The sequence below is a fragment of the Dyadobacter sp. HNCC25DJ187 genome, from assembly GCF_056895255.1.
This window is the reverse complement of the sequence record NZ_JBXHAT010000001.1, coordinates 749,729-865,071: the sequence shown is the minus strand read 5'-3', so window position 1 is coordinate 865,071 and position 115,343 is coordinate 749,729. Positions and strand designations below refer to the sequence as shown.

At 41.7% G+C, this 115,343-nt stretch carries 91 protein-coding genes and 1 pseudogene (2 of these 92 running past the window's edge); 40 read left to right on the top strand and 52 right to left on the bottom strand.

The features are described 5' to 3' along the window. The 5 genes in view from AC1XUE_RS03460 to AC1XUE_RS03440 are tightly spaced (at most 33 nt apart) and all read left to right on the top strand, a layout consistent with a single transcriptional unit that may run on beyond the window. Positions 1-177 carry the 3' end of a GNAT family N-acetyltransferase gene (locus AC1XUE_RS03460; RefSeq protein ID WP_483354534.1) on the top strand. It extends 423 nt beyond the left edge of the window, so the window shows 177 of its 600 coding nt (coding positions 424-600); its start codon lies beyond the left edge, outside the window; it ends in the stop codon at positions 175-177. 1 nt (position 178) lies between these two features. After that, complete coding sequence (locus tag AC1XUE_RS03455) at positions 179-3,019, top strand: HEAT repeat domain-containing protein (RefSeq protein ID WP_483354533.1); 2,841 nt, start codon at positions 179-181, stop codon at positions 3,017-3,019. A gap of 31 nt (positions 3,020-3,050) precedes the next feature. Next, positions 3,051-6,806 (top strand): sensor histidine kinase, encoded by a 3,756-nt coding sequence (locus AC1XUE_RS03450; protein ID WP_483354532.1) that lies wholly within the window; start codon positions 3,051-3,053, stop codon positions 6,804-6,806. A 29-nt stretch (positions 6,807-6,835) separates the two neighbouring features. Next, positions 6,836-7,738: a sensor histidine kinase gene (locus tag AC1XUE_RS03445; RefSeq protein WP_483354531.1), complete on the top strand. Its 903-nt coding sequence runs from the start codon at positions 6,836-6,838 to the stop codon at positions 7,736-7,738. A 33-nt stretch (positions 7,739-7,771) separates the two neighbouring features. Beyond that, complete coding sequence (locus tag AC1XUE_RS03440) at positions 7,772-8,953, top strand: PP2C family protein-serine/threonine phosphatase (protein WP_483354530.1); 1,182 nt, start codon at positions 7,772-7,774, stop codon at positions 8,951-8,953. A gap of 58 nt (positions 8,954-9,011) precedes the next feature. Here the strand turns inward: AC1XUE_RS03440 and AC1XUE_RS03435 are convergent, their stop codons facing one another. Beyond that, entirely contained in the window at positions 9,012-10,826 is a 1,815-nt protein-coding gene (locus AC1XUE_RS03435) for a glycogen/starch synthase (RefSeq protein WP_483354529.1), read from the bottom strand. 297 nt (positions 10,827-11,123) lie between these two features. Here AC1XUE_RS03435 and AC1XUE_RS03430 point away from each other — a divergent pair, with 297 nt between their 5' ends. The 3 genes from AC1XUE_RS03430 (at position 11,124) to pgi (ending at position 15,020) form a co-directional block, all read left to right on the top strand. Then, positions 11,124-12,326 carry a heparan-alpha-glucosaminide N-acetyltransferase domain-containing protein gene (locus AC1XUE_RS03430; RefSeq protein ID WP_483354528.1) on the top strand — a complete coding sequence of 401 codons (1,203 nt, stop codon included), beginning with the start codon at positions 11,124-11,126 and terminating at the stop codon, positions 12,324-12,326. A 92-nt stretch (positions 12,327-12,418) separates the two neighbouring features. Then, on the top strand, positions 12,419-13,261 hold the full coding sequence (locus AC1XUE_RS03425) for a sugar phosphate isomerase/epimerase family protein (protein WP_483354527.1): 843 nt from the start codon (positions 12,419-12,421) through the stop codon (positions 13,259-13,261). Positions 13,262-13,370: 109 nt separating this feature from the next. Continuing rightward, a complete protein-coding gene (gene pgi / locus AC1XUE_RS03420) occupies positions 13,371-15,020 on the top strand; it encodes a glucose-6-phosphate isomerase (protein ID WP_483355992.1) in 1,650 nt (549 codons plus the stop codon). On the opposite strand, the gene AC1XUE_RS03415 is transcribed toward pgi, so the two are convergent. Then, complete coding sequence (locus tag AC1XUE_RS03415; protein WP_483354526.1) at positions 14,999-15,373, bottom strand: VanZ family protein; 375 nt, start codon at positions 15,371-15,373, stop codon at positions 14,999-15,001. The two genes, pgi and AC1XUE_RS03415, sit on opposite strands and share 22 nt — an antisense overlap. 143 nt (positions 15,374-15,516) lie before the next feature. Between AC1XUE_RS03415 and AC1XUE_RS03410 the strand changes: the two genes are divergently transcribed. Beyond that, positions 15,517-16,167: a response regulator gene (locus AC1XUE_RS03410; RefSeq protein WP_483354525.1), complete on the top strand. Its 651-nt coding sequence runs from the start codon at positions 15,517-15,519 to the stop codon at positions 16,165-16,167. On the opposite strand, the gene AC1XUE_RS03405 is transcribed toward AC1XUE_RS03410, so the two are convergent. The 15 genes from AC1XUE_RS03405 to menB all read right to left on the bottom strand — a co-directional run bounded on the left by AC1XUE_RS03405 (position 16,164) and on the right by menB (position 34,903). Beyond that, a complete protein-coding gene (locus AC1XUE_RS03405) occupies positions 16,164-19,103 on the bottom strand; it encodes a ligand-binding sensor domain-containing protein (RefSeq protein ID WP_483354524.1) in 2,940 nt (979 codons plus the stop codon). The two genes, AC1XUE_RS03410 and AC1XUE_RS03405, sit on opposite strands and share 4 nt — an antisense overlap. Positions 19,104-19,455: 352 nt before the next feature. Further along, positions 19,456-20,283 carry an SDR family oxidoreductase gene (locus tag AC1XUE_RS03400; protein ID WP_483354523.1) on the bottom strand — a complete coding sequence of 276 codons (828 nt, stop codon included), beginning with the start codon at positions 20,281-20,283 and terminating at the stop codon, positions 19,456-19,458. Continuing rightward, complete coding sequence (locus AC1XUE_RS03395; protein ID WP_483354522.1) at positions 20,280-20,492, bottom strand: hypothetical protein; 213 nt, start codon at positions 20,490-20,492, stop codon at positions 20,280-20,282. The genes AC1XUE_RS03400 and AC1XUE_RS03395 overlap by 4 nt, the downstream gene beginning before the upstream one ends. A 184-nt stretch (positions 20,493-20,676) precedes the next feature. Next, positions 20,677-22,584: a molecular chaperone DnaK gene (gene dnaK / locus AC1XUE_RS03390; protein ID WP_483354521.1), complete on the bottom strand. Its 1,908-nt coding sequence runs from the start codon at positions 22,582-22,584 to the stop codon at positions 20,677-20,679. Between the two features lie 265 nt (positions 22,585-22,849). Beyond that, positions 22,850-25,369, bottom strand: a complete 2,520-nt coding sequence (locus AC1XUE_RS03385) for a phosphocholine-specific phospholipase C (protein WP_483354520.1) — start codon at positions 25,367-25,369, stop codon at positions 22,850-22,852. Between the two features lie 188 nt (positions 25,370-25,557). Beyond that, a complete protein-coding gene (locus AC1XUE_RS03380) occupies positions 25,558-26,175 on the bottom strand; it encodes a hypothetical protein (protein WP_483354519.1) in 618 nt (205 codons plus the stop codon). A gap of 99 nt (positions 26,176-26,274) precedes the next feature. Continuing rightward, the gene (gene rplT / locus AC1XUE_RS03375; protein WP_483354518.1) at positions 26,275-26,619 is read right to left on the bottom strand and encodes a 50S ribosomal protein L20; all 345 of its coding nucleotides are present in this window, start codon (positions 26,617-26,619) and stop codon (positions 26,275-26,277) included. Between the two features lie 105 nt (positions 26,620-26,724). Continuing rightward, complete coding sequence (gene rpmI / locus AC1XUE_RS03370) at positions 26,725-26,919, bottom strand: 50S ribosomal protein L35 (protein WP_483354517.1); 195 nt, start codon at positions 26,917-26,919, stop codon at positions 26,725-26,727. Between the two features lie 144 nt (positions 26,920-27,063). After that, on the bottom strand, positions 27,064-27,615 hold the full coding sequence (gene infC / locus AC1XUE_RS03365; RefSeq protein ID WP_483354516.1) for a translation initiation factor IF-3: 552 nt from the start codon (positions 27,613-27,615) through the stop codon (positions 27,064-27,066). 114 nt (positions 27,616-27,729) lie between these two features. Beyond that, on the bottom strand, positions 27,730-29,673 hold the full coding sequence (thrS, locus tag AC1XUE_RS03360) for a threonine--tRNA ligase (RefSeq protein ID WP_483354515.1): 1,944 nt from the start codon (positions 29,671-29,673) through the stop codon (positions 27,730-27,732). Between the two features lie 136 nt (positions 29,674-29,809). Beyond that, entirely contained in the window at positions 29,810-31,000 is a 1,191-nt protein-coding gene (locus tag AC1XUE_RS03355; protein ID WP_483354514.1) for a tetratricopeptide repeat protein, read from the bottom strand. Positions 31,001-31,019: 19 nt separating this feature from the next. Further along, positions 31,020-31,907: a class I SAM-dependent methyltransferase gene (locus tag AC1XUE_RS03350; protein WP_483354513.1), complete on the bottom strand. Its 888-nt coding sequence runs from the start codon at positions 31,905-31,907 to the stop codon at positions 31,020-31,022. A 77-nt stretch (positions 31,908-31,984) separates the two neighbouring features. Next, positions 31,985-33,565: a hypothetical protein gene (locus tag AC1XUE_RS03345; RefSeq protein ID WP_483354512.1), complete on the bottom strand. Its 1,581-nt coding sequence runs from the start codon at positions 33,563-33,565 to the stop codon at positions 31,985-31,987. Continuing rightward, positions 33,558-33,965 (bottom strand): EVE domain-containing protein, encoded by a 408-nt coding sequence (locus AC1XUE_RS03340; RefSeq protein WP_483354511.1) that lies wholly within the window; start codon positions 33,963-33,965, stop codon positions 33,558-33,560. The genes AC1XUE_RS03345 and AC1XUE_RS03340 overlap by 8 nt, the downstream gene beginning before the upstream one ends. A 113-nt stretch (positions 33,966-34,078) precedes the next feature. Then, positions 34,079-34,903, bottom strand: coding sequence for a 1,4-dihydroxy-2-naphthoyl-CoA synthase (gene menB / locus AC1XUE_RS03335; protein ID WP_483354510.1), 825 nt, complete (start codon positions 34,901-34,903; stop codon positions 34,079-34,081). A 201-nt stretch (positions 34,904-35,104) separates the two neighbouring features. On the opposite strand from menB, the gene AC1XUE_RS03330 reads away from it, so the two are divergent. Together AC1XUE_RS03330 and AC1XUE_RS03325 are read left to right on the top strand one after the other, a co-directional pair. Further along, entirely contained in the window at positions 35,105-36,202 is a 1,098-nt protein-coding gene (locus AC1XUE_RS03330) for an AMP-binding protein (protein ID WP_483354509.1), read from the top strand. Further along, the gene (locus AC1XUE_RS03325; protein ID WP_483354508.1) at positions 36,195-36,965 is read left to right on the top strand and encodes a hypothetical protein; all 771 of its coding nucleotides are present in this window, start codon (positions 36,195-36,197) and stop codon (positions 36,963-36,965) included. The genes AC1XUE_RS03330 and AC1XUE_RS03325 overlap by 8 nt, the downstream gene beginning before the upstream one ends. Positions 36,966-37,009: 44 nt before the next feature. Here AC1XUE_RS03325 and AC1XUE_RS03320 read toward each other — a convergent pair whose 3' ends face one another. Further along, positions 37,010-38,020, bottom strand: a complete 1,011-nt coding sequence (locus AC1XUE_RS03320; RefSeq protein WP_483354507.1) for a helix-turn-helix domain-containing protein — start codon at positions 38,018-38,020, stop codon at positions 37,010-37,012. A 209-nt stretch (positions 38,021-38,229) separates the two neighbouring features. Between AC1XUE_RS03320 and AC1XUE_RS03315 the strand changes: the two genes are divergently transcribed. Both AC1XUE_RS03315 and AC1XUE_RS03310 read left to right on the top strand, forming a co-directional pair. After that, positions 38,230-38,805, top strand: a complete 576-nt coding sequence (locus AC1XUE_RS03315; protein ID WP_483354506.1) for a 2'-5' RNA ligase family protein — start codon at positions 38,230-38,232, stop codon at positions 38,803-38,805. After that, positions 38,805-39,194, top strand: coding sequence for a DUF1801 domain-containing protein (locus AC1XUE_RS03310; RefSeq protein ID WP_483354505.1), 390 nt, complete (start codon positions 38,805-38,807; stop codon positions 39,192-39,194). Before AC1XUE_RS03315 ends, AC1XUE_RS03310 begins: the two co-directional genes overlap by 1 nt. Before the next feature lie 2 nt (positions 39,195-39,196). Here AC1XUE_RS03310 and AC1XUE_RS03305 read toward each other — a convergent pair whose 3' ends face one another. The 5 genes from AC1XUE_RS03305 to topA all read right to left on the bottom strand — a co-directional run bounded on the left by AC1XUE_RS03305 (position 39,197) and on the right by topA (position 45,631). Then, positions 39,197-40,207, bottom strand: a complete 1,011-nt coding sequence (locus tag AC1XUE_RS03305) for a S41 family peptidase (protein ID WP_483354504.1) — start codon at positions 40,205-40,207, stop codon at positions 39,197-39,199. Between the two features lies 1 nt (position 40,208). Continuing rightward, complete coding sequence (locus tag AC1XUE_RS03300; RefSeq protein ID WP_483354503.1) at positions 40,209-41,030, bottom strand: hypothetical protein; 822 nt, start codon at positions 41,028-41,030, stop codon at positions 40,209-40,211. 257 nt (positions 41,031-41,287) lie between these two features. Beyond that, complete coding sequence (locus tag AC1XUE_RS03295) at positions 41,288-42,169, bottom strand: bifunctional 5,10-methylenetetrahydrofolate dehydrogenase/5,10-methenyltetrahydrofolate cyclohydrolase (RefSeq protein WP_483354502.1); 882 nt, start codon at positions 42,167-42,169, stop codon at positions 41,288-41,290. 165 nt (positions 42,170-42,334) lie between these two features. Beyond that, positions 42,335-43,024 carry an SIR2 family NAD-dependent protein deacylase gene (locus tag AC1XUE_RS03290; RefSeq protein WP_483354501.1) on the bottom strand — a complete coding sequence of 230 codons (690 nt, stop codon included), beginning with the start codon at positions 43,022-43,024 and terminating at the stop codon, positions 42,335-42,337. A 183-nt stretch (positions 43,025-43,207) separates the two neighbouring features. Next, entirely contained in the window at positions 43,208-45,631 is a 2,424-nt protein-coding gene (gene topA / locus AC1XUE_RS03285; RefSeq protein WP_483354500.1) for a type I DNA topoisomerase, read from the bottom strand. Positions 45,632-46,065: 434 nt separating this feature from the next. On the opposite strand from topA, the gene AC1XUE_RS03280 reads away from it, so the two are divergent. Together AC1XUE_RS03280 and AC1XUE_RS03275 are read left to right on the top strand one after the other, a co-directional pair. Beyond that, positions 46,066-48,837, top strand: coding sequence for a bifunctional aconitate hydratase 2/2-methylisocitrate dehydratase (locus AC1XUE_RS03280; RefSeq protein WP_483354499.1), 2,772 nt, complete (start codon positions 46,066-46,068; stop codon positions 48,835-48,837). A 126-nt stretch (positions 48,838-48,963) separates the two neighbouring features. After that, positions 48,964-51,231 (top strand): aconitate hydratase, encoded by a 2,268-nt coding sequence (locus AC1XUE_RS03275; RefSeq protein ID WP_483354498.1) that lies wholly within the window; start codon positions 48,964-48,966, stop codon positions 51,229-51,231. Positions 51,232-51,332: 101 nt separating this feature from the next. Here AC1XUE_RS03275 and lspA read toward each other — a convergent pair whose 3' ends face one another. Further along, a complete protein-coding gene (lspA, locus tag AC1XUE_RS03270) occupies positions 51,333-51,845 on the bottom strand; it encodes a signal peptidase II (protein WP_483354497.1) in 513 nt (170 codons plus the stop codon). A 14-nt stretch (positions 51,846-51,859) separates the two neighbouring features. After that, entirely contained in the window at positions 51,860-52,351 is a 492-nt protein-coding gene (locus tag AC1XUE_RS03265; RefSeq protein WP_483354496.1) for a GNAT family N-acetyltransferase, read from the bottom strand. Between the two features lie 101 nt (positions 52,352-52,452). On the opposite strand from AC1XUE_RS03265, the gene AC1XUE_RS03260 reads away from it, so the two are divergent. After that, positions 52,453-54,273 carry a M61 family metallopeptidase gene (locus AC1XUE_RS03260; RefSeq protein WP_483354495.1) on the top strand — a complete coding sequence of 607 codons (1,821 nt, stop codon included), beginning with the start codon at positions 52,453-52,455 and terminating at the stop codon, positions 54,271-54,273. 189 nt (positions 54,274-54,462) lie between these two features. Here the strand turns inward: AC1XUE_RS03260 and AC1XUE_RS03255 are convergent, their stop codons facing one another. Together AC1XUE_RS03255 and AC1XUE_RS03250 are read right to left on the bottom strand one after the other, a co-directional pair. Beyond that, a complete protein-coding gene (locus AC1XUE_RS03255) occupies positions 54,463-55,236 on the bottom strand; it encodes a TIGR03915 family putative DNA repair protein (RefSeq protein ID WP_483354494.1) in 774 nt (257 codons plus the stop codon). Beyond that, positions 55,236-56,492, bottom strand: a complete 1,257-nt coding sequence (locus tag AC1XUE_RS03250) for a putative DNA modification/repair radical SAM protein (RefSeq protein ID WP_483354493.1) — start codon at positions 56,490-56,492, stop codon at positions 55,236-55,238. Before AC1XUE_RS03250 ends, AC1XUE_RS03255 begins: the two co-directional genes overlap by 1 nt. Before the next feature lie 213 nt (positions 56,493-56,705). On the opposite strand from AC1XUE_RS03250, the gene AC1XUE_RS03245 reads away from it, so the two are divergent. Then, entirely contained in the window at positions 56,706-57,371 is a 666-nt protein-coding gene (locus AC1XUE_RS03245; protein ID WP_483354492.1) for a TlpA family protein disulfide reductase, read from the top strand. Between the two features lie 9 nt (positions 57,372-57,380). On the opposite strand, the pseudogene AC1XUE_RS03240 reads toward AC1XUE_RS03245, so the two are convergent. The 5 genes and pseudogenes from AC1XUE_RS03240 to AC1XUE_RS03220 all read right to left on the bottom strand — a co-directional run bounded on the left by AC1XUE_RS03240 (position 57,381) and on the right by AC1XUE_RS03220 (position 63,987). Continuing rightward, positions 57,381-58,028: pseudogene (locus AC1XUE_RS03240) on the bottom strand (alpha/beta hydrolase). A 94-nt stretch (positions 58,029-58,122) separates the two neighbouring features. Continuing rightward, positions 58,123-60,567: an ABC transporter permease gene (locus AC1XUE_RS03235; protein ID WP_483354491.1), complete on the bottom strand. Its 2,445-nt coding sequence runs from the start codon at positions 60,565-60,567 to the stop codon at positions 58,123-58,125. Between the two features lie 184 nt (positions 60,568-60,751). After that, positions 60,752-61,822, bottom strand: coding sequence for an Ig-like domain-containing protein (locus AC1XUE_RS03230; protein WP_483354490.1), 1,071 nt, complete (start codon positions 61,820-61,822; stop codon positions 60,752-60,754). A gap of 46 nt (positions 61,823-61,868) precedes the next feature. Then, a complete protein-coding gene (locus tag AC1XUE_RS03225; RefSeq protein WP_483354489.1) occupies positions 61,869-62,543 on the bottom strand; it encodes a hypothetical protein in 675 nt (224 codons plus the stop codon). A gap of 55 nt (positions 62,544-62,598) precedes the next feature. After that, entirely contained in the window at positions 62,599-63,987 is a 1,389-nt protein-coding gene (locus AC1XUE_RS03220; RefSeq protein WP_483354488.1) for an immunoglobulin domain-containing protein, read from the bottom strand. A gap of 487 nt (positions 63,988-64,474) precedes the next feature. On the opposite strand from AC1XUE_RS03220, the gene AC1XUE_RS03215 reads away from it, so the two are divergent. Next, the gene (locus AC1XUE_RS03215) at positions 64,475-65,386 is read left to right on the top strand and encodes a sugar phosphate isomerase/epimerase family protein (RefSeq protein ID WP_483354487.1); all 912 of its coding nucleotides are present in this window, start codon (positions 64,475-64,477) and stop codon (positions 65,384-65,386) included. Between the two features lie 199 nt (positions 65,387-65,585). On the opposite strand, the gene AC1XUE_RS03210 is transcribed toward AC1XUE_RS03215, so the two are convergent. The 4 genes from AC1XUE_RS03210 to AC1XUE_RS03195 all read right to left on the bottom strand — a co-directional run bounded on the left by AC1XUE_RS03210 (position 65,586) and on the right by AC1XUE_RS03195 (position 70,553). After that, entirely contained in the window at positions 65,586-66,212 is a 627-nt protein-coding gene (locus AC1XUE_RS03210) for a 3-keto-disaccharide hydrolase (RefSeq protein WP_483355991.1), read from the bottom strand. A gap of 140 nt (positions 66,213-66,352) precedes the next feature. Then, positions 66,353-66,895 (bottom strand): pyridoxamine 5'-phosphate oxidase family protein, encoded by a 543-nt coding sequence (locus tag AC1XUE_RS03205; RefSeq protein ID WP_483354486.1) that lies wholly within the window; start codon positions 66,893-66,895, stop codon positions 66,353-66,355. Between the two features lie 28 nt (positions 66,896-66,923). Continuing rightward, positions 66,924-68,909 (bottom strand): heavy metal translocating P-type ATPase, encoded by a 1,986-nt coding sequence (locus AC1XUE_RS03200; protein WP_483354485.1) that lies wholly within the window; start codon positions 68,907-68,909, stop codon positions 66,924-66,926. Between the two features lie 192 nt (positions 68,910-69,101). Then, complete coding sequence (locus AC1XUE_RS03195) at positions 69,102-70,553, bottom strand: aminotransferase-like domain-containing protein (RefSeq protein WP_483354484.1); 1,452 nt, start codon at positions 70,551-70,553, stop codon at positions 69,102-69,104. An 85-nt stretch (positions 70,554-70,638) separates the two neighbouring features. On the opposite strand from AC1XUE_RS03195, the gene AC1XUE_RS03190 reads away from it, so the two are divergent. From AC1XUE_RS03190 to AC1XUE_RS03180, 3 genes are read left to right on the top strand one after another with little or no spacing between them, the layout of a single operon-like run. After that, positions 70,639-71,535 (top strand): EamA family transporter, encoded by an 897-nt coding sequence (locus tag AC1XUE_RS03190; RefSeq protein ID WP_483354483.1) that lies wholly within the window; start codon positions 70,639-70,641, stop codon positions 71,533-71,535. A gap of 22 nt (positions 71,536-71,557) precedes the next feature. Then, complete coding sequence (locus AC1XUE_RS03185) at positions 71,558-72,016, top strand: DinB family protein (RefSeq protein WP_483354482.1); 459 nt, start codon at positions 71,558-71,560, stop codon at positions 72,014-72,016. A 36-nt stretch (positions 72,017-72,052) separates the two neighbouring features. Continuing rightward, positions 72,053-72,511 (top strand): GNAT family N-acetyltransferase, encoded by a 459-nt coding sequence (locus AC1XUE_RS03180; protein WP_483354481.1) that lies wholly within the window; start codon positions 72,053-72,055, stop codon positions 72,509-72,511. A gap of 99 nt (positions 72,512-72,610) precedes the next feature. Here the strand turns inward: AC1XUE_RS03180 and AC1XUE_RS03175 are convergent, their stop codons facing one another. The 7 genes from AC1XUE_RS03175 to AC1XUE_RS03145 form a co-directional block, all read right to left on the bottom strand. Further along, positions 72,611-72,913, bottom strand: coding sequence for a hypothetical protein (locus AC1XUE_RS03175; protein WP_483354480.1), 303 nt, complete (start codon positions 72,911-72,913; stop codon positions 72,611-72,613). Between the two features lie 4 nt (positions 72,914-72,917). Next, positions 72,918-73,682, bottom strand: coding sequence for a ParA family protein (locus tag AC1XUE_RS03170; protein ID WP_483354479.1), 765 nt, complete (start codon positions 73,680-73,682; stop codon positions 72,918-72,920). A 328-nt stretch (positions 73,683-74,010) separates the two neighbouring features. After that, complete coding sequence (locus AC1XUE_RS03165; RefSeq protein WP_483354478.1) at positions 74,011-75,264, bottom strand: MFS transporter; 1,254 nt, start codon at positions 75,262-75,264, stop codon at positions 74,011-74,013. A gap of 14 nt (positions 75,265-75,278) precedes the next feature. Next, the gene (locus AC1XUE_RS03160) at positions 75,279-76,763 is read right to left on the bottom strand and encodes an HsdM family class I SAM-dependent methyltransferase (RefSeq protein WP_483354477.1); all 1,485 of its coding nucleotides are present in this window, start codon (positions 76,761-76,763) and stop codon (positions 75,279-75,281) included. Between the two features lie 954 nt (positions 76,764-77,717). Further along, positions 77,718-78,734, bottom strand: coding sequence for a hypothetical protein (locus tag AC1XUE_RS03155; RefSeq protein WP_483354476.1), 1,017 nt, complete (start codon positions 78,732-78,734; stop codon positions 77,718-77,720). 50 nt (positions 78,735-78,784) lie between these two features. Next, positions 78,785-79,798 (bottom strand): hypothetical protein, encoded by a 1,014-nt coding sequence (locus AC1XUE_RS03150; RefSeq protein WP_483354475.1) that lies wholly within the window; start codon positions 79,796-79,798, stop codon positions 78,785-78,787. Positions 79,799-79,811: 13 nt separating this feature from the next. Next, positions 79,812-80,489, bottom strand: a complete 678-nt coding sequence (locus tag AC1XUE_RS03145) for a hypothetical protein (protein WP_483354474.1) — start codon at positions 80,487-80,489, stop codon at positions 79,812-79,814. Between the two features lie 334 nt (positions 80,490-80,823). Here AC1XUE_RS03145 and AC1XUE_RS03140 point away from each other — a divergent pair, with 334 nt between their 5' ends. Continuing rightward, complete coding sequence (locus AC1XUE_RS03140) at positions 80,824-81,744, top strand: sugar phosphate isomerase/epimerase family protein (RefSeq protein WP_483354473.1); 921 nt, start codon at positions 80,824-80,826, stop codon at positions 81,742-81,744. Between the two features lie 122 nt (positions 81,745-81,866). On the opposite strand, the gene AC1XUE_RS03135 is transcribed toward AC1XUE_RS03140, so the two are convergent. After that, positions 81,867-83,030 (bottom strand): MFS transporter, encoded by a 1,164-nt coding sequence (locus AC1XUE_RS03135; protein ID WP_483354472.1) that lies wholly within the window; start codon positions 83,028-83,030, stop codon positions 81,867-81,869. A 407-nt stretch (positions 83,031-83,437) separates the two neighbouring features. Between AC1XUE_RS03135 and AC1XUE_RS03130 the strand changes: the two genes are divergently transcribed. Both AC1XUE_RS03130 and AC1XUE_RS03125 read left to right on the top strand, forming a co-directional pair. Further along, on the top strand, positions 83,438-84,070 hold the full coding sequence (locus AC1XUE_RS03130) for a hypothetical protein (protein ID WP_483354471.1): 633 nt from the start codon (positions 83,438-83,440) through the stop codon (positions 84,068-84,070). 257 nt (positions 84,071-84,327) lie between these two features. Then, positions 84,328-84,948 carry a DUF6134 family protein gene (locus tag AC1XUE_RS03125; protein WP_483354470.1) on the top strand — a complete coding sequence of 207 codons (621 nt, stop codon included), beginning with the start codon at positions 84,328-84,330 and terminating at the stop codon, positions 84,946-84,948. Positions 84,949-84,953: 5 nt separating this feature from the next. On the opposite strand, the gene AC1XUE_RS03120 is transcribed toward AC1XUE_RS03125, so the two are convergent. The 6 genes from AC1XUE_RS03120 to AC1XUE_RS03095 form a co-directional block, all read right to left on the bottom strand. Continuing rightward, positions 84,954-86,081: an efflux RND transporter periplasmic adaptor subunit gene (locus AC1XUE_RS03120; protein ID WP_483354469.1), complete on the bottom strand. Its 1,128-nt coding sequence runs from the start codon at positions 86,079-86,081 to the stop codon at positions 84,954-84,956. A 22-nt stretch (positions 86,082-86,103) separates the two neighbouring features. After that, a complete protein-coding gene (locus AC1XUE_RS03115; RefSeq protein WP_483354468.1) occupies positions 86,104-89,364 on the bottom strand; it encodes an efflux RND transporter permease subunit in 3,261 nt (1,086 codons plus the stop codon). 60 nt (positions 89,365-89,424) lie between these two features. Further along, positions 89,425-90,813 carry a TolC family protein gene (locus tag AC1XUE_RS03110; RefSeq protein ID WP_483354467.1) on the bottom strand — a complete coding sequence of 463 codons (1,389 nt, stop codon included), beginning with the start codon at positions 90,811-90,813 and terminating at the stop codon, positions 89,425-89,427. Positions 90,814-91,114: 301 nt separating this feature from the next. After that, a complete protein-coding gene (locus AC1XUE_RS03105) occupies positions 91,115-91,537 on the bottom strand; it encodes a hypothetical protein (RefSeq protein ID WP_483354466.1) in 423 nt (140 codons plus the stop codon). 399 nt (positions 91,538-91,936) lie between these two features. Next, positions 91,937-92,818: a bestrophin family protein gene (locus tag AC1XUE_RS03100; RefSeq protein WP_483354465.1), complete on the bottom strand. Its 882-nt coding sequence runs from the start codon at positions 92,816-92,818 to the stop codon at positions 91,937-91,939. Then, positions 92,815-93,402: a 3'-5' exonuclease gene (locus tag AC1XUE_RS03095; protein ID WP_483354464.1), complete on the bottom strand. Its 588-nt coding sequence runs from the start codon at positions 93,400-93,402 to the stop codon at positions 92,815-92,817. The genes AC1XUE_RS03100 and AC1XUE_RS03095 overlap by 4 nt, the downstream gene beginning before the upstream one ends. Before the next feature lie 127 nt (positions 93,403-93,529). Here AC1XUE_RS03095 and nspC point away from each other — a divergent pair, with 127 nt between their 5' ends. The 6 genes from nspC (at position 93,530) to AC1XUE_RS03065 (ending at position 102,928) form a co-directional block, all read left to right on the top strand. Next, positions 93,530-94,687, top strand: coding sequence for a carboxynorspermidine decarboxylase (gene nspC / locus AC1XUE_RS03090; RefSeq protein WP_483354463.1), 1,158 nt, complete (start codon positions 93,530-93,532; stop codon positions 94,685-94,687). 419 nt (positions 94,688-95,106) lie between these two features. Continuing rightward, the gene (locus tag AC1XUE_RS03085) at positions 95,107-96,753 is read left to right on the top strand and encodes a CTP synthase (protein WP_483354462.1); all 1,647 of its coding nucleotides are present in this window, start codon (positions 95,107-95,109) and stop codon (positions 96,751-96,753) included. Positions 96,754-96,854: 101 nt separating this feature from the next. Beyond that, on the top strand, positions 96,855-98,681 hold the full coding sequence (gene yidC / locus AC1XUE_RS03080; protein ID WP_483354461.1) for a membrane protein insertase YidC: 1,827 nt from the start codon (positions 96,855-96,857) through the stop codon (positions 98,679-98,681). 161 nt (positions 98,682-98,842) lie between these two features. Beyond that, the gene (locus AC1XUE_RS03075; protein ID WP_483354460.1) at positions 98,843-100,516 is read left to right on the top strand and encodes an ABC transporter substrate-binding protein; all 1,674 of its coding nucleotides are present in this window, start codon (positions 98,843-98,845) and stop codon (positions 100,514-100,516) included. A gap of 92 nt (positions 100,517-100,608) precedes the next feature. After that, the gene (gene hemL / locus AC1XUE_RS03070) at positions 100,609-101,904 is read left to right on the top strand and encodes a glutamate-1-semialdehyde 2,1-aminomutase (RefSeq protein WP_483354459.1); all 1,296 of its coding nucleotides are present in this window, start codon (positions 100,609-100,611) and stop codon (positions 101,902-101,904) included. Between the two features lies 1 nt (position 101,905). Continuing rightward, positions 101,906-102,928, top strand: a complete 1,023-nt coding sequence (locus AC1XUE_RS03065) for a glycosyltransferase family 2 protein (RefSeq protein WP_483354458.1) — start codon at positions 101,906-101,908, stop codon at positions 102,926-102,928. 90 nt (positions 102,929-103,018) lie between these two features. Here AC1XUE_RS03065 and AC1XUE_RS03060 read toward each other — a convergent pair whose 3' ends face one another. Further along, positions 103,019-103,798: a class I SAM-dependent methyltransferase gene (locus AC1XUE_RS03060; RefSeq protein ID WP_483354457.1), complete on the bottom strand. Its 780-nt coding sequence runs from the start codon at positions 103,796-103,798 to the stop codon at positions 103,019-103,021. A 58-nt stretch (positions 103,799-103,856) separates the two neighbouring features. On the opposite strand from AC1XUE_RS03060, the gene AC1XUE_RS03055 reads away from it, so the two are divergent. Next, positions 103,857-104,231, top strand: coding sequence for a hypothetical protein (locus AC1XUE_RS03055; RefSeq protein WP_483354456.1), 375 nt, complete (start codon positions 103,857-103,859; stop codon positions 104,229-104,231). A 41-nt stretch (positions 104,232-104,272) separates the two neighbouring features. Here the strand turns inward: AC1XUE_RS03055 and AC1XUE_RS03050 are convergent, their stop codons facing one another. Then, complete coding sequence (locus AC1XUE_RS03050; RefSeq protein WP_483356022.1) at positions 104,273-104,497, bottom strand: hypothetical protein; 225 nt, start codon at positions 104,495-104,497, stop codon at positions 104,273-104,275. Between the two features lie 156 nt (positions 104,498-104,653). On the opposite strand from AC1XUE_RS03050, the gene hisS reads away from it, so the two are divergent. From hisS to AC1XUE_RS03005, 9 genes are all read left to right on the top strand, one after another. Continuing rightward, positions 104,654-106,012, top strand: a complete 1,359-nt coding sequence (hisS, locus tag AC1XUE_RS03045; protein ID WP_483354455.1) for a histidine--tRNA ligase — start codon at positions 104,654-104,656, stop codon at positions 106,010-106,012. 73 nt (positions 106,013-106,085) lie between these two features. Beyond that, positions 106,086-106,946, top strand: a complete 861-nt coding sequence (hisG, locus tag AC1XUE_RS03040; RefSeq protein WP_483354454.1) for an ATP phosphoribosyltransferase — start codon at positions 106,086-106,088, stop codon at positions 106,944-106,946. Positions 106,947-107,005: 59 nt separating this feature from the next. Further along, positions 107,006-108,274, top strand: coding sequence for a histidinol dehydrogenase (gene hisD / locus AC1XUE_RS03035; RefSeq protein ID WP_483354453.1), 1,269 nt, complete (start codon positions 107,006-107,008; stop codon positions 108,272-108,274). A 66-nt stretch (positions 108,275-108,340) separates the two neighbouring features. Next, positions 108,341-108,769 carry an antitoxin Xre/MbcA/ParS toxin-binding domain-containing protein gene (locus tag AC1XUE_RS03030; RefSeq protein WP_483354452.1) on the top strand — a complete coding sequence of 143 codons (429 nt, stop codon included), beginning with the start codon at positions 108,341-108,343 and terminating at the stop codon, positions 108,767-108,769. Between the two features lie 37 nt (positions 108,770-108,806). Beyond that, positions 108,807-109,259, top strand: a complete 453-nt coding sequence (locus AC1XUE_RS03025) for an RES family NAD+ phosphorylase (protein WP_483354451.1) — start codon at positions 108,807-108,809, stop codon at positions 109,257-109,259. Positions 109,260-109,307: 48 nt separating this feature from the next. Next, complete coding sequence (gene hisC / locus AC1XUE_RS03020; protein ID WP_483354450.1) at positions 109,308-110,381, top strand: histidinol-phosphate transaminase; 1,074 nt, start codon at positions 109,308-109,310, stop codon at positions 110,379-110,381. Between the two features lie 44 nt (positions 110,382-110,425). Continuing rightward, entirely contained in the window at positions 110,426-110,956 is a 531-nt protein-coding gene (locus AC1XUE_RS03015) for a hypothetical protein (protein ID WP_483354449.1), read from the top strand. Positions 110,957-111,053: 97 nt separating this feature from the next. Continuing rightward, positions 111,054-114,371, top strand: a complete 3,318-nt coding sequence (locus AC1XUE_RS03010; protein WP_483354448.1) for a UvrD-helicase domain-containing protein — start codon at positions 111,054-111,056, stop codon at positions 114,369-114,371. 573 nt (positions 114,372-114,944) lie between these two features. Continuing rightward, positions 114,945-115,343 carry the 5' end (the start) of a response regulator gene (locus tag AC1XUE_RS03005; protein WP_483354447.1) on the top strand. It continues 3,003 nt past the right edge of the window, so only the first 399 of its 3,402 coding nucleotides appear in the window; its start codon is at positions 114,945-114,947; the stop codon falls past the right edge of the window.

The window sequence follows — 115,343 nt, the reverse complement described above, 5'->3', positions numbered from 1 at the left end:
ACCAGAGTTAATTTTGCAAGAGAAAATGGTGCTAAAATGATCACCGCACAACCGCTGGAAGGTAGGGTTCCGTCATTGAAGAAGCTTGGTTTTACCATGATCGAGCAGATCGTGTCGCCTTTTCAGATACCGGGACGGGAGATTTTTTACATGATTAAAAAGATCGCTGAATATTAGTATGTGGCAAAATGACAGGATATTACAGGCTTTGAAGATTAAGCAGGGAGAACAGAATCTGGTTTTTCTGCTGATCGGCTACTCCTTTTTTATGGGAGGAGCTATGGCTGTGTTCTATACTATAGTCGTTTCGTCATTTCTTGTCAAATTTACAGGTTCTGTACTTCCGGAAGCCTATATCGCCGGCGGTGTACTGGTGTATGGCACTGGTGTACTTATTACAATGCTTCAAAAGAAAATTTCTTCCGAAAAACTTGGAGAACAGGCTTTGTTCTTCCTTATTATCTCTATTCTCGGTCTCCTGCTATTTTATCACTTTACTGGAAACAGATGGGTGTTTTTCGCGCTTTTTATCTGGAACCGGTTTTTTGTACTGGTAAATGGCGTTACGTTCTGGGCTGTAGTTGCCAAGCTTTTCAATATGCAGCAGTCCAAGCGTCTTTCCGGACTGATCAATACCGGCGAAGTAATCTCATCGGTGATTGCCTATTTGTCAATGCCGATCATTATTAAATTTGTTAATCCTGATTCATTATTATTTGTAGTGGTGATATTGCTTGTGTTCTGTGGAGTTTTGATCCATCAAATCCATCGCCGTTACCGGGTAGAGGTCTCCATCACAACACAGAGAAAGGAATCGGAATTATCTACGCAAAACCAAGAGGTAGAGATTAATAGAGCCTATTATCGAAACATATTCGTGCTCGCGCTTCTGCCGGTATTCGGGTTGTTTTATGTAGAGTATATTTTCTTTACAGAGTCAAGAATCATTTTCCCGAATAAGGAATCACTCGCCAGTTTTCTTGCCCTATTTTTCGGAATTTGCTCTATCGTCGAATTTTTTATTAAAACATTTGTATACAACAGATTGCTGTCCAAATATGGCATGCGTATCGGTATCATCATGCTACCGGTAAGTCTGGGATTTAGTTTCATACTTGCGGTTGCGTATGGTTTGAGCAGTGGCACTTCAGCTATTTTTTTTGCATGTATTGTGCTTGCCCGCTTCTTTTTGAGTGCAGTACGAAAAGCGATCAGCGATCCGGTTTATCAGATGCTCTATCAGCCAATTCCTTCTGCCTTCAGGTTGAAAGTTCAAGCCAGAATTGAAGGAAGAGCAAAATCGGTGGGAGGACTTATTGCCGGGCTGGGCTTACTTGTACTTCGCAGTCTTTCAATTATTGATGATCTTGCTCTTTCTGCGATTTTTCTGGTGGTGACCATATATTGGATTTTCGCTGCTGTGAAGGGGCAGGGAGTTTACAAACAGATTGTACGTGACAGGGTATTTACTCTTCCTGTAAAGTCGGTATTAAAAGTTGTAGAAAGAGAATCTGCGGTTGAGGAACCTGCCTATGAGCAGCTGCAGATACTTATATCATCTGCGCATGCATCTGACCGCCATCTGGCAGCTTCCGGTCTAGGGCAGTCAAAGCGTTTTATGTCTTACAAATACCTGATCCCACTTTTGCAGGATAAAGATCCACATGTACGGGCCGCGGCCATTATAGCTTCCGGCGATTTAAAACGGCCTGAGCTATGGCCATATCTCTTTGAACAGCTTGATCAGGACCGGTTTTATACACTTTCGTCTCAAGCTCTTGTGAAGTCGGGAAATCCACTTTTAAAACAGATAGAAAAAATATTCGCCAGCCGTTCCGAAAATAAGCTGTTTCAGATTAAGCTTCTTGAAATTGTAAAATGTATCGCAGGAACTGAGAGTATCCGGTTTCTACGAAAAAACCTGTCCAACCCCAATCGTTTGATCAAGGAAAAGGTGATGATCTCGCTCAGGGATATGGGCTACCATCCGACTGTAACAGAACAGCATATCTTGCTACAGGAATTTGACGATTACGTGAGTACATATGCGTGGGCCCTGGCGGTACAGACCGACCTGCATCACCACTACACAGAGGACAGTCAGCTCATGATTTCAATGGAACGAGAAAAGGAACAAATCATACATAAGGCATTTATTGCCCTTGAGATGCTGTATGGGACTAAATTTAATGTGATTAGTTTAATTAACAGCGATCAGCAGGAAGATGTAAGGGATTATCTGATTGAAATAGCCGATCTGTTACTTCCCGAAACGGTGAAAAATAAGCTATTGCCTTTTCTTGAATGTACGACTCCTGAAGAAATGCTAGGCCGTTACCAGCTGATTTTTCCTCAGGATAAATTAAGTCCGGAAGATCGTCTGAAGGATATCATTAACAAGGATTATACAAGGATATCGAGATGGACCAAATCTATAGCTCTGCTTGAACTGAAACACTACGATTCGTCCAGTGTTACAGCAGTATTGGTATCCAATGTGATTTCGACATCCAGGGTCATGTCTGAAGCTGCGTCCTACATTCTCAGGATCGTGAATCCTAAGCGTTTCTTTGCACTGTTGAGAATAGTCAATGAGCGGAATGACTTTGTCCATAAATCAATCATGGAATCGCTAGACCTTCTTTCCGGTGAGCAGGAGCTGCTGATCAGCAAACTGCAAAGGCTTCACAGTCTTGATCAACTCACCGAGCTCTCCCACGAAGATTTACAGAGAATCTTTCTCAATTCAAATTACTTTAATGTGGAAGATGGTGGCATCACTGATCTTCGTCAATTTACCAGAGAAAGGGAGGTAGCGCTGATTGTTACAAAAGGCAGCCTGGTATTTTCCAAACATCAGGTAGAAAAAGGTGAAATATGGGATATCACAGAGGGAGAGAAGAATGGTATTGTCATGATTCCTAATGTTTTTGATGATTCTGAATTTTACATCGTGGAGACTTATATACTAAAAGATTTTTCAATTGTAATGGAAAACAGTCTGGCCATTACTGCCTGACGACATAGCATTTTGACATCATATTTTTAAAATGGAATTAAAAAAACTGATTGCGCTGACGGTGATTGTGTACTATGCGAGCCTGTTTGGTCCGGCTGCTACGGCTCAACCTATGCTTTCGAAAGATCGTGAAATGGGGCATCCCTTGTCAAAGGTTTATGTTCCTGCAGATTACAATGCACATGGCCAGAATTTTTCGATTACACAAGATAGATCAGGGGTCATATATCTGGCCAACTTCGCGGGTGTGCTGGAATACGATGGAGTGAACTGGCGCACGATTCTGACCGAGAATATCAGCCGGGTTTCTTCTCTTCTCACTGATCAGAAAGGCAGGGTGCTGGTGGGCGCAAATGGAGAGTTCGGATACCTGGGATACGACTCACTGGGCGTGCACAGGTTTTTTAGTTTATCACGTCCTGTCAAACAGAAGATAGGTGCTATTTCACAAATTGTTGAAATGAAGGATGGTATTTACTTCATTTCGTCTGACGCGTGGTATATCTGGGACGGGAAAAAGGTAAGGGTTCAGAAGAACGGTTTTCATACATCTGCAGCATTCAAACTGGCTGATAAGATACTTGTATACAGTCGTGATCATGGCATGATTTCCGTGAGTGGTTCAACATTTACCCCTATAGGCAAAGCACAGGATGTGCCCGTATTGCTAGACGCTGTGTCCGTCATTCCTCTCAATGATGCGGGAGCATTGGTATTAACTACCAATCAGGGAATTTTTAAGCTGGTTGATGGGAGACTGGAAGTACTGGGTGGCGATGCAAACCGACAACTGATCGCTAATAAAGCGACTTATGCGATCCGGCTTGTCGATGGCAGTATTGCTGTAAGTATGCTAACCGGTGGTTTGCTGGTAATTTCGAAAGAGGGTGATATACTATATCCACTGTTGTCAGGAGGTGTCATACAGGATAGTCAGGTGAGCTTTCTGTTCACCGACCGTGATGGGTATCTTTGGCTGGCACTTAATGACGGAATTGGTAAGATGAACGTTCCGGCCCCGATCTCACGCTATGACGCCATGAATGGTTTGAAGGGAGAAGTTACATCAGTTACACGCTTTCAGGGAAAATTATACGTGGGGACACTTTATGGACTTTACTATATTGAAAACAATAGGGTTAAGCAAATTGATAATTTTAAAGGAAGTGTTCTGGCATTTGAAGAAACTGATAATGCACTGCTCATCGCTACTAGTCGCGGAATTGTAAGCTGGCAGCCCGGTAGAGGCAGTCAGCAGATTTCGAGTGATTTTTCACTGGCTGTGGCCGTTTCAAAGTTATATCCAGATAAAGCATATGTCGGCTTACAGAATGGTCTGGAGGAGCTTACCAGAACAGGTCGTGGCTGGGCCGTTTCAAAAATAAAGGGTATTGATGACCAGGTGGTGGGAATCCGGGAAGAAGGGGATCAGTTCTGGTTGGAAACTTTATCGAGCGGAATACTGAGGTGGGACAGACAGAGTGGAAACATTAAAAGGTATACAGCGAAAGAAGGCTTAAAAAGCCCGCTTTACAATAAGATCGCGGCCTATAACGGTAAACTGCTGGTAGCCAATAAAGACGGCATTTTTACATACAAACCAGACCGCGACTCCTTCGAACCCTATAATATATTAAATAGGAAAGATGACGTAGCCAATTCCTGGTACGATCAATTGATTGGGGATGCCGGACAAAATATTTGGGCAACGAGAGGGGACAAACGGGAAATCACTTTTTTTAAAAAGAATACTGCTGAAGGTCTCTCATTTACGAAAATTCAGCAGCCATTTATGCCTGTTTCAGGAATTTCTTTTCAGGTATTGTATCCTGATCCGGATCAGGTGCTTTGGGCCGGCGGTGACCAGGGACTCTACAGGATTGATCTGAAAGTGAAACGTAATTACACGCACCAGTACGCAACGCTGATCCGAGAGCTTTCAACCTCTGCCGGGAAACTGGCATATGATGGTCTGGCCTTTACGGATTCTTCGAATGGCAAACGATGGCCGGGTATTGTGCTTGATTATGACAAGAACAACATTGCAATTGAGTATGCACTGCCCAGTTACCATGTAAACCAGGAGGTAGAATACCAGATCTATCTCGAAAATTTTGACAAGAACTGGTCTGAATGGAGCGAGCTTACACACAAAGAATATACAGGTTTAGCGCCGGGGAAATACACTTTCAGAGTACGTGGCCGGGATATATACGGCAATATTTCGAAGGAAGCCGTTGTGCCGGTTACGATCAGAACGCCTTGGTTTCTCACGTGGTGGATGGTTGCAATTTATGCGGGTGTATTTGCGATCATGATCTATTACACAGTACGGTGGCGTTTGCGCGCGGTAATCCGGGAAAAGCAGGGGTTGGAAAATCTGATCAGGGAAAGAACGGAGGAAGTGGTCGATCAAAAGGAGGAACTCGAAAAACAGTCTGAGGAATTGTCGATGACCAATGATCAGCTTGAAAGGATCGATGACTTGGTAAAGTCTATTAACGGAGAAGTCAATACAGGCAGGTTATTTCAAATGGTTTTGGAACGGCTGTGTCTTTTTCAGAATGTGGACAGTGCCTGTGCACTTATACATAACCGTTCATCGGATTCTTATCAGTTTCTGGCTATGGCAGGAACGGTCGATCTGGCCTCGGTAGAAGATGTGCGGCTTACCTACGCCCAGGCGGCACAAAGGTATATCGACAACGGCGTAGAGGTATTTGAAGATATATATCTAAAGAACAATTTCAGGTACGAAAATCTAAACAGTTCTATTGATGATATTTATGCGCCTAAATCGCTGATTACAATTCTGATAAGGGTGGAAGGGAGCGTAAAAAGTTTCATAACTCTTGAGAATATGGACTACGAGAATGCCTTTCATGAAAGAGATTTTCAAATGGTTAAAAATCTGAAAGAACATTTGATAGGTGCGTACATAAAAACGGATATTCTTGAAAATCTCGAAAATACCCTTAGTAATCTGAAATCAACTCAGGAGGAACTTATACGCCAGGAGCGGCTTGCGTCTGTTGGTCAGCTTACGAAGGGAATCGTGGACAGGATATTAAATCCTTTGAATTACATTAATAATTTCTCGATGTCTTCAGGTATAATACTGAAGGAAATCGCCGAAGTTACCGACAAACATCAGGAGACGTTTTCAGAAGATGACCGGGATGATCTGGACAGTGGATTGGACATGCTCAGGAAGAATCTGGACAAGATATATGAGCACGGTAACAGCACAACACGTATCGTAAAGGATATGCAAAAATTGTTGAAGGGGAAATCAACGGAATTCCTTATTACTGAGTTAAATCCTTTTCTTGAAACCAAAGCAAAATCGGCTGTTCAGGAGGTGATGAATGAGTATAAAGGATTCTCCGTAAAGCTTACTCTGGAACTGAATAGTGAGCCGGTAAAAGTGAGTCTACTTCCACACGAGTTTTCACAGGTATTAATCAACCTGATCAGCAATGCATGTTATACATTGATCGAAAAAGCACGGCTGGTCAAAGACTTTGAACCTGAAGTAAAGGTGAGCTCCGGACTTTGTGATTTTGGAGTCAGAATAGTGGTCCGGGATAATGGCAGAGGGATTCCTGTGAAAGAGACGGAGCAGCTTTTTAATCCCTTTTTCACAACAAAACCAACGTCAAAAGGAACCGGGCTGGGTTTGTATATGAGTAAGGATATCATAGAATTTCATAAGGGGCGAATGTCGATAGACTCGAAGGAGGGCGAGTTTACACAAATTAATATTTTCCTTCCTATAGTCGGCTAACCACCCGAATGATCAATTACACAAATTAAATGACCAGTTACATGGGGGCAGAAACCAGCAGTCAAGCAGATTCCCGCGGTGCCGATGATGCGGAGCGTAACAATATCCTGGATCTGAATCAGGAAATAGAAGCGTACCGGCAGAAGATATTTGAATTGAATAAGCTGGCTGATATTGGCCAGCTGAGTGCAGGGATTTTACATGAGATAAAAAATCCGGTCAGTTTTGTCAATAATTTTTCAAGATTATCTCAGGGGCTGGTGGGGGAGATTCTTGAAATTATGGAGAAAACGGACTTAGAAAAGTCGGAGGATGATCTGGCTGATCAGAAAGATCTGCTCGAAACCCTATCCAAAAATCTGCTTAAAATTAATGAAAATGGAAAAAGGATCGAGAGAATCATTCAGGGAATGCTGGCTCAGACAAGGTCCGATGGCCCTTTTTTAGAACCTACAGATTTGAATCAATTACTGGAAGAGTATACAAAACTGGCTTATCAGAGCCTGCGTGGAGAGGATAAAGAATTTAATGTTTCCCTGAATTTTAAGTTTGATTCAGAGATCGGGGAAATTAAAATTTCGCGCGGGGAATTCGGCAGAGTGATCCTCAATCTGGTGAACAATGCCTGTTATGCTATCAATGAAAAGCGAAAGCAGCAACTGGCGGAATATGATCCGGTGCTCAGTGTATCATCATCGAAAATCGGGAATGAGGTCGAGATACGAATTACGGACAACGGAATAGGTATTCCCCCTGAGATTGTATCGCGCCTTTTTCAACCATTTTTTACTACCAAGCCACCCGGCAAAGGAACGGGCCTCGGACTGGCACTTACGTACAGCACTATTGTAGAGACGCAAAAGGGCAAAATAGAAGTTACCTCCACGCTTGGAGAAATTACGGAATTCAAAATTTTGATTCCGATCTTATAACCCAATATCATACTCAATTAAAAAACTTCACTAATGGCAATCAGAATTTTAAGTGTGGACGATGAGCAGGACATGGAGATGCTGATTCTCCAGTTGTTCAGAAAGCAGATCAGAGATAAAAAATATGAATTTATTTTCGCTAACAATGGAATAGAGGCGCTGGAAAGACTGGAAGAAGCAGGAGACATCACGCTTATACTTTCGGATATCAATATGCCCGGAATGGATGGCTTGACGTTTTTGTCTAAAGTGAATGAAAAGCAGAACCCGCTTTTAAAATCGATTATGGTATCGGCCTATGGAGACATGGACAACATCCGTACAGCGATGAATCGCGGGGCGTTTGATTTTGTGACCAAGCCGGTGAATTTTGAAGATCTCGAAATCACAATCTCTAAAACTGTGGAGCACATTGAGATGCTCGCGGATCTGGAAAAGGGTAGGGAGCAACTGATCGCCATACAAAATGATTTAAGTGTGGCTAAAGAAATTCAAATGTCAATGCTGCCCAAAACAGTCCCTTCTAATATTGGAAAGGCCGGTGTTGATCTTCATGCTTTTCTTCAGCCCGCCAAAGTGGTAGGAGGCGACTTGTACGATTACTTCATGAAGGATCCTGACCATCTTTTTTTTATGATCGGTGATGTATCTGATAAAGGCGTACCGGCTGCACTTTTTATGGCTATTACAAAAGCGATATTCAAAAGTCAGTTTTCTAATCGCAATGGAGATTCATTGACTCAGAAAGTAAAGATCGTCAATGAATTTCTGAGCGAGGACAATTCCTCATTCATGTTCGTTACTGCCTTTGTGTGTCTGTTGAATGTAAGGACGGGTGAGCTGGAGTATGTGGATGCGGGACATGAGCCGCCGGTTATTATCCGTGCAAATGGAGACACTGAGTTGTTCAAAAAGGAAGGTGGAATGGCATTGTGCTTCGATCCTGAATTCGAGTTTACTTCAAAAACAATAAAGCTGAACCCAGGAGATAAAGTGGTGCTTTATACGGATGGGGTGACTGACGCCAACAACCTCCCGGGCGAAAGGTACGGTCTTCATACACTGCAGGATTTTTTTACTACAGGAGAAGGTTCAAACTGTGTGAGTGCGAAAGAAATGAACGAAGCCACCCTAGATAGCCTCATTCAATTTATCGGACCGGCAACGCAATTTGATGATATTACTATGCTTTCCATGCGTTACTTAGGGAGCTGAAATGAATAGACCCGTTGGATCATTTTTTGTTTCTCCAGCGGGTCAAGATCAGGTATCATCAATAGAGTCCCGTATATGGATACAATCTGGTAAAAGCCAGATGATAGGCTTCGTGGTAGCTAGATTGAATGTTTTTCCAGCAAAGCGGGTCTGTTGCATACTTTGGTAGTGTTACTCTGGAAATGAAATGTTCCTTTGCGAACGTTTCTACAAATGAATAAAGATGATCTGTCAGTTGATTGATGGCGGACTCATCTGTTTGATATCTGCGGTTGAGCAGGTAGATGTCTTCTGCTTCATGATCGGGCATAATTGCTGAGATATACTGGCCGAACCCGGATGTATCGCTTACCAATACCGGCGTACCGGCCATGGCAGTTTCCATAGAACTGTAACCCCATGGGTCATACAAAGATGGGAAAATTCCCAAATCACATCCTTTCGTAAAATCGTGATAATCAATCCCAAATAAAGACCTGGCTCTTTCGATGAAGTCGGGATGATAGACAACTTTCACTTTGTTACTTGCATTGTTATCTAATCCTGCCATTTGACAAAAACGCGTAATCTCATCTTCCTCAGCCAGCTGATGCATGGTAACAGGCGGTAACATACTTCTTTTAAAATCCCGCACAGCTTGTTTCCATGTTAACAATAATTCTTCATCAATCAGATGATTCAGATCAGGTAATTTAGGCCCACCGGAATTTGTAACTGACGCATAGAGTTTAGGTCCAAGATGCCGGCTGATCTGTGCGCATATTTTTCTCAGGTCATGGTATTTTTGTCTTGCTTCCAATACCTCAGATCGGATGTGGTAAAATGGTTTTTTGGAAACGATAAAAAATATAATTGTGAGGTCGGATTGCTCTTTCATGAGCCTTCCATTAAGCCTTGCCATGGCTTCCAACGTTATATCAAATCCTTTGTTTCTATATTCATAACGCCCGGATGTAAAAAAACACAGTGTTTTATCTGTCTGAATGGGATAACTTGGAAGAAACAGGGCTTTAATAAAATCATTTATTTTTTCGCGGTTTTCTGTATATGATCCTAACTGTTCATGTCGAAACTCCGCTTTCCTATTCATCCCGTTGAAAATAACCTGGTCAGGATTTCTGCCTAAAAAAACCTCGCATTCCTGGCCAACAGTTTCACTGACGGCTGTTAAAACATGCGCTTTTCCCGCAATAGTCCGCTCAAGTAATGCGCGCGTCTCAATCCCATACTGACTGGCTTTTTCCATCCAGTCGTATTTTTGAAAATCGGTAAAGTAGCTATTTTCATTCGGGGCAATGTAACGCCCGAGTAAGGTGGAATGAGTGGTAAATAGAGTAGCGATACGGATTTGCTCATCCGCCAGTTCAGGAATACAACTGGCAGACATCCAATCGTGAAAATGCGCAAGGACATCCTGTTGTGGGTTGATATGATGACAATATTCATAGAAAAAGAGCCTCAATACTTCCCCGAAACCAACCACCTGATCCAATATTTCATCGGAATTCAGTGTAGAAAGATGATATTTTTCCCAAAGCCGTGCTTTTACCAGGTTCAGGTGTTGCAATTGAAGTACCGGGTTGAACAACAGCACTCTCGGCCGTGCGCCATCGAGCAGCCAATATCCGTAATGCACTTCAAAGCCTGATTCCCGAAGCCTGGCAATCGTTTTGCAAAGTGGGGATTCATCCAGATTCAAAATAGGTCTGAACTCCGTTTTTCGGTGATCAGAAAGGTGGGGCCCAATCAGCAGATAATCGTCTCCATATGTATCGATCATCACCGGGATTTTGGACTTAATAGATGTGAATATTCCTCCGATCTGGTTGCATACTTCCCATGCAATCTCAAAAAGAGTGGTATCCGGTTTCAATATCAGGAAGGGTTCAGTAATTATGAATAGATGACAATAGGCATATCCGATCACCAGGATTGATCGATGGATAGGATATTTACCTTAAATTTAATCACGAAAGAAAGTTTCTCTTTAAGAGATGAGCTTAAACAGGAAAATGGAACCTTTAAACTGAGAAAATCGGCTATGAAGTTTTATGTCTGTTGGGTGTGATGATGGTCGGCAAGATAAAATGCAGATGGAGTTCAATACTGAGGTAAGATGATCATCAATTCAAAACAGTAAATACGGATAAATTTTTCCAAACCGAACATTATGCAGACTTTAACATTACAATCAATGCGGCTGGAATCCATCGATATTTTCAGAGCGGTGACGATGTTTCTGATGATTTCTGTAAACGACTTCTGGACACTTGCCGATGTGCCGGTATGGCTTATGCACACGGAGGCCGAGGTAGACGGTATGGGTTTCTCCGACGTCATTTTTCCGGTTTTCCTTTTTATTGTAGGGCTGTCCCTACCATTTGCTATCAATCATCGCAAGGCGAAGGGTGATAGCAATTGGGTAGTGTTAAAGCACATCTGCGAACGAACATTTGCTCTTTTATTGATGGGGATATTTCTTGTCAATTTTGAAAATATACGTGCTGACCAAATGCTAATTCCCAAATATGTTTGGGAAATCCTGCTCATTGTCGCTTTTTTTCTGATATGGAATGTCTATCCCAAGCGGCCCGGGAACAGTAATATTTATATAGGATTGAAAATCTCCGGTTATATTCTATTGGGTGTGTTGGCGGCTGTATATCAGGGAGGTCCTGATGAAAATCCTGTCTGGATGGAAACACATTGGTGGGGAATATTGGGTTTAATCGGCTGGTCTTATCTGATCTGTTCTTTGATATACCTGTATTTAAAACAAAGCCTGCCGCTCCTTTTTGTTGCCTGGCTTATACTGGTACTATTCAATCTGGCTGATTTTGCAGGTTGGTTGACTTCACTCGAAGATATACGTAGTACAGTATGGATCGTTGGAAGTGGAGCTATACCCGCTTTTACGATGGCAGGAGTAGTCACATCGGTGCTGTTTCAGCGTAATTCCGATAAGGAACATACCCGTATTTTTATCTTCATCCTTATCCTGCTGGGAATACTGAGCTTGTTGTATGGATTTGGCACAAGGCCATTCTGGGGCATTTCCAAAATCCGGGCAACGCCTGCCTGGTTGGGAATATGTACAGGGATAAGCTTTATGATGTATGCACTTTTTTTCTGGCTGGTAGAAATTCTTAATCGAAAAAAATGGGCAAATGTATTGAAGCCCGCAGGGGAGGCAACCTTAACTTGTTATCTGTTGCCTTATTTATGGTATGCAATCATCACCATATGCAATATAAGCCTGCCCATTGTGTTCCGGACAGGGATGATTGGTCTGATCAAATCATTGCTGTTTTCATTAACCATAATTCTCCTGACGGGGCTTATCAATAGGCTGGGTATTAAATTGAAGATTTAAGTATAGCAGATTTTATTTACCTGACCGAAAGTGGTAAATCTCGAACTATTCGTCTTTAATAGAAATAAGTATGTCCTAAACTCCCACCTTACATGAATTCAAGACGCGATTTCGTAAAAAAAACAATGACAACTATTGCAGCTGGCAGCGCAGTTAGTATGATGAATGTGAATACCGCTATTGGCCAGGGTAAGCGGGAAGATGTATTTAAACTGGGTGCAGCAGGGTATAGCTTCGTGCACTTTAAACTGGATGAAGCATTGGCGATGATGAAGAAGACGGATGTTCGCTATTTGTGTATCAAAGATTTTCATTTGCCATTCAAAAGCACAGCGGAAGAAATAGCTGCTTTTCACGAAAGGTTAAAGCAATCCAACGTAACCGGATATGCTGTAGGTCCCATTTATGTTAAAACGAAAGCAGAGATTGATAACGCTTTTGATTATGCCAAAAGGGTAGGTGTTAATTTGATTGTTGGTATTCCAAATCCGGAGGAACTGCCCTATCTCGAACAGAAGGTGAAAGAGCATAACATCCGATTTGCAATTCATAATCATGGTCCCGAAGATAAACTGTACCCCAACGCAACGGTCATTCATAATCTGATCAAAAACCTGGATGCAAGAGTGGGGATATGCTTTGATATGGGACATGATACAAGAGACAACCAGGATGCCGTAGCGGATCTTGGCAAATACAGCAAACGAATATTCGACATACACCTGAAAAATGTTACCGCTGCAACGAAAGACGGTACAACATGCGAGTTGGGAAGGGGTGTGATCAATATTCCTGCATTCGTCAAAATGCTGAGAAAAGTGAAGTATACAGGCTCGTGTAGTCTTGAATATGAGAAGGATATGAAAGATCCGCTCGCAGGTATAGCGGAGTCCGTGGGTTATTTTAGAGGAGTTTGTGCAGCAAGCCAGTCGTAAAAAAGTGGTTTGGCGTGCAGTTATATCCTATTTTTGTAGCAATGGGTAGTATAAAGTCCCCCTGCTGCCATTTATTTTTGATCTTTTAGAAACGTAACATTTAATAATGATGCTTAGCACCACGCCATTTGATAAGACTGCGGCTTACAAAAAGCTGAAAACACATCATAAGACCATCTCTCAAAAAGACATCAAGACTTTATTTGAGGAAGATCCGGATCGTTTCAAGAAATTCTCAATTCGTCTGGGTGATATTGTTCTCGATTATTCAAAAAACAGAATCAACTCCCGCACACGGTCATACCTGGTTCAGCTGGCTGAAGAGTCTGGCCTGGCAGACGCGATTGAACAGATGTTTTCGGGTGGTAAAATAAATGCCACGGAAGGCAGGGCAGTATTGCATACGGCTTTAAGGAACCGTTCGAATACACCTGTGGAAGTGGATGGCAAGGACGTAATGCCGGACATCAACGAAGTGCTTGAAAAGATGAAGGATTTTTCTGGCCGTGTTCGTTCAGGCAACTGGAAAGGCTACACAGGCAAAGAAATTACTGATATTGTCAATATTGGTATAGGCGGAAGCGATCTTGGTCCTGTAATGGTGACGGAAGCCCTCAAAGCTTACGGCAAAAAGGGACTGAATGTACATTTCGTTTCTAATGTCGATGGTACGCATATTGCGGAGACTATCAAAGCGCTCAATCCGGAGACAACCTTATTTATGATTGCTTCGAAAACTTTCACAACGCAGGAAACAATGGCAAATGCTATATCTGCACGTGACTGGTTTCTGGAAAAAGCAAAGGATCAGGAGCAGGTAAAAAAGCATTTTGTTGCCATATCTACAAACCGCACAGAGGTTGAAAAATTCGGGATAGATCCTGAAAATATGTTTGGTTTCTGGGATTGGGTTGGAGGTCGTTATTCGCTTTGGTCAGCGATTGGATTGTCAATTGCCTGCTTTGTAGGTTTCCAGAACTTTGAACAGCTTCTTGCAGGTGCTCATGATATGGACAAACACTTCCGTACCACCAAGTTTGAGCGTAATATTCCGGTAATTCTGGCCCTTTTGGGAGTTTGGTATAACAATTTCTTCAATGCGCAGTCACATGCGATTTTGCCATACGACCAATATATGCATCGCTTTGCGGCGTATTTTCAGCAGGGTGATATGGAAAGCAATGGCAAATATGTGGGTCGCGACGGGCAGCCGGTCAATTATCAGACGGGCCCGGTGATCTGGGGCGAGCCAGGTACTAACGGCCAGCATGCATTTTATCAGTTGATTCACCAGGGAACAAAGTTGATTCCTTGTGACTTCATTGCACCTGCGACCAGCCATAATCCGCTTGGCGATCACCACAAAATGTTGCTATCCAATTTCTTTGCACAGACAGAAGCGCTGATGAATGGTAAAACATACGATCAAGCCAAAAATGAGCTGGAAGCAGCCGGAAAGAAAAAAGATGAGGTTGATTTTTTAACCCCGTTTAAAGTGTTTACAGGAAACAAGCCGACCAATTCAATTCTGGTTAAGAAAATAACGCCAAAGGTGTTGGGAAGTCTGATTGCCATGTACGAGCACAAAATCTTTGTTCAGGGAATTATCTGGAACATTTTCAGTTTCGACCAGTGGGGGGTAGAGCTTGGAAAACAGCTCGCTAATAATATTTATCCTGAGCTACAAAATGATTGGCCGGTCACTAGTCATGACAGTTCTACGAATGGTTTGATCAATCAGTATAAACGCTGGAGATAACGATCAATAATCAGCGTTTTGAAATAATACCCTATCAGTACACCAACAGCATCTGCCAGTGCATCCCACCAGTCAAACGTGCGATCAAATGGCAGAAGCTGTTGGTAAAATTCAAGAGCCACACCATAGGCTATTCCGGCGGCGACATATTTGAATGAATTACCTCGTGTTGCAAGAAGCCAAAGCACAATCCACACACCGAAAAGACCTGCATGTACGACTTTATCAAATCCTATGACAGGGGCTGAGGGGATGCTTTTGCCGGGAATGGTGCACGCTATAAGAATACATAGCGTCCATAACCAGGCCATCCCTTTTGTTTCAGTGAAAATTTTGATAAAAGCGTGGAGCATAGGTATGATAATTATAAATTTTTGAAATTGTAAATATAGTAGCCCATAACGTTACAAGCATTGATTTAAAGAATCATTAGCGTTGGTGGATTAAAAACTCATCCCTTCTTTTTATCAAAAATTGAAATACTTCTATCAGCATTATGAACAATGAAAAATCAAGGGTGCTTCTGGTCGATGATCATCAGATAGTACTTGATAGTCTTTCTCTACTGCTCTCATCATTTGAAGGATTATCCATTGCAGAAGCTTACACGGATGGCCGTCAGGCGCTTCGGTATTATCAGGATAACGGGGCAGACATTGTCATTACGGATATGAGAATGCCTGGTTTCTCAGGTGTTGAATTGTGTGTTGAACTACGTAAATTTGATCCTGGTGTCAAGGTGCTGATGCTCACCATGGTGGAAGACGTGAAGCAGATAAGGGAAGCAATTAAGGCCGGAGTGAATGGGTATGTTCTTAAAATGGTAGATGCTGATGAGCTTTTACTGGCCATCAAAACGATCTTGGATGGCCGTCGCTATTACAGCGATGAAGTTGTAGTAGAACTTGCAGTCGGTAGAGACGAAAATCTCACAACCAAGCCCGGAACATTTGCCAAGCTCACTTTACGGGAACTGGAAATTTTAAGACTTGTGGGCAGGGAAATGTCTACTAATGAAATAGCGGAGAAGCTTTTCATCAGTGTGCCTACAGTTGAGACACACAGAAGAAACCTTATGCAGAAAATAGGTGCCAAAAGTGTTGTCGGGATGGTATTATTCGCTGTTAAACACGATCTGCTTAATTAGTCTTTAAGTGGAATATTAAAGACATAGAGGTACTCCGGCTCACTGGAAAGTGAACCCCTTAGTTTTTTGAGACTCTGCAGAAGCGGTAAGTCGAGATCAGGAAATTCTGCATTAACCAGCGTAATCGTGAGATCTGAGGGCGATATATTAAAAGAAAGGTTACAGTTACCAAGATTAAATGACTTCGTCACTTCGGAAAATAGTAATTTGTGGAAGTTAAGAATTTCATGACGTCGCTCCCCTGATATCGTGGTAACATCATTTTCACATAGCTCCGCAAAGTGATAGGACACGCCTGAAGGACGCAGATAGATATCGGCGTTTTTTTTAATGTAGGACCAAAGGCTTTCTGCATTATCCTGTTCAGAATCTGTTATCCATATCACCTCGCTGATCTGATCCGAAATGGTTCTGGATGTATCGACAATACGTTGTAAATAGGAATTGGTATCTTCCTTGTTAGATTGATGCATGGCAACCTGTCCTAACAGTTTCAACCCAAACAACTCGGAACCAAGGCTGTCATTCATATCCCGGGCAATACGCGCACGTTCGCGTTCAAGCGAAATGCGCTTTTCGGACTCTATCCTTTGGGCAAGTAATTTTTGATTAAGGTAATTCCTGATGGAAAGGAAGATAACACCGGTAAGGAGAACAATCATGACCAGCAAAAACCACCAGGTCTGCCAGAAGGGTGGTGCTATCACGATTGATAATTTTTTCACTGCTGACACCCAGTTTCCGCCAAGGTCGGATGCCTGTAACTGAAATTCGTAATCACCTGCCGGCAGGCGGGCATAACGTACCTGATCAAGCGTGCCTGCATAAATGGTGTCTTTATCATATCCCTTCATAAAATACCGGAAACGATTTAAACCGGCGCTACGAAAATCGTTGGCTGTGAACTTCAAAGTAAAAGTGTTATCTGAATAGGAGAGTCGTATTGTATCATTCTCGGATATCTGTTTTGAATTATCACCGTTTTCAGTGCCGTCAAGGACCAGTCCGGTAAACTGCGCATTTACTTTGTCTTTTCTCAAACTAAGAAGTCTTGGTCTTATACGATCAAGCCCTCTGGTACTTCCGAAATAAATATCACCAGCCGTTGTGGCAAGTGATGCACGCGAATTGTATTCACGGGGTGGTATTTCCTTAATAAATTCGAATCTTTCAGTTCCGGGATTAAATCTGGTTAGTCCGCGATTCGTACTGAGCCATAGGTTTGCCGATTTGTCCTGCTCAATGCAATAGATATATTCATGGTGCAAGCCATCTTTTCCATGATAAGTTTTGAGAATGTTATTGTTGGCCAGATCGAATTTTACAAGTCCATGATCAGTTGCTGCCCACAAAATATCATCATTTATCGAATGGTGCAGATCGAGTACATGATATTCAGTAATTAATTTTCTGACCTCTGTAAGTTTGTTATCGGAAAGCTGAAAAACTTCAACACCCCGATACCGGCTTGCCACGTATATTAATCGGGTTTTTTTGTCAAAATAGGAGGCATAACCACCTACAAATTCCTTTTTGTCTGTTTTTTCGAATTGCAACTTTTGTGTATCAAAGCGTATAATTCCCTTGGATGTGATTAAGAGCAGTGTGGCAGAATCAAGCGAAAGCAGATTACTCACCTCACAGGAAACAGGTAATGCAAAGTCACGGAATCGTTCAGAGTCCGGTAGGTATAGTGCAAAACCGTTCATCGTCGCTACCCATATTTTGTCCGACGAATCATGTAATATATAACGTATGGTATTGTCAGGCAGGCCATCCTGTGTTGTGTAATGTCTTATCAGACCAGTATAAGGGTTTAATTTATTCAATCCACCTAACTCTGTTCCGATCCAGATATCTGAGTTTTTGTCTTCAGCAAGACCCCGTACAGAATAGCCACTCAGATTATAGTTTTTATTTTTTCCATAACTGTAGCAGGAGAATGCCGAGGGAACACTTGTTATAATGTCAATGCCTTGTGGATCTGTATTGGCAAACACATCATTATTCTCATCAATAAAAATCTCACTTACTTCATTAAACTTGAGACTATTTGTAATGTCATCTTCATGTTGAATATGCTCAACAATTTTGTCTTTTTCAGGATCAAAAATGATGATACCTGTTTTTTCTGTAGCTAACCATAGTTTTCCGGTGAGGTCTTCAGCAATATCTGAAAAGTTGATTTGCTTGTCCTGCCATTGTTTGTTGTATGACTTCACACTGTTAGTCCTGTAGTCCAGATACATCAGCTTTTGTTTTCCGCCAAGCCATATATTCCCTTTACTATCCGAATTGATACAGGAAAATTCAGAATTTAAAATATCGGTCGGACTGCAGAAATACTTTGTTATTTTGTTAGATTGAACGGAGTAGCGACTTATCCCTTGTCCAGGATTAAGTAGCCAGATGTCTCCGTCCGGAGTAGTGGTAATGAAATTATTAAACTGAGATCTGTTATAGGATAATTGATTGGTCAGGCGCTTTATTTTATCCTTGTGTAAAAAGAATAGTCCTTCCTCGGTCAGCAGATAAATACTTTTCGCTCTGTCTGCGAAGACATGTATTGATCCTGTTAAAATTACTCTGGAAAGAGCAACCTGTGAGAACTTGTCTCTGCTTCTATCGTATTTAAAGATGCCTTTGTGCGAACCGATCCAGATCTGACGGTCCTTGTCTTCCGCTATACCTTGTACATTGGTGGATTCTCCGGATGTTCCGGATAAATATACTTCAAAATTCTTGCCATTAAATTTATTGACCCCATCTTGTGACGACATCCAAAGATAACCTTTGGAATCTTTGAGCATGTGGTACACCGAACCTTGCGACAGACCATCCTCAATTCCTACGTGTCGGAACCTAAGAGTTCCCTGAGCTGGAAGCTTTCCAGCTGAAAGAACAAAGAGAATTATGGTTACATATATGATACGCATGCAGTTTGATTCTTAATCTCAAATCCGTTGTAGAATTCGTAAGATTAGTATAAATATCTCTCTGAAAGCAGTATTATCCTAGTTCGTATCATCAATATCATGGCTTTTTGTAATCAATTTCATGGTTTACCATGATAAAACCTTTTACAAAAAATACGGACATTTGAGTATTCAAAAAATAAGCGGTATACACACCATTATCACTTACAACTTTGAAAACCCTCCTCTCAATCCGCTCCCTTATTACTAGCATGTGATAAGGGAGACGGATAGAATTAACAATCAGCATAAGCAATAAAAAAACGCGTCTGGTTAAACCTGACGCGTTTGAAATTTATAATCTTGTTTGATGTCATCCATTGTCCGCAAACTCAGGATATAAAGTCATCCCGCCATCAATATATAATGTTTCTCCGTTTACATAATCCGATTCATCAGAAGACAGCCATGCTACGGCTTTCGCAACATCCTGAGGCGTACCAATCCGTTTATAAGGAATCAGTTGCAACAGGCTTTTGTATTTTTCAGGATCTGACCAAACCTCTTTATTTATAGTGGTTTTGATCGCACCAGGGCTCACAGAATTTACACGAATTTTATGTGGAGCCAGCTCCTGAGATATGGATTTCATAAACATCATGACACCTCCCTTAGATGCTGCATAGTTCACATGTCCGCCCCATGGTATAATATCATGTACTGAACTCATCAAGACAATTTTACCAATAGCAAGCTCGCTGTGATCCAATACGTCAGCTTTGCTTTTCTCCTGTGCAACAAACTGTCGGGCTGCTTCGCGGCAACATAAAAACTGACCAGTCAGGTTTACGTCAATCACCTTTTGCCACTCTTCCAATGTCATATCCAAAAAGGAAGCATCCTTTTGAAGACCTGCATTGCTAATCAGAATGTCGAGCTTTCCGAATTCGTTTATGGTCTTATTAAATAAGGCTTTTACTTCCTCTTCGTGGCTTACATCTGCCTTTACCAGTATAGCCTTTCCGCCAATTTTTTCAATTTCCTCCATCGTCTTTCTGCCCTCTTCCGCATTGGATGAATAGTTGACAACGACTTTGGCTCCAAGACTGGCAAGATGAATAGCGCATGCGCGCCCTATTCCGGAGCTGGATCCGGTTACAATAGCAACCTGGTCTTTTAATCTCAAAAATGAATCACTCATATTATTTCCTCTATGGATTTAAGTTTTTTCCAAACTCTCCTGTTAACATTTTTAACGGCCCAGTTTCTGGCGATAAGAATAGCTTTCGAAACAGCATCTCTTGGAGAAATGTTGCTTGTCCTGAGTAATTCCTGAGCAATGGATACTGCTTTTTCCCTTGTAGTAGGGGTTAGATACATCAATTCAGGTAATGCTAATTTTGCGTCCATACAATGAGCTGTTAAAATTTGGAGTTTTTGAAGTGTTGATTTTCTTTGAGTTTAAAAAATTGATGCCAGTGTAAAGCTTTCAATATGAGGTCCATTGTCAATAAAAATGTATCCATTTTGCCACTGGCGGGTAAAAAAAATCCCCATCTAAAATTAGACAGGGATTTTTTCTAGATGATTTCCCTTATTTAACTTCTTCGAAGTTAACATCTGTAACATCTTCTGCACCGGCTCCTTCATTACCTGTCGGATTACCCTGAGGGTTACCTGCAGGTCCTTGCTGACCTTCACCTCCCTGTGCGTACATTTCCTGGCTGGATGCCTGCCATGCTGCATTCAGTTTTTCCATCGCAGCATCAATACCGGCGATATCCTGAGTCGAATGCGCTGCTTTCAGTTCCATTAGTGCACCTTCTATTGAAGACTTGTTTCCTTCTGAAAGTTTATCACCGAATTCTTTTAGCTGCTTCTCAGTCGAGAAGATAAGACCATCAGCTGCGTTAATTTTATCTATTTTTTCACGTTCAGCTTTGTCTGCTGCTTCGTTAGCTTTTGCTTCCTCACGCATACGGTTGATTTCTGCGTCTGTCAATCCACTGGAAGCTTCAATTCTGATTTTTTGCTCTTTTCCGGTTCCCTTATCTTTTGCAGATACGTGAAGGATACCGTTCGCATCAACATCAAATGTAACTTCAATCTGAGGAGTACCACGTTGCGCCGGTGGAATGTCGGACAAATGGAAACGACCCAAAGTACGGTTCTGATTTGCCATTGGGCGCTCACCTTGCAGGATATGGATCTCAACAGATGGTTGGTTATCCGCTGCAGTTGAGAATGTCTCCGTTTTTTTAGAAGGAATAGTTGTATTCGCTTCAATCAATTTGGTTGAGACACCACCAAGTGTTTCAATACCTAATGAAAGAGGAATTACATCCAAAAGAAGTACATCTTTTACTTCACCGGTTAAAACACCACCCTGAATAGCTGCACCAACTGCAACCGCTTCATCTGGGTTAACACCCTTTGAAGGTTTTTTTCCGAAGAATTTTTCAACTTCTTCCTGTACACGTGGAATACGTGTTGAACCACCCACAAGAATAATCTCGCTAATGTCGCTGTTAGAATATCCAGCATTTTTCATGGCTCTTTTGCAAGGTTCCATCATACGCAGGAACAAGCTGTCTGCCAATTGTTCGAATTTCGCTTTTGTCAAAGTACGAACAAGGTGCTTTGGAATACCATCAACAGGGAATATGTATGGCAGGTTAATTTCAGTTTGAGTCGAGCTTGAAAGTTCAACTTTTGCTTTTTCAGCAGCTTCTTTCAAACGTTGCAAAGCCATTGGATCTTTTCTAAGATCAACACCCTCATCGGTTTTAAATTCGTCGGCAAGCCAGTTGATAATCACCTGGTCAAAGTCATCGCCACCAAGGTGTGTATCCCCATCTGTAGACTTTACCTCAAATACGCCATCACCCAATTCAAGAATGGAGATGTCAAATGTACCCCCACCTAAGTCAAACACAGCGATTTTCATATCTATGTGTTGCTTGTCAAGGCCGTAAGCCAGGGCAGCAGCGGTTGGTTCGTTGATGATACGTTTTACATCAAGACCTGCAATCTGACCAGCTTCTTTCGTAGCCTGACGTTCTGCATCATTGAAATAAGCAGGTACCGTAATAACAGCTTCAGTTACTTCCTGTCCAAGATAATCTTCGGCAGTTTGTCTCATTTTTTGCAAAATGAATGCTGAAACTTCTTGTGGTGTATATAAACGATCTCCGATTGGAATACGAGGAGTGTTGTTCGGTCCTTTTTCTACAGTGTATGCAACAGTTTGCATTTCACTATTAACGTCGTCATACTTTTTGCCCATGAAACGTTTGATGGAGCTAATTGTATGTTTGGGATTGGTGATTGCCTGACGTTTTGCAGGCGCACCTATCTTACGTTCGCCGTTATCCATAAAGGCAACTACGGACGGCGTAGTACGAGCACCTTCGCTATTTGCTATCACGACAGGTTCATTACCTTCCATCACAGCTACACAAGAGTTCGTAGTTCCTAAGTCTATGCCAATAATTTTTCCCATTTTTTATTTATAAGTTATGTTATGATTTTGATTCTCCACTTGCGTCCGATTCGCTATTTGCTATCCGACTTTCGAAGAGTTTGCTAAAAAGCTCGTACCACAACTTTGTTAATCATTTATATATGACAAACTGTCATATACGCGAAAAGGATAAAAATTGCCAGGATGTGGATTTCTGTCAGAGCAAATTAAATATTTGAGCTACGTTAGAGCGATAAAATTCAACCTGATAAAACGCTTTTATTTATAATTAATATTCTGATGATCAGATGGTTTGACCCATATATGGATCACTCTGACTCTCTTTTCCTGTTTCCACATGGCCGGCGAAGCGAAATGTGTTTTTGTCATCACCTTCTGTACTGACAGTGAAGTCGTACCAGTTAAAGTTTTTCTCCAGGTTTATTAAAATAGAAGCACTGTGACCAGCAGTGATGGTTTTTGACTGTTGACCAGCTTTATAGGCATTATCAGAGATCTGAATTTTTACAGGCTTTGACGATACATTGGTGGATTTAATCACCAGATTTCCGGTTGCTTTTTTATTTTTATCTAATTGGTATTCAGCAGATAATTTAATCCTGGTATCTGAATGATCTCCGGCAAACTCTCTCATGAATCCGTTAGGACCATATACCACGAGATGAAATCTTCCGTTTTCAAAGTCAATCAGATTCCAGGAGTCCGATAGGGTATCTCCTGCTTTAACCGCGTAATTCCTGACAAGTACTTTTTCTTCTTTCATACCGTATGCATAAATCATAAAAGGAGAACCTGCCGATGCCTTACCGAATATGCCATTTCCGACATGTAATTTAATTTCAAATGCACTTTTGGCAGAGTTCAGGCCACCTGACGCATATAGTTCGTAAGGTATAGCAGTTGCAGGACGTGTTCCTTTTTCCTGATGCGGCATCACAGAGGAAGAAAAAGGATCCTGATTGATTTGAGCAATTTCAGTTTCGGTCAGTGCTTTGTAATCATTAGGAAGCTTTTTGAACTTAGCGTTGTAAATGCTTTCCATGAATTCGGTTCGTTCTACAAATTTGGGGAGAGGTATTTCCGCGCCGTCGTAAGGTTTGAACGAGGAGGTCAGATCTCCGCAGATCGTCCTACGCCATTCACTGATATTAGTTTCCTTGATGTATTTTCCAGATTTATGGCTTACAAACTTTTCTAAAAACTGAAGAATAGAAGTATGATCAAAAACTTCGGAGCAAACGTTCCCGCCACGATTCCAGGGTGATGCGATGACAAGAGGAACCCGATATCCCAGCCCGATAGGACTTTCACGGGAGTCTTTTTTTGCCTTTTTCTTCATATCCTGTTCAAGTGTGACGAACTCTGTTTTAGTATCTATGCCTTCGGATGTTTTACCAGAATTTTGCTTATACGGATCTGGGACTACATACGGGGGGACATGGTCGAAGTAGCCATCATTTTCATCATAGCAAAGAATGAATATCGTCTTTTTCCAAATTTCAGGGTTTTGCGTCAGAATATCCATGGCTTCGGAAACATACCATGCACCGTACCATGGAGCAGTAGGATGGTCTGAGAAATTCTCCGGTGCCACCAACCAGGATACTGTTGGTAATTTATCCGCTTTTACATCCGCTCTGAACTGATACAGAACGTCACCCTGTGGTGCTTTCGCTTCATGAATAATGTCTCCATCGTTGTAGGAGACAGTTGTTATTTCTCTGTAATCCGGATCTCCTGTATTGGTTGTGAATGCTTTTTGGTGAATGTTTTTCTGTGCCTGAGAAAGTTTCTCGAAGTTTTCAGGGCTCCATCTGATCACTTCTTCCTGTGCCAGTTTCAGCGAGTCCTTTTTATCTGCAATACTTTTTCTTGATTTTTCTGCTTCTTCTCCCGATAATGACTTCAATTTATTCTCAATTTTAGCAATCTCAGCCGGCAATTCCTCAATTCTTTTCTTGAGGTGGGTTTGATAACCAGTATGAAAGCGTACCTGGTACTGACTGAACCATTCAATAGGATTGTCTGTGAAGTTACTGAGCCATGAATCTTCCTCTCCCTTTAAACCAGTGTCTATGCTGAGTTCATTCTGGTAAATACGCCAGGAAACATTATTTTCTTCAAGCCGTTCCGGGAATGTTTTCCAGTTAGCCTCACGATCATCTGTTACATTTTCGTTTCTAACATTTGCATACGAGTTGGTGTCTGGTTTCTCCCTGAGTGTACCGGTCCATAGGTATAATCTGTTGGGAGTTGTTCCGGTTAAAGACGAGCAGAAATTCTGGTCGCAAACGGTAAATGCATCTGCAAGGGAATAGTAGAATGGGATGTCTTCCCTGGTGTAAAAACCCTGGGTAAGTGGCATCTTTTTGTAATCCTTATGACCTGCCTGTTTTGCTATAAGCCATTTGTCATACCTGCCGTTATTTCTGGCATCGACCTGGTTAGTCCAGGAGTGGGGCAATGAACCCATCCAGGTCGCATTAGACTCCTTTATATTTAGTCGAAATGGAACGTAGGTATCACCAAAAGCATTTGTCTGCAGCCATACACGATTATGATTGGGAAGTCGGATTGCCCTTGGATCATTGAAGCCGCGGACACCTCTGAGAGAACCGTAACTGTGATCGAAAGACCGGTTTTCCTGCATGAGTATGACCACGTGCTCTGCGTCCAGATACGTAGATCCTGGTGCGGGGTTTATGGCGAGTGCTTTTTGAATAGATAGGGGCAGAGCACTGAATAAGCCGGCACTTCCCGTTAGTAGTGCTGCTTTTTTTATAAAATCTCTTCTGGATTCCATGGTCAAAAATAATCTTAGTCTAGACAATACATTTCTTAAAGGCAAATGTACTATCGGCTATTTTACGTGATTGTTAAATGATCTTCTTGTAGAGGATAAAGATCTCTTTACAATGAGATTTACTCAAAAAAGGGCCGCTGCAATTCTTTGCAACGACCCTTTTTAATATATCAAAATCAAAATTACTTCTATTTTCCTCCAAACAATCCACCCAACAAACCTCCGAGATCGACACCGTCTTGCTTTTGCTTGTCTGGTTCATCACCTTTTTTAGCTTCTTTTCCCATCAAGCTGCCGCCTACGCGGATAAGGTCATTCATATCCAATTTTCCATCTGCAAGAGCACCTCCAATTTGGTTAAAATCAAAGCCGGATGAGCCTGATTGATTTTGATTACCTCCAAGCAAACCCCCTAAAACACTATTGAAGTCAAAACTTGAATCCTTCGGATTGCTCACTTTGCTGATCAGGCTGCCAATGACACCAGGAAGAACAGAAGATACTATACCTCCGGCTGTGCTATTACTCAACCCGAACTTTTGTACAATTGCATTGATCGCATTAGAAGCAATAGATGCAACAATAGGATTATTCATTAAACCGCCTGCAGTTGAACCGCTATTGCCAGAAAGTAATCCCATCAACCCTTGTATGTTACCTGCCTGTGCCTGTTGCTGTAATCCTCCGGTAATTGAGCCCAGCAATGTCTGCATTACCTCGGTATTCTGAGAATCAGGAACTTCAGGATTTTGTACAATAGCCTGTTGTGAGTTTTCTTTTATGAGCCCTAAAAGTTGGTCTAACATTGAAGTATCGTTTTGTTACAATTGCTTTAAGACTAATGGATATAGTAAAAGTAACGAAACCAAAGCGCAAAAAAAATCCCGCCGAAGCGGGATGCTGTTTTATTTTACCTGATCAACGATCGCCTTAAATGCGTCCGGATGGTTCATTGCCAAATCGGCTAGTACTTTCCTGTTAAGCTCAATTCCTGAAGAATTAAGTTTGCCCATCAGAGCGGAGTAAGACAAACCGTGAAGACGTGCACCAGCATTAATACGCTGAATCCACAAAGCACGGAAGTTACGCTTTTTCTGCTTACGGCCTTTGTATGCGTAAGCCAAACCGCGTTCTACGGCATTCTTGGCAACGGTCCATACATTTTTGCGACGGCCGAAATAGCCTTTCGCTAATTTTAATACTTTCTTACGTCTTGCACGCGACGCAACGTGGTTCACTGAACGTGGCATAATTTAACTGTTTTTGATGGCCGGCGCTCTGTTGAGACTTTAAAGCCTGCTATCGGGTTGAACAAAAAACCGAAATGGTATTTGATTTTGTATTGGATTTGGAAACTACTTTCCTAGCATTGCCAATACTTGCTTTTCGTTAGACACATCAATAAGACCAGATTTTACCAAACCACGCTTACGCTTGTTTGATTTTTTTGTCAGGATGTGGCTGTGAAACGCATGTTTGCGTTTGATTTTTCCTGTACCAGTCAGCGTAAAACGCTTTTTGGCACCAGAATTGGTTTTCATTTTAGGCATAATACAAATTGAAAAAATTGATAATAATAAAACAGCCTGCAAAATTAGTGATTTCCTGTTAAAACAAAAAACGCACAAATGGATATAGTATCCATCTGTACGTTTTAATATTTATTTCAATTGTTCATTACGAACGTAGAGATCCTATTTCTTAGCTACAGCAGGGGCAAGAATGATCGTCATTCTTTTTCCTTCCAGTTTAGGTTCCATTTCCAGCTTGCCGTATTCGGTAAGAGCTTCTGAGAATTTCTTAAGAAGATTTACGCCGCGCTCTTTAAACACAATCGTACGACCGACAAAATGAACGTAAGCCTTGACCTTGGAACCTTCCTTAAGAAAATTGATAGCATGCTTAAGCTTGAATTCGAAATCGTGGTCATCTGTATTGGGGCCGAAACGGATCTCCTTGATGACAACTTTCATTGCCTTTGCCTTAATTTCTTTCTGCTTTTTCTTCTGCTCATATTTGAACTTCGAGTAATCTACAACTTTACATACAGGAGGAACTGCAGTAGGGGCGATTTCGACAAGATCAAGATTCTGAGATTTTGCAATGGCTTTTGCTGTAGCTATATCAACAACGCCTGCTTCAATATTTTCACCGACAAGACGAACTTCCTTGGCCGTGATACGATCATTTATTTTATAAGGTTCTTCGACAACTCTGTAACGTCCACTTGGGGGTCTTAATGCCATATAACTTGGGATTGGTTTTTTTTGGTTTTTTTGGTTGGAAATCAAAAAAGTCAACATCGGTAGCACAAAAATAGTGCCTTCGAGGCGGAATAATAATAAAAAACGATAAAATGATCAAATAATTTTTGCAGCGTCTTTGAAATAGCTGACAAATTCATCAACCGACATGCTTCCAAGATCACCTTCTCCTTTTCTGCGTATCGATAATTTACCTTCTGCCATTTCTTTTTCACCTACAATGAGCATGAAAGGAACCTTAGTAACTTCCGCGTCTCTGATTTTGCGACCAATTTTTTCATCACGGTTGTCTACAAATCCTCTGATATCATGATCCTGCAATTGGAGAAAAACTTCCTCAGCATATTCCGAATACTTTTCAGAGATGGGTAGGATTGCAATCTGATCTGGTGATAACCATAGTGGAAATTGACCAGCGGTATTCTCGATAAGAATTGCTATGAAACGTTCCATGGAACCGAAAGGTGCGCGGTGGATCATGACGGGTCTGTGCTTCTGATTGTCAGAACCGGTATATTCCAAACTGAAACGTTGCGGTAATTGGTAGTCAACCTGAATCGTTCCTAGCTGCCATTTTCTACCCAGAGCATCGCGTACCATGAAGTCTAGCTTAGGACCGTAAAAAGCCGCTTCTCCTAATTCAGTAACCGTATTCAGGCCTCTTTCAGCAGCAGCCTCAATAATGGCACTTTCTGCCTTTTCCCAATCTTCATCCTTTCCGAAATATTTTTGCTTATCACTCGGATCTCTTAATGAAATCTGTGCGCTGTAGTCTTCGAAACCCAGAGATTTGAAGACATGCAAAACAAGATCTATTACTCTGATAAATTCTTCTTTCACCTGATCAGGACGACAGAAAATGTGTGCATCATCCTGCGTAAAGCCACGTACACGTGTTAATCCGTGTAGTTCTCCGCTTTGCTCATATCTGTATACTGTACCAAACTCAGAATAACGGATCGGAAGATCTTTATACGAGCGTGGGGAAGTTTTATATATTTCAATATGATGTGGACAATTCATCGGCTTGAGCATATACTCTTCGCCCAAATTCGGGGTTTTGATAGGCTGGAATGAATCCTTGCCGTATTTCTCCCAATGTCCTGAAGTCACATATAAATCCTTGCTGCCGATATGGGGTGTAACCACAGGCACGTATCCGGCCCGCGATTGTGCCTTACTTAAAAATGACTGGAGACGTTCACGTAACATGGCACCCTTTGGCAGCCATAGAGGTAAACCCTGACCCACTTTTTCAGAAAATGCAAACAGTTCCAGCTCTTTCCCAAGCCTGCGGTGATCGCGCTTTTTTGCTTCCTCCATCATAGTGACGTACTCTTCCAGTTCTTTCTGTTTTGGAAAAGTAATACCATAAATACGGGTAAGCATTTTATTTTCCTGCTTGTTGCGCCAGTAGGCGCCGGCAATATTGGTCAGCTTGACAGCCTTGATAATTCCTGTATTAGGAATATGCGGTCCGCGACAAAGATCGGTAAAATTACCCTGTTCGTACAAAGTGATAGAACCATCTTCCAGACCATCGATCAATTCAAGCTTATACTGATCTCCTTTCTCTGTGAAGAATTCGATAGCATCTGCTTTACTGATTGGCTTTCGGATGTATTCATTTTTCTGGCGTGCCAGTTCAAGCATTTTGGCTTCTATCTTCGGGAAATCATCCTGGGAAATGGATTGTTCTCCCAAATCTACATCGTAATAAAACCCTCTCTCCAGTGATGGTCCTGTCCCAAATTTGATACCCGGATACAATGCCTCGAGCGCCTCTGCAAGTAAGTGAGCAGAAGAATGCCAAAAGGTGGCTTTACCATCTTCATCGTTCCATGTGAGTAGCTTTACCAGCGAATCTTCCGTTATTTCACGCGTTGGATCCCATACCTCACTATTCACTTTTGCGGCAATCACGTTGCGCGCCAGTCCTTCACTTATGCTTAATGCGACGCCCATAGCGGTGATACCCTTAGGGTAAAAACGTTCGCTACCGTCTGGCAGGGTAATTTTAATTTGAGACTCGTCTTTCATTCAAAGGTGTACTATAAGCGTTATAATTACTCCGTGGTGTTATTAATTGGATGGACATTGTCCGCATGATTCCGATCCGGTAATCGTATCTGCCAGACCACACAGGAATATCATTCCAAAAATATCTTGTGCAAATCTATTGAATTTTAACCTTCCGAGAAGAATCTACCGGGATATTTATCGTTCTGCGTGGCTGAATCAGATCAAGTTTGACGCGGGAAGTGTCCAGGAAGCGATAATTATCCTGCGCTTCTTGAGCACCAAATGGAGACTCGCCACTTTCGTCTCTTTTCATTCTCCACAATCCATTATGAGCTGACCGATCGCTGGGGTCCTGGGCGAGTGTGATTCCGTAAAATTCTCTTGCTTTTGCAAAATCACCTATTTTCTCGTAAGAATACGCTATAAGATTGTGAATTTGCGGGTACTTAGGGTCTACTTTCAGTAATTGACTCAAAGCTACCAGAGATTTATGGTAATATCTGTGTTTTAGTCCTACGTCAGCCATTTGCATCAGCGCTTCGCGGTACCGTGGATTAACTGTGATGGCTTTTTGATAATAAATCATAGCCGTATCGGGCTTGGCAAGACCTTCATAAATTTGCCCCCTTTCATAGAAGAGCTCAGCTACCTGAGGAAATCTCTGAATTGCTTTATTATTGATGGCAAGTGCCCGAGGTATATTTTGTAGCCTACGGTTGATGACAATACTTTGCACGTATGCCCTAAGCATTTTAGGGTTGTTTTTCATAGCATAATCCAAACTCACCAGACTTGCCAATGAATCTCCTTGCTTGGCCTGCAACATTCCTTTTACATAGTAGGCAGAGGCATCATGTGGTGCCAGTCGCATAGCGTGATTAAGGTATCTGCTGGCTTCAGCGAAGCGGCCATTAGCCTGCAGTAGATCAGAGAGCAAAACGTAAAGCTCAGGGGTTCCCTGCTGCAGTACTTCAGCGCGCTCAGCATCTTCCAGGCCAAGCTCCAGATCGCCTAGCTCACGGTAAATCTTTCCTCTCAGTAAAAAGTACTCTGCCACATTATCCTGCTCGTCGATAGCTGAGGTGATGTCTTCAAGTGCCTGACGATATTCTTCCTGATCAAAGTAAATACGAGCCCGCTTGAAATAGTTGGCATCCAGATCAATCCCTCTCGAAATCAGGTCTGACAGGGATGCAACTGCATCTTTTTCCCATTGCGCTCTGTTCTTTTTGACAACCGGTGGAATACGGGTACTGTTACGCGCATCGCTTTGACAGGAGACCATCAGAACGAACACGCCTAAAAATACCGGCCACGTGATATATTGCCAAAATCTGTTTTTCATGAAAATCCTTATCAGCAATTTAGATGCTTTGGTCTGAGAAACGGGAAAATACGCCTAGTGGTAACTTCTTACCAAATGAATCAGGAATAAAAAGTTCGCCGAATTGGTGATTTATCTGGTCTCCGAAATGCGCTTTAATTAAATTCTCAACGATCAACGCAGAGAAACCTAGTGAATAAAGGTTGATGATAAAGAAAAAGTTTTCCTTTTTTAACAACTGAGCACACAATCTCAAAATTTCGTTCAGATTCTCTTCTAGCAACCACTTTTCCCCATCCGGGCCTCTGCCATATGCTGGTGGATCAAGAATAATGCCGTTATACTGGTTGCCACGTCTTACTTCTCTTTGAACAAATTTCAATGCATCCTCAACCACCCAGCGAACGTTATTTAATCCGCTTAAATCCATATTTTCCCTCGACCAGCTAATCACCTGCTTTACCGAATCCACATGTGTTACATCAGCTCCGGAAGCCCTTGCTGCCAAAGAGGCGATACCGGTGTAGGCAAACAAATTTAATACACTTGGTTTGTCTTCAGGAATTGCCTTTAACGCTTTGGATATATAATCCCAGTTAGTGGCCTGTTCCGGGAAAACGCCAACATGCTTGAAGGATGATAACGCAAGTTTTGCTCTCAAATGAAGAGAGCCTGATCGGTACTGAAAAGTCCATTTGTCCGGCATGCCAGGCTTTGCAATCCACTGTCCTTTTTCTTGTGAATTCTTATCCTTCTTAAATGTAGCATGGGCGCGGTTTTCCCATTCCTGATCTGATAAGGATTTATCCCAGATGGCTTGTGGCTCAGGGCGTGAAAGAATATACTGTCCGAAGCGCTCCAGTTTTTCAAAACCTCCGGAGTCTATAAGTTGGTAATCGGTATGCTGATCAGGCGATAGTAGAAGCACTTATGTCAATGTTTAATAATCAATTGTTAATTGTAATTAAGGAACGATTCAAATTCTTTTATCAAATTCATTGAAGACTAGAATTCGATTTTGTTGAGATAGAATACATTACGTTTTCCTCTTGTCTGCGGGTCGCCGGCTGCATTCACGATACGCTGTTCACCCCAGGCCAAATAATAGTTCCCAAACCAGTAGTCGATATCATCCGTACTGGTCTTACGTACTTTGTCTCCTTCGATTTGAGTATCGTTGGCAATCACCTTATTGTTGTCGACCACCTGGCTGCCTTTGATAATTTTACTTCTGATAGCACCCTGGTGGCTGTAAACCAATTGCGTATTACCGTTGGCTTCCGACTGCACTTTAATCTTCTCACGAAGCTCCATGCTTTTTACATTTTCGAAGTTGATGCTGTTGTCCCAGAGTAATTTTCCGTTTTGATCCACATCGGCAAGAATGGCATGCGTGTAAGTGAAGCCATCAAATACCTGTTGATTGTAGCCGCGACCTCCATACATAGGGTTCCACAGGTATGGATTATACAGCCCCATTCCGAAGGGATAACCCATCATGCCTCCGTAGCCGAGTCCGCCCATCATATTGGAGTTCTGATAACGATATTCAGGATAAAAAACCTCTGCTACGAGCAGGAAGTTGTCGCCTTTTGGTACTACATCGTGAACAAGTAATCTATAATTCAGTTTCACATCATCCCCACTTTCTTTCTTTTTCCGAATACGCCTCTCCATTTTCTCCTGTTGGCGCTCATTCATGAAGTTGAAAAAATTTTTGAAATCGGTAAAACTATGATACTGCGTAAAGGCAATTTCGTTGTTAACGATCTTGCTGATATACAGTCCCTGCGAAGCCGCATTAGTGGAGCTTTGCATGTTTCTGTAGCCATAAGTTCCGATTACCATGCGGACGGAATCATTCAGTATCTGCAAGCGTCCGTTTAAAAGAGAATAGTCTTCTTCCGGATCAACTGAAACCTGAGTATACAACTCACCTGTTTCTTCATAAGACTTTGCCACGATTTTGGTCTGTCTCCCTTTTTTAACTGCAAAGCAAACGTTGACCAAGTGGTTCACCGTATCTACTTCGACAGTTTGAATCGCATTTGATCCTTTAATCGCTGAAGGTAAAACCCGTGTCTGTCCCGATGTAAGCATTGTATGAATCAATACCGGTTCATTACGAACCATACCTGCCATAAATACTGAATAGCCAAGCGTTTTGAAATCAGTAATTTCAAAGCGATCCAACGTATTGATTGTAAAGGTTTCGACAAATCCCGGACCGATATTCACTTTTACGATCTGGTATAGATTACTGCGGTACTTGCTAAATAAAAGAAATACAGATTGTCCGTCGTAAGAGGCGGTTACATAGTCCAGATTATCTTCAACCGGTCCGTCGATGGACCAGATCCTATCCAGATTACTGTCAAATTTCTGAACGTTGAATGTACCGCGGCCCGGTTTAGAGATCAATAAAACTCCCTTTTCTCCAAGAGGCATGGCCTGGTAAGCCGAATTATTTCCAGGTAGGGGCAATTCAATTCTTTTTACACTTTGCGAAATAGCAGGTGCAATAAAGAAGAGTAATAAAAGCAATGTAAGTCCACCCAGTGTTGAGCGAAAACGCTGTTTAGTCATGTGCAAGTTGCATGATAAAATCGAATTCTTCAGGTTTAACAGGGCCTACCGACAAACGGGACAAACGTACAAGTGCCATATCTTCAAAGCGCTTGTCTGATTTAATTTGCTTCAAAGTGATAGGTTTTGGGAATTTTTCAACAGGAACAAATTCTACCACGACCCATCTCGGGTCATCCGCGGTTGGATCGGGGTAATGTTCTTTCGAAACTTCCGCAAGGCCAACAATCTCTCGTCCCTCATTACTATGATAAAAAAGGGCCTGATCCCCTTTTTTCATGGCCATCATATTCAAACGGGCGGTATGGTTGCGCACACCATCCCACATTGATTTTCCTTCTTTTACAAAATCGTCCCAGGAATAAGTATCCGGTTCAGATTTGATCAGCCAATATTTCATGCAATTAATTTTTATAATGATGAATTAAGAATGATGAATGAAAGATATAGAGTAAAAAATTTCCATTCACTCGTCATTTTTCATTCTAATCTAATTTTAACTCTTCATTTGTTTCAAGGAAATTTAGTGAATTTGCTGAAATCAGGCTGACGCTTCTCAACGAAAGCATTTTTACCTTCCTTAGCCTCTTCACTCAGATAATAGAGTAATGTTGCGTTTCCTGCCAGTTCCTGAATACCTGCCTGGCCATCCAGTTCTGCGTTGAAAGAGCTTTTGAGCATACGAATGGACAAAGGGCTTTTTTCCTGAATCTTTTTGCACCATGCCACAGTTGTTGCTTCAAGCTCTTCCAGAGGTACAACCTTATTGACTAATCCCATTTGTAGCGCTTCCTGAGCATCATACTGATCACAAAGGAACCAGATTTCACGTGCTTTTTTCTGGCCAACTACTCTTGCAAGATAAGATGCGCCAAAGCCGCCATCAAAGCTACCCACTTTCGGGCCAGTCTGACCGAAACGTGCATTTTCAGCCGCGATAGAAAGGTCACAGATTACATGTAACACATGTCCGCCACCAATAGCCCATCCTGCAACCATAGCAATTACAGCTTTAGGAATAGAGCGAATCATGCGCTGAAGATCGAGTACGTTTAAACGTGGCACATGGTCGTCACCTACATAACCTCCATGTCCGCGTACAGACTGATCTCCACCTGAACAGAAAGCCTTACCACCTTCACCTGTTAGTATAATTACTTCAATACGTGGATCTTCACGGCACACGTGCATAGCGTCAATCATTTCTGTCACCGTCTTAGGCGTGAAGGCGTTGTGTACATGAGGACGGTTAATGCTGATTTTTGCAATTCCCTCATGAAGAGAAAACAGGATTTCTTCGTATTCTTTAATGGTTTCCCATTGAATTGGACTAGACATATTGAGCAGTAATAGATTTATGATAGAACGGACTCAGGGCATCTTGCGGCAAAGTCTGTATTAAATCGCGAAATTACAGATTGTTTATCTTTCCTTCAAAAAGGATTAATAACTTTCGTCCATGGTAAACGTCGTTGTCAGCAGGAATAGTTAATTTGAAAGCACTTTTGTTTAGTAGGACTGACAGCATATAAACTGGAAATGAGTAATCACACAAATATGACAGATCGGGTATGGCATACAAATCGAGACAAAATACTTGATGAGCCGAGACCAAACGATTCCTATTTGGCAAATGCCTATGATTTTATGCACCGCTGGTTAAGCGGGGAGCAATATTTCACGTTGCAAACCTCAGGATCGACAGGAATTCCAAAGACGGTCACTATACAACGTGCTCAGATGGAAGGTAGTGCCGCCATGACTGGAAAGGCTCTGCAGCTTGCAAAAGGTACACGTGCTTTGGTTTGCCTTAATACCGGATACGTAGCAGGACTGATGATGTTGGTAAGAGGGATAGAACTGGATTGGGAGCTGACCATCGTAGAGCCATCAGCTAATCCGATTCTGAACCTGGAACAAGATTTTGACTTTACCGCAATGGTGCCAATGCAGTTGACTGCGTGTTTAGAAAATGCGCTAACCCTATCGCGTGTTGGTTTATATGGTACTATATTGTTAGGTGGAGCGCCGGTTGGTTTGCCATTGCTTAATCAGATTAAAAACTTGAATCAGCCTGTCTATCAAAGTTATGGCATGACCGAAACGGTTTCGCATGTTGCGCTGCGAAGACTCAACGGAGTAGATGGTGCTTCGGATGTATACACCTTACTACCATCGGTAACTGCGGGAAAAGACGAAAGGGGCTGTCTGTATGTAGCCGGGGCAATGACTAATCATGAGCTGGTTCAAACCAATGATCTTGTTGAATTTGAAACGGCAAGTACTTTTCGTTGGCTGGGCCGTGCAGATAACGTGATTAATTCCGGCGGGGTGAAAGTCATTCTGGACAAGGTGGATGAGGCCGTAGCCGGAGTTTTATACCAATTGAAAGAATCCGTTGCTTTTTTCAGCTGGCATGAGCCTGACGAAAAACTAGGGCAGAAATTGGTGCTTTTTATAGAGAAAGAATTGGCAAAAGTGGATTCAGAAAAAATATTGACAGAAATAAGAGAACGCCTTTCCGCATTTGAAACGCCAAAACATGTTTACTTTGCAGATCAGTTTCAGAAAACAAAAACTGACAAAATAGATAAAAGACTAACAGCAAATACGTTTTTCAATCGTACAAATGGATAAGAATCTTCAAATACCAGGCTTATATACAATACGCTACCAAACTGCACCGGTTGTTCCTGCACCCTTTTCAAATTTTTACAATCTGGACGTCAATCTGATTTCACGTGAAGAGTTAGAGGTGGATTTTTCCATTACTTATACAGATCGTGAAGATATGTCCGAGGACGAAATTATAGACGAAGGTTTCACTTTGAACGATGATTTCAAGTGGAAAGGAGCTTTACCTGCCTTATGGATTAAAGAATTTGATACGATTTTCTCCTCGTCAAAGATTATCCGCCAGCGGGAGGAAGAGGAATATGAGGACTTTATTGAAATCGAACTGGAAGAAAATAGTAAACTTGTTACGGTATACCCTGTGGACAAAGACCGGTGGAATTATTTTTTACAGGAATTGATGCAAGCCATCTTTGAGAAAGCGGGTAGAGAAAAACCTTTTGAGCTCAATTATCTGAATATTGATACTGCAGACAAAACCACCATCGATTTGACAGCTTCATTTGCGCACAAAGAGTTTTCCGTTGTAAAAAATGGTGGAGAAGTAAAACAATTGAAATGGTCACAACTGGAAAAGGTGATGGACACGGTTTACAAAGCGGAATTTCTTGAAGACAACGCCACGGAATCCAAGCCAACAGAGAATGGTTCTTATATTTCGGCTGGCGACGGATTGTGGTTTCAGTTGGGAGTTGCTGTTGTAGAGCCGACAGCCAAAAGTAAAGAATTACAAAAAATCGAAACGATATTTAAATCGCTTGCGTGATCAACAGCAGTAGGGGAGAGCTATCCAGTAGCTCTCTCTTTTTGTTATTTCCTCTGAAGTTCTTTCTGTAGTTCTTCTACCAACTTTCCCACTTTATCTAATGAAGGCATTGCCACGGGCATTTGCAAACTGACAAAAGCTTTCACTTCCCATACTTCCAATACATCGGTCAGCGGTACATGCATAGGTTGGATACCGTTCAGATCTGAAATCAAACAGAAACTGCCGTTTATCTGTACTTCATTCAAAGCCTTTCGGTAGATAATGCCCGAATTTTTCAATACAAAAATATAGTTTACTTCTTCGCGGACATCGTACCAGTTGCGAGTAAATGACCCTATCAGCAAAGCGCCGGGATACAGGAAATCACTTCCGGTTTCGAAGGCTCTATAGTAATCATGCGGAAGATTTGGAAGCTGAAAAACAGGGAGTGATGCCACAAAAGACGGATTCTGGTGATACCTGATATATGCCTGTTGCTGGTGCAGGGATACCAACTGAATGGAAGGAAAAGTTTTGGCAATAGGTGAAGCGGATTGACTCTCTGAGATCCTGTTGTTAAAATTAGGAATTATTGTCTCATCAATCGGACTCTTGTGTGTTTGATCCTTTTCCAAAAAAGGATTGTCACTATTGGTTTTTTGTTCAGCAATAAGATCGTTCTTAGCTGGAACGAATTGTTTTGGTAAATCAGTAGGTGTTTCCGTGTTTTGTATTGGTACTGGGCGCTCCTGATATTTATGCTCAGCAGCAACCTGTTTCCTGGGAGCGGACAGCATGCCTGAATGGGAGACTGTCATTTGCGTAGAGCGGGTAAAAGGCAGAGATAACTCAGAATGTTCTCCTGACTGTCTCAGATCACTTTTTATTAATTTATCTACACTAATTCCAAAGGCCGCAGCCATGTTTTCCAAATTAGTAAGGTTCGGATTAGCACGCGCTTCTTCATAAGCACCCAGCAGAGATCTTTTAATTTCGATTTTGTTAGCAAACTGCTCCTGTGTCAGTCCGCTAAGCTTGCGAAGGTACTTGATGTTGTTGCTGACAATACTCATGAAAAGGTCAGAATGTGAAACTAATTGCTAAATGACAACATTTTTGATAGAAAATCAATTTTAACAGACTGATTAGAGCGTTTTCTTTTGATATTTGAATGTATCCTATGAAATGAACGGTTGCCGATTGAAAGGATGAACATGGCCATACAGTGTAATAGAGATAGTAAAACGATAAATTAATTTTTAAGATCTAAAACTATATGACCATGACAAATACCAGTCAAACTGACCTATTTGGTGCAGTTCCAGTGCGGTACGAGTATTATCCGGTGCTTTTACCTGATGAGAATGGCGTTGCCGGAATAGATGCAATACACAGGCTACTGACTGAATATGGTGTGAAATCGTCCCAGCTCACAAAACTTTCCCACATATCGATTGATGGCGTCGCTTGTCTTGAAGACGATGAGCGTGTCACACATGCGATCCGGAAATTTCTAGCGGTGCAACAACCACTGTTTATAGAATTTTCCGGGCTTGGCTATTATCCCGGACGCGGAGGATTGACTTTGAAACTGAGCGTATCAAACAGCGAATCAATCAAGGAATTTAATAGGGAATTTATGGCCGCCATTAATGGGAAAGTTACAAAGCTCGATCTGCACCTGACGCTGGCCAGGTATGTGAATCCTGAGGTATGGGAAAAGCTGAAGGAATTTGAAACGGATTTTCACAGTTGCTTGTGCAGTAGCGTTGCCATTTACAAGAAAGAACACAAAGCCAAAGTACCCTACCAGGTAATTCGAAAGGTGAATTTTGGAGAAACAAACAACCTAGCTTAATGAAGCAAGAAATAGCTGACTATAACAATACGCTTGCTGAGGAAGACAAGCAGATCTGCGATTTAATTGCAAATGTAATTAATGCTCAGCTTCCCGAAGCTGAAAGTAAGATTTGGCATGCACATCCGGTTTGGTTTCTGGAGGAAAATCCTATAGCTGGTTATAGCAAACTCAAAGAAAATGTTCGTCTGCTTTTTTGGAGCGGACAGTCTTTTGAAGAAGACGAATTACGGGCAGAAGGAAAATTTAAGGCTGCTGAAAAGCGATATACATCTCTTGAACAGTTAGATATTCCGGCACTGCACCGATGGATTGCAAAGGCCAGGAATATTCAGTGGGACTATAAAAATCTGGTGAAGAGGAAAGGTAAACTGGAAAGGTTGAAATAGTTTTATTTTAACAATTCAGTAATGGCACGGTCGATGATTTCGTCACGTGTTTTATTACTCCAATCAAACGATGCTTGTATATCAGCGGGCACTCCATTTTCGAATGCGCTATTCTTGTCAAGTGTAAGTGTCTGGGATATGGAAAATCTATAAGTCCAACCATTTGGCAGTTGTCCACCATTAGGTAAGCCAAGCCCACCTCCGGTGGTATCTCCGATCAAAACAGCATTGGGAAGGGCTTTTGCAGCCAGCGATGTGAAGGAGGCAGCACTGAATGTTCCCCGGTCCGTTAACACGGCTATAGGCCTGGTATATCTGACTCCGGAATACGGTTCTACAAAAGCTGGTTCTGGCTCAGAGAAATCGTTATGGGCAGGTCCATTTTTCACGCGCACATAGTATACAAGCGTTTTGGCATCCACAAACCTGCTGAGAAGGGCAAATACATCGCTTATCGAACCACCACCATTCTCGCGAAGATCTAAAATTAATCCCCGGGTATCTTTATAACGATGAAGGACAAAGTCTAGGTTTTTGTTATCAACTGTCCCGGTAAAGGCACCAAACCTGACATAACCGATCTGTCCGTTAGCGATAAAATCATGAGCGAATGGTCCGGTGGAATAGTAATTTCTGGGAAGATAATTCTCTTGAACTAGCCTCCAATCAAAATTATCTTGTCCTGTGCGGAACACTTTGTAACTGGAAACATTGAAATTGGAGATCAGGTTGGTATGATCATCCCGAAGTTCGTTGAGCATCGCACCCAGAACATTAAATAATGAATCATCAGACATTCCTTGATATATCTTCGCAGCATATCTGGTTTTTACTTCATTCCAGTCAATATTCTTGAGTTCAAAATAGGCATATTTTTCGTCGCATTGCTTCCATAAGTATTCGAAATTTTTTACCGGATCTTTTGTTTCATTTTTAGCATCAAAAAGAATGTTCTCACATGCTGCAGACATCAATAAACATATTGTAATGACTGTATAGGTAATATATTTCATCTTAGTTGCTGTTTTTGGTATTAAAAAGAATTGCTACCCGTAAAGAATGAGAGGCCATCTCGAAGGTAGAAAAGTCCTTCCTGATCTTGTAAGCCTCCCAGGCATAGGAAAATTTCCAACCGTTTTTGTTTTTTAACCATATCGTGTAATCCAAAGATGTATTCACCGACGTGACGCCAAAAGGTTGTACCCTGTAATCGTCCAATATACCAGCTAAACTTGCATCGTTGATAGTGGAGCTAATTCCCAGATATGAATACCCATTACGTACAGAATAGCCAAAAATGCCAGGATTTATGCTGAGTGCCAAACTCCGTTGCTTCGGTTCCCGGCCTTGCCTGGCTTTATTTCGTGTGATGTCCCAGGTTGATCTAAAGGACCCTAAAAGGACAGGAAAGGCTTCAATACCTAATGCATTATTCATCAGTGTTTTGTTCATTCGCACGTTCGCTAAAATTCGGGCTTCACCCCCCACTTTAATGTTCCATCTTGGCGGGGAATTGCGGAAAATTTGATAGAGCCTGGCATGTTGCACAGTAATGGAAGTTAGCGAACTTACCGCCTTGTGATCATTGAAGTCGTTTTTTAGCTTTCCATTCAGAAAGGAAAAGCCTGTAGATATTTCTTTATGTGTATATATCCCGGTGAGAGAGGCCGAATAGCCAAGTGCTAGCCCTTCATAGAATAGCGGTGATGTAGCGTAATCGCGCATCCGATTAAGTCCTAATCCCATATTAAGATTGATATACTTTGACTTTCCAGCAATATGATCGGGAGTCTGGCTGTTAACAGGAGAGCCCATTAACGCTATGAGGAGAAGCATCAGATATTTCATTATACGCTCGAATTTACATCTTTTATGGTTCGTTTTATAAGACATGATATTCTATAGTTGGTCACTTATGAGTAGCATTTATGTACTTATTTTTACATACTGTATGGATGAAACTAATGTTTGCTTTTTTGATATTATGAAAAAATATTTTTCTCATTTCGACTGGGTTATAAAACAGATGGCAGCAAAAAAGCTGTTCATGTTACCACAAACAGCTTCAAATAAAAAACTGATTTCTTCATTAACTACCCGTAAATCTCTTTCCTTGCTGCCTTCAGAGTATTCGTCAATAAACCGCAAATTGTCATCAATCCAACCCCTCCCGGAACAGGAGTAATATAGCTGGTTTTGGGTGCTACATCGGAGAAATTTACGTCACCTTTGATCGCAAAACCACTTTTCTTAGTAGCATCTTCCACCCGGCTGATACCGACATCAATGACAACCGCACCTTCCTTTACATAGTCTGAGGTTACGAATTCTGGTCTGCCCAATGCGGCAATGAGAATGTCGGCAGACTGGCAAACTTCCTTCAGATTTGGTGTTTTGCTATGCGTAATTGTGACGGTACAGTTCCCAGGATAGTCGTTGCGTTGCATCAATATACTCATAGGTAGCCCTACAATCTGGCTGCGGCCAATGACCACGCAATGTTTTCCGCTTGTTTCAACACCGGCACGGATCAGCATCTCTAATATTCCGAATGGGGTAGCAGAAATATAAGCAGGTAAACCTTTACACATTCGGCCTACGTTGATAGGATGAAATCCATCGACATCTTTCTTAGGATCCACTGCTTCCATAATGGTGTTTTCAGAAATATGTTTCGGCAATGGCAGCTGTACGATAAATCCATCAACATCAGCATTATTGTTCAATGAAGCTACTGCTTCCAGTAACTCAGCCTCGCTGATTGTTGAATCAAATTTGAGAAGGGTAGAAGTAAAGCCTATTTCCTCGCAGCTTCGGATTTTGGAAGCCACATAAGTTTCGCTGGCGCCGTCCCGTCCTACCAGTATTGCTGCCAAATGAGGTTTTTTTCCTCCCCCGGCTACCCAGGTTTCTACCTCAGCTTTAATTTCAGATTTAATCTGGGATGATATCGCTTTCCCGTCTAATAATTGCATCTTATTTATTGTCGTTTTTTTATTTTTAAATTTTATGTCCTGCACATTCAGGTTCCGTCACTTGTTGTCAGGAATAGTCACTTAGTAGTGATGGCTAGTTTGCTACTATCTTTTGTGACTTCAATCAATAAATGTCAATACCTGACCACCTTTGTCAACTCTTGTCTATTTATATCCTTCCAACTTTTCCTTCAAAATCCCCATTCCCACAGTCGCCTTTTCCTGGATAAATGTCATGTTCGGCTTAAATCTGACGTCAGGTTTGGCTGGGTCGATGAGAAAAATAGGCTTATTTTGCCCGACATAATTAACAAGACCTGCTGCCGGATACACTGCCAGGGATGTACCAATTACGACAAATACATCAGCCTCCTCCACAATGTTCATGGCGGCGTCCATCATAGGCACTTCTTCTCCGAACCATACAATGTGTGGTCTGAGCTGGCTGCCCAGTTCACATAGGTCACCGGTCTTTAGCTCCCAGGAATCCATATCATAAACCAGTTCAGGATTCGAAGTACTTCTGGATTTGAACAGCTCGCCATGTAAATGAACTACCTTGGAAGATCCTGCTACTTCGTGCAGATTATCAATATTTTGCGTAATGATCGTCACGTCAAAACAGGACTCAAGGTCAACCAATGCCATATGCGCAGCATTGGGCTTTACCGATCTTGCTTGTTTTCTTCTTTGGTTATAAAATTCCAGTACGAGTTCTTGATTTCGTACCCAAGCTTCCGGAGTGGCCACGTCTTCGATCCTATATGTATCCCACAATCCGCCATTATCACGGAACGTGCTGATCCCGCTTTCGGCACTGATGCCTGCTCCTGAAAGAACAACGAGTTTTTGCATTAGGATACTTGCTGGAATAGGTTAGCTGAAAGATTTTCACACAAAGTAAAAAAAGAAAAGCACAAAGATCGCAAAGAAATTTTCAGTTTACTGAATATGCCACGGATGCACGAATGAAACACGAATTTAGTTTAATAGTTTTAAACTCTCGTGCTTATCCGTGCATCCGTGGCAATGCTATTCCTAGTCTTTTTTTGTCGCTTTTTTTACTGCAGGCTTTTTAGTGGCGGTTTTCTTAGTTGCGGTTTTTTTAAGAGCGGCTTCTTTTGTAGTCGCTTCCGCCTTGGGAGCAGCCTTTTTGAATCCGCGACCCGAAGGTTTTTCAGGTTGTTCTGCAGCTAGTTTCAGTATGTCGTCGTAGGTTAGACTGGCTGGCTCTGTTCCTTTTGGTATTTTTAAATTCCTTTTTTCGAAAGCCACATACGGACCGTATCTTCCATTCAGTACTTTGGCATTTTCATTTTCAGCAAATTCTTTAATGGTCTTATTGCTGTCTGCAATGCGTTTGTCCTCAATAATGGTGATCAGTCGCTCTTCAGTCACCGCCATCGGGTCGTCATCTTTGGCAAGAGAGTAGTATTTGCCGCCATGTTTTACATACGGGCCAAACTTCCCAATACTCACAATCATTTCCGAATCTTCAAAAAGTCCGACGGTACGTGGAAGTTTGAATAGCTCAAAAGCTTCATCCAGCGTAATGTTTTCCATTAGCTGGCCCTTTTTCAAGCTGGCAAACTTGGGTTTGTCTTCATCTTCAGCGTCGCCAATCTGCACATACGGGCCATATTTTCCAATACGTACCGTCACTTTCTTGCCTGTAGCAGGATCTTCCCCAAGTTCACGGGATGTCAGACTTCGGTCAAATTCTTCCTCTTTTACTTCCGAAACACGTTTCTGAAATGGCGTGTAGAAATTTTTGATCATCTGCTGCCACGCGAGCGAGCCATCTGCAATGTGGTCAAAGTCTTTTTCTACATTCGCAGTGAAAGAATAATCGACTATACCTTCGAAATTATTGACAAGGAAATCATTTACCACCATCCCTGTACTTGTGGGGAATAGTTTCGATTTTTCTGAGCCGTAAATTTCCTTATTTACCTTGCTTACAATTTTATCTGAGGACAATATCATCTCCCGGTACTCGCGCTCGATTCCCGGTCGGTCTTCTTTAACGACGTATTCTCTTCTTAATATGGTAGATATGGTAGGTGCGTATGTCGACGGACGACCAATACCCATTTCTTCGAGTTTTTTTACAAGACTTGCCTCCGTATAGCGCGGTGGGTTTCTTGTAAAACGTTCTGTTGCTTTCATGTCTGAAAGGCTAAGTATCTGTCCGATATTTAGTGGAGGAAGCATACCTTTCTGCTCTTCGTCACCTTCGTCATCATTTGATTCAAGATACACTTTCAGAAAGCCTTCAAATTTGATTACTTCACCTTGCGCAACAAGCTCCTCAGAAGTGGAGGAGATACCAACTGTTGCGGTGGTTCTTTCGAGTTGTGCATCCGACATTTGCGATGCAATGGCTCTTTTCCAGATCAGCTCATATAAACGTTGCTCATTTCTTTCACTGCTTCCTACAAGTGTATGGAAGTCTGTGGGGCGGATAGCTTCGTGAGCTTCCTGAGCAGATTCATTTTTAGTTTTAAAAATTCTTTTATTGTAGTATTCCTGACCGTATTCCTTTACAATCTGAGTTTGCGCTTTTTGTAATGCCTCTTCAGATAAGTTGGTGGAATCGGTACGCATATAGGAAATCTTTCCGGCTTCATACAGGCGCTGGGCAACCGTCATGGTCTGAGATACCGAAAAACTAAGTTTCCGGGACGCTTCCTGTTGTAATGTGGAAGTAGTAAATGGCGGTGCCGGCGATTTTTTAGCTGGTTTTACTTCAAGATTTTTGATGGAGAACTGTGCGCCGATGCATTTTTCCAGAAAGGTCATTGCATCTGATTCAACGGCGAAATTTTTAGGAAGTTCAGCATTCAGTACCTTGCCGTTACCCAGGTCAAAGTGTGCTGTGACTTTGAAACTGCCCTTACTGTTAAAGGAATCAATTTCTCTTTCACGCTCTACAATAATACGCACTGCAACTGACTGCACCCTTCCTGCAGAGAGATTCGATTTCCCTATTCTGATTTTTTTCCAAAGTACCGGAGATAGTTCATATCCAACAAGGCGATCCAATATACGACGTGCCTGTTGCGCATCTACAAGATCCACATCAATGATACGTGGCTTCTGAATCGCATTTTGCAAAGCAGTTTTGGTGATTTCCCGAAACACAATTCTTTTTGTATCATCAGGCAGACCTAATGCTTCTTTCAAATGCCAGGAAATAGCTTCCCCTTCACGGTCATCATCCGTCGCCAGCCAAACCTCCGCACCTTTCGCAAGCTTTTTGAGTTCAGAAATAACTTTCACCTTGTCGGCGGAAATCTCATAAGATGGCTGGAAACCATTCTCTACATCGACCCCCATGTCGTGCTCAGGAAGGTCACGAACATGACCAAAACTGGACTTGACGGTGTAGTCAGTGCCCAAATAATTCTCAATGGTTTTGGCCTTGGCCGGTGACTCAACGATCACCAGATTTTTAGACATAATATTCTATTTAATATACCAGGTAGCACTTTGGATGTCCAAATATAGGGCAGAAATTAGCAAAAAATCAAAGTACTTCTCAAAAGGTAATGTATAAAAGTGTCGGAGAGGGTAGGTCCGACGGCCATTTTATCGTCTGTTTTATAATGAATCAGATCACTATACGAAGAAACCAAAAAGGCGCAACAAAGGTTATTCATATGTGCTGTAGTTCATAATAATACTAAATAAGGCGAATTACGTATAGAACACAATTTGACATTTGGTATTTTTGTATTTTCGCACGATTTAATAACGCATATAATCACATTATTGATTAATTACTATGGCTTTAAGCTTAGACATGATTAAGGGTTTTGTACCCACATGCAAGAGCGGGCAGTAGTGGCTCGTAAAGTAGTTGGAAAACCTTTAACATCGAAAAGATTTCTATTATGAATATTTATCAGGATTACCTTAAGGAGATTGAAGAAAGAAAAGCACAAGGGCTTCACCCCAAGCCAATTGATGGTGCCGAATTACTGAGCGAAATTATAGTCCAAATTAAGGACACGGCTAACGAATACCGCACAGATTCTCTTAATTTTTTTATTTACAATACATTACCGGGTACGACAAGTGCTGCTGGTGTAAAAGCCAGATTCTTAAAAGAGATTATTCTTGGAGAATCAGTAGTTGAAGAGATATCACCTGCTTATGCCCTGGTATTATTGTCTCATATGAAAGGCGGACCTTCTATTGAAGTGTTGCTGGATCTCGCTTTGGGTGAAAATGTTGCTATAGCGACAGAAGCCGCAGAAGTTCTTAAAACACAGGTTTTCCTATACGATGCTGATATAGATCGCCTGAAAGAAGCTTTTAAAAATGAAAATCCAATAGCAAGGGAGATTCTTGAAAGTTATACAAAGGCTGAGTTTTTTACGAAACTACCAGAGGTTGCAGAAGAAATAAAAATTGTAACGTTTATTGCAGGTGAGGGTGACATCTCAACCGATTTACTTTCTCCGGGTAATCAGGCTCACTCCCGTTCAGACCGCGAATTACATGGTTTGTGTATGATTACGCCTCAGGCGCAGGCAGAAATCAAAGCTTTGCAGCAAGAACATCCGGACAAAAGCGTGATGCTTATTGCTGAAAAAGGGACCATGGGTGTAGGCTCATCAAGGATGTCAGGTGTAAATAACGTAGCGCTTTGGACTGGTAAACAAGCAAGTCAATATATTCCTTTCGTTAATATTGCTCCTATCGTTGGAGGAACCAATGGTATTTCTCCTATTTTCCTTACCACCGTTGATGTGACAGGAGGTATTGGTCTTGATCTTAAGAACTGGGTAAAAAAGGTTGATGCTGAAGGTAATGTGGTTCGCAATGAAAGTGGCGATCCGGTTCTGGAAGAAGTGTATTCGGTTGCAACCGGAACTGTTCTTACCATTAATACAAAGACTAAAAAACTTTACAATGGCGATCAGGAACTGATTGATATATCCAAGGCGCTTACTCCTCAGAAAAAAGAATTTATCAGAGCGGGTGGTTCATATGCAATCGTATTCGGCAAAAAGATTCAGACAGTTGCCGCCAAAATTTTAGGCGTCGAGCCTATTTCAGTTTTTGCTCCTTCAAAAGAAGTATCTAACGAAGGACAGGGTCTTACTGCTGTTGAAAAAATATTCAATAAAAATGCAGTTGGCATTACGCCCGGAAAGGTTTTACATGCCGGTTCAGACGTACGCGTAGAAGTGAACATTGTAGGATCACAGGATACAACAGGTCTGATGACAGCTCAGGAGTTGGAGTCTATGGCTGCTACAGTTATTTCTCCGATTGTTGATGGCGCTTATCAGTCGGGTTGTCACACTGCTTCAGTATGGGATAAAAAGGCGCAGGCTAATATCCCGAAACTGATGAAGTTTATGAACGATTTCGGTCTGATTACAGCACGTGACCCGAAAGGTGAATACCACTCCATGACGGACGTCATTCACAAAGTTCTTAACGATATTACCATTGATGAATGGGCGATCATTATCGGCGGTGACTCTCATACCAGAATGTCAAAAGGTGTTGCTTTCGGAGCAGACTCCGGAACGGTTGCCCTTGCACTCGCTACCGGTGAAGCATCTATGCCCATTCCAGAATCTGTGAAGGTGACATTCAAAGGAGACATGAAGGACCACATGGATTTCCGTGATGTAGTTCATGCCACACAAGCGCAAATGCTTCAACAGTTTGGTGGAGAAAATGTATTTCAGGGTAGAATTATCGAAGTTCACATCGGAACGCTTCCAGCGGACCAGGCATTTACTTTTACAGATTGGACTGCTGAGATGAAGGCGAAAGCCTCTATCAATATCTCAGAGGACGATACGCTGATCGAATCACTGGAAATTGCAAAAGGCAGAATCCAGATCATGATTGATAAAGGAATGGACAATGCAAAACAGGTTCTTCAGGGATTGATCAACAAAGCTGATAAGAGAATTGCTGAGATCAAATCAGGTGAGAAGCCAGCTTTGGTTCCTGATGCAAACGCAAAATACTATGCTGAGGTAGTCATTGATCTTGATATAATTGTTGAGCCAATGATTGCGGATCCGGATGTGAACAATAAAGAAGTTTCGAAGCGCTACACGCACGATACGATTCGTCCTATCTCCTATTATGGAGAAGATAAAAAGGTAGATCTTGGTTTTGTAGGTTCCTGCATGGTTCATAAAGGCGACTTGAAGATTGTTTCTCAGATGCTTAGGAATCTTGAAGAGCAGCAAGGTAAGGTTGAATTTCATGCACCATTGGTAGTAGCAGCACCTACATATAATATTGTTGAAGAGTTAAAAAATGAAGGAGACTGGGATGTATTGCAAAAATACTCCGGTTTTGAATTTGACGATAAGGCACCGAAAGTCGTAGCACGTACCGAATACGAAAATATGATGTATTTGGAGCGGCCTGGCTGCAACCTGTGCATGGGTAATCAGGAGAAGGCTGCCAAAGGTGATACCGTGTTGGCAACATCAACCCGTCTTTTCCAGGGAAGAGTTGTGGAAGACACAGAGCGTAAAAAGGGGGAGTCTCTGCTTGCATCTACTCCAGTTGTTGTATTGTCAGCCATACTTGGTAGAATTCCGAATATGGAGGAATATAAAGCTGCAGTTGTAGGTATTGATCTGACCAGGTTTGCACCTCCCACAAAGCAGCTAAGCAGATAGATTTTATCAGGAATGTCCGCTTGCTTTACTTTCTGTCGGCGGACATTCTAAATATACTGGCACCAGATCCTCGCTGTTGGTTCAGTTTTTGATAAGTGGAATGTATAGACATTAATTCTAATTACTATGGCGTTTGACTTAGATATGATTAAGGGTGTGTACACCCGCATGCAGGAAAGAGTGGAAACAGCCCGTAAAGTTGTAGGGCGTCCATTAACCTTATCCGAGAAGATTTTATACTCTCATTTATGGGAAGGTAGCCCAACTCAGATTCATGAGCGGGGAAAATCTTATGTAGACTTTGCACCCGACCGTGTTGCCATGCAGGATGCAACTGCGCAAATGGCTCTGTTGCAATTTATGCAGGCGGGGCGTCCACAGGTCGCTGTTCCTTCTACGGTACATTGCGATCACTTAATCCAGGCTGAAGTGGGTGCCGTTCAGGATTTGAAAAATGCTGAAGATAAAAACAAAGAAGTTTACGATTTCCTTTCTTCTGTTTCTGATAAATATGGTTTAGGTTTCTGGAAAGCCGGTGCAGGTATTATTCACCAGGTTGTTCTTGAAAACTATGCGTTTCCTGGTGGTATGATGATCGGAACTGACTCCCATACGCCTAATGCAGGTGGTTTGGGAATGATCGCCATTGGGGTAGGAGGGGCGGATGCAAGTGACGTGATGTCTGGCCTTGCATGGGAATTGAAAATGCCTCGTTTGATCGGGGTGAAACTCACAGGAAAACTCAGCGGCTGGACGGCTGCAAAAGATGTTATTCTTTGGGTAGCCGGTCAGCTTACTGTAAAAGGGGGAACTGGCTACATAGTGGAGTATTTTGGAGAAGGCGCTGAAAGTCTCTCTGCTACAGGCAAAGGTACAATCTGTAACATGGGAGCGGAAATAGGAGCGACGACTTCTATATTCGCTTACGACGAAAAAAGCGGTGATTACCTAAGAGCCACAGATCGTGCTGACGTTGCTGCCGCTGCTGACGCAGTCAAAGAATATTTACGTGCAGATGACGAGGTTTATGCAGATCCTGAACTCTATTACGATCAATTGATCGAACTTGATCTCTCTGCTCTTGAACCTCATGTAAATGGTCCTTTTACACCAGATTTAGCCTGGCCATTGTCAAAGTTTGCTACAGCGGTCAGAGAAAACGGATGGCCGGAAGTACTATCTGTAGGATTGATTGGTTCATGTACCAATTCTTCTTATGAAGACGTAAGCAGAGCCGCTTCACTTGCTCAACAGGCTGTTGACAAAAAGCTTAAAGTGACTTCGGAATACACGATCACACCCGGATCCGAGCAGGTGCGCTATACCGTAGAGAGGGATGGATTCCTGGATACGTTTGCGCAGATTGGCGGAGTTGTATTGGCCAATGCATGCGGTCCATGCATCGGACAATGGGCGCGACATGGTGCTGAAAAGCAAGAGAAAAACTCGATCATCACTTCGTTTAACCGTAACTTTTCGAAACGTGCTGATGGTAATCCCAATACGCATTCATTTGTTGCTTCACCTGAAATAGTAACTGCTTTGGCTATTGCCGGGCGCCTCACATTCGACCCGCGTGTAGATAAGCTTACTAATACAGATGGTGTGGAGGTGATGCTCGATGAGCCCACTGGCCTTGAATTGCCCACAAGGGGATTTGCAGTCGAGGATGCCGGCTACCAGGCTCCGGCGGAAGATGGAAGTACCGTAGAAGTCATTGTAAATCCTCAATCTGATCGTTTGCAGTTGCTTGAACCGTTCGCTGAATGGGAAGGTACAGACCTGAAAGGATTAAAGTTGCTTATCAAGGCGAAAGGAAAATGTACGACTGACCACATCTCTATGGCTGGGCCATGGCTGAAATACAGAGGTCATCTGGATAATATTTCAAACAACATGTTGATTGGTGCGGTTAATTTCTATAATGAAAAAACCAATACTGTTAAAAATCAACTTGATAATCAGTATGCAGGTGTCCCCGACGTTCAGCGTGCCTATAAGGAACATGGAATCGGGACTATTGTTGTAGGTGATGAAAACTATGGTGAAGGTTCATCCCGCGAACATGCTGCTATGGAGCCACGTTTCCTAGGGGTTCGTGCAATTCTTGTGAAATCGTTTGCCCGTATACATGAAACGAATCTTAAGAAACAGGGTATGTTGGCTCTTACATTTGCCAACCCATCTGATTACGAAAAAATTCAGGAGGATGATACTATTGATATCACCGGGCTTGAAACGTTTACAGAAGGTGAACCGCTAACTATTGTATTGCATCATAATGACGGGACCACTGATGAATTCCCGGTTAATCATACTTATAATGCACAGCAAATAGAATGGTTTAAGGCAGGTTCCGCACTAAATATTATTCGTAAGTCTGTAGGCGTGTAAGTTGTTATAACTGAATATTATTGATAAAGGGCTCTTAGGAGCCCTTCTCTTTTTTCGGTCTGAACGGCGAAAGCCGGTCTGCACGGATAAAGATGCGACGATTAACCATTAATCATTGGTCGCTTCTTTTTCTCTCTTAAATAATTCTGTAAAACAAAAAGTACCAACGCTACAGAAATTGATACATCTGCCATATTGAATATACCGGTTTGGAAAAACCCAAAGTCTATATGGAGGAAATCCGTTACAGATCCGTGAATAATTCTGTCATAAATATTGCCAATTCCACCACCTATTGCAAAACTCAGAGCAATTGCACTCAATTTAGTCAGATGATTTCTGGTAAAAAGATAAACAATTCCATAACTCAAGGCTAACAAAGGAATAATTGACAAAAGAACGAATTTTAGAAGTTCAGGAAGAGCACTCCCGATGCTTAAAAATGCACCGGTATTTTCTACCTTGGTCATAACAAAATAGTGCTTTACGATACTGATCGTTTCGTTTGCAGAAAGTTCCTGGCGCACAATTGTTTTTGACACCTGATCACAACCGATATTGGCCAGTAATACAATCAGGTAGAGCATATTCCTTCCTAGTCTTTTAGAGTTCATGACTGTATCATAATTTACTGCAGGTCAAGTGTCATTAATAAAGCGTCGTGATCTGTTCCGTCCGGCGATTTTATCTCGAGCTTTACATTTTCGTTAAATCTGAAACCGATTCGTTGGTAACAGCGGATGGCATCTGTATTATCTTCAAAAACAAACAAGTGCATACAGGACGCAAGGTTGGCTTTTCGGAATTCTTCAATCATCAATTTAATCAAAATGGTACCCGTTCCTTTCCCTCGGTTTGCAGATCCACCTACAAGTAATCTTCCTAGTCGTGGCGCGTGGACTTCATTGGTAATGAGTTCTCCAAAAGCGACAGGTTGATCACTTTCATCGCAAAGCATGTAAGATTGTTTATGAGGGTGGGCAGCACGGTAACTTTCTACCTCATCAGAAGATAGAGGAAACGACCAATTATGGCCGGCAAATTGGAACAATAAATCAGCATCAGTAACCCAGCCTTGCAGGATTGGGAAATCTGCCTCCGTATATTTTCTTAAAAACAATATGCTTCTATTTTTGATTTGAACATTTCTGACTGTAATATTAGTTAAAACTATCTTAAACCATCCGTTTTTTGTACTTACCTTATTCAGAACATTATTCCATGAAGAGAAATTTAATTCTGGCAGCGTTATGCCTGCTTCCTTATCTGACAGATGCACAGAAATTATCTTATGATATATCTTTTCCTAATGCTATGCATCATGAAGCGCAAATTGTTTTGGAAGTAAGTGATTTTTCTCAAAAGGAGTTAATTGCAAGAATGAGCAGGTCTTCACCCGGAAGATACGCTACACATGAATACGGCAAAAACGTGTATGACGTAAAAGCATTTGACAAATCCGGAAAAGCACTGGAGGTAACCCGTATGGATGGTGATGTGTACCAGATTTCTTCACTGAGTGGTTTTGTGAAAATCCAATATACCCTATATGCTAACCATCCTGATGGGACTTATGCAGGAGTGGACGGCACCAGCATACAGCTGAATGCACCAGCAACCTATCTCTGGATAAAAGGCCTTGAAAAGGCTCCGATTGATGTGAAATTTCATATACCGGAAGGTAAAAATTGGAAAATCGCAACGCAGTTAAGGACTTCAAATGAAGAGACAACATTTTCCGCTCCTGATTTGCAGTACCTGATGGATTCTCCAGTTAAAATCGGAGATCTTAAAGTGAAAGACTGGACTTTGAAAAATCCGGATAATAAATCTTATCAATTTGAGCTGGCATTGGAAGCAGAAGGATCCGACGTGTTGGTGACGGAATTTGCAGGAAAGGTTAAAAAAATTACAGAGGAGACGCTACCAATTTTCGGAGAGTTGCCCGCTTTCGATTACGGTAAATATACTTTTATTGCTGGTGTAAATCCATATGTAAAAGGTGATGGCATGGAGCATCGTAATAGTACCGTTATTAATCGGCCTGGTCAATTTGACGGCGCGGACAACCTGCTTGGCGTATATGCCCATGAATTTTTCCATGCCTGGAACGTTGAGCGTCTCAGACCAAAAAGTCTGGAACCATTTAATTATGAGAAAAGTAACATGAGTCATGAATTGTGGTTTGCAGAAGGTTTTACGCAATACTATGGTGGATTAATTATGAAGCGGGCAGGATTTGTTACACTTTCGAATTTTCTGGCAACAACAAGTTCTCTCATCAATACAAAGGAAAATACGGCCGGTGCAAAACGGGTCTCTCCGGCTCAGGCAAGTAATCAGGCCATATTTGTGGATGCTGGTGTAGCGGTTGACAAAACTAATTACGTAAACATTTATACTTCTTACTACCCTTATGGTGCATCTATTGCTTTAGCACTTGACCTGGAACTACGTGCTCGAGGGCTTTCATTAGATGCGTATATGCAGGCACTTTGGAAACAATTTGGCAAACCGGAGAAGCCATATGTAATCGCTGATCTGGAAAAGGTGTTAGGGATGGTAGTTAAAGATCAGGTGTTTGCTGCAGCTTTCTTTAAGAAATATGTAAATGGGATAGCGTCCTTCGATTATGCACCACTGCTCAAAAAGGCTGGTTTCGAATTAGTAAAAGAATTTCCCGGGCAGGCTTGGTGGGCGGATACTCCGCTTGAAAATACAGATGCTGGTTTAAGAATAATCAGCGGTACACGGTATGACACACCTTTGTATAAGGCAGGACTGGATGTGGATGATATGATCATATCTGTTGATGGAAAGAAGACCACCAGTAAAACAGATTTAGATAAAATTCTGGCCGAACACAAGCCTGGAGACCAGGTATCTATAGAATTCAGTCATAGGGGAATTGGACAACTGGCTGTGGTGGTTCTTGAAGAAAATCCCCGTTTAATTGTCAAAACGAATGAGGAACTTGGACTACAGCTTACAGATGAAATGAAGAAATTTCGCGCTTCATGGCTTGATAGCAAGATCAAATAATTAGGTCGCACATCGATTTCTCTACCGAAATTGTATCCCTCCCGGAATTTGGAAAAGCCCCAATTTTATTCCAGATTGACGAAAGCTAAATCCCCTTAGGGATGTAATTTCGATAGAAATGTATTAATCCAAGAGAACAGAAGTGCCGTAGGTACGTAATATCTAATAACAAAAATTATAGACTAATATTTAAAACACCTGCTTCTCAGATAAAAATTTCCAATATCGTTTTGGCACATGCTGAATATGCAGTTTCATATTCTTGCGTGCCGGAATATTGGTACTCCTGAAATAGTCTTTCCAAAGTAAGGAATACAGCTCTTCCTTCTCGTCGAGGATACTCGCCGGTAAAGCATTTAGTGCCGGAGAGATTTGCTGAGAAAAATCAAAAGTGACTTCCGATACCTTTTCTAAATCGTAATAAAGACCATATTTTCTTTTTAGGTCATAAATAATCCATTTCTGATCCGCATAGCGTTTTCTGAAGTGATCAGAAATTAAAGACAGTACATTAAAGTCCGGTTCGATATGTGCATAAAATACTCGATCTGAAGTTTCCTGAAACCTGATAAATGCTTCCATGCGGTGTTTTTCGCGGTGTACCTTTTTTGACATCTGTGCCACAGCCAGTACGACAGGGTTGCCAAAGTTTTCTTCAGCGCCTTCAGGACTATCAAAGATATACTTGACAAAGTCAAAAATATGCTGATACATTTCAGCCCGTTCAGACAAAAATGCTTTGTAAATATTATGTAACCATTCCGATGGCAGCTTCTTTCTAAGTCCGTTCCACACCCGGTTTGCTTTCTTATCTTCGCTGATTACAGAAAAACTTTCATCAAAAGCATCGGGCATATAACGGTCTGAATCAACAATCCTTACCAATTCTGCTTTCTGCTGATAGTTTTCAAAAACAGCAGTGAGCAATCCCTCGAATGATCCATCAAAAACAAATATTTTCATCAGAACAGAGATAATTGGTTTGCCGGGTGTTTATTATACTTACTGCTGCTTTCAGAAAGTATGATGTTCTTAATATGTCCGCCTTCAAACTCTTTCAATTGAAGAGGACTATCAGCGTAGCGGATAAAATGCCGGGCGCGATTAAATGCTATACCTATTTTTTTCAGTTGATTCTCATGCAGTCTGCCAAATTTTCTGGACTGAACAATCTTTAATGCTGATGTCACTCCGATTCCGGGAACGCGCAGTATTTGCTTATAGTCCGCGGTATTAATGTCTACGGGAAATTGCCCCAGGTTTCTTAGTGCCCAGCTCAGTTTAGGATCAATATCTGCATCCAGGTTCGGATTGGCATCATTCAGGATTTCAGTAATATTAAAGCCATAAAATCGCATGAGCCAATCAGTCTGGTACAGTCTGTTTTCGCGAATAAGCGGCGGCTGACTTCCGATAATGGGAAGACGATTATCATTACTAATCGGAATATAGCCGGAATAATAGACCCGTTTCAAATTAAATTCTTTATAGAAATGATCTGCAGTATGCATAATTTCTTTATCCGATTCAGGAGTAGCACCTATTACCATTTGTGTACTCTGACCAGCCGGGACAAATTTTGGCGTGCTTTTGATCAAAGCTTTTTCACTACTCAATTGTTGAATTTTGTCTTTTATCAGTCCCAAAGGTGCTTTCACATCTTCGTGCGATTTGTCTGGAGCTAATAATTTCAATCCTGATTCTGTAGGCATTTCCAGATTGATACTCATCCTGTCTACATACAGGCCTGCCTCATGCAATAGCTCAGGGCTGGCCCCGGGAATTGTTTTTAAATGGATATAACCATTGAATCTCTCTTCGAGCCTAAGTTTCTTTACAATACTTAGCAGGCGTTCCATGGTGTAGTCACCATTCTTAAAAATTCCCGAACTCAAAAAAAGTCCTTCTATGTAATTGCGTCTGTAGAAATTCATGGTTAATGATACGACTTCATCAACGGTGAAAGCAGCCCGCTTTACATCATTGCTTTTGCGAGAAACACAGAAGGCACAATCATAGATACAATGATTGGTTAGCAAAATTTTGAGCAGGGATACGCATCTACCATCTTCTGTATAAGTATGACAGATTCCGGTACCTTCTGCGTCGCCTAAGCCCTTGTTATGGTTTTTTCTGTTGCTACCGCTCGAAGAACATGAAACATCATATTTAGCTGCGTCGGCAAGTATTTCCAATTTTTCACGAATCCTTTCAAACATACAAGCTTTTCAAAATGTTGAGTTCTTAAAATAAAATGACCGGTTTTCCTGTTAAGTAAACAACTAAAATCTATTTTTAGATCGCATATTTCCAAAAATATTTTTGGATTATTTCCAAATTTCTAATACATGTAGGTGTTGATGAAAAATCAATTGACTAAATTCTTTTCGCTTATATTGTCATTATGTTGTTCATCAATAGGTTATGGGCAAGTGAGTAGCTATAAAGGTAAGGTGAGTCAGCAAATTGTCATGAACAGTTCATCCGTTATCATAGATAAGGCTTCCGGAAGAAAACTGACCTACACGGCTTATGATCAAATGCTGAAAAGCAGTCCGGGTAAGTACCGAACACAACCTGTATTTGACAAATATGGTAAAGCTTCTTCTTTTGAAGTGATCCGGAAGAATGCTACTGATGTTCATTCGAATGGATCGGTGATGATGAATCCTGACCTGATGCCGGAAGTAGGAGAGACCTTACCTCCTTTTGTGATGAAAGGTCTGGATGGGGTTGAATACAATTCTGATAAATTGAAGGGTAAATATGTTTTATTGGGTTTTTGGGTTAAATTTGAAAAACCGCTATACACGCTGGCCAGTACCAAAATTATTTCTTCCTTTATTGAAGAAAATCGTAAAAAGGGGATTGAGGTTGTGTCACTTGGGACGACGCTTAATACCGAGGATGAATGCCGGGAAGCAATCCCAAAGCGAAATTGCGGCTTTATTCCTGTACCAGATTCTTACGGCTTTAACCATAGATACAAAATAGGGGAAACGCCCTACTTTATCCTTTTGGATCGTAACGGTGTGGTGAAAGCCATGGCGCCGCATACTGAGTTTGTGGCCACGATCGGTGAGTTGAGTCTCAAATGATCTAACTCATTAAGGTTTATTTATAAATTCTAAAATTGCTGAAAGGACCTTTTGCTGCTGCTTCTCTCGGGAAATAGTTGCTGAATGATCACCTATCTGAAAACCATAGTACCCAAATTGAGAATGATTGCCGCCTTCAATTTTTATGTACTGTGTTGAGGTTGGTAATTTTATCTTATTGGCTTCTATATCTTCTTGTTTTGCCAAGCCATCCGAATTTCAGTAAATTTTGATAAATCGGGTACTGCTATGCGACAGATCAATCTCTTTCGGATGTGTGGTAGCAAATAATACCGCTTTTCTTATCAATCCCGGATTTTCAAAAACAAATTGTGCAGCCATCTTTGCTCCCTGACAATGCCCGGCGAGTATGTAGTTGTATGTGGTATCTGCGAAAATGCTCAGATCCTTGATTTTTTTGTAACCATATTTGGCTTGTCTCCATGGCATTTTGATCAGATAAGCTTTAATTCCATGTTCTGCAAATTGATGGCAAATCGGGACATAAGCTTTCGTTTCTACCAAAGCCCCCGGAAAGAAAATCAGTACGTTATTTGAATTTTCTTTCGGCGAAAACGATATAAAATCTTCATTATCAATTACTGATACCTTATCGTCGCTTTCGAAATAAGCAGATGCAACGCCTTGGGCTTGCATGGAATAAATCAGCCAGGCAGTGAAACATATTCCTGCGCTAATCCAGATTTGCTTTAGTATTTTGAAAAATGGACGCTTCATTCTTGGGCTGTGGTTATTCTGATCGTAAACTTTTTACCGGGTTGGTTAAAGCTGCTTTGACTGATTGAAACGAGACCGTAAATAGGGCTATAATCACCGAAAGTAATGAAGCTAATCCCAGCATCCACCATGCCACAGTGACCTTATATTCAAATCCTTGTAACCATTTATTCATAAGTAGCCAGGCAGCCGGAATAGCAAATGTGATGGCAATCAGGACCAGTTTGATAAAATCTTTGGACAGCAGTCCTACAACGCTCATCACAGAAGCACCCAATACTTTGCGCACTCCAATTTCTTTAATGCGCTGTTCAGCTGTAAATGTAGCTAGTCCGAATAGACCCAGGCAAGCTACAAAGATGGTAAGTCCGGTGAATATACCCAGAATCTGCCCGGTACGTTGCTCAGTTTTATAAGTCTGGTCGTAACGATCATCCAAAAAAGAATATGAAAAGGGCTCTTCTGTTTTAAATCCGGCCCATATTGACTTCAGCTCTCCTAAAAGTTTATCAGGACTGTCCGTTTTAACTTTTACAATCATGTTAGCGGATTCTCCACCCAGGGTCATGACCAGGGGTGTTATTTTCTCATGGAGAGATCTGAAGTGAAAATCCTTTACAACCCCAATGATGTTGTAAGTAGTCTTGTTCCCTTCATTATCATTTCGGCTTATGGTGTGATTGATAGGATCTGCCGCAATTCCAAGCATGGCTGCTGCTGTTTCATTAACAATCACCGCCGATGAATCCGTGCCGTATTGCTCTGAAAAATTCCTGCCTGCGATAATGTCCATCCCCATTGTATTGATATACTGGTAGTCGACTTCATATCGTATTCCATTCACCAGATCGTTCATTTTTTGATCGGGATACATCATGTAGTTATTGTTGTAGGATGGTCCTGCGGGAATATAGGACGATGAGCTTACCTCTATAACAGAGGGATTCAGTAGCATTTCTTGTCTGAATGCCCGTTGCTGGGATCCAAGAGCCCAGGTATCCAGCACCAATACCTGATCCTTATTATAACCTAATTTTTTGTTTTGAATGAATTTCAATTGTTGATACACGACAGTGGTTCCGATCATCAGCGTAACGGAAATAAAGAACTGAACGACAACCAAAGCACTCCTGAGATTAATGCTGTTTTTATTGGTTGTTAACTTCCCTTTCAGAATGGTTATAGGCTTGAAAGAGGACAGAAAAAATGCAGGATAACTTCCGGCAAAGATTCCAACAAGCAGTCCAAATGCTATTAATGAGGGTATCAGAACCGGAAGTAAGTGCAAATCGAGAACAAGGTTCTTACCCGATAATTGATTAAATAGTGGTAAAAAACCATAGACAAGAATGGTTGCCAAAAGCATCGCGAAAGCGGTCAGCAATACTGACTCTATTAAAAATTGTAAAACGAGTTCATTTCTAAGAGAACCCATTACCTTTCTGACACCTACTTCACGAGCTCGCTTTGAAGAGCTGGCAGTCGAAAGATTCATGAAGTTAATACAAGCAATAACCAGGATAATGGATGCGACTGCTCCGAAGATGTATACATATCGCATGTCTCCGGCAGGGCTGAGATCATATACAAAATCGGAGAAAAGGTGAATGTCAGTGAGAGGTTGAAGTTCCAGGGCGAGACGATTTCCAGTTTTTTCGAACTCCGACATAGACACGCCCATTGCTTTTTTAAGCTGAGGACCCATGTATTTTGCAACGGTTTGAGGAAGTTTAGCTTCCAGTTGCTTATAGTCGGTACCTTTGCGAAGGAGCAGATAGGTGAAAAATTCCGAGGTCATCCAGGAATCCACTTTCGCTTCCGGAAGACTTTCCATAGACATAAACATATCCGTGTGAAAATGCGAGTTGGACGGCATGTTGGTCATTACTCCTGAAATTTTACTAATCCTATCAGATCCTTTGAAGGCAATTGTATTACCTATTACATCTGTTTTTCCGAAGTATTTGTTGGCTAGATCCTCGCTGATCACTACATGATAGGGTTGCGTAAGCGCGGTTGCCATATCACCATAAAGTAACGGTAATGTAAATACCCGGAACACATTAGGGTCTGCAAAATACATCTGGTCACCGTCATATTCTTTTTTATGAATTACCACTTTTTGACCGCCGGCCTGCCGGAGTCGTGTTGCTTCCATCACCTCAGGATAATCCGTTTTTAACACTGTAGCCGTCGGCGGCATCACATGAGCCTCATTAATGTTTGCTCCATTCATATTGCCTTTGAATACTACCCGAACAATACGATCAGCATTTTCATTGAAGCGGTCAAAACTTAATTCGTCCAATACATACAAACTGATCAGCATACAGGAAGCTAATCCGATTGACAACCCTATAATATTGATGGCGGAAAAAGCACGGTTTCTTAAAAGATTCCTCCAGGCTATTTTAAAGTAGTTTTTAAGCATTACTATATGTATTTTGGCGTTAGCCATTTGGCTGATAGATTATTTGCAAAGTTAGTGAACGTATGTTGGTACATTGTATAACATAGTTCTTTGCATAAAAATATATACCAACACAAAAAATGGCCCGTTAAGGCCATTTTTTGTGTTCTGTACATTTAAATGTGTCCGTATTTGAACACTTTTGTACGAAAGTGGTCAGCTAAAAAAGTTGTTATTCGTGAAAGATTTTGAATATGGATACCAGTCCGTTTTCTTGTTCAAGATGAATTAAGAATACACCTGAGCTGTACGGCTGCATATTCAGATCCATATCTTTTGAGGTAACTTCAGATCTGAAAAGAACTTTGCCTGTTGGGTCAATCAGTCGCAGCTTCCTGACATCTTTATTTCTGATACTGATGTGTAATGTATTGCTTACAGGATTTGGATATAGTGTGGCCCACGTAAACTCCGGAAAATGAACTGAACGGATAATGCTATACGCATAGCTTCCATCCAGGTCCATTAGTTTAAGCCTATAATAATTAATTCCCGACTCAGGCGAACTGTCTATATAAGTGTAGCCTTGTTTCTCCGATGAATTTCCTGTTGCATTTACACTTCCAACAGTCTGCCAGCTTTTGCCATCCACACTGCGTTCAATATCAAATCTTTCACTATTACTTTCGAATGTAGTGGACCAGCTTAACAGCGTGGCAGATTCCTGCCTGATAGCTTTGAAATCAACAAGTGTAACGGGCAGCGCGTTGGTATAATCAATTGTCACTGTCGCCACGTTTGATTCCTGCCCGGTTTTATCCCTTACGGTGTACTTGAACTCAGTTTGCTCCGAAAAATCCGTAGGGGGCTGGAAAACAAACCGGCCGTCTGCAATACGCACAGATCCCTTTGCAGGTAAAGTTTTGAAGGCTAAAGTAGCAGCATCCAGTTCTGCACAGGAAGTTGCATCATTTTCCAGAGAATTAATATATACAGGCGTATTTCGTTGCCCCTTCACATAATCATTGACAGCGATTGGTTTTCGGAATTCCAAAGCAATAATTACAGATTGATCCGACGCACAGCCATCGATATTTAATGCTACTACAGCATAAGTTCCTTCTTCTGAAATGAGCAGTTCACTTCCGGAAAACCCTGGTAGAATCAGTCCATCTTTACTCCATTCATAGCCGCTGGCTCCTGTTGACGTAGCTCTCAGTTTCGCGCTGGTGCCATTACATATCAAAACCTCCTTCCTCCCGCCTTGCCCGAAGGCAAGACAGGAAAGGAGTAGTAATAACATGAGTGTTATTAAGTTTTTCATGTAATTGAAGACAGCCAGACAGGAATTAAAGAAGTTGAATATCCGGCGTTGTTGGCGCTGTTCTGTCCTTTTTGATCTCGGCCGAACCAAAAATCGCATCTGTTATTTTAGACCCATCCGGTATAAAGTTGCCGGTAGTAGGAAGGATGTAAACGATCTCTGATTTATACACACCTACTTCTGTAATCGTTAATTTATTACTTGTTTCTGAAGGGATTAGTGTTCCGTCTTTAAACCATTTGTAAGCTGTAGAGATAGAAGCTCCATAGGCTGATAAATCAGGTGCTGTCCCGGTCAGTGCTGCTGTGATTTCCGTACTGATTGCAGTGAGGTTCGTACAGAAGTTATCTATCGCTGGTGTAAGTGCCAGCGTTAGCTTTGGAAGAACAACAATCGTGTGATTTACTAAAGTAGAAAGACAGCCACCGACTACATCAAGGACACCCAAGGATAACGTCTTGGTCTCAGCTACCGCTGCATTGGCAAGCGTAAAAGTTTGGGTAAGGGTTCCGTCCGTCCCGATTTGGCTGGCCTGCACATCAACACCGTTATTCAGCCATTTGTACTGTACCAGATTGCCTACGGCAGGTTTCAATTGAAACGACTCGCCACTCAGAATGTAATAAATTTTGGCATTCGCATTAAATGCTGTCATGAATAGCATGATAGCCAAGCAGATGGAGGTAATTTTCGTTTTCATAAAATGAACTGTTAATTGTGATAGATAGATATATAAAAATTGTTGGTATTCGATATTAGGGTGTTAAATTGACAGACGGGGTGGTTGGGGCTTTGAGGACGGTTACATCAACTTTTTTTCTGCTTGAAGTAGTCTCGCACCCATCTTTTTGAATGTCTACATAATAGGAGGTTGTTCCAGGAGTTGTTAGCTGTGACAGACTCAGGTTTTTACTTGAGGCAGTCTGAGTTCCTGAAGCGTTATACCATTTGTAAGATAGATTAGTTAATAAATTATCCAGATTAGATGCTGCTGACAGCAATATTGTTCCCACATTGTCACAGACATTCGTTGTCGTATTAATAAGTTGAGGTTGAGACGGAACCCTGCGTACATCATGTATATTCAGGGGAATGGCCCCGATATTGAGTGTAAGACCACTTATTTCAAGGATGACTTCCACTCTGTCAAAACGGGCGGGATTACCATTGTTATCCCTAGGGGTAAGAAAAAACGTGATCGGACCGGTGTTGAAAAGTGTTAATAAATTTGCCTCCAGCACTGACCCCAGAATCTGCTCACTACCTGCTAACGTATCACCTCTATACGCTTGCACCGAAATCTTGCTTAGCACAGTTGCCGAGGCGACAGTTGCAGTTTTCGAAATGACGAATCTGACTGCATCTTCCGTATGTGAAGGACCATTGAAATAGAACAATTGCCGCATTTTCAGACCACTTGATAATAAACCAATACCTAGTAAGGCTTTGAAGGAAGATTGGGTTCCAGTAGCATCGCTATCAATGGCATGGGTTAAATTATCTATTGATGTAAGAGAAAGTAAGCCAGGATCAATCATTGATGTTGTGACATTTGGTAAACCGCAGTCAGCTACGTTGTACGGATATGGATTGGAATTGTTAATTGCGGTTGGTCCATAGAATGCATAATAAACATTTATAGCATATGTTGCCAAAAGAGGTGCGGTAAGAGATAGTCTAACGGATTGGAAGTTAGCGCTTATAGTGGCTGCGATAAAAATGGTTCCATCAGCAAGGTAATACAGATTTAGTTTGGATATGTTAGCTTCATTGCTCTCTCCGGTCAAATTGTTGTACGCTTTTACTTGAAGGGCGTTTCCTAAGAATGTTCCTGCCGCTGCGTTTGTGCGAATGTAAACAGTTACTGGCTTGGCAACAGTACTCGTGACAGCAGTTGGGAAATTTAAGTGCAGCCATGCTGTTGAAAGAGCAGAACATTCAATCGTGGCATATGCATTATTTGGTTTTTTGTTTGACGTATTGTTATGGACATTGGCAGCATTGGTTACCGTCCTGGTCGAACTGTTGGCACTTGCGGTACTGCCATTCACATAAATCGCATCCGTCGGCTGAGCCTGTAAGCAGACAGCTGATTTTATAATTACCATCAAAACAATCAGACAGATTGAGCTAATGAAACGCATTGAAAGTGGCTTGAAACGTTGAGTATAATTTTAGTGACTTTGTTCATTCATGATGCAATTATAAATAGAATTAGTTTTACAAAAAAAATATTATTTTCGATTTTGTAATAAAAATTACTAAAAACCGTTAATCTGATTTGTTTTGGCACATTTGGTTACAAAAATATTTTTCATCAGTTTGGTTAATTTAGTTTGATGACAATAAAACTAAAGTTTGTCTATATAGTTAATAATATCTCTTATTTAATATCAAATTAACATGTTTATGTTGTTTGTTCACTAGTGGAATTAACTACGTGTTAAATCATTTGGCGTGATTCGGTATCTCGAAAAACTTTTGATCAGATAGAATTTTGTCCACTTTTTGAAGGTGAGAACTGGACTGCTTCGGGCGGCTGAAATCATGTTCAATAACACAAATTGGTAGAATCTGATCACTTCTGCCTTTGTTAGATCAGTCTGGGATTTTAATATATTGATGTCAAATATGAACCGCAGAAATGCAATAGGAGCTGTGCTCGCTGCCTCTGCAGCGTCAGTCGTACCGGTAAAGGCTGCCACAAAACAAAAATCGTTTATTTATTCGCTCAATATGAGTACCCTTCGGGGGCATCAACTTGGGTTCCGAAAAGAACTTGAAGTCGCTGCTAAGGCGGGATATGATTCGGTGGAAATCTGGATCAACACCTTGCAGGATTATCTAAAAAGTGGCGGGACTTTAACCGATGCGAAAAAGATTATTGATGATTTGGGTTTGAAGGTAGAGGATGCGATCGGATTCGCTCCCTGGATCGTCTCAGATTCTGCTACCAGAGCAAAGGCGATTGAGCAGTTGAAGCTGGAAATGGATCAACTGGCTGCCATTGGTTGCCGCCGTGTAGCTGCTCCGCCAATGGGCGCAACCACCGGGGATCATCTTGAATTATCTGCTATCGCAGAAAGATACAGGGCCATTCTTGAACTGGGAGATAAAACAGGCGTGGTGCCTCACCTGGAACTTTGGGGATTTTCAAAAAATCTGAGTAGGGTAGGTGAGATACTGTTTGTAGCAGCGGAAACTTCTCATCCCTCTGCAAGAGTTCTTATGGACGTTTATCATTTGCACAAAGGAGGCTCAGGTATGGATAGTGTTAAAAACGTTGGCAAACCGCTGGTAGAAATCTTCCACATCAATGATTATCCTGCTACTCCAACTGCAGATAAAATCACAGATGCCGACAGGGTATATGCCGGAGATGGTGTAGCACCTCTGAGCGATCTCTTGAAAGCGCTCAAGAATCCGGACAAATCTATAATCCTATCGTTTGAGGTTTTTAACAAAGATTATTATGCACAGGATCCGTTGCTGGTGGCAAAGACGGGTTTGGAAAAAATGAAAAAGGTGGCTGCTGGTGTGTGATGCAGATGTTACAGAGAGATAGATAAAGGAGGCAGAGAAACCAAACGAACAAGATTTGAAATAGCAGCATCCGTCTCCTTTATCCAGTGTATATGAAATTAGAAAGAACCTGGTAGAATAAAATTGGTCCAATTAATTGGTTGTGAGTTCTCTGAGCACTTCCATGTTATCTTTGTGCCGTTCTGTATAATCTTTACCATCAATCACTTAGCTTGTTAATCGGTGTCAGCTCGATCTTCCGGAATTCTACCTCCGACCCTTCTGACTGCAATGCCAGTTGTCCTTTCCCTGCGGTGGCATTAAAACCATCATTGACCAGAACGCCATTCAGCCAGACTTTTACGGTATTTTTCACACACTCAATTTGCATGGTGTTCCATTCGCCTAATGGCTTTTCTGTTCCGTCTGTAAGATTAGGGATTCTTCTGAGCTTGTCGCCGTTGACACCCCATTTTTCTTTTGGACCCCGGCGTTTCTCCATATCGGGTACGGTTATGTCTTCCTGAATACACCAGAAATCACCGGCATTTTCGTGCATCATCTGAACCTCAATGGATTTTGGAAACATATCATAAAGTGCTCTCGGAGTAGATACAAAAACCAGTGCGCCGCAGTTGCCTGGTTTTCCTGCAAAACGATATTGAAATGTCCATTTGAAATTCTCATATTTCGCGTCTGTAATGAGATGCCCGCCGGGAGTTCCCAAGCTCACCAGCAACCCGTTTCTAATGATGAACGGTGTTTGTACGTTGGGATTTTTGTCCATTTCAGGTACATCCACATGCCAGCCTTTCAGGTCCTTACCATTGAAAAGCTGTTTAGGCATGCCTTGTGAAAATAATTGCTTGGTAAAGACCAGCGGCCATAAAAGAGAAAGTAAGAGTATTTTCTTAATCACAAATGTAAAGGTTAAGTGTTTTTAGGATAAAGCAATATTTACTCAGTTCTCATGTTCTGATCAAAAAATCATCCTAAAATCCTGGTTTTAAACCCATCAAAGCTATTTACATTTTTCTCTTCCCAATACTTTTGAATGCCGTCTTCTCCTTTTTTTGCAGCCCATTTATTCAGTTCTTCCCTTTCTCTATCATAGTTCATAAATGGTACGGACATTCCGCAGGAAGTCTGAACGATATCCACTTGTACATAAAAAATTTGTCTTGCTCCCGGAAAATCGGGAAACAGCGTAATGTACTCATCCCATTGCTTATCAAAACGATGGTAAGCTTTTCCATGGCCATACAATCTTAGAATCAGAGGCTTTCCCTCAAATGCACAAAACATGATGGTGATACGGTCGTTTTCCAAAAGATGTGCAGCCGTTTCGTTTCCACTTCCGGTTACATTCAGCCACAATACCCTGTTGTCATCCATGATTCGAAACGAATCCATTCCTTTTGGAGATAGGTTTACAGTGCCGGTGCTCATAGCGGTAGCGACAAAATATATTTTTTGATTTTGGATAAATGTCTGTAATTCAGGTGTGATATAATCAAATTTCTTTCCCATGAGATACTATGTTAAAGTTATCGTAAGACTAAATTTTCTTTCCCTGAATCCGAAATGCATTCAGAATTGCCAGTAGAGCGACACCGACATCTGCAAAAACGGCCTCCCAAAGTGTAGCAATTCCTCCTGCTCCCATCACCATCACCATCACTTTAACTCCCATGGCTAATCCAATATTCTGGTAAACTATTTCTTTTGTAATTCTTCCTGCCTTGATAGCAGATACAATCCTGAACGGCTGGTCGTTCTGGATGACAATATCTGCGGTTTCAATAGTAGCGTCCGACCCCAATCCGCCCATTGCTATACCTACATCAGCCAATGCTATGACCGGAGCGTCGTTCACACCATCTCCAACAAATGCAATACTCCGTCCCTTGTTCTTGAGTTCCTGTACCCATGCTACTTTTCCCTCTGGCAGCAAGTCTCCATGGCTTTCGTCTATGCCAAGGTCAGTAGCTACCTTATTTACTACAGCTGACTTATCTCCTGACAGCATAACGGTTCTGATGCCCATACTTTTCAGCTCTCGTATTGTTTGATGTGCATCTTCTTTTATCTCGTCGGCAATTATAATATGTCCGGCGTAGGTGCCATTTAATGCAACTATAACAGCAGTTTCAACGATTTGCTCCAATTCAGAGGGGAATACGATACTATATTTCTTCAACAGTTTAAGATTTCCGGCAAGTACCTCCTGACCCTCAATAACGCCTTTGAGTCCGTGTCCTGCCATTTCGGTCACATCGGTAGGTTTCGACAATGGTAAATTCCCCACATGTTTCAAAACCGCGAGCGCTACAGGGTGTGTAGAGTAACTTTCCAGCGATGCGGTAAATCTCAGGAACTCACCCTGATTAAGTGCTGTTTTAATTTTTCGGACTTCAAAGACTCCTTTTGTAAGTGTTCCTGTTTTATCTGTTACTACGGTATCAAGCCGTGTTACTGCATCAAGAAAATTAGATCCCTTTATCAGTATACCATTTCGGGAAGCTAGTCCGATTCCACCAAAATAACCTAGAGGAATAGATATTGTCAGTGCACATGGACAAGCAATCACCAGGAATACCATCCCCCTGTAGAGCCATTCCTGAAAGCTATAATGAGCTGTCAGCACCGCAGGTAACAGGATAATTAATACAGCTAATCCAAAAACAGCAGGTGTGTATATTTTGGCCAACCGGCTGATCAGTAGTTGAGTAGGAGCTTTTCTGCTGGTTGCATCCTGTACCATTTCCAGGATACGTGATAGCTTTGAATCTTTAAAGAGCGAACTGACTTTAATTTCAACAGACCTATCCGTGTTGATCATACCGGCCAATACCACTTCATTCTTTTTCTTGAGGTCCGGGTTGGGTTCACCGGTCAATGCTGCAGTATTAAACGTTCCCGAATCTGAAATCAATATGCCATCCAACGCCACCTTTTCGCCAGCTTTTACCAATATAATTTCCCCAGGTTTTACATCCTCAGGTTTAACGTTGGTTTGCTGCTGGTTTCTTAAAACAGTTACTGTATCCGGACGAATATCCAATAATGCTTTGATAGAACGCTTGGATCTACTTACTGCCAGATCCTGGAACAGTTCACCGATTTCATAAAAGATCATTACGGCCACACCTTCGCTAAATTCGCCAATATAAAAAGCACCTATGGTAGCGATCGTCATCAATGTGAATTCATTGAAAAAATCGCCCCGACTGGCTTTCCGGAAAGCGAGCGACACCGTCTTATGCCCGGCCAAGACATAAGCGGTTAGCATCATTGCAATTTCCACTGGCCTGCTGATCAACACATCTGTTCCGAAGCTCATTGTCAAAAACACTGCGAGTATGATCAGACTTAGCCACAAGGGCCATCTGCTTATCAATAGTCCTGCACTTTCGTGCGAATGATCATGGTCGTGATCATCATGATGATGGTCATGATTTTTCTTCGGAGATGCAGGTGTATGATTGTGATCACAGCAACTATGTGAGGAGTCTGCTTTGCTTTTCAGTTCGTTGAGTTCCATAGGAGTTATTATTAAAGGAATTACTGTTTACTGATTTTGAGGTGCTTTAAACATCCACACTAACCGGTGAGCAAAAGTATGTAAATATATACTGCAACAGGGTATCATGTATTGAAAATCAGTTAGTTGCAATTGTGTTGCGATGTGTATCAGCGTTGCAGTATGGCACTGATCCATCTCATTCGCAAGCTTTTATTTGTGATAATCCCGTATCAGCTCCCCTACTATTTTTATTTTGGATTCGATCTCGTCTGTGATAGGTTCACCTATGCTGATCCTGATAAAGTGTTTATAGCGACCGTCAGTTGTAAATATCTGTCCCGGGGCAATACTTACATTTTCTTCCAGTGCTCTGCCAAACAATTGGAATGAATCAATGGTGCTGTCAAGCTCAATCCATAACACATACCCACCCCTGGGCCTGCTGAGCCGGATCCCTGTTGGAAAGTACATTGTAATGAGTTGAGTATATTGAAGATATTGTAAATGCAGTGTTTTTCTGAGGTTACGCAGGTGTAGATCGTACCGACCGGTTTCGAAAAACAGTGCAATCGCTGCCTGGGTGGGAGTGGCAGCTGAGACGGTATGCATCAATTTCAGGCTGATGATTTTGTCTAGATGTTTTCCCGGAATGCACCACCCCACGCGGTAACCAGGCGCAAGTGTTTTGCTTACCGAAGAACATAGCATTACAATGCCTTCCCGGTCAAAGCTTTTGCAGGTTCGTGGCCTGTTTTTACCAAAGTACATTTCTCCGTAAATATCATCTTCGATTAATGGTACGTTCTTTCGGGTCAGTAATTCAACAAGCTGTTTTTTTCTCTCGTCGGGCATAAGTGCTCCAACCGGATTACAAAAATTAGGTACAAACAAACATACTTTTACTGCCACATTCTTCATCGCATTTTCAAGGTATTCAATGTCAACTCCCGTTTCAGGATCAACGGGGATTTCCAGGACGTTTAGCCCAAGACTTTTCATGACATTAAAAATGGCAAAGTACGTAGGGCTTTCAATAGCCACTGTATCTCCCTGCTCAGTCACAGCTTTCAGGCAGAACACCAGCGCTTCCATGCATCCCTGGGTGGTAACAATATCATGTTCGGTAACCTGTCCATTCCAATTAAAAGCATGTTTGGCTATTTGTTTGCGTAGATTAATATTACCCTGGATATGCTCATACTGTGTACAACTGGTCGGACTTTTGCGGATTGCTTCTGCCATTGCTTTGCTGAGTTTGGCTTCCGGGATAAGTTTAGATGAAGGAGAAGCGAGCGATAATCTCACGAGGCCATCTTGGGTGAGTGTCTGGTACACACGCCGGATCAGTTCGTCGACATTGGCAGTTTTGTTTTGCAAAGGTGCAATGTTGGTAAGTTTTTGTTTGTCACTTTTCACCAGGATATGTTTCACAACATAACCCGATTTGGGGCGTGCTTCTATAAACCCTCTGTTTTCAAGTTCGGCGTACGCTTTGTAAGCAGTACTCATACTGACACCGTGCTCGCGGCTCAGTGCGCGAACAGAAAGCAATCGATCGCCAGGCTTGAGAATGTGAGCTTCTATCTGGATCACAAAACGTTCCGCGATCTGGTTATACAGAAAATCTCCTGAGGTATTTCCACGCTCCTTATTAAATTTCATCTGTTATGCTTGAAATATCAAAAACTGAATCTGTTTTGTTTTTTTCAAAACTAATAGTTTTGCTGCAGAATTAAATGCATCACCAATGAGCAATACAGCGAAAGGATATGTCGCACTGGGTTTAGTTTGTTTTTTCTGGGGTACAACCTATCTGGCGGCACGCGTCGGCGTAGCGGGTTTCCCCGCACTTATCTTTATGGGGATTCGTAATGTTCTGGCAGGCTCTATACTTTTGGCATTTCTATTTTGCAGAGGAGCGGGTAAAAACTGGACCTGGGCTGATGCCCGCCTGCAAATTATACCAGGCCTTTGTATGATCACCTTCGGAACCGGCATTGTCGGCTGGTCCGTTCAGTTTATTCCCAGCGGATTGGCGGCCTTGCTCTGCTCACTCATTCCGGTTCTCACCATCATGATCAATCTGGTAGTTGAAAGGGATGAAAAAATTAACTGGCAAATTGTGGCTGGTATAGTTTTCGGATTCGGAGGAGTAAGCCTCATTTTCGGAGATAATCTTGACCTGGTCAATAAACCAGAAACATTGACAGGGATTACCGTTGTGCTCGTTTCAGTTGTATCCTGGTGTTTTGGGGGATTATATACAAGAAAGTACAGACCCCAATCCGATTCTTTTTTCAATGCCGGCGTACAGATGTTTGTCGGAGGGCTCGGTCTGTTTACACTTAGCGCACTTAACGAAGACTGGAGCGCACTTCCAACGATGAATGCCACCTCTTTTGCAGCGTTGGTTTATCTGATCTTCTTCGGATCTATTCTTGCATTTGCGTCATACCTGTATGCAATGTCAAAACTTCCGGCCGGGTTGGTTTCAATCTATGCCTATGTCAATCCGCTTGTAGCAATTACATTGGGCTTTATGATTTTGGGCGAAAAGATAACATGGTTTACTATTTTGGCATTTATAGTAACCATGATAGGCGTATACCTCGTAAGTTCAGGCTATAAATTACAGCGTAAGTAGGTATACTTTTAAATTGATCGTTATGACAAATCTGGAATACGCAGCTCTGTACAACAGAGAATTAAATAAATTAGTCAGTGAATTAAAGGCTTATCGAAATGATACCGAGTTGTGGGCTACTTTGCCAGGAACGATAAACTCCGGTGGTCATCTCATTCAGCATCTCATCGGAAACCTCAGAACCTACATAGGTCTCACGCTGGGCAATACGCCTTACATCAGAGATCGGGATGCCGAATTTGGCCAGCAAGTTTTTAACAGAGATAGTCTTTTCTCAGAATTGCAAGTCTTACAATCTGTCGTGGATCTTACTTTAAATGACTTGTCCGGGGAAGAATTGCAAAAGGAGTATCCACATGATGTCCTTTCATTATTCCAAAGGCAAACTGTAAGTATGATACTGGCACATCTGCTTAATCACCTGGGTTACCATTTGGGGCAGATCAATTATCACAGGCGTAGGGTTAGTCAAGCAAATTAAATAGGGGCGTCCCCCTTATAACAACATATTAATCACATGAAAATCGAAATACTTGATTATCAACCTGAGTATGCTACCTATTTTGAGAAAATTAACAAAGCTTGGCTGAGTGCTTATTTTTCAATCGAACCTATTGATCAATATGTTCTGGAAAATCCACAGGAAGCTATCCTTGACCATGGCGGAGCCATTTTGTTCGCCTCATCGGAGAAAGGCATTGTTGGCGTAGTCGCTTTGAAATATGTTGAGCCTGGTATTTACGAACTCACGAAAATGGGCGTTGATCATGATTCGCGGGGACAGGGTATAGGCAACCAGCTATGTGCCGGAGCTTTGTCAAAAGCAAGAGAACTAGGCGCAACCAAACTGGTACTATATTCCAACCGGGTACTTGCTAATGCCATTCACATTTACAGCAAACTAGGTTTTAAGGAAGTTGCGCTGGACGCGGTCTATAAAAGATCCGATATAAAAATGGAACTGAGCTTTATATAATCTGAAATAATCCCCGTTCGAAAATGGAATCAATCAATGGACTCCGTTTTCGAACAGGGCTCTGAATTTTATTCAGTGTGTGACTAGTGCTTGGCAGGGTTAGTCATTTGCATTTTTTGGCTTCCGGCCCACCTTGGTTTTATTTCGGATCTTATCAGGACGAGGACGAATTTCCTTGTTCTGGAAATATAGCTTCAAAGATTCAAGAATAATGTCCTTCTGAGTAAGACCTTCCCAATAACCATAATCCTTCATGTTTTCCATCAGGATATAGTCACAGTCGAATGTAACTTTGGTAGGAGCAGTGTCTACCACCTGTGATGGTATCTCTAGTTCCAGATCTTCCTGAACATCTGCCACAAGTGGAAGCGGTGCAAATTCAAATTTCCTTTCCTTAGCCATATTTTTAGTTAGTTATTCGTTCCAAAATTTCTTTGGTGAGTTTGTAGTAATCTTCGGCTCCGTTACTATTTGGAGCGTAGTCAAAAATGGTCTGTCCACTAGCCTGAGCTTCAGAAAGAGCGATGTTATCCCTGATAAAAGAATTCATGAATGAATCGCCTAATTGTTCCCTTGTGGCACTGATCAGTTCATGACTTATCTTCTTTCTTATTTTAGGATTATACCGTGTTGCGAAAACACCTCCCAAATTAGTACTCGGACTTATTTTTTTAATTTCAGCTGAGTATACCAAGAAGTTTCTCAAACCTTCATAACTCAAAAACTCCGCCTGAAGCGGCACATAATATTGATGACAGGAAACCAATGCCAAACGCGTATTTCCGTAAAGTGCCGGAGGGCAATCAATAATCACGAAATCGTAACGGTCCTTCACCTTTTCCAAGGCGATCCTCAGGTTGAACGGAAAAATAGGGGCAGACTTAATAGTATCCTCTCTATGTATCATTTCGGCCGACCCGGGTAGGATATCAATATCGCCTACTTTTTTGACTATCTCGTCAAATTCGTATTCGCCAGTAATAAAGGAGCCACTGTCTTTTTTTAATCCGGCGTGCGTAATACCGAAGCTCTTTGTCAAGCTTGCCTGTGCATCGAGATCAATGACAAGTACACGGGCATTTGCAAATTTGCTAAGTCCGGCGGCGATGCTTTGCGCGGAAGTGGTCTTTCCAACTCCTCCTTTGTTGTTGACAATACTTATGATTTTCATTTAAAAAGTATTATAAGTATAAAAAGTTAAATGTTTATTTAAAGATTGATATGTAAATAAACATAAAATAAATTTATGACTTATATATTTAAATAAAAAGTCCTAAAAGTTTATCACTGGTGTAAATGTAGTAAACTTTTAAAAAGTATTCTAAATATTAAAAGATAAAAATTAATATATTTTGTAATTCATTTATTATCAGTTGATTTGTTTCTGTATCATGTACAAGGATATTTTTATTTTTTCTCTTTTTGCTTGAACTTCAATAAAAAAAGCTTCCCGTGTAGGAAGCCTTTACATCGAGTTATTGAATCAAATAGTAAATTGATCAGTCTTTGTTTGTGATGCTGACATCTGCCAACAATTTGCTGGTGACGTACAGGTGGATCTGATACATCAACAGAACGGCAATGGCAACTGCGACAATAACTATGTTTCCTAACAGAGGATAATTTTCTATATAGCCTGTTGCTGTTTTATGCACAATCAGGCCAGCTAGCAGGGAAGCAACTCCGCCGGATATTTGCTGAACCGAAGAGTTGATACCCATAAAGGCGCCGCGATCTGATGCTTCCGGCACGGCCGTCATCAAAGAAGAAGCTGAGATCATGCGGCCTGTAATTCCAACGAAGAGAAATACATTTAATACAAGAATGATCCACAGAGGAGTAACGCCCAGATTACAATAAATGTAAGTCATAATCGCAGTTATAACAGATCCTATCACGAACATTTTGTATTTGCCGATTTTGTCGCTAAGGATTCCGATCAAGGGACTGAAGAAGAGCATGCATATACCGGTAACTGCATACAGTACAGGAAGTTGTTCTAAGGATATCCCTAGATTGTGAACTCCATAAGCACTCCCAAACGGCATGAGCATAAAACCGCCGGTAGCCAATAAGGTCGTTGCTAAAAATGCCTTACGGTAAGGACCCTTTTTAATTACTTTCCATAAGTGTAAAAATGGGCTCTCGCCGGTTTGGATTGCTAAGTGAGCCGTAATTGGCTTAAGATATAAAAATATAATTATTCCTATAATTGCACTAAGGCCAACAATCAATAAAAATGGAGCGTGCCAATTGAAAATCCCTGCCAGATACAAGCCGAGAGGAATGCCTAAAACCTGACTTGCGCCGAATGCAAGCTGCACAAACCCCATCACTCTGCCCCGAAATTCAAGAGCGAAAACGTCCGTAATAATGGCAAAACCAATGGAGCTTATTACTCCTCCGAAAATACCGGTAACGATTCGGGCAGCAAGTAAAGAGTAATAGTCCGGAGCCAGCCCGCATAGCAAAGTGCCAATTACAAAACCGGTGTAGAAAAATAAAAGCAACTTTTTTCGGTCAAATTTATCGGCAAATCCGGCGGCCAGTAAACCGGAAGCTCCGGCGCTAAAAGCATAAGCAGATACCACGAGCCCGAATTGCGCAGTGGAGATCGATAGCTCCGGCATTAAAATAGCTCCCAATGGTGATAAAACCATAAAATCCAGTACAACGGTGAACTGGATAAATGCGAGGATTGAAATAACAAAGTATTGGTAACCCGTAAAACCGGCCTTACTATTTTCTTTCATTCTGTTAAGTAGATTTATGAAGTTGTCAGATCTGCAACAAGGAAATTCTCTATCACTTTTTTATTATACCCTTTATAACCACCCTGAAAGTCCCGTCCGGCAACAGCTACGAAATCTGCCATACGCTGAGAATTAAGCTGTTGCAGAAGGGCATGGTAGTCACCGGAGAATTTCAAAAAGTAACCGGAATACACAGTGCATTCGGGATCATCGTATAATATGAAATTTGGGTATTTGTTGATAGGGGAGAAAATAATTTTCCGGCCGAAACAACTATCAAGCCCCTGAGACCGTCCGAAGGCATACCAGGCAATCTTATTTGCCTTGCCATTGTCTCGGTTTAAGAGTTCTGATTTCATGCTCAGAAGATACGTGTATGCTCTGGGGAAACGGGCTGACAGGGCCTGTTCAGGAATAATTTTATACTTACCTTTTTCATCTTTTTCGTATGGGAAAATGATCATCTCTGAAATCACATCCTCACTTGATTTCAATTTAGAGCCCTTAACAATTGACTTCAAAATGTCATTTTCTAAAAGAAGGTAATGCCCCGTTTTGGTAATTACCTCTGTAAACTTGGATCCTTTTATGAGTGGTTTTACCAGATAAATGTGGTCTGCAAGGGTGGAAAGTCCTATAGATATCTGGCATATATCCCCCAATCTGGTACCATTTATTTTCTGAGTTTGATCTACCGATAAATGCCACTGATTCGGATTTTCAATTTCACTGCAATGTATGTTTCGTCGCTTCGAAATATCATTCGGATCAATCAGCTCGTATAAAAACTCATTTTTGCAGGTATTTCCAAAAATAGTTATTGCTGCATAAGTCCCAGTATTTTCAAAAATCCGTTGCGTACCATAATTAGTGATTTGCCTCAGTACTTTACTTTCGCTAAAAAATGATCGAAGTGATTGCGCTGTTTGGGAAGTGAGAAAAGAATTTGATGTAACCAGGGCGCATACACCGCTCATTTTGAGCAAGCTATGTGCCAGTTGGAAGAAGGCAACATAGATATCAGTTGACCCTGTTTTACAAAAACTATAATGCTCCTGCACAAACTTACGTTGACCGGGTTCGACATTTTGAATGCGTACGTAAGGCGGATTTCCTACGATCAAATCATATTTTTTCTTAGCATTCAGTGCTCGTAATGCATCTTTTCTCTTGAGATTCCAATTGATTTCTATGGGTAATCCATCCAGTAAAGCATTCAAATTATCCCTGCACAACGCAATTGCGGAAGGGTCAATGTCCCAACCCTCAATACGTTCGAGCTTGTCTTTGAGTTTGTCTACTGCCGTAGTTTTAATGTAGTATTCAGCGATGGGAACGAGGAAACGGCCGTCTCCACAGGCTGGATCAAGTATGCTGACTCTTTCGGAATGCAGGGAATAAAATCCTGTATCCTGAAGCATTTTTTTTACTATAAATGATGGAGTATAAATCTGACCAAGAAGTTTTCGCTTCTCGAAAATGCGTGTTTTTGAGGCCATTCGCGTGTCGCAGAGTAGCTTGCGCCCACTATAATTTAAGGATGATCTGACTGTTAAGCGTCAAAGATACCGGTATAATTCAGTTTTATCAAATCACTTATGCTGAGCAGCAGGGCCGGCTGATCGTTTTGTTAAAATAGCAGGTGCAGTTTCAAAAATTCACTCTTCAGTTGTCTAAAAGTAAGATAAGTGATCAACAGGCTTATTCAGCTCAATGAGTTTCCAAGAGTTAATAGGCATCAGGCAAATTTTTATCTTGTAGAGCTTATCCGTAAACATCGAAGAACACGCAAGGATCTCAGATACTGAGTAAGTAGTAAAACTAATGTGAACGAATACTCCGCCATTAAGCAAGCACAGTTCTCGGATTTTCGCTTGTCCAGATTTATATACACTGACAGCAGTTCAGGATAATTTGCTGTACGCAAATCTAATTGACATTAAAATCCGTGTAAAGCCTATTATAATAGCACCAAATGGGAGGTAAGTTGTTATTTGTAAATATGTTATGTCAATTAACTACATTGAGCAGGCTTGCTTGTTGATGTAAGTAAGAAAAACGAAAATTGACTAAAAACATGAGTCAACAGCGACAAATCCTGTTTTTAACCATGATTAGTGAATGCATCATAAAAATGATGGAGAATCAGAGCAGGATGATGTTAAACGTATTAGATGCTTCACCTTATAATAGGGCAGAGATGAATTTCTAACCTAACGGTTCATACATCCGCAATATGTCGGACCAGATATTGCATCTTAGAGTTTAATAGATTAAGCTAAATAATCCGATTACAAATGGCAATCGTGTGGTATCGTGTGCAGGTAAGAATGTTGGTGAATAGAGTTACTATGAAGAGGTCACATCTGTATCACAGAAGAGAGAATGAAGAAGGGAAATTTAATTATTGTATATTTCAACAATAATAAATTCCCCCCAACTGATTGTACCTTTTAAAGTCCTAATAAAAACCCAATAGTGAAATTAGCATCCCAGTCAAACACGAACTGTTCACAGCCAGTCGCATCGGATATAGATTTATAAATGTTAATCCCTGCTTTTGACTTGGCATTTGTTAATTTATTATATGCAACTGGAGGGCTAAGAGTTGTAAATCTTTCTTTTCCTTTTCTAACCTCTTTTGCCATCTCGAAAGGAACACCTCCTATGATAAAACAAGTTTTTCTAAGATTGGAGGGTACCTGTTTTGCTTGCGCATTTACTTCCTGATATACCTTTGTGTCATCAGTACCATTTTGGAAATACTTTGCACCATAAGTCTCAATAGCATTAATTTTTGAGTCATTCATCCAGGACACCTTCGTGTTTCCTGAGCCGATATCTACAACGAATGCTTTGTTGACATACTCCTGAGGAAGTACAGATTTCAATGCAAGTTGTCCTTCCTGTTCAGGAGTTACCTGATTGACAACATAGTTGAGAGATTTCAAAGCCTTGGTGATCTTCTGTGTCACATCTGCTTTAGCTGCACCAGAACTTACGACAAAATGTATTTCACGAGGGCCGACACCATAATCGAGCATAGTTCCGATGTATTTTTTTAATCCGATCCTCACATCCTCGTCAGTAGCCATATTTTCTGTAACCAGACTATTTCCGAATTCGGCCTTTTCTAAACTCCACCTCTTTTGATTATCCACTTTAATAATAAAGGAATTGAAACCACTCGCGCCTAGCTCAACCACTCCTTTGAGTTTCCCGTCGATAGGTGCAGGCGGTGTGTAATTAAACGATCCCTGACGATTGTCGGTAGCTGTATTGTCGGGGCCGGCGCTGGAAGAGGCAGTTTCATTATCAGCAGTGGTAGCTTCGGTTAATGGCGACTGCGCTCTTTCAACCGCCATGTTGTCCATTACTTCCTGGCCACCAAGATATTTATAGCCCAGGAATATAGCTCCCAGTATCAATGCTGTTATTAATAAGCGACCTGCCACAGTTAGTCTTTTCATATTTATAAATGTTAATTATTGGTTTATTTAAGTAAATTTAAATAGTTAAATTAGTCCAGCAGCCCTTTGTATCCTGATTCCTTAGGAACGTCAACGTTTCTGGGAGTGGGACTTGGTGCATCCAGCTGAATTAGTTTAAATTCTCCATGATTGTAAGCTTCGAGCATCGCCTGGCCCTTATCTGAGAGTAGCCCGTTTTGAACATCAACGCCGTTTATAAAGTCCATGGAAAGATCCATTGCTCTTTTCATTTCCCCCAGCTTCTGACTCATGTCGTCCTGGATATATTCCATAGATTCGTCGAAATAGAATTTCTTGTCGGGATTTCCTTTAAATATGCTTACCGCAGTTCTAAGCGCGTTGGAGCTTTCTTTAACAATTCTGTATTCAGCTTCTTTCAGTTTAACCTTTATTTCTGTCTCTTTAATAATGTAATCTGCGCTTTTGTTCACCTTTTCCATGAATTCCAGCACCGTTTTCATATTGCGCTGCAGAGGGAAAAGTTTTTCGTTCATTTCTTGTAAGCCAGCCCCCTCAATGGTGGCAAGAGATGCAACCTCTTTCATCCCCGGGCGATCAAGCATGGTTCCTGCCTTGTTAGCTTCGGCAAATTTCTGCTTAATCTGTTCATTGTTCTGATTGATATTTTTATTCAGTTTGATTAATTGTCCCGCTAGTGTATCAATCTGTCCCTGCATTTTTTGACGTTTCTCTTTGAGATCATCAATGTAAATTTTCATGATAGCAATAGGATCCAGTTTGATCACAATCCCCGTTATTTTCCGCATCAGCGTTTTGAAGAGAAAGAAAACGGCAGTACGTACGTCTTTACTTGTAAAGAGAAAGATTAAGACGGCTAAGGCAGCCATCAGAAAACCGAGATACAGTGTGTTTTGTGTAACTTCAATAAGGAAAACTGCAATTTGATTCCAAAAATACAAGGCTGCCGCGCCTGCTGCTCCCATAAAGAGTAAGGAGGTGACGCCTTCGGGTTTGCTCCAATAGGATCGTCGGGAGGCATCCTCCTGTGGACCGCCAATCTGACTAAAATCTGGTGTTGCCATTTGATAGATAGGTTTATTTTAAGTACGTGTTAATATGATTTAAATCTGCATTAATTTGATCAATAAAAGTGAGGTAGGTTTGTTCAAAACTTTCCCGGTTTTGGTTTATACGCGCACTTTGTTCTGTTATTTCTCCTGAAATCTGGCCAAGACGATTGTTATTATCATCAATTTTCTTTTGTAATTCACTGATCTGCTGACTCATAACAGTGTTTCCGTCCTGAAGTTTCTTGTGCTCATCCCGCAGAGACCCCACGCGGTCATTAAGCGCTTTCTCCGCATCTTTGAGAAAAGCTGAGCGGTCTTTTTCCAAAGCCAACAGATAGTGATTAGCAGATGTGGTCAGGATGCTGGTGTTATTTTGGCCAGCCATAGCTTTGAAGCTTGCCCACGCAGCCTGGAACTGTTTTTCTTTAGATAGTTCGAGGTGATCCATGCTTTTTAGAGCTTGTTTGTACTCAAAATAATCAGGGCCAGGCAAGTTGACCTTTTCCAAAAGCTTGACAAAGTGTTCAATAAATTTTTGCTTTTCGTCTTTCGCAATTTCTGTTGTTGGTTTTAGGGTAATAGCCGGAGTCGGCGCGGCTGTTACACTCTTGTCAGGAGCGGACATCATTTTTGCTGACTTCTCTTCTTCCTTGATGAAAAAACTGAGAATTTTTTTGCCGAAACCTGGTTCAGAATCATTCATAGTTGCCGTAAAGTGTTTAGATCCAATCAATATCTTATCTCAATATTAGCGAATTATCAAGGATAATAACGCGCGGCTTAGTTACAGATGGTACAGGGCAGGGATGAAATGTCGTAGGATGTGATGAGTATTGTTGGAGCTATTCGAAAATGCGTCTTTTTAACCCTTTGGATACATTGTAGTCGTATTTATTGATAATAGTCAGTGATTTTTATCAGCACTTTTGACATATTGCACTGTGTATTGCTTCTGTATTCATAAATATGATGTTGGGGCGTACGTAAATATGGCGCATACCCGTATCGTGATTTAGTATTCATTATCCACTTTTCTTATGCTTAAATTAGGTTTTAATAGTGCTATACTGCCGGATTTCAGTTTTGAACATGTTATAAGATTTGCCGGAAATCATGGGTTTTCCTGTGTCGAGTTGATGTGCTGGCCATCTGACAATAGTGATAGCCGCAGGTATGCCGGGGTGACGCATATTGATGTCAGGTCGCTGACAGAGAAAAGAATATCGGAAATAAAGTATACACTCAAAGAGGCGAATGTTTCCATTTCTGCTCTGGGTTACTATCCTAATCCATTGGATCCCACACCGGGGCGATCAGAATTTTATATCGAGCATATCAAGGAGGTGATCCGTGCGGCTTACAAGCTGGACGTACCGGTGGTGACCACATTTATAGGCCGCGACTCTTCCAAAAGTATTAAGGATAATCTGGCATTGTTCGCTGATGTATGGCCATCGGTCATCAAGGTGGCTGAAGAATATCAGATCAAAGTAGCAATTGAGAACTGTCCGATGTTTTTCACAGACGATGAGTGGCCGGGAGGGAAGAATCTGGCGATCAGCCCGGCGGTGTGGGATAAAATGTTCGAAATCATTCCAAATCCGTTGTTCGGTCTAAATTATGACCCCTCGCATATGATCTGGCAAATGATGGATGAGATTAAACCTATCTATCAATACAAAGACAGGCTACATCATATTCACCTGAAAGATGTTAAGGTGTATAAAGATAAGTTGGATAGGGCGGGGATTATGGCCAATCCATTGGAATATCATTCACCCAAACTTCCAGGCCTTGGCGATGTCGACTGGAGGGGTTTTTTCGCGGCACTAACTGATGTCAGGTACCGGGGACCTGTGGTAATAGAAGTGGAGGATAAGGCGTACGAGGGTAATGTTACGGATGTTACCACGGCCATACTTACAAGCCGTAATTATGTAAAACAATTTTTGGGTTAATACCGCAAAGATCCAGTTCATTGTCGATGGTTAGTAATATAACAGTGTTAGATATATGTGATTTGTTACAAAAAAAGGACATTCACCATGAATGTCCTTTTTTTATATAGATCTAGTGGTAATTATTTGATCAGTCTCGCTTTTGCGGAAAGGATGGTAGTCAGAGAGGCTAATACCCCTACAATAGCAAATGAGAACCGCAGATCGGCAAACTGAGCAACGATTCCGATTAACGGCGGTCCGATAAGAAAACCAATAAAACTGATGGACGAAACAGCTGCCAGTGCCATACTCGCTGACATCGTTGTGGATTTACCGGCAGCACTATACACAAGTGGAACAACGGATGAAACACCAAAACCTACGAGTAAAAAGCCTAATGTTGCAGTGATCAGATAGGGAAACAATACGGCTATTGCGAGACCGAGGCCCATACACATGCCACTGATCTGCAGCATTTTTTTGCGACCAAGCCGATTAGCCAACCAGTCTCCTGCAAAACGGCCGCCGGTCATAGTTCCCATAAATGCTACGTATCCTAAGGTTGTCATAGATGCAGGAACATGAACTGCCTCTTGGAAATAAACGCCGCTCCAGTCGAACATAGCTCCTTCGCAAACCATGGCACAAAAACCGATCAAACCAAGCGTAAGCAGATCCCGGTCCGGTTTTACAAACATAGGCTGAGAATCTCCTTCCTGCTTTTCGCCGTCAGGCATAGTATGTTTGTAGGCAGTGAAAATGATACCAAGTGCAATTACGGCTATAATGCTAAAGTGCAAATGAGGTGGTAAGCTGATAGAAATAAAAAGTGATCCTACCATTGCACTGACAAATCCTGCCAAACTCCACAAACCGTGAAAGGATGCCATAATCGATTTACCATATACTTGCTCGACTGCGACAGCTTGTGTATTGACAGCTATATTTGTAAGGTTTCCCCAAAGTCCGAATGCGAATAATGCAATAACGAGCTGCTCAGTTCTTGTAACAAATCCAATAAAGACAAGTGTAATTGCATAAAGAACAGCCCCGATCAATACCATTTTTTTACTTCCATAATTGGTAACCACCCATCCTGAAATTGGAAGACTTGCCATGAGTCCGAGAGGCAGTGCCAGAAGTACTGTTCCGAGGCCGCCTTCGGTCAGGTGTAACATGTTTTTGATGTCCGGAATTCGGCTGGCCCATGCCGCGAAACTTAATCCCTGAACAAAGAAAAATGCTGCGACGGCAAGTCGTAGATATTTTCTGGAGTCAGAAGGTGCTAATATTGAATAATTCATAGGAGTTATAATGATTCCTGTATGTGGTGATGGTGTTAATTCTAAATAAATTGATATGACTTTTTCCAGATTCTGGTATTCTCTGCTTGTCTGGTTATCAGACTAAACTAAGATTTTGGTATTCTCAGTTGCAAAATTAACATATTGTCAAATAATTAAATTCAAGTTAATTGTACTTTTTCAATAAAGTAAGAAAGTACTTGTTGTATATTTTCAAGAAAGACATCAATTGTAGAAAAAGAAGAATCAAAATCACTGCAAAAGGCATAATTAAATGGGACATTTTTTGCGATAACTACAGTTATGCTACGCAAAACTGGTCTGATCGGACCAGCTATTCCAATATTTTTCTTTTGAGAATAGGGGGATGGGCTTGATAGATTGTCAAGGTTTCAAACAATCAATTTATGAAAAATCAGATCTATAAAGTTCTTGTTATCGCCATGGTTGCGATCAGCATTTCTGCCCAAGCCCAGCAAAATGAAACCATTTTCCAGAAGTCACCTATTCGCCGTTCAAGTGGGTATGCAGCTATATCAAACAAATTCACGACGATCAACGGAAATTTTGCCAACATGGTAGGGATTTACGGAGGATGGTTTATCAACCGGCAATTTATGATTGGCATAGGCGGAGCTACCACCACTAACTTCATTCCCGCCCCATGGAATGTAAATCAGTTTCCCGGATCCAGAATGACCTATCAGCATGGACAGTTTGGTTTAATGACAGAATACGTGTTTGCATCCACTAAAAAAGTCCATTTCGCCGCAAATCTTCTAACCGGCGCGGGTTTTACAACCCAGTATGACAAAAATGACTGGGATGATTGGGATTGGGACGATTTTGACGAGCGTGATCCGAACTTTTTCTTTTTGATGGAGCCAGGTGTACAGGTGGAATTCAATCTTCTCAAATGGATGCGTTTCAGCCCCGGAATATCTTACCGCAAAGCTTTCGGGAGCAGTAGAAACGGACTGTCAGATTCAGACCTAAGCAGTCTTTCATACAACCTGACTTTGAAATTCGGAGCATTTTAGTAATTCCTTACCTCTTTTAATTATTTATTAGCCATGTATGCCTGTTCCAAAGTATGGGGCAGGCAAATTTTTTAACAATCGGGTTGAAATGTAGGTATCTGTTGGTCACAGCAAGTAGAAAAGCGCGGAATTTCCCTTGCCCCATTATTCATAATGCATAAATTTTTATTGGTTTTGAGTAATTTGAAAATCTGTTGTGCGGGAACAGAAATTGTAACAATACAAGATGGTTCCAGTATACTTTATCAAATCAACTTATGATCAGGCTCTTCATTCTCTTTTTTATATTCAATGCGCATGCTTCATTTGAGGATGCCGAAGCCCAAAATAATGTGTACGACGTAATTGTGGCAGGAAGAACAATCGGTTCGTTGAAAGTATTCGACAATGAAGAGGGAAGCGAAAAAGATGTTCACCGGATTGAATCAACTTTTAAAGTTCTCTTTTATTCGGGGAAGTATTCTACACAAGCCAGCTTTGAAGATGGTAAACTGGTCAATGCTGTTTCAGCTCATCACGTGAATGGAGATCTTAAAGAGCGCACGCAAACAAAGAGTATAAATAAATCTGCCTATTCAGTTTCCTTTTCCGGTGATGACGGAGACAAGAAAAAAGGCAAGGAATTCAATGAGCCTATTTTGAACACGGTGACTAGTCTCTATTATAAAGAACCGGTTAAAATAGCAGAAGTATATTCGGAAAGATACGGCCAGATGTGTAATGTGAAGAAGTTGTCGGATGGAAGCTATGGAGTTTCCCTGCCTGATGGCAAGCAGGGAGTATACACCTATAAAAATGGTATATGTCAGGAAGTAAAAACTGATCTGGCAGGATTCAAGTTACGCATTGTGCTCAATCAGAATAAAACATCACTTTAATTAGTTTAAAGTGATGCAGTTTTCAGGTTCTTTATCGCTGTGTGGTTTCGTACTTCTTCAGAAACAGTTTTAATTAATATATCCCCCTCTTTAACATCACCGAAAATTTCAGTCTTCCCATCTGCGCTGGCTCCTTCGCGAATGCTGACCCAGTTTGTTTTGTTATCTTCAACCCGAATGACAAATGTGCCTAATGTAGAATGAAGTATCGAAGACTTGGGGACCGCATAAGACTCCTTCCCACGGCTAAGGGGAATTGATACTTCTGCTATCATTCCCGGCAGCAGATGTCTGTTATCGTTAAGTACATCCATCTCTACACGCTGCGAGCGTAAACGGGTATCCAGTGCGCCCGACATGCGCGAGACCTTAGCAGGGAATTTCTGACCGGGAAGCGCCTTCACGCTGAAGTTTACCTCACTTTGCTTGTTTAAATAACTATTGTATGCCTCCGGCACACTTACAACCAGCCTCAGTTTACGCTGTTCGGCTAATGTGAATAAGGGAAATTCAGAACCTTTTCCGGAAGGACCTACATAGGCACCTGTACTGACATTTCTTGTAGTGATGATGCCGCTGAATGGTGCTCTTATTTCCAGGTAGTTGCGCGTATCGCTAATTTCCTTAGTGACAGATCTGGCAGCTTCAAGTTGCGCAAGATCAGAGTTTTGTTTGGCCAATGCCAGATCCAGCTCATTCTGAGATATCGTTCCGGGTGTTCTGCTGGTTTCCAGAAGGCGGTCATAATTTGCTTTACTTGCCATATAAATAGCCTCCTGAGACTTGAGTCTTGACATGCTGCTTGCATACTGAGAGGATAACTCAGGAGCCTCCATAGTAGCCAGAAGCTGTCCTTCCTTTACTTCTGAACCTACGTCAACATAAAGCTTCTTAACAAAACTGCTCACCTTTGCATATAAATCTACATGCTGGAATGCGATAAGTTCGCCTGGAACCTGCAAAGAACTAGCAATAGCGCCTTTCTGTAGTAAAAATCCCTCAGTGACTTTTTCTGCAACAGGTGCTTTCTTTTCCTTGGTGTCTTCTTTTGCATTACCCGATCCGCATCCCTGAGCCAACGCCAACAGGCATATTCCCATCAGGGCAGTGTTTAATGTTGATGTATGTTTCATATTTCTTTTTTCGATTAGCAGGTTACTTTTTTGCGGGTATATAAAACTGGCTCTCTTCATCCTCAGGATCCAGCGAAACGCTTTTTGTTGACGCTTTTTCCTGTCCCCAGGCAAATGCAAGCGGCAGAATGAATAAGGCAGCAAATGTCGACGCGATTAGTCCGCCTACAACAGCACGGCCAAGTGGGGACGACTGATCGCCAGCTTCGCCTAAACCACTTGCCATAGGGATCATTCCAACTACCATGGCCACCGCAGTCATCAGAATAGGACGTAAGCGCAGCGAAGCGGATTCCTTAGCGGCATTGACCGCATTACCTCCAAATCGTCGTAAATCTTCTGCATTCGTTACCAGTAGCACCGCATTGGAAATGGAAACACCGACTGACATAATGATACCCATGTAGGACTGCAGATTTAATGTGGATCCGGTTAGCATCAATAGAGCAAGAGAACCCAGTATGACGGCAGGTACGGTAGCCAGCACAATAGCCGAAACTTTGAACGACTGAAAATTCGCTGCAAGCATCAGGAATATAACGATGATGGCAACAATAAGGCCGTTTTGCAAGCTTTCAAGTGTATCGGTTAAAGTTTGGCTCATCCCAATCAATTCCACGCTCAATCCCCGTGGTAGCTCACCAAGTGACGCAATAGCCGACTGTACATCTGCTTGAGCGACGCCAAGATCCTGATTATTCAGGTTAGCAGTCACAGTCAAAATAGGCAAAGATCCCAGGTTATCATTTTCTCCGTATGTTGAATCCGGCGTAATGGTAGCGACGTCATGCAGAATCGGTCTTGATGCATTTTTAAGTAAAGGAATTTCTCCTATATCATTAATGCTCGACATTTTGCTTTCAGGCACCTGAACCTGGACAGCGTAGCTGAACCCACCTTTTTCGTCTACCCAAATATTTTTATCTGTATAGCGGGAGGATGAGGTAGAAGCTACCAACGACCTCGAAATATCGTTCATATCCACCCCGAGCTGGGCCGCACGGATTCTGTCTACTTCAATGTTGATAGAAGGATATTTGTTGCTCTGTCCCAATTGTACATCGCGTAAGTAGGAAATTTCTGTAAGTTTAGAGATCACTTTTTTTGCATATTCCTCGTTCAGTGATTTGTTCCTTCCTGACATTCTTACTTCGATTGGAGTGGGGGACCCCTGACTCAATATTTTGTCTGTCAATTCAATAGGTTCGAAGGATAATTTCAGACCGGGAATCGTTTCGCCAACGCGCTTCCGGATCTGCTCCTTCACATCGTCCAGATTCAGATGTACACCTTCTTCCAGTGCTACCTGTACTACCGCTTCCTGCGGGCCGGCCATCCAGAGATAAATCGGACTGATAGAGAATAAACCCGGGTGCTGACCTACGTAAGCGGAAGTTACAGACACATTCTCTTCACCTACCACTTCCTTGATAAGGTCAATGGTTTTTAAGGTTTTCTGTTCAGTTTGCTCTATTCTGGTCCCTTCTTCAGCGCGTAAGCGCACCTGAAACTGCCCTCCATTTACTTTGGGGAGTACATCTTTTCCTATTCTGGTAAGCATAAATCCTGCAATTGCAGTTGTCACTATCAGATAGGTAATCACAACCGGACGACGGTAGGGCATCATGCGATTGATAAATCTGTTGAACCTGTTTCTGATCCTTTCAAAAAATCCTATTTTGCCGTTGTTGTCTAAATCTTGCTTGTGGGCAAGGTGCTCTTTCAGTTCAGCACTGTTTGTAGTTAATTTGGCAGAGGCAAACTCTTCCGCATCAGTCATATCTGTTCCATCTGCATTCTTGTGATGTTTTACCTTCATGATCCAGTTTGCCATAACTGGTACGAAAGTCTGAGCCAGGAAATAGGATACAATCATGCTGAACCCGATAGCAAGTGCCAGTGGCAGGAACAGAGAGCCTGGAATTCCGCCCATGGTAAAGGCTGGAGCAAAGACAGCAAGTATACAGAAGAGAATCAGTAGCTTAGGAAAGGCAATTTCCTGACAGGCATCCCATATGGCAAGGGCTTTGGGCTTACCCATGTCGAAATGCTGGTGTATATTTTCGATTGTTACAGTACTTTCATCTACCAAAATACCTATAGCCAGTGCCAGACCGCTAAGTGTCATGATGTTGATGGTCTGACCGAAAAGATTGAGAAACAGTACTCCGGAAATAATTGATGCAGGAATTGTCAGGACAACGATAAGTGCTCCTCTGGCATCGCCTAAAAACAGTAATACCATTAATCCTGTGAGGACCGCACCGATAGCACCTTCATGAAATAAACTCATTACTGAATTCATCACATACACCGATTGATCAAATTCATAGCTGATGTGTACATCCTCCGGCAAAGTGCTCTGAATTTTAGGTAGTGCATTTTTCAGGTTCTGCACCACTTCCCAGGTAGATGCGTCTGCACCTTTTGCAATACTGAGGTAAACAGATCTTTTACCGTTCACGAGTCCATAACCAGAGGTGATATCGGCAGCATCTTCTACCGTAGCTACGTCACGTAGATAAAGATTTTGCACACTTCCTTTGAACAGAGGAATGTTTTCAAAGTCCTTCACTGTACGTACGGTGGTATTAGTAGGAGTGATGTAATTTTTATCACCTATACGTACGTTTCCGGAAGGGGCAGTCTGGTTATTGAGTTTGATTGCTTCTACCAGCTGATCCGTGGTCATATTGTGAGACCTGAGCAGTTCAGGATCTGCTTTAACCACGATCGTTCTTTGATTGCCTCCAAACGGCGGAGCAGAAACGAGCCCGGGAATTTGTGTAAATGAAGATCGAACGTAAACGTTGGCAAGATCCAGCAATTCATTGTTAGACCGTGTTTCACTGGACAGTACCAGCTGCCCAACCGGTAGTGTAGAAGCATCAAACCTGATGATGAAAGGCGGATTGGATCCTGGTGGAAATATCGCCTGAAGTCTGTTCGTGAATGCACTAAGTTCTGCCGATGCCTGAGCCATATTTGTACCCGGATAAAAGCTCAGTTTCATCAAGGTAAGTCCTTGTGTATTCTTCGTCTCGATGGTTTTGATCCCATTGACATACAGCAGGATATTAACATATTGTTTGCCGAAAAACGTTTCCATCTGATTAGGTGTATATCCACCAAATGGGTGAGCGATGTACATGACCGGCAAATCAAGTTTTGGGAAGATATCCACCTTGATTGATCGCACCGCATTAATACCAAAAAACAACAAACCAGCCACAATTACGATAATGGTGATGGGTTTGCGGAGTGCGAAACGTATTAAATCCATTGAGTTATATTGATTAAAGGAATAGGCTTATCATGCTGCTATCACCATTGTATGTGATATTTACTGATTCACAAAGGTTGACAGATCTCCCGAAGCAGCGGCTTTAAGAAGGAATGCCTGCCATACATTTATATAAGCGACGTCTCGGCTCGTTTCAGCACGGTTTAAAAGATACAGGGCCTGTGTGATATCTACGATATTACTTAATCCATTTCTATACAGAACACTTTTTTGCAGGTAGGCGTCCGATGCTGACTTAACTTGTATGGGTGCTTCGGTGAAATTAGATATGGCATTTTGAATCTTGTTCTCTGCAAGCATCAGCTGATTTTTGAGCTGATTGTCAATCATATCATATTCCTCCTTGTAGGCTTGAGAGATAAATTTTTGCGAAGATACCTGCTGTTTTATGCGAAGTATGTTCGTAACGTTCCATGTAGCCCCTACACCGATCAGATAGTTGGCTCTGACTGGCTTGATCCCCTCAAGATAGTTTTGAGTGTAGGCATGTTGATTGACTGCGTAACTCGCAGAAAATCCCGCTCCCCGACCTTGAAACACGCCGAACATAGATAAAGTGGGGAGTCCAAGAGTATGAAAATATTTTGCCTGCTGATCACTGAAAGCTATGCGGCTGTTATAATATTGGAGTAAGGGATGCGTGCCGATCTTTGACGGATCTGGTGATACACTCGGAATAGCCTTCACAAAAGCTGAATCAAGCGCAAACTCTTGCTCGGTGATGCCCATCAGCTGGGCAAGCCTGGCTGCCAGTTCTTGCTCCTGATCATGTGCCTGCGTAAGCGAAATCTTGGCATTGGATATTTCGGCATTGGCAAAGGACGAATCTACTCCGGGAACAAGACCATTTTTGGATTTGGCAGCAACTACATTTTTGATTGCTACCGCTCTCTCCAGATTATTTTCCCAGGATCGTATCAATCTTTGAGCTGCCAGCAGGTTCAGGTAGGCTCCAGCCACGCGTACACCATGTTGAAACAATTCCTGATTCACGTCGCTCTGATCTCTGGAAATTGCAGTATCAGCTACTCTGATTTTTTCCCGCGCGCGACCGAATGCATAAAAGTCCCAGTTCACATTGGTAAGATACAAAGCTCCAAATGCTGAATTCCAGTTCTGATCGGGAAGGGGTAAACCTGACGATGCCACTGCAAGACCCATTCCATACAAAGGGCCATTTTGTCCGTTAATGGTTCCAAAATCCTGCTGGAGTGAAAAGTTGACATTAGGCAGGTAATCCTTTCTGGCCTGTGTCGCTGATGCGCGTGAGGCATTGACAATATACGATTTGGCTTTAATGGTTCCGTAGCTGTTCTGCCCGGTACGGATTGCTTCTCCGATACTTAAAGTCTGGCCGCTGCCCGTGCGCGAAAGAAGAAAAAAGAAAATGTGCAAGGCTAAAAGTCTGGCTATGCCCTGTTTGTACATATTTTGAAATAATTACTGAATTGAGAAATAATAACTGTGAAATGGTTAAATGCTGCTTAATCTGTATGCTTTTAACCAGTCTACAGTGGATTGTATGGTTACACAAAAATAGAAATGGAACCTTTGTTAATCTATATATTTTTCAAACAAATCATTACAAATTTCATGCACCTTACCTTTGTTGGATATTCCTAAGAACTTGCTGTGTTTGAGGAATATATGTGTAAATGATTATTCAAAATCGGGCACAAAAAAACCGGCACAATGGTGTGCCGGTTCGATACATATTACCTGAGACTTCCTAGTCTACTGTAGGAAGCGTCGTGCTGTCTTTCGGATTGTAGTAATCTGCCAATTCAGTGTTGGGCCTTACAGCCGTGTTTCCAGCCGGCGTTTTGTAGTTACGCGGAGAAACCAATGGGTTAATATCAACACCTTCCTTTTGATAGGTTTTTGTTACTACAAGACTGGCAGGGCGTGGTGCATACTTTGGAGTAGTACTCACGTTTGTTCCTCTGTTTTGTCTTTTATAATAGTTCTCTACGGTATTCATATTGGCTACCCTTATGGTTTTCTCTTCCTGAGCTGCCTTGGCTTTCGCTGCTTTGTTCGGGTGCTTGTAATTATATACTGAGACGCCTGGATCTACAATTGACTGTGCATTTACTGCAATTGTTCCAAAAACGGCTAATATGATTGCTGAGACAAATTTTGATTTTATCATGATCTAAAAGTCTATTTTTGAACATATTTATTAAATCCTTTTTAAGGGACATATGCAATAAACAACTTTTTGTCAGACCACCAAAATGTCCTAATTTCCTTCTAATTGTTATATTTTATCAGATACGTTAAAATTTTAGCGTCGTTACGTTAAAATTTCTTCCAATTTGTAAAATTAGGTTTGATATAGCCTCATATTTTATGAATTTTCAGAAAAACCCTCATTTTTGGGCTGTAAATGAGGGTTTGAAGAAAATTTAAATTCTAATAAATTCCTTCTGTATTCTAATGATATGCTAATAATTGAAAACATAGATGTATGTTCCGAGCCTCTTTGAGTATTGTACTGGATTAAAGATTCGGCACGATATCATATGAGCTAAATAGAACGAATGCAACATCAGTTCAGTAAGGCGTGAGATGTTGTTCTGATGCCACCACATATCCTTTCTACCGGCAGGTCATTCGAATCGTCTCCGAATGGATCTTCAATCTCTTCTGCAATTACTTCTAAACTTGCCAGTATATAAAATACAAACATGACGAATGGTATGATCAGAAAGTGCAGAACGAAAACATACCCGATAGGCAACGTAATACAGTAAGCGAAAATGAACTTCTTGATGTACGAACTGTAGGAGAGGGGAATAGGTGTATTCTTGATACGTTCGCATGCACCACAAATATTGGTAAGTGATTCCAGTTCATGATTTAACAATAAAACCTCTTCCGGCAACAGCAGTCCGCGTCTCTGCAATTCAATGGTTTTCGCAAAGATGAGAGCAGCGATTTGGTTGGGTATGTGTTCTTTCACATCCAGGCCTTCTGCTGTCACCCAGTCAGCATCTTCGAATTCTGCAGAAACATATTTTCCTCTGAGATGATTTTTCATCGAATAGGCAAAATTTGGAACCATATGCTTGTAGAAATTTCTTTCCGCAGTATATTCCCTTGGAATAAGGCCACTTATTTTTAAACACAGATTCCGGCTGCAGTTCACAAGGCTTCCCCATTGCTTTCGTCCTTCCCACCATCGGTCATAAGCTGTATTAGTGCGAAATACGAGCAGTAATGACAATACAAACCCCAGCAGCGAATGCATGATTGAGATATTTTTCAGATCACTGTTGTCGCTTAGATTTAGATATACTAAAATAAAATAGGCCAGCGCACTGGAATACACGCCGATTGTGATGATCATAGGAAGCAACTTCCTGGTGGTATCTGCTTTCTGAAAATAGAAAATGTACCTGAACCACTCCTTAGGATTGTAATCGATCATACCAGTTTTACCTGATCAATAAGTTTGAAAAACTCTTTAAAGCATTTCGCAGTGAGTTGGGCGTCTTCCAGTGCATTATGTGTGTCTTCTTCCCGGTCAAAGCCGAAATAAGAAGATACCGATCCCAGGCTGAGTGAGCGCGGAACCTGTTTCCCATTTTTTTCCAGAATCTGAAAAAAGAGGTAGGATACGGTGTGCAGATCAAGCATCTTATTAGAGAAGCCCCACTTCATTTTTTCATTCTGGTATGAATACCTCAGAAAATTAATGTCGTTGATTACACTTTGTCCGCATATGATCACATTGGACAAATTAGGCTTTCCGGAATTAAGCTTCTTAATCCACTTTTCGAACTCCGGTAAAACGTCATAAATCATTGGAGCATCTTCCAGATCATCCATCGACAATCCATGTATTTCCTCAGATCTGGATGAGAAGGCTTCTTCATTTTCAGGGTATACATTCTGCAGATACGTACCGCGGGACTGCCACTGATCGTCAAAAAATTCCGCTCCGATCTGAATGATTTCATTCCAGCCAGGCTCTGGTCCTGTCATTTCTACATCCAGCACTAAAAACGCCATCCGATTATGAATATGTTATAAAATGAAAATGAATTGATATTATCGAACCTCAAAGCTCTACTTTTGTTGTAAAAGTAAAGAAACAAAGTCTTTTGCTGTTGACTCATTAATCTATTTATTTTTGAAAATGTCATTTGATTATAACCAAATCCCATCTCCCTGTTTTGTCTTGCAAGAGCAGCTATTACGAAGCAATCTGGAATTAATTGATTCTGTGCAGAAACAGGCGGGATGCACAATCATTCTTGCACTAAAAGGTTTCTCCATGTATAGTGCATTTCCTATTGTAAAGGAATATCTGAGAGGTGCTACAGCCAGCTCGTTGAATGAAGTGAAGCTGATTAATGATTTTATGGGTTACAAGGCACACACTTATATGCCTGCTTACCTGGATCAGGAGTTTTCCGAGATATTAGAGAGGAGTAGTCACATCACATTTAACTCTGTGAGTCAATGGGGACGTTTTAAAGATCGGGTGGAAGATTTCAAAAGACAACATCCATCTCATTCACTTTCCTGTGGAATCCGTGTTAATCCACAGTACTCAGAAGTAGCCACCGACATGTATAACCCCTGTGTGCCCGGCTCGCGTTTAGGGGTTACGAGGGATAAAATGCCGGATGTTCTTCCGGAAGGAGTGGAAGGAATTCACTTTCATACCTTATGTGAAAACGGCTCGGATACTTTGGAACGTACCCTTGCTGCATTGGAAGATAGGTTTGGAGATTTGTTGTACCAGGCTAAATGGCTGAATATGGGTGGAGGTCACTTGATGACACGCGAAGGATACGACATTGAAAAGCTCATTGTTTTGGTGAAAGCGATTCGCGAAAAATATGATATTGATGTAATTCTTGAACCGGGATCAGCTATTGCCTGGAGAACGGGTGAACTTGTAACAACGGTGCTGGACGTCATGGATAGCCAGGGCATACAGGTTGCAATTTTGGATACGTCATTTGCTGCACATATGCCAGATACATTGGAAATGCCATATAAACCCGTAATTATAAACGCGTATCAGGAACCGGTGGCAGATATGCCCACTTACCGACTGGGAGGGATGACCTGTCTTGCCGGAGACTATATGGGCGATTATTCTTTTAAGGAGCCACTACAGATCGGTGACAGACTTATTTTTGAAGACATGATCCATTATACGATGGTCAAAACAACCACTTTTAACGGTGTTAACTTACCTTCCATTGGTATGGTTGCATTAAATGGCGATTTTAAATTGATCCGCACCTATGGGTATGAGAGTTTCAAAGACCGTCTATCTTAGGAATAGGTTGTACCTAGAGAAGAATTTAGGCTAGAGGTGCTTAATAGCTGCCTGGAAAACACGGCGTTGTTAGCTGGGCGGCTGCTTTATTATACTGAGTTTAAAAATTTGTAGCAAATCTTTTAGAAACGGAATAATACAAAAATGAAATTTGCCGATTCTATATCTGAAAGTTAATTTTCGTTCCTATTTTGAAATAACCAGGCTCTTTTTAGTCGTAAGGGATAGCATTTATGTTCTATCGGCTGGTATTAAATCAATACATCTTCTGCTTTTAAAAAATTATTTTGTGCCTTAACAGTGTAGATTAACAATTCATTAACGTCATCTGCGTAAATATTTCGTGAAGGCAGCTTAAAAATCTACCATTTTTTGCTGTACCTTTGTATCCCGTAATCATAGAAAAAAAGCAAAGTCTTATGGCTTCCAAAGCACGAAAGACCGCTAAGTACATTTTCGTTACGGGCGGTGTCACATCCTCATTAGGCAAAGGAATAATTGCCTCCTCATTGGCTAAATTGCTGCAAGCCAGAGGTCTATCAGTCACAATACAGAAGTTTGATCCATATCTGAATATTGATCCGGGTACAATGAATCCTTATGAGCATGGTGAATGCTATGTAACGGATGATGGTGCTGAGACGGATCTTGACCTTGGTCACTACGAGCGTTTTCTCAATGTTCGCACTTCACAGGCTAATAATGTTACGACAGGACGGATTTACCACAATGTAATCACTGCGGAAAGAAGAGGGGACTTCCTTGGAAAGACGGTACAGGTGGTTCCTCACATTACCGATGAGCTTAAAAGAAACATGCTCCTGCTCGGGCAGACTGGTGATTATGATATTGTCATCACTGAAATAGGAGGTTGTGTTGGTGATATTGAATCTCTTCCGTTTCTTGAAGCAGTACGTCAGGTCAAATTTGAGATGAATGAAAAGGATACGCTTATCATTCATCTCACGCTCATTCCATATCTGAATTCAGCAGGAGAATTAAAAACTAAGCCAACACAGCACTCAGTAAGAATGTTGCAGGAGGCTGGTATTCAACCGGATATCCTGGTTTGTCGTACGGAACATCCATTGCCGTATGACATCCGTAAGAAAATTGCATTGTTCTGTAACGTGCAGATCAATTCGGTGATTGAAGCCATGGACGCTGATACTATTTACGCAGTGCCTCTTTTGATGTTAAAAGAAAGACTGGATCAGCGTGCTTTATATATGCTTGATATATATAATGATAAAGACCTGGATCTGGATTCATGGAAAACATTCCTTTCCAGGCTGAAAAATCCACTGGATTCGATAACGGTTGGTCTTGTTGGTAAATATGTTGAGCTGCACGATGCATATAAATCCATTGTTGAATCTTTCATACATGCAGGTGCTGCAAATGAATGCAAGGTGAATATTAAATGGATACACTCAGAGAGCCTCACGGAAGAAAATGTAATCGAAAAGCTGTCTGGATTGGATGGAGTGCTTGTTGCACCAGGTTTTGGGGAAAGAGGTATTGACGGTAAGATAGCAGCCATTCAGCATGTTCGTGAAAGTAAAATCCCGTTCTTCGGTATCTGTTTGGGTATGCAAATGGCGGTGATTGAATTCGCAAGAAACGTAATCGGCTGGGATACAGCACACTCTATTGAGATGGATGCAGCGACTGAATTTCCAGTCATTCACCTGATGGAAGACCAGAAAGACGTTTCTAACAAAGGAGGAACTATGCGTTTGGGATCATATCCATGTAAAATCAAGAAAGATTCACTTGCGAATCGTATTTACGGTAAAGTAAATATCAAAGAAAGGCATCGTCACCGTTATGAATTTAACAATGCCTACCTTAAGAACTTCGAAGAAAAAGGACTGTTAGCGACTGGCATTAATCCGGAAAATAACCTGGTGGAAATGGTTGAACTACCGGAACATCCGTTCTTTATGGGTGTGCAGTTTCACCCTGAACTGAAGAGTACAGTAATGAACCCACATCCGCTTTTCGTAAATTTCATTAAAGCGGCGCTGGTTTATTCTCAAAATAAGAGATCTGTAATTTCCTGAATGGCGGAGTAATCCGCTGTTTTTAAACGTGCAGTCGGGAAAAACTTCTTACCTTTGCGCTCCCAAACAGGGTTTACTTTTTCAATAATTTAAAGTTTAGAATGGATAAAAATTTTATAATCGGCTTAGTACTTATCATGCTAATGCTGATAGGTTACCAGATGCTGGTTCCAAAACCTGTGGAGCCGACGCCTGTAACTCAGGTAAAAAACAATACCCCCCAATCTTCGGTAATCAGTGCAGCCAGTGCCGACACTGCAGTTGTACAACTTACTGGTGCTGATTCTGGTGCAGTTGCGCCGGTCACTCCAAAAGACATTGTTTTTGAAACAGAAGATGCTCGTATCGTTTTCACCAGTAAAGGTGGAATTATGAAAGAGGTCATGTTGAAAAAATATAAAACATTTGATCAGAAGCCACTTTATCTGATCGCCGAAAACCATAACAAATTTCAGATAGATCTCCCTACTCCAACAGGAGATGTGAGACTTACGGATCTGAATTTTACGACTGAAGCAGAAGGTAAAAAACTTGCTGCTAACGATTCAGCTGTAGTTACCTATCGTGCAACTTTACCAAACAATCAGTTTGTAGAGCAAACCTATGTTGTTCGCGGTAGCGGTTATCTGATAGGGTATGGCATTAAATCGAATGGTGCGGCCCAGGCTAACAAGTTTGTCCAGTTCGACTGGAAGAATGATCTGTTGCAGTTAGAAAACGACATGCATAAGAACCGTGAAGTGGTTACCATCAACTACTATACAGACGAGCTTCAGAGCCTTGCAACTAGCCCTACAGCTGCAGAACAGGCTCAGACTGCGGATCCTGTCAAATGGTTCACCATTAAGCATAAGTACTTCCTGGCAGGTTTGATCGCTAACAAACATCCGATGTCAAACGTATCTTTGAAAGCAGATGTTAATCCGTCTGATTCTGTGGTAGTAAAAACGATGAGTGTTGTGGCTGGTATACCTCTTTCAGCAGTTCAGAGCGGTGAGGCAAATTATCAGTTTTACCTGGGACCAAATGAATACCATGTTGTAGATAAAGTACAGGCTGAGAACTTTGACCAGAATGTGTATCTGGGTTATGCTTTCCTTAAGCCTATTAATAAGTTCATCCTTGTACCTCTTTTCAACTTCCTGGAGAAATTTATTTCCAACTATGGTTTGTTGATCATATGCCTTGTATTGTTTGTTAAAACACTTTTGATGCCACTCACTTACAAATCGTATATGAGTATGGCCAAAATGAAAATGCTTGCACCCGAATTGGAAGAGATTCGTCAGAAAAATCCTGACGATATGGCGAAGCAGCAGCAGGATCAGATGCAATTGTATCAGCAGGTTGGTGTAAGTCCCCTAAGCGGGTGTATTCCGGTGCTGGCAACGATGCCTATATTGTTCTCCTTGTTCTTCCTGTTTCCAAACCTGATTGAGCTGAGACAAGAGCACTTCCTGTGGTCGAATGACTTGTCTACTTATGATTCGTTCTTCAAATTGCCATTCACTATTCCTTTCGGAATTGGTAATCATATCAGTTTGTTTACGATTATGATGACGGCTTCGAGTATCGGTTACGCCTATTATAATAACCAGATCACGCCCACACAGCCAGGTCCTGTGAACATGAAGATGTTGAGCTACATCATGCCCTTGATGTTTATGTTCATTCTGAATTCATTTCCGGCAGGTTTGACGTTCTACTACTTTGTTTCAAACATAGTTACGATCGGACAACAGCTTTTGATCAAGAAGTTTGTTAATGAAGATAAAATCCGAGCCATTCTGGATGAAAACCGTAGAAAGAATGCATCCGGAGAGAAAAAGCAGACCAAGTTCCAGAAGTATCTGGAAAAATCTTTGCAAGCAGCAGAGGAAGCTAAAAGAAAACAGGCTGAACTTGAAAAGCGCGCTAAAAAGAAATAACTTAGTTGATAATTTTTCCTGCGGGCAATGTTTCTACAACGAAACATTGCCCGTTCTTTTTTCGGTATGATCAGTTTTTGTAATTTTCCGTTCTAACTCGTAATGCATAAAGGCTAATGAAATTAAGGATTTTTTTAATATTGATATTATCATTCTGTTATATGGGAGGGTTACTCGCACAGAGAAACTCACAGGCAGATACTAAATACAAAGCGGCTTTAAGCGACTATGCACAGCAACGCTACGGGGCTGCTCTGGAAAAGCTGTCACCATTAACGATTGCTAACCCGGATGCTTCCTATGCAGCTATTGCCCCTTATGCGCACTATTACTATGCACTGTCGGCTTTTCAGTTGAAGCGTTATCGTGAAAGTAAGCAGATGTTACTTCAGCAGGTGAGCAGATACCCGGGATGGCCCAAAATTGCGGATTCCTATTATCTGCTTGGGGCAATTAGTTTTGAAAATAACCAGATCAAAGAAGCGATGTCGTATCTGGAAAAGGTAAAAGATTCTTCGCTGGGAAAAGATGTACAGTCATTGAAACAATACCATTTCAATAAAATCAATGATGTAGCTAAATTACGTGATATTCAGAAGCTCTATCCTTCAGACAGAGAAGTGGCGGTAGTATTAGTACAATTCATAGAATCATCTCCCAGATCGTCAAAAACAGATTTACAGTATGCTGCGCAGCTGGAAAAGGATTTCAAGATAAGCCGCAAAGAGAAAGCGATTGTAGCTGATACTCCCAAGAATACGATTCAGAAGAGTGAAAACCAATGGAAAAAAACAGGATTTGATGTTTCAGTATTGCTGCCATTTCGCCTGGATGAATTCAGCGCTTCCAAACGCAGGTCCAATCAGTTCGCTTATGACTATTACCTGGGTTTGACACTGGCAAAGGAAAAGCTGCATTCTGAAGGAATCGAAGTGAACTTATGGGCCTATGATATCAGCAATGACCCAAAGCCAATGCAAGGTGTGGTAGCTAATTCTACCTTCCGTCAATCGGACCTTGTGATTGGCCCGCTTTACACAGGAACTTTTGATGTTACCGCACAAGCGACTTCGGATTCAGATATCCTGATGCTTAATCCCCTTTCAACCGATGCGACTTTACTTAATGCCGGATCAAACGTGTACTTGGGACATCCCGCTATTCCATATCAGATTCAGAAGGGTGCTCAGTGGATGAAAACAATAGCTCCTGGTTTATCCGTAGCCATTTACTACGGTAGCAGTTCAAAGGATTCTGCTATGGCGTTTTCTTATGCTGATGAATGGAAATCAAAAGGGGGCAAGGTGATTGAAATGCTAAAAATCCGTCCCGAAAGAGAATGGCTGGAATCGAAAATGGGTACTTTTGAAGTAACCAAACCTGCCCATATTGCATTGTTTTCAACCGATATGAGCACTGGTGCAATCGTGATTGATGTGCTAAATGGGCGTAAATTATTGACAACACCAATATTGGCAACTTCAACAAGTTTCAATCTGCAGCAATCGAGAGTAGCCAAATACGGCTCACGCCTGTATCTGATTGAGACGGACTATGTAGATAGGGATAAAGAAGGCATCAGGGAATTTCAAAAAACATACTGGAACGCTACCAACACCTTTCCCTCCGTTTATTCTTACCAGGGATACGACCAGCTTTTATTTTTTGGCAGAATGCTGAATCAGTATAAAAGTGGCGTGAAAAAAGGGATTCAAATGAAAAAGCATACCGACGATTATCTGCTTTCGGGCTTTGATTATACGAAATCCAATGATAATCAGGTGACTCCGGTTTTAAAGTACAATGGTGGAGGAAAATGGATTCCGGTAAATTGAAGAAGAAATGTCAAAAAAATAAGTAATTACAATACATGTTTGCAATCAGATACTTTTTTCTTGTATCATGGCAGCTATAGAATCAGTATAAAATGAACAGAGAAACAAGTAAGAATCTTTTCGAAAGAGCTCAAAAATTTATTCCGGGTGGTGTTAACTCACCTGTACGTGCATTCAGAGCTGTGGGTGGTTCACCCGTGTTTATCAAGTCTGCAAAAGGTCCTTATGTATATGATGAGGATGGGAACGAATATATAGAGCTGATCAACTCATGGGGACCGATGATTTTGGGTCATGCACATGAGTTGATTCAGAAAGCAGTTTCTGACGCCGTACAAGGATCATTTTCTTTTGGTGCGCCTACGCGCAGAGAAGTTGAAATCGCTGAGTTAATTACCAGTATGATGCCTTCCATTGAAAAGGTGAGGATGGTTAATTCCGGAACGGAAGCAACCATGTCTGCCATCAGAGTAGCCCGTGGATTTACAGGTCGTGACAAAATCATCAAATTTGAAGGCTGTTATCATGGGCATGGAGATAGCTTTCTGATTGCTGCAGGAAGCGGTGCCATTACGCACGGAGCACCGGATAGTCCAGGTGTTACCAAAGGTGTGGCAAATGACACGTTAACGGCTGCCTATAATGATTTGAATGCTGTTCAGCAGTTGGTAGATGCCAACAAAGGAAATGTGGCAGCACTGATTCTGGAGCCTGTTGTAGGCAACATGGGATGTGTATTACCTGAACCGGGTTTTCTGGAAGGTTTGAGACGCATTTGTGACGAAGAAGGTATCGTTCTGATTTTTGATGAAGTAATGACGGGCTTCCGTTTATCAAAAGGGGGGGCGCAGGAGCGTTTCGGCATTACGCCGGACCTGACTACCATGGGCAAGATTATCGGAGGCGGAATGCCGGTAGGTGCATATGGAGGTAAAGCTGAAATTATGAATTGGGTATCACCGCTAGGTCCTGTTTATCAGGCTGGTACACTATCTGGCAACCCTATAGCCATGGCGGCTGGTCTTGCGATGCTTACCTATTTGAATGAGCATCCTGAAGTATATACAACACTGGAAGCGTCGGGTGAGAAATTAACAAATGGGTTTAAGAATTCCATTGCGAAACTGGGCCTGGATTACACGGTGAATCATATCGGTTCCATGTACACACTGTTTTTTACAGGACAAACTGTGACTGACTTTCCATCTGCCAAATCTTCTGATCTTGTAGCATTCGGGAAATATTTTCATTCCATGCTTGATCAGGGTATTTACCTGGGGCCTTCTCAATTTGAAAGTATGTTCTTGTCTACCGCATTAGAAGATCAACATATTGACAAGATCATTGCAGCCAATGAAGTAGCGCTTAAAGCCTCTTTAAATAATTAACATGCAATTGGCAGAGCGAAAATATTCCGTAATTATTCCGGTTTATAACCGTCCTGATGAACTCAATGAGTTGCTTCAATGCCTCTCTGTTCAAACCTATCGCAACTTCGAGGTGATTATCGTTGAGGATGGTTCTCAAATAGTGGCAGAGGATGTAGTCAATTCTTTCAAAACCAATTTAGATATTCACTACTTCTTTAAAGTAAATGGAGGACAGGGATTTGCCAGGAATTACGGTTTTGAAAGAGCTTCAGGAGATTATTTTATTCTGCTTGATTCAGATGCGCTGATAGAGCCCGATTATCTTGCTGTGGTGACGCAACGGCTGAATGCAGATTTTATAGATTTGTACGGTGGTCCGGATACGGATCACCCATCTTTTACTCCTATACAAAAGGCAATCAGCTACTCAATGACATCGCTTTTTACAACCGGTGGAATCAGGGGCAAGAAAAATAACATGGGTGGAACGTTCCACCCGAGAAGTTTCAATATGGGTCTTTCCCGTGAAGTCTGGGAGCGAACAGGAGGTTTTTTGACCAGTCGGATGGGGGAGGATATTCTTTTCAGTATAGCAGCAATACGTCTGGGCTTCAGGTCTGCACTCATTCCGGAAGCATTTATATATCATAAGCGACGTACCCAATTCGGACAGTTTTATAAGCAACTGAAATTTTTTGGCAGAGCCCGAATCAATATTGCCCGTTTTTACCCGGATGAATTAAAGCTGGTTCATACATTTCCGTTGCTGTTCACATTAGGAGTGTGTAGCATACCATTTTGGTATATCACCTATAAACCATTCTTTTTATTGGGAATTATCGGGTTGGTTACCTATGTGCTGCTTCTATTTATAGATGCCCTGAAAAGCACCGGCAGTGTACATGTAGCTTTCCTTAGCATCGCTGCGGCTTTTGTACAGCTTTTTGGCTATGGAATAGGGTTTATGCAGGAAGGCTGGAAACGGATTTGGGAGAAGAAATCGCACCGTGAAACGGGAGCGGCGATTGAGTATCCTTCTTAGAAAATGGAGAATTAGGAGTGAAGAGTGAAAAGTTAAGAATGAAGAGTTGGCTTTAGCTTGTTTTAACTCCTCATTCTTAATTTATAATGCTTAATTATTGACTTTCTGGCAGAAGTAGACAATTTCCTCACCTGGTAAAGCATATCGTTTCACCTCATCTTTCGAAAGCTCATCCATTACAAAACGGTCTTCAATCACTTTAAATCCGCCTTTTTCCAGCTCTCGTCCGTAGTCTCTTCCGAACAATCTCAAATGGTCATTCTGAAGAAAATGCTTTTCTCTTTCCTTCGGATCCGTGATCGTTGGATCTTCATAAGTATGTTCAAATTTCATATCTTGCGGAGATTGTATCAGTGCCCACCCACCCGGCTTCAAAACACGATGTAATTCGCTCATCGCCAGTACGTAGTCATCAACATGCTCCATCACGTGGTTACAAAATGCTACGTCGAATGTGTTTTCATCAAATGGAATTTGATGGATATCCATTTTGATCTTGGCCAGAGGGGATTCAATATCAGCTGTGATATAATCCAGGTTTGGCATATTGTCAAAACGTTCAATAAAGCAGTATTCAGGAGCTACATGTAATACTTTTAAATTGGCGGTAAAAAAGTTGGTTTTACGCTTCAGATAAAGGCCCATCAGGCGATGCCTTTCCAGAGACAAACAGCCAGGGCAGAGTGCATTTTCGCGACTGCTTGTGTTTCTGCCGTAGGGGAGAAATTTGCGATACTGACTGTTGCATACAGGGCATTCAACCTTGTTTCCGATATATAGCAGACTCAACAACCGGGCAGCCCAATGTCCTACCAATTGCAGATAGGGACGGGGAATATATCTTAAAACTAAACTTATGATGGCTTTCATTAAACCAATTTGATTAAAAATTAATAATTTTAGGATCGTTAATAGGAAAACAAAGTACATGATTCCATCGATAGACCCAAAACCGCCTGGCAAGAAGCTGATCAAACGTATGTCAACAAGGACTAAATGGATGATACTTGCACCATTTGGATTGTTGCTTTTCAGTTTCGGTCTTACAGTTCTCAGCGAAGCTGCTCATCAGCGTCGTACTGGTGAGCCTACACAGGTATGGGTTCTGCTTGGATTGTATAGTCTTGTTTTGATCAATGGCGGTCTCGTACTCTTTGGAGAGGCGTTACGTTTTCGGATATTGCTTGATGTTCGTCGCGAGACCCGTCGTAGTATGCGTCAGTTGCTCCGTAAGGTAAATTCTAAGACAGCCCGCAAATTACTCCCAGATAAGAAAACAAAAAGCCCTACCAAAAGAGATTGACAGGGACTTGTTTGATAACATTGTATCGGAAAGGCTTGTGACTATTGCTTATTTGCTTCAAACTGAGCTTTAATTGCCTCAACATCAACGTTCCGTACTTCTGGCTTGCGCAAAAGGTTCTTAATTGTAGCGGTACGATTGTTAGCTACTGCTTTATTTCTGCGACCTTTACGTTTTAATTCCGTAACTCCCATTTTAAAATTATTGTTTTGTGAAAGAGCCGCAAAATTAGCGATTTGTGTGTAAATAATGAAGATAATAATCATAAATATTGCACAAGCTCTTCTAACTTTACGGTTTTAAACGTTTCCCGAACGATTTGCACGTCTTTCGTGTGTTAATTTCAGGATATGCGACTTATTTAGCATTACTGAACTGAAGGAAGGGAAGCCAACCAGTGTTTTTTGATCTAATAATTATCAATGAGTAAACCATCACTTGCCCGTGGAACCCGCGACTTCAGTCCGGAACAGATGGCAAAGCGCAATTTTATTTTTGAAACCATTCGGCGCTCTTTTCAACGTTATGGCTTTTTGCCTTTGGAAACCCCCGCATTTGAGAATCTGTCTGTGTTGATGGGTAAATATGGAGAAGAAGGTGATCAGTTACTTTTTAAAATCCTTAATTCAGGTGATTTTACCAGCAAGCTTGCAGATAAGGATTATACAGAGGGTTACAAGCCATTGACTTCGAAAATTTCGGAAAAGGGATTGCGCTATGACCTGACAGTGCCGTTTGCCAGGTATGTGGTGATGAATCGCGGGACGCTGGCTATGCCATTTAAACGTTATCAGATTCAGCCCGTATGGCGCGCCGACAGACCGCAAAGGGGACGTTACCGCGAGTTTTACCAGTGCGATGCCGATGTAGTGGGTACTGATTCGCTACTTTGTGAAGCTGAGATTGTCAATATGCTTCATGATATTTTACCAGCTCTGGGAATTACAGATTTTACTGTCAAAATCAATAATCGCAAAGTACTAACCGGAATTGCTGACGTAATAGGAGCGACAGGAATGGAAGGTCCGCTTTGTGTTGCTATTGATAAATTGGATAAAATAGGTCAGGAAAAAGTGGAAGAGGAATTGGCTGAACGTGGCTTTTCTACTGAAAGTATTCAGTTACTGAATCCGATTTTTTCTCTTTCTGCTACAGACAATCCTTTCGAAGGACTTAAACAGTGGTTGAGCAATTCGGAAGTGGGGTTAAAAGGAATTGCCGAACTGGAGGAGGTTTGGAAAATGGTTTCTTTGCTCGGAATAGAAAATCCCAAAATTCAGTTTGACGTAACGCTGGCACGTGGACTATCTTATTACACAGGTGCTATATTTGAGGTTAAGGCCAACAATGTGCAGATCGGAAGTATATCCGGCGGTGGACGGTATGATAACCTTACAGGAACTTTCGGAGTACCAGGAATATCGGGCGTTGGTATATCGCTGGGTGTAGATCGCATCTATGATGTCATGGAGGAGCTGAATCTCTTCCCGGACAGCCAGGCGACCAGTACGAAACTGATGATCTCTAATTTTGATCAGCAAGCATTTGAATATGGGCTGACAATCTTGCCAAGACTCAGACAAGCAGGAGTTAATGCTGAAATGTATCCTGATTCTGTAAAGCTTAAAAAGCAGTTGGATTACGCAGACAGGAAAAGTATTCCATTTGTTATTTTGATAGGATCCGATGAGATACAGTCGGGTAAGCTTACATTAAAAAATATGAAAACGGGTGAACAGCAGAAGTTAGAAATTGAGGAGATTGTGTCTGCGCTCGGATAATTTCGGAATTGAAGAAAATATAAAAATCTATACTTAATAGCAGGGGTAGGTAATGCCGGAACCTGAAATGAACATGAACGATATTTTAAGAATTGCAATACAGAAATCAGGAAGATTGAGTGAGGATTCACTGAAACTGATTAAAGAATGTGGGATCCGTTTCGACAATGGTGGCGGCAAATTAAAAACTGCTGCAACTAATTTCCCGGCAGAAATCCTTTTTTTACGGGACGATGATATACCTGGCTATGTTGAAGATGGTGTTGCACATTTAGGTATTGTAGGCGAAAATGTATCAGAGGAGTCAGACAGAGATGTGGACACCGTTCATAAGTTGGGCTTTTCAAAATGCCGCCTGTCTATTGGTGTCCTCAGAGAACAGGATTACCAAGGGGTGCAGGATCTGGAAGGAAAAAGTATTGCCACAACATATCCGAGGTTGCTGGATAAATACCTCAAAGAAAATAATGTTACAGCCCAGATTCACGAAATCAGTGGTTCTGTTGAGATAGCGCCGAGTATTGGTTTGGCTGATGCTGTATGTGATATCGTTAGCTCAGGAAGTACTTTACTAAGTAATGGTCTGAAAGAGGTAGAAACTATTTTCCGGTCAGAAGCGGTGATGATCGCAAGCAAACACCTCTCGCCGGGTCAGCAGGAGTTGCTTGATCAGTTGCTGTTCCGTATCAAATCTGTGCAGGTTGCCAAAAATAACAAGTATATTTTGTTAAACTGCCCAACTACGTCTGTGGACGAAATTATCAAATACCTTCCCGGTATGCGTTCTCCGACCATTTTGCCTTTGGCAACTGAAGGCTGGTGCTCGTTGCATTCTGTAATTAATGAAAATGAATTCTGGGAAAATATTGAGAAAATCAGACAGGCTGGTGCAGAAGGTATCCTGGTGATCCCAATCGAAAAGATGATTCTTTAAATGGCTGATGGTTGGCAGCAATCAGCTGTCGGCCGGACAACGAATATTATATCCGGTTTATGAATATTATTGCATTTCCTGACAGGTCCGAATGGGCTTCACTGCTGGCGAGGCCTGTACAGGATTCGAGTGTTATAGAACAGAAAGTTTTGCCCATTCTGGAACAGGTCAGGAAGCAGGGTGATAAAGGGTTGCGAGAGCTTGCCCTCAGGTTCGACAATACCGAGCTTTCTGACCTGGCTTTTGATCAGAAAGAGATAGATCAGGCAGCGGGTTTGCTCGACGACGAATTGAAGTCAGCAATCAGGCAAGCCTATCATAATATTTACACGTTTCATAAAGCTCAGGTACAACAACCTGAGAAGATTGAAACCATGCCAGGGGTAACCTGCTGGCGCAAAAGTGTTGGTATAGAAAAGGTTGGAATTTATATTCCGGGCGGAACCGCACCTTTATTCAGTACGGTTCTGATGCTGGGAATACCTGCTCAACTGGCAGGATGTAAGGAGATTGTCCTGTGTACGCCTTCCAATCATCCGGCTATTTTATATGCAGCTCAGTTAGTAGGTGTAACTAGGGCTTTCCGCATTGGCGGAGCGCAGGCGATCGCAGCTATGGCCTACGGAACTGAAAGTGTACCTAAAGTATACAAAATATTTGGTCCGGGTAACCAATATGTAACTTCTGCAAAAATGCTGGTTAGCAAAGAAGGTGTTGCGATTGATATGCCTGCGGGACCTTCAGAAGTGGCAGTGTATGCCGATGATTCTGCTGTTCCGGCGTTTGTAGCTGCTGATTTACTTTCACAAGCGGAGCATGGAGCTGACAGTCAGGTGTTACTGGTTTCGACCAGCAAAAAATTCCTTTCTTCGGTAAATCTGACTTTGTCTTCACAACTGGATAAACTTCCCCGTAAGGAACTTGCTGCACAGTCGATCGCCAATAGTAAGGCTATTCTGGTAGGTTCGCAAGAGGAAGCGCTAGATATGCTTAATGAATACGCGGCGGAACATTTGATATTGAGTATAGAAAATGCAGAAGCCGTGTCCGAGAAGGTCATTAATGCAGGCTCTATCTTTCTTGGAAATTATACGCCGGAATCCTGTGGTGACTATGCGTCAGGAACCAATCATACATTACCCACTAATGGTTATGCCAGGGCATACAGCGGCGTTTCTGTAGATAGTTTTGTTAAAAAAATCACTGTTCAGCATATTACTGAGCAAGGAATTAAAGCCATTGGCCCTACTGTTGAAGCTATGGCGGAAGCTGAATCGCTTGATGCGCATAAACGTGCAGTTCACATTCGTTTGCAAAGTTTGTTATAAAAAATAGGTTCCTGGAAAAATGTCGTATATTTGAGGACATATTTCCAGGAATTAAATTCAGAGAATATGACAGCGATAATGGTGAACGAGCGGTTAGGAGGTTACGGAGTTCTGAAACATACCGTAAAAGATAATTTTGATCTGGCATTCCTTGCCGAAAACGGAGTTCCCAAAGCCGCAATTCAGCATCTGGCTGATTCAGCGGGTTTGGATGTAAAAGAGTTGATCGCGCTTTTACCTGTAACACCGCGTAATTTACTTCGTTATGAAGATACCGATTTGCTCAGCAATGTAGTTTCAGATCATCTGATAGCCCTGGCTGATGTAATGTCGGTAGGAACAAGGGTTTTAGGAAAAGAGTATCTGCTGGAATGGCTCAATAGCAGAATTATTGCTTTAAGCAACGAGAAACCACTTCACTTTTTACGAACGCACGCAGGAATAGAATTGGTCAAGACGGAGTTAGGGCGTATTGAGCATGGTATATTCGCCTGATCTATTTTCAACTTAAATCCTGACCAGATTATCGTTCATGGAATTATTCAGAATTACAAGGTCGGAATACCAGAAGGATCTGAGTGGGATGGGAGCTTACTATTATGGGGGGCGTTGGAACTCTCCACGCAACGCCATGATATATACCTGTTCAAGAAGGTCACTGGCAATGCTGGAAGTACTTGTACATTGGCAAAAGCCAACACCACCTCCTGACTATGTAGTTGTGGTACTATATGTTCCGGATTCATTAAAGTATACCCAAGGAATAGAAGTTCCCGGGAATTGGCAGATGGAGCCGCAATGGACAAGAGAAACAGGTGATAAATGGATCAGTGAAAAAAGATCATTGTTACTTCAGGTTCCTTCAGTCGTAGTAAAAAACGAATCCAATTACCTTATTAATCCTGCTCACCCGGATGCCAATGAGGTAAAAGTGATTGATATAGAGCCTTTTCAGTTCGATAGCCGGCTTTTCAGAGCTGGGTAATCAATTTAAATAACATAACCCTTTCAGCTAGGAAGGATTACAGAATCGATGAATACTTCTTTTGATTTAAATAAGATATTACGGCCGCACATTCTCAATTTGGCTCCCTATTCATCGGCACGAGATGAATATACGGGACATGTAGGGATTTTTTTGGATGCTAATGAGAATCCTTACGGATCGGTAACTACACAGGATTTTAACAGGTATCCGGATCCATACCAGTCCGAGATCAAGAGGAAGCTGGCACCCATTAAAAATATTGATATACAACAGATTTTTCTTGGTAATGGAAGTGATGAGCCGATAGATTTACTGATCAGAGCTACCTGCACACCCGGAAAAGACAGCGTGATGATTATGCCGCCCACTTATGGCATGTATGAAGTAAGTGCTTCGATTCACGATGTGCATATCGATAAGGTTTCATTAACTGATGATTATCAGATTGACGTGCAGGCTGTACTGACAGCGATTACACCCGCTACTAAAATAATCTGGATTTGTTCTCCGAATAATCCGACAGGAAATGTAGTAGGTGATGAAGCCATTGAAGTCATACTGAAAAGCTTTACCGGTTTGGTCGTAGTAGATGAAGCTTACATTGATTTTACAGACAAACCATCGTGGATACCCCGGCTTGCAGACTACCCGAATCTGGTGGTATTGCAGACCTTCTCAAAATCATGGGGACTGGCTGGCTTACGTGCCGGTATGTGCTTTGCTTCCCCGGAGCTGACACGTATCCTGAACAAGATAAAATCTCCTTATAATATCAGTCAACCTGCACAGGCTGCGTTATTGGCCGGACTGGATTCCGCGGAGAAAATGCAGGAGATGGTGAAAGAAATTCTGGAAGAAAGAGCTTCTTTACGTACCATGCTGGAAAAATTATCGTTGGTGAATAGAGTATTCCCTTCTGATGCTAACTTTCTTCTGGTGCAGTTTGAGGATGCGCGTTCTGTGATGGATTATTTGCTGAAAGAAACGATCATTGTGCGTGATCGTTCACGAGTACATCTTTGTGAGGGATGTTTGCGTATAACTGTAGGAACAAAAGAAGAAAATGAAGCATTGATAGGTTCTTTGCAGGTATACGAGCAAAAAAATATACATGCTTAATTAACTGAAAAACACTTTTTAAATACACAACAAACACAAATACAATGAAGAAACTGGCACTAACCGTAATCTGTACGCTCTGCTTTGGCTTCGCTCAGGCGCAATATGATAATTGGGCAGTAGGATTTAAGCTGGGTGAGCCTACGGGAATTAACATACGTAAATACTTTAACAATATCAATGCCTTTGATATCACTATAGGAACTTATGGCGGTATTATAGCCAATGATCGTGATTACAGGCGAGGCAGGTACAAGAATACGGGATTGTCGGTACAAGCACATTATCTGTGGCATACACCATTGTTCAACTCCGAAGCAGTACACGTTTACTATGGACTGGGAGCACAATTCAATAGCAGGAATTACTATCCTGATAACAAACAAAATTTGCCATCACCTGGAGATAAGGAGAGGCCCATTTCGTTAGGAGCTTCAGCTCTGGGCGGTTTTGAATACTTCATTCCTGATAACAGAATATCGGTATTTCTGGAAGGCGGTCTTTATTCGGAGCTACTTCCACGACCATTTTATCTGAGTCCTAATATTTCAGGAGGAGTAAGATTTAACTTATAGTAAAGCTTATCCTATCATAAGTAAATTACAAAAGAGCAGGCGGGAGCCTGCTCTTTTGCGTAAATTAGCCCTGTAAAAACAATTTAATTGACAGCACGTGTTTAAAGTATACAGTTCATCGGCCGGTTCCGGAAAAACATATACACTAACCAAAGAGTACATCAAGCTTGCCCTGCATTCCAGTTCGGATACGTATTTCAGACAAATTCTGGCAGTAACCTTCACGAATGCTGCCGCAAATGAAATGAAGGATCGTATATTGCTGATGTTGAGGACCTTTGGAGCATACAGTTCTGAAGCTCAATTGCCACCAATGCTCAGAGATGTAGTCATAGAACTCTATCCCGATACAGCAATGGATGACGCTTTATTTGCGCAGGGATGTGAGCTGATTGCTGCACGTGCACAAATGGTTTTCCGTCAGATTCTGCATCGTTATTCGGATTTTTCTGTCATGACGATTGATAAATTTACACAGCGCCTGATCAGTAGTTTTACCGATGAACTGGGAATTCCATTTGGATTTGAAACACAACTTGATAGCGAACAGCTGGATGGTGCCGTCGACAGGCTTCTGGCACGAATAGGCCAGGAGGGAGAGGAAGTGCTGACGGGCATTGTTGAGAAATATTATCGGGAGAATGCGGAAGATGGTAAGAGCTGGGGCTCCTTGCCACAGAAAATTCGTGGAACTGCCAGCACACTATTAAGTGAGCAAAATTACTTACAGATGCAGCGTGTATCCGGCCTGGGAATGGAAGACTGGATAACGGTCCGTAATCAAATGAGGCAATTTGTCAAAGATAAAGAGGCTCGGATTACAGACCTGGCGACGCAGGGGTTTTTAAATATTACCAATAACTCATTGGTTGACAAAGACTTTTATCAAGGTATTAGAGGGATATATGGTTATTTTAAGGATCGATCAACAGGTAAAAACTTATGGATTGTACCTAATTCATATGTAAACAAGACCATTGGAGAACAAACCTGGTATAGTGCCAAAACCCCTGTCCTTGTTCGGGATTCAATCGACCAGATCCGACCGGAAATTGAAAATATCTTCCATCAGATCGAGAACATTCGTCAAACAGATTTTGAGCGGATTACACTTTACCAGCTGCTGGAGCGACACATTTATAATCTATCACTGCTGGGAGAGATCCGCAAGGAATTTGATGTGCTGTTGAAGCAAAACAATCAGATTCATATTTCAGACTTCAATAAGAAAATTCTTGAAATTGTTTCTCAGGAGCCTATCCCATTTATTTTCGAAAGACTTGGTGAAAAATACAATCACATCCTGGTAGATGAGTTTCAGGATACATCCAAATTACAGTTTGCTAACCTTCTACCGCTGATAGAAAATGCGCTTGCCAATGGCTATTTCAATCTGATTGTAGGCGATGCTAAGCAATCCATCTACCGATTCCGTGGCGGAGACATGGATTTACTGTTGAATCTGGCACAAAATCAGGTAATGCAGTTAACGACAGTCCTTGGCGAAAATTCGTTTAACGAGGAACGCTTGCATAGTTTGGATAATTATCTGACGGTGGATCACCTCCGTACTAACAGGAGAAGTTTTAGAGAAATTACTGAATTCAATAACCGCTTTTTCGCCTTTACTTCCGGCGACCTAAGTAAAGAATATCCCTTGGTGGGAGAAGTTTATGATCAGCACTTCCAGCAGGAAATTCCGGAAGGTGTATCAACCGGCGGCCATGTGCAAATGGAATTTCTTGATAAGCAGACACAAGGACATGAAACTACCGATGATGCCCCGGCAGTAATGGTATCCAGGGTCGTGGAACTTATAGAAGAGTTGAAATCTACGGGCTATAATTGGCGGGATGTAGCTATTTTATGCAGAAAAAAGGCCGAAGCGGCAGCTATTGCCAACATATTGAAAGAAAAAGGATTCCCATTGATATCCGACGACGCTTTGCTTCTGGCCTATTCAAGGTCAGTTCATTTTGTGATTTCATTCATGAAGGTATTACAATCGTCCGACGATAAGCTGGCAAGGTATGAGGCTGCGTATTTATTCCATCATATTATACGTAAACAGAATCCGGCATCCTCGGAGTACGAGGCCATGAGGAAGGTATGCACAGAACCGGGACTTGACAGCTTTCTTACCTATTTTTCGAAATGGGGCATTACGCTTACCGCCTATCGGTTAAGACAATTATCGGTATTCGAATTGAGTGAAAGACTGATTCAGACATTTGGATTGTTTGAAGTAAATTCTGATAAGGAGTATTTGTTTCGCTTTCTGGATGTAATACAGGAATTTGGTAGTCGCAGAACCAACCACCTGGGCGACTTTCTGATTCACTGGGAATCCGCCAAACACAAATTGTCAATTACAATTCCGGCTGACACGGATGCAATCAGAATAACTACTGTTCACAAATCTAAAGGACTGGAATATCCTGTGGTCATTGTTCCTTATGCCAACTGGAAATTTGCTCCTCAACCCAGCCTGGATCGTGTTTGGATTGATTTGGATGAGGTTGATTATGACGAGCTTTCTCTACCGGGAATGTCGGAGGAATCAAAAGCCAACAGGAAACTAAGAAGTTCCATGGTGTCGGTGCAAAAGGATCTGGAAAATACGCTTGTAGCTGATCAGTACGAAAGTGAAAAAACCAGAAAGCTTGTTGAAGCAATGAACCTGCTTTATGTAGCCTTCACCCGTCCCATTCAGCGGCTATACGTGCTGGCGACGAAAGAAAGTAAGTGGGAGGGATCGCCAAATACCGCTACCTGGTTGCACGATTATCTATGCCAGCCGGACTTGCAACCTGCATGGGACGATGCTGTTGCAAAGTACGTTTTGAGCGAAGGTAATGGAGCTTGTAGGCATGCCCATGTCCGAACTGATTCAGAGCCGTTTGTAATGAGTGAAATATTGAGTAACGATCGTACCGGCACATTGCGACTTCGAAGAATGGCAGATCGGATTTTCGACATAGAAACCTTTGAACCCAAATATGATCGCTTGCAGAAAGTACGTTATTTCCTAACTCGTTTACGGAGCATTTCAACCATCAATGAAACGCTGACAAGCTTGATTACAGAAGGCATTTTTACAAGTGTGGAGGCCAATGAGATCCTTCAGCACGTAGATTTTTTATTACAAAACCCTGTATTAAAGGATTTATACCACGACGAAAATCTGGTAAGAAACAATAGGGACATATTGTTGCCTGGTGGAAAAATGCTACATATTGACAGACTTGTTCAAAAGGTCGATGGCAACTATATCTTCATGTCATTTATTGGAGGTAATGGTACGGATGAACACAAAAGGCATTTGCGAAAGCTGATTCAGACGTTTAAAAATACTGGTAAAGAAGCGCAGGGCGTACTGATTACGCTTGAAAATGAAATGGTGGAGTGGGTCTAAGGTATTGGATGGATGCGATACCATAGGGCAAATGAAGGATGATCGGCGTTTATTATAGAGCGTCTGTCTGGTTGATGCCGACAACTTATTCTGAAATAGATAAAGCAGCTATATCAGGCCAGCCAATGCTGTATGCTCGTGAATTTACATGCATTGGTCATCAACGTTACTTCTTGTATGAATCACCCATAGTTACTAATCTTAGGAGCGGATCAAGGGTTTAATTAAATATATATAAAGTACAAAATACTTTGAGCTTTCTCGCCGACTGATAAAGATTATTTACCTAAGCTTTTGTAATATTTAGTTACAAAGTGAAGAGGGATTCTATCATTGACTTAGGTAAAACCTCAGTTACTAAAATAAATATGACAATTATATTATTAAATGATATATTTCAAATGTAGAATTTATTTTCATATAATGCCGTATAAATACAATTCTATGTATCAAGAAAATAGTTAACAAAAATCAAGAAATGTGACTTTTTTTGTGAGTTAAGTTGTCATTTTTCGTGATATTCACAAAAATTTTCGCCCGGTAATACTACAACAGTAGCGATATTCTCAACGTATGCGTCTTTCCTTTCAACAACAGATCCTGGCCGGGATCTCATTTTCTATTATTCTGGTAATCATAGTCGGGCTCACATCCTATGAAGCGCTGGTTCTTCAACAGCAAAATGGAGCTTTGGTGAATCATACCAGGGAAGTAATGAATTCTTCAACTACTGTCAAAAATCTATTGCTTACGGCCGAGTCAAATATTCGTGGTTATGCACTCACGAAGACAAATACTTTTGAGAATTCATACCAAACGGCTGTGGAGAACATATGGAATGAAGTAGACGATCTGAGAACGTTGGTCAACAATAATCCGGAGCAAACAGTAAGGATTGACTCACTTAGCCTGGTTTTAACAGGTAAGCTCGATGTGATGAATAAGCAGCTGGATATGATCAGCAGTAATAAT

Bases quoted from the DNA above. Each gene is read 5' to 3' on its own strand.
- AC1XUE_RS03455 (WP_483354533.1), top strand. From the start codon at position 179: ATGTGGCAAAATGACAGGATATTACAGGCTTTGAAGATTAAGCAGGGA.
- AC1XUE_RS03450 (WP_483354532.1), top strand. From the start codon at position 3,051: ATGGAATTAAAAAAACTGATTGCGCTGACGGTGATTGTGTACTATGCG.
- AC1XUE_RS03445 (WP_483354531.1), top strand. From the start codon at position 6,836: ATGACCAGTTACATGGGGGCAGAAACCAGCAGTCAAGCAGATTCCCGC.
- AC1XUE_RS03440 (WP_483354530.1), top strand. From the start codon at position 7,772: ATGGCAATCAGAATTTTAAGTGTGGACGATGAGCAGGACATGGAGATG.
- AC1XUE_RS03430 (WP_483354528.1), top strand. From the start codon at position 11,124: ATGCAGACTTTAACATTACAATCAATGCGGCTGGAATCCATCGATATT.
- AC1XUE_RS03425 (WP_483354527.1), top strand. From the start codon at position 12,419: ATGAATTCAAGACGCGATTTCGTAAAAAAAACAATGACAACTATTGCA.
- pgi (WP_483355992.1), top strand. From the start codon at position 13,371: ATGCTTAGCACCACGCCATTTGATAAGACTGCGGCTTACAAAAAGCTG.
- AC1XUE_RS03415 (WP_483354526.1), bottom strand. From the start codon at position 15,373: ATGCTCCACGCTTTTATCAAAATTTTCACTGAAACAAAAGGGATGGCC.
- AC1XUE_RS03410 (WP_483354525.1), top strand. From the start codon at position 15,517: ATGAACAATGAAAAATCAAGGGTGCTTCTGGTCGATGATCATCAGATA.
- AC1XUE_RS03405 (WP_483354524.1), bottom strand. From the start codon at position 19,103: ATGCGTATCATATATGTAACCATAATTCTCTTTGTTCTTTCAGCTGGA.
- AC1XUE_RS03400 (WP_483354523.1), bottom strand. From the start codon at position 20,283: ATGAGTGATTCATTTTTGAGATTAAAAGACCAGGTTGCTATTGTAACC.
- AC1XUE_RS03395 (WP_483354522.1), bottom strand. From the start codon at position 20,492: ATGGACGCAAAATTAGCATTACCTGAATTGATGTATCTAACCCCTACT.
- dnaK (WP_483354521.1), bottom strand. From the start codon at position 22,584: ATGGGAAAAATTATTGGCATAGACTTAGGAACTACGAACTCTTGTGTA.
- AC1XUE_RS03385 (WP_483354520.1), bottom strand. From the start codon at position 25,369: ATGGAATCCAGAAGAGATTTTATAAAAAAAGCAGCACTACTAACGGGA.
- AC1XUE_RS03380 (WP_483354519.1), bottom strand. From the start codon at position 26,175: ATGTTAGACCAACTTTTAGGGCTCATAAAAGAAAACTCACAACAGGCT.
- rplT (WP_483354518.1), bottom strand. From the start codon at position 26,619: ATGCCACGTTCAGTGAACCACGTTGCGTCGCGTGCAAGACGTAAGAAA.
- rpmI (WP_483354517.1), bottom strand. From the start codon at position 26,919: ATGCCTAAAATGAAAACCAATTCTGGTGCCAAAAAGCGTTTTACGCTG.
- infC (WP_483354516.1), bottom strand. From the start codon at position 27,615: ATGGCATTAAGACCCCCAAGTGGACGTTACAGAGTTGTCGAAGAACCT.
- thrS (WP_483354515.1), bottom strand. From the start codon at position 29,673: ATGAAAGACGAGTCTCAAATTAAAATTACCCTGCCAGACGGTAGCGAA.
- AC1XUE_RS03355 (WP_483354514.1), bottom strand. From the start codon at position 31,000: ATGAAAAACAGATTTTGGCAATATATCACGTGGCCGGTATTTTTAGGC.
- AC1XUE_RS03345 (WP_483354512.1), bottom strand. From the start codon at position 33,565: ATGACTAAACAGCGTTTTCGCTCAACACTGGGTGGACTTACATTGCTT.
- AC1XUE_RS03340 (WP_483354511.1), bottom strand. From the start codon at position 33,965: ATGAAATATTGGCTGATCAAATCTGAACCGGATACTTATTCCTGGGAC.
- menB (WP_483354510.1), bottom strand. From the start codon at position 34,903: ATGTCTAGTCCAATTCAATGGGAAACCATTAAAGAATACGAAGAAATC.
- AC1XUE_RS03330 (WP_483354509.1), top strand. From the start codon at position 35,105: ATGAGTAATCACACAAATATGACAGATCGGGTATGGCATACAAATCGA.
- AC1XUE_RS03325 (WP_483354508.1), top strand. From the start codon at position 36,195: ATGGATAAGAATCTTCAAATACCAGGCTTATATACAATACGCTACCAA.
- AC1XUE_RS03320 (WP_483354507.1), bottom strand. From the start codon at position 38,020: ATGAGTATTGTCAGCAACAACATCAAGTACCTTCGCAAGCTTAGCGGA.
- AC1XUE_RS03315 (WP_483354506.1), top strand. From the start codon at position 38,230: ATGACAAATACCAGTCAAACTGACCTATTTGGTGCAGTTCCAGTGCGG.
- AC1XUE_RS03310 (WP_483354505.1), top strand. From the start codon at position 38,805: ATGAAGCAAGAAATAGCTGACTATAACAATACGCTTGCTGAGGAAGAC.
- AC1XUE_RS03305 (WP_483354504.1), bottom strand. From the start codon at position 40,207: ATGAAATATATTACCTATACAGTCATTACAATATGTTTATTGATGTCT.
- AC1XUE_RS03300 (WP_483354503.1), bottom strand. From the start codon at position 41,030: ATGCTTCTCCTCATAGCGTTAATGGGCTCTCCTGTTAACAGCCAGACT.
- AC1XUE_RS03295 (WP_483354502.1), bottom strand. From the start codon at position 42,169: ATGCAATTATTAGACGGGAAAGCGATATCATCCCAGATTAAATCTGAA.
- AC1XUE_RS03290 (WP_483354501.1), bottom strand. From the start codon at position 43,024: ATGCAAAAACTCGTTGTTCTTTCAGGAGCAGGCATCAGTGCCGAAAGC.
- topA (WP_483354500.1), bottom strand. From the start codon at position 45,631: ATGTCTAAAAATCTGGTGATCGTTGAGTCACCGGCCAAGGCCAAAACC.
- AC1XUE_RS03280 (WP_483354499.1), top strand. From the start codon at position 46,066: ATGAATATTTATCAGGATTACCTTAAGGAGATTGAAGAAAGAAAAGCA.
- AC1XUE_RS03275 (WP_483354498.1), top strand. From the start codon at position 48,964: ATGGCGTTTGACTTAGATATGATTAAGGGTGTGTACACCCGCATGCAG.
- lspA (WP_483354497.1), bottom strand. From the start codon at position 51,845: ATGAACTCTAAAAGACTAGGAAGGAATATGCTCTACCTGATTGTATTA.
- AC1XUE_RS03260 (WP_483354495.1), top strand. From the start codon at position 52,453: ATGAAGAGAAATTTAATTCTGGCAGCGTTATGCCTGCTTCCTTATCTG.
- AC1XUE_RS03255 (WP_483354494.1), bottom strand. From the start codon at position 55,236: ATGAAAATATTTGTTTTTGATGGATCATTCGAGGGATTGCTCACTGCT.
- AC1XUE_RS03250 (WP_483354493.1), bottom strand. From the start codon at position 56,492: ATGTTTGAAAGGATTCGTGAAAAATTGGAAATACTTGCCGACGCAGCT.
- AC1XUE_RS03235 (WP_483354491.1), bottom strand. From the start codon at position 60,567: ATGGCTAACGCCAAAATACATATAGTAATGCTTAAAAACTACTTTAAA.
- AC1XUE_RS03230 (WP_483354490.1), bottom strand. From the start codon at position 61,822: ATGTTATTACTACTCCTTTCCTGTCTTGCCTTCGGGCAAGGCGGGAGG.
- AC1XUE_RS03225 (WP_483354489.1), bottom strand. From the start codon at position 62,543: ATGAAAACGAAAATTACCTCCATCTGCTTGGCTATCATGCTATTCATG.
- AC1XUE_RS03220 (WP_483354488.1), bottom strand. From the start codon at position 63,987: ATGCGTTTCATTAGCTCAATCTGTCTGATTGTTTTGATGGTAATTATA.
- AC1XUE_RS03215 (WP_483354487.1), top strand. From the start codon at position 64,475: ATGAACCGCAGAAATGCAATAGGAGCTGTGCTCGCTGCCTCTGCAGCG.
- AC1XUE_RS03210 (WP_483355991.1), bottom strand. From the start codon at position 66,212: ATGCCTAAACAGCTTTTCAATGGTAAGGACCTGAAAGGCTGGCATGTG.
- AC1XUE_RS03205 (WP_483354486.1), bottom strand. From the start codon at position 66,895: ATGGGAAAGAAATTTGATTATATCACACCTGAATTACAGACATTTATC.
- AC1XUE_RS03200 (WP_483354485.1), bottom strand. From the start codon at position 68,909: ATGGAACTCAACGAACTGAAAAGCAAAGCAGACTCCTCACATAGTTGC.
- AC1XUE_RS03195 (WP_483354484.1), bottom strand. From the start codon at position 70,553: ATGAAATTTAATAAGGAGCGTGGAAATACCTCAGGAGATTTTCTGTAT.
- AC1XUE_RS03190 (WP_483354483.1), top strand. From the start codon at position 70,639: ATGAGCAATACAGCGAAAGGATATGTCGCACTGGGTTTAGTTTGTTTT.
- AC1XUE_RS03185 (WP_483354482.1), top strand. From the start codon at position 71,558: ATGACAAATCTGGAATACGCAGCTCTGTACAACAGAGAATTAAATAAA.
- AC1XUE_RS03180 (WP_483354481.1), top strand. From the start codon at position 72,053: ATGAAAATCGAAATACTTGATTATCAACCTGAGTATGCTACCTATTTT.
- AC1XUE_RS03175 (WP_483354480.1), bottom strand. From the start codon at position 72,913: ATGGCTAAGGAAAGGAAATTTGAATTTGCACCGCTTCCACTTGTGGCA.
- AC1XUE_RS03170 (WP_483354479.1), bottom strand. From the start codon at position 73,682: ATGAAAATCATAAGTATTGTCAACAACAAAGGAGGAGTTGGAAAGACC.
- AC1XUE_RS03165 (WP_483354478.1), bottom strand. From the start codon at position 75,264: ATGAAAGAAAATAGTAAGGCCGGTTTTACGGGTTACCAATACTTTGTT.
- AC1XUE_RS03160 (WP_483354477.1), bottom strand. From the start codon at position 76,763: ATGGCCTCAAAAACACGCATTTTCGAGAAGCGAAAACTTCTTGGTCAG.
- AC1XUE_RS03155 (WP_483354476.1), bottom strand. From the start codon at position 78,734: ATGAAAAGACTAACTGTGGCAGGTCGCTTATTAATAACAGCATTGATA.
- AC1XUE_RS03150 (WP_483354475.1), bottom strand. From the start codon at position 79,798: ATGGCAACACCAGATTTTAGTCAGATTGGCGGTCCACAGGAGGATGCC.
- AC1XUE_RS03145 (WP_483354474.1), bottom strand. From the start codon at position 80,489: ATGAATGATTCTGAACCAGGTTTCGGCAAAAAAATTCTCAGTTTTTTC.
- AC1XUE_RS03140 (WP_483354473.1), top strand. From the start codon at position 80,824: ATGCTTAAATTAGGTTTTAATAGTGCTATACTGCCGGATTTCAGTTTT.
- AC1XUE_RS03135 (WP_483354472.1), bottom strand. From the start codon at position 83,030: ATGAATTATTCAATATTAGCACCTTCTGACTCCAGAAAATATCTACGA.
- AC1XUE_RS03130 (WP_483354471.1), top strand. From the start codon at position 83,438: ATGAAAAATCAGATCTATAAAGTTCTTGTTATCGCCATGGTTGCGATC.
- AC1XUE_RS03125 (WP_483354470.1), top strand. From the start codon at position 84,328: ATGATCAGGCTCTTCATTCTCTTTTTTATATTCAATGCGCATGCTTCA.
- AC1XUE_RS03120 (WP_483354469.1), bottom strand. From the start codon at position 86,081: ATGAAACATACATCAACATTAAACACTGCCCTGATGGGAATATGCCTG.
- AC1XUE_RS03115 (WP_483354468.1), bottom strand. From the start codon at position 89,364: ATGGATTTAATACGTTTCGCACTCCGCAAACCCATCACCATTATCGTA.
- AC1XUE_RS03110 (WP_483354467.1), bottom strand. From the start codon at position 90,813: ATGTACAAACAGGGCATAGCCAGACTTTTAGCCTTGCACATTTTCTTT.
- AC1XUE_RS03105 (WP_483354466.1), bottom strand. From the start codon at position 91,537: ATGATAAAATCAAAATTTGTCTCAGCAATCATATTAGCCGTTTTTGGA.
- AC1XUE_RS03100 (WP_483354465.1), bottom strand. From the start codon at position 92,818: ATGATCGATTACAATCCTAAGGAGTGGTTCAGGTACATTTTCTATTTT.
- AC1XUE_RS03095 (WP_483354464.1), bottom strand. From the start codon at position 93,402: ATGGCGTTTTTAGTGCTGGATGTAGAAATGACAGGACCAGAGCCTGGC.
- nspC (WP_483354463.1), top strand. From the start codon at position 93,530: ATGTCATTTGATTATAACCAAATCCCATCTCCCTGTTTTGTCTTGCAA.
- AC1XUE_RS03085 (WP_483354462.1), top strand. From the start codon at position 95,107: ATGGCTTCCAAAGCACGAAAGACCGCTAAGTACATTTTCGTTACGGGC.
- yidC (WP_483354461.1), top strand. From the start codon at position 96,855: ATGGATAAAAATTTTATAATCGGCTTAGTACTTATCATGCTAATGCTG.
- AC1XUE_RS03075 (WP_483354460.1), top strand. From the start codon at position 98,843: ATGGGAGGGTTACTCGCACAGAGAAACTCACAGGCAGATACTAAATAC.
- hemL (WP_483354459.1), top strand. From the start codon at position 100,609: ATGAACAGAGAAACAAGTAAGAATCTTTTCGAAAGAGCTCAAAAATTT.
- AC1XUE_RS03065 (WP_483354458.1), top strand. From the start codon at position 101,906: ATGCAATTGGCAGAGCGAAAATATTCCGTAATTATTCCGGTTTATAAC.
- AC1XUE_RS03060 (WP_483354457.1), bottom strand. From the start codon at position 103,798: ATGAAAGCCATCATAAGTTTAGTTTTAAGATATATTCCCCGTCCCTAT.
- AC1XUE_RS03055 (WP_483354456.1), top strand. From the start codon at position 103,857: ATGATTCCATCGATAGACCCAAAACCGCCTGGCAAGAAGCTGATCAAA.
- AC1XUE_RS03050 (WP_483356022.1), bottom strand. From the start codon at position 104,497: ATGATTATTATCTTCATTATTTACACACAAATCGCTAATTTTGCGGCT.
- hisS (WP_483354455.1), top strand. From the start codon at position 104,654: ATGAGTAAACCATCACTTGCCCGTGGAACCCGCGACTTCAGTCCGGAA.
- hisG (WP_483354454.1), top strand. From the start codon at position 106,086: ATGAACGATATTTTAAGAATTGCAATACAGAAATCAGGAAGATTGAGT.
- hisD (WP_483354453.1), top strand. From the start codon at position 107,006: ATGAATATTATTGCATTTCCTGACAGGTCCGAATGGGCTTCACTGCTG.
- AC1XUE_RS03030 (WP_483354452.1), top strand. From the start codon at position 108,341: ATGACAGCGATAATGGTGAACGAGCGGTTAGGAGGTTACGGAGTTCTG.
- AC1XUE_RS03025 (WP_483354451.1), top strand. From the start codon at position 108,807: ATGGAATTATTCAGAATTACAAGGTCGGAATACCAGAAGGATCTGAGT.
- hisC (WP_483354450.1), top strand. From the start codon at position 109,308: ATGAATACTTCTTTTGATTTAAATAAGATATTACGGCCGCACATTCTC.
- AC1XUE_RS03015 (WP_483354449.1), top strand. From the start codon at position 110,426: ATGAAGAAACTGGCACTAACCGTAATCTGTACGCTCTGCTTTGGCTTC.